The 114,156-nt window shown below is 71.6% G+C and carries 104 protein-coding genes and 1 pseudogene (1 of these 105 only partly in view); 44 read left to right on the forward strand and 61 right to left on the reverse strand.

The genetic code is table 11. The features are described from left to right. Positions 1-335: 335 nt before the first annotated feature. The 12 genes from AC07D6_RS27530 to AC07D6_RS27585 form a co-directional block, all read right to left on the reverse strand. Entirely contained in the window at positions 336-710 is a 375-nt protein-coding gene (locus AC07D6_RS27530; protein WP_479048769.1) for a DoxX family protein, read from the reverse strand. Positions 711-1,001: 291 nt separating this feature from the next. Next, entirely contained in the window at positions 1,002-1,862 is an 861-nt protein-coding gene (locus tag AC07D6_RS27535) for a triphosphoribosyl-dephospho-CoA synthase (protein WP_479048771.1), read from the reverse strand. A 217-nt stretch (positions 1,863-2,079) separates the two neighbouring features. Further along, complete coding sequence (locus AC07D6_RS27540; protein ID WP_388295000.1) at positions 2,080-2,985, reverse strand: intradiol ring-cleavage dioxygenase; 906 nt, start codon at positions 2,983-2,985, stop codon at positions 2,080-2,082. Positions 2,986-3,145: 160 nt separating this feature from the next. Then, a complete protein-coding gene (locus AC07D6_RS27545; protein WP_479048775.1) occupies positions 3,146-3,493 on the reverse strand; it encodes a sensor histidine kinase in 348 nt (115 codons plus the stop codon). Positions 3,494-3,544: 51 nt separating this feature from the next. Then, positions 3,545-5,311 carry a sulfatase gene (locus tag AC07D6_RS27550; RefSeq protein WP_479048777.1) on the reverse strand — a complete coding sequence of 589 codons (1,767 nt, stop codon included), beginning with the start codon at positions 5,309-5,311 and terminating at the stop codon, positions 3,545-3,547. Positions 5,312-5,347: 36 nt separating this feature from the next. Next, the gene (locus AC07D6_RS27555) at positions 5,348-6,298 is read right to left on the reverse strand and encodes a formylglycine-generating enzyme family protein (protein ID WP_479048780.1); all 951 of its coding nucleotides are present in this window, start codon (positions 6,296-6,298) and stop codon (positions 5,348-5,350) included. Positions 6,299-6,487: 189 nt separating this feature from the next. Beyond that, complete coding sequence (locus AC07D6_RS27560; protein ID WP_479048782.1) at positions 6,488-7,396, reverse strand: ATP-binding cassette domain-containing protein; 909 nt, start codon at positions 7,394-7,396, stop codon at positions 6,488-6,490. After that, positions 7,393-9,168, reverse strand: a complete 1,776-nt coding sequence (locus tag AC07D6_RS27565; RefSeq protein WP_479048784.1) for an ATP-binding cassette domain-containing protein — start codon at positions 9,166-9,168, stop codon at positions 7,393-7,395. The genes AC07D6_RS27560 and AC07D6_RS27565 overlap by 4 nt, the downstream gene beginning before the upstream one ends. Further along, positions 9,165-10,106, reverse strand: coding sequence for an ABC transporter permease (locus tag AC07D6_RS27570; protein WP_479048787.1), 942 nt, complete (start codon positions 10,104-10,106; stop codon positions 9,165-9,167). The genes AC07D6_RS27565 and AC07D6_RS27570 overlap by 4 nt, the downstream gene beginning before the upstream one ends. Positions 10,107-10,171: 65 nt before the next feature. Beyond that, a complete protein-coding gene (locus tag AC07D6_RS27575) occupies positions 10,172-11,725 on the reverse strand; it encodes an ABC transporter substrate-binding protein (protein ID WP_479048789.1) in 1,554 nt (517 codons plus the stop codon). A gap of 107 nt (positions 11,726-11,832) precedes the next feature. Further along, entirely contained in the window at positions 11,833-12,162 is a 330-nt protein-coding gene (locus tag AC07D6_RS27580; RefSeq protein WP_358785170.1) for a hypothetical protein, read from the reverse strand. A gap of 18 nt (positions 12,163-12,180) precedes the next feature. Continuing rightward, entirely contained in the window at positions 12,181-13,467 is a 1,287-nt protein-coding gene (locus AC07D6_RS27585; RefSeq protein WP_358785171.1) for an aromatic ring-hydroxylating oxygenase subunit alpha, read from the reverse strand. A gap of 253 nt (positions 13,468-13,720) precedes the next feature. Here AC07D6_RS27585 and AC07D6_RS27590 point away from each other — a divergent pair, with 253 nt between their 5' ends. The 5 genes from AC07D6_RS27590 to AC07D6_RS27610 all read left to right on the forward strand — a co-directional run bounded on the left by AC07D6_RS27590 (position 13,721) and on the right by AC07D6_RS27610 (position 18,025). Next, complete coding sequence (locus AC07D6_RS27590) at positions 13,721-15,040, forward strand: cytochrome P450 (RefSeq protein ID WP_479048793.1); 1,320 nt, start codon at positions 13,721-13,723, stop codon at positions 15,038-15,040. Beyond that, positions 15,037-15,228, forward strand: coding sequence for a ferredoxin (locus AC07D6_RS27595; protein ID WP_479048797.1), 192 nt, complete (start codon positions 15,037-15,039; stop codon positions 15,226-15,228). Before AC07D6_RS27590 ends, AC07D6_RS27595 begins: the two co-directional genes overlap by 4 nt. Positions 15,229-15,255: 27 nt before the next feature. Next, positions 15,256-15,597 (forward strand): DUF1330 domain-containing protein, encoded by a 342-nt coding sequence (locus AC07D6_RS27600; RefSeq protein ID WP_479048800.1) that lies wholly within the window; start codon positions 15,256-15,258, stop codon positions 15,595-15,597. A gap of 39 nt (positions 15,598-15,636) precedes the next feature. Then, on the forward strand, positions 15,637-16,623 hold the full coding sequence (locus AC07D6_RS27605; RefSeq protein ID WP_479048802.1) for an LLM class flavin-dependent oxidoreductase: 987 nt from the start codon (positions 15,637-15,639) through the stop codon (positions 16,621-16,623). A 124-nt stretch (positions 16,624-16,747) separates the two neighbouring features. Next, positions 16,748-18,025 (forward strand): GDSL-type esterase/lipase family protein, encoded by a 1,278-nt coding sequence (locus AC07D6_RS27610; RefSeq protein WP_479048805.1) that lies wholly within the window; start codon positions 16,748-16,750, stop codon positions 18,023-18,025. Between the two features lie 101 nt (positions 18,026-18,126). Here AC07D6_RS27610 and AC07D6_RS27615 read toward each other — a convergent pair whose 3' ends face one another. Both AC07D6_RS27615 and AC07D6_RS27620 read right to left on the reverse strand, forming a co-directional pair. Next, positions 18,127-19,296 carry an acyl-CoA dehydrogenase family protein gene (locus tag AC07D6_RS27615; protein ID WP_479048808.1) on the reverse strand — a complete coding sequence of 390 codons (1,170 nt, stop codon included), beginning with the start codon at positions 19,294-19,296 and terminating at the stop codon, positions 18,127-18,129. 69 nt (positions 19,297-19,365) lie between these two features. After that, positions 19,366-20,598 (reverse strand): CaiB/BaiF CoA transferase family protein, encoded by a 1,233-nt coding sequence (locus tag AC07D6_RS27620; RefSeq protein ID WP_479048810.1) that lies wholly within the window; start codon positions 20,596-20,598, stop codon positions 19,366-19,368. 125 nt (positions 20,599-20,723) lie between these two features. Here AC07D6_RS27620 and AC07D6_RS27625 point away from each other — a divergent pair, with 125 nt between their 5' ends. Both AC07D6_RS27625 and AC07D6_RS27630 read left to right on the forward strand, forming a co-directional pair. Then, on the forward strand, positions 20,724-21,656 hold the full coding sequence (locus AC07D6_RS27625; RefSeq protein ID WP_479048812.1) for a LysR family transcriptional regulator: 933 nt from the start codon (positions 20,724-20,726) through the stop codon (positions 21,654-21,656). Positions 21,657-21,777: 121 nt separating this feature from the next. Continuing rightward, complete coding sequence (locus tag AC07D6_RS27630) at positions 21,778-22,650, forward strand: HTD2 family dehydratase (protein WP_479048814.1); 873 nt, start codon at positions 21,778-21,780, stop codon at positions 22,648-22,650. An 83-nt stretch (positions 22,651-22,733) separates the two neighbouring features. Here AC07D6_RS27630 and AC07D6_RS27635 read toward each other — a convergent pair whose 3' ends face one another. Continuing rightward, the gene (locus AC07D6_RS27635) at positions 22,734-23,720 is read right to left on the reverse strand and encodes a LacI family DNA-binding transcriptional regulator (protein WP_388294960.1); all 987 of its coding nucleotides are present in this window, start codon (positions 23,718-23,720) and stop codon (positions 22,734-22,736) included. A 178-nt stretch (positions 23,721-23,898) separates the two neighbouring features. Between AC07D6_RS27635 and AC07D6_RS27640 the strand changes: the two genes are divergently transcribed. The 5 genes from AC07D6_RS27640 (at position 23,899) to AC07D6_RS27660 (ending at position 33,616) form a co-directional block, all read left to right on the forward strand. Beyond that, on the forward strand, positions 23,899-25,242 hold the full coding sequence (locus tag AC07D6_RS27640) for an MFS transporter (RefSeq protein ID WP_479048817.1): 1,344 nt from the start codon (positions 23,899-23,901) through the stop codon (positions 25,240-25,242). A 14-nt stretch (positions 25,243-25,256) separates the two neighbouring features. Continuing rightward, on the forward strand, positions 25,257-27,809 hold the full coding sequence (locus AC07D6_RS27645) for a glycoside hydrolase family 2 protein (RefSeq protein WP_479048820.1): 2,553 nt from the start codon (positions 25,257-25,259) through the stop codon (positions 27,807-27,809). Continuing rightward, a complete protein-coding gene (locus AC07D6_RS27650) occupies positions 27,806-30,175 on the forward strand; it encodes a beta-glucosidase (protein ID WP_479048822.1) in 2,370 nt (789 codons plus the stop codon). Before AC07D6_RS27645 ends, AC07D6_RS27650 begins: the two co-directional genes overlap by 4 nt. Positions 30,176-30,242: 67 nt before the next feature. Continuing rightward, positions 30,243-32,726 (forward strand): alpha-L-rhamnosidase, encoded by a 2,484-nt coding sequence (locus AC07D6_RS27655; protein ID WP_479048824.1) that lies wholly within the window; start codon positions 30,243-30,245, stop codon positions 32,724-32,726. Further along, positions 32,723-33,616: an alpha/beta hydrolase gene (locus tag AC07D6_RS27660; RefSeq protein WP_479048826.1), complete on the forward strand. Its 894-nt coding sequence runs from the start codon at positions 32,723-32,725 to the stop codon at positions 33,614-33,616. The genes AC07D6_RS27655 and AC07D6_RS27660 overlap by 4 nt, the downstream gene beginning before the upstream one ends. Before the next feature lie 73 nt (positions 33,617-33,689). On the opposite strand, the gene AC07D6_RS27665 is transcribed toward AC07D6_RS27660, so the two are convergent. The 6 genes from AC07D6_RS27665 to AC07D6_RS27690 form a co-directional block, all read right to left on the reverse strand. Continuing rightward, complete coding sequence (locus tag AC07D6_RS27665) at positions 33,690-35,165, reverse strand: glycoside hydrolase family 43 protein (protein WP_479048830.1); 1,476 nt, start codon at positions 35,163-35,165, stop codon at positions 33,690-33,692. Positions 35,166-35,193: 28 nt separating this feature from the next. After that, complete coding sequence (locus AC07D6_RS27670; protein WP_479048832.1) at positions 35,194-35,451, reverse strand: hypothetical protein; 258 nt, start codon at positions 35,449-35,451, stop codon at positions 35,194-35,196. Between the two features lie 435 nt (positions 35,452-35,886). After that, on the reverse strand, positions 35,887-38,127 hold the full coding sequence (locus tag AC07D6_RS27675; RefSeq protein ID WP_479048834.1) for an MMPL family transporter: 2,241 nt from the start codon (positions 38,125-38,127) through the stop codon (positions 35,887-35,889). Between the two features lie 183 nt (positions 38,128-38,310). Then, the gene (locus tag AC07D6_RS27680; RefSeq protein ID WP_479048836.1) at positions 38,311-38,967 is read right to left on the reverse strand and encodes a LuxR C-terminal-related transcriptional regulator; all 657 of its coding nucleotides are present in this window, start codon (positions 38,965-38,967) and stop codon (positions 38,311-38,313) included. Further along, positions 38,955-40,109: a sensor histidine kinase gene (locus tag AC07D6_RS27685; RefSeq protein WP_479048839.1), complete on the reverse strand. Its 1,155-nt coding sequence runs from the start codon at positions 40,107-40,109 to the stop codon at positions 38,955-38,957. Before AC07D6_RS27685 ends, AC07D6_RS27680 begins: the two co-directional genes overlap by 13 nt. Positions 40,110-40,186: 77 nt before the next feature. Further along, positions 40,187-41,995, reverse strand: coding sequence for a flavin-containing monooxygenase (locus AC07D6_RS27690; RefSeq protein WP_479048842.1), 1,809 nt, complete (start codon positions 41,993-41,995; stop codon positions 40,187-40,189). Between the two features lie 173 nt (positions 41,996-42,168). Between AC07D6_RS27690 and AC07D6_RS27695 the strand changes: the two genes are divergently transcribed. Next, positions 42,169-43,188, forward strand: coding sequence for an SMP-30/gluconolactonase/LRE family protein (locus tag AC07D6_RS27695; RefSeq protein WP_479048846.1), 1,020 nt, complete (start codon positions 42,169-42,171; stop codon positions 43,186-43,188). Between the two features lie 6 nt (positions 43,189-43,194). Here AC07D6_RS27695 and AC07D6_RS27700 read toward each other — a convergent pair whose 3' ends face one another. The 7 genes from AC07D6_RS27700 to AC07D6_RS27730 all read right to left on the reverse strand — a co-directional run bounded on the left by AC07D6_RS27700 (position 43,195) and on the right by AC07D6_RS27730 (position 49,438). Further along, complete coding sequence (locus AC07D6_RS27700) at positions 43,195-43,788, reverse strand: TetR family transcriptional regulator (RefSeq protein WP_479048848.1); 594 nt, start codon at positions 43,786-43,788, stop codon at positions 43,195-43,197. Positions 43,789-43,887: 99 nt separating this feature from the next. Beyond that, positions 43,888-45,189 carry an amidohydrolase family protein gene (locus AC07D6_RS27705; protein ID WP_479048850.1) on the reverse strand — a complete coding sequence of 434 codons (1,302 nt, stop codon included), beginning with the start codon at positions 45,187-45,189 and terminating at the stop codon, positions 43,888-43,890. Between the two features lie 28 nt (positions 45,190-45,217). Beyond that, positions 45,218-45,535: a hypothetical protein gene (locus AC07D6_RS27710; protein ID WP_479048853.1), complete on the reverse strand. Its 318-nt coding sequence runs from the start codon at positions 45,533-45,535 to the stop codon at positions 45,218-45,220. Next, complete coding sequence (locus AC07D6_RS27715; protein ID WP_479048856.1) at positions 45,501-45,920, reverse strand: hypothetical protein; 420 nt, start codon at positions 45,918-45,920, stop codon at positions 45,501-45,503. The genes AC07D6_RS27710 and AC07D6_RS27715 overlap by 35 nt, the downstream gene beginning before the upstream one ends. Then, positions 45,917-46,636, reverse strand: a complete 720-nt coding sequence (locus AC07D6_RS27720) for an ABC transporter ATP-binding protein (protein WP_479048859.1) — start codon at positions 46,634-46,636, stop codon at positions 45,917-45,919. The genes AC07D6_RS27715 and AC07D6_RS27720 overlap by 4 nt, the downstream gene beginning before the upstream one ends. Further along, a complete protein-coding gene (locus AC07D6_RS27725) occupies positions 46,633-47,349 on the reverse strand; it encodes an ABC transporter ATP-binding protein (protein ID WP_388294922.1) in 717 nt (238 codons plus the stop codon). The genes AC07D6_RS27720 and AC07D6_RS27725 overlap by 4 nt, the downstream gene beginning before the upstream one ends. Beyond that, positions 47,330-49,438: a branched-chain amino acid ABC transporter permease gene (locus AC07D6_RS27730; RefSeq protein WP_479048862.1), complete on the reverse strand. Its 2,109-nt coding sequence runs from the start codon at positions 49,436-49,438 to the stop codon at positions 47,330-47,332. The genes AC07D6_RS27725 and AC07D6_RS27730 overlap by 20 nt, the downstream gene beginning before the upstream one ends. A gap of 107 nt (positions 49,439-49,545) precedes the next feature. On the opposite strand from AC07D6_RS27730, the gene AC07D6_RS27735 reads away from it, so the two are divergent. The 4 genes from AC07D6_RS27735 to AC07D6_RS27750 are packed head-to-tail and all read left to right on the forward strand — an operon-like array spanning position 49,546 to position 52,653. Further along, positions 49,546-49,962 (forward strand): nuclear transport factor 2 family protein, encoded by a 417-nt coding sequence (locus AC07D6_RS27735; protein WP_479048864.1) that lies wholly within the window; start codon positions 49,546-49,548, stop codon positions 49,960-49,962. Then, on the forward strand, positions 49,959-51,053 hold the full coding sequence (locus tag AC07D6_RS27740) for an acyl-CoA dehydrogenase family protein (RefSeq protein ID WP_479048867.1): 1,095 nt from the start codon (positions 49,959-49,961) through the stop codon (positions 51,051-51,053). Before AC07D6_RS27735 ends, AC07D6_RS27740 begins: the two co-directional genes overlap by 4 nt. Before the next feature lie 6 nt (positions 51,054-51,059). Beyond that, the gene (locus tag AC07D6_RS27745) at positions 51,060-51,845 is read left to right on the forward strand and encodes an acyl-CoA dehydrogenase family protein (RefSeq protein ID WP_479048869.1); all 786 of its coding nucleotides are present in this window, start codon (positions 51,060-51,062) and stop codon (positions 51,843-51,845) included. Positions 51,846-51,855: 10 nt separating this feature from the next. Next, positions 51,856-52,653, forward strand: a complete 798-nt coding sequence (locus AC07D6_RS27750) for an acyl-CoA thioesterase (RefSeq protein WP_479048872.1) — start codon at positions 51,856-51,858, stop codon at positions 52,651-52,653. 51 nt (positions 52,654-52,704) lie between these two features. On the opposite strand, the gene AC07D6_RS27755 is transcribed toward AC07D6_RS27750, so the two are convergent. Beyond that, positions 52,705-53,838, reverse strand: a complete 1,134-nt coding sequence (locus AC07D6_RS27755; protein ID WP_358782740.1) for a thiolase family protein — start codon at positions 53,836-53,838, stop codon at positions 52,705-52,707. Further along, complete coding sequence (locus AC07D6_RS27760; RefSeq protein ID WP_479048874.1) at positions 53,831-55,282, reverse strand: class I adenylate-forming enzyme family protein; 1,452 nt, start codon at positions 55,280-55,282, stop codon at positions 53,831-53,833. The genes AC07D6_RS27755 and AC07D6_RS27760 overlap by 8 nt, the downstream gene beginning before the upstream one ends. Before the next feature lie 53 nt (positions 55,283-55,335). Here AC07D6_RS27760 and AC07D6_RS27765 point away from each other — a divergent pair, with 53 nt between their 5' ends. After that, positions 55,336-56,103 (forward strand): SDR family oxidoreductase, encoded by a 768-nt coding sequence (locus tag AC07D6_RS27765; RefSeq protein WP_479048876.1) that lies wholly within the window; start codon positions 55,336-55,338, stop codon positions 56,101-56,103. A gap of 1 nt (position 56,104) precedes the next feature. Here the strand turns inward: AC07D6_RS27765 and AC07D6_RS27770 are convergent, their stop codons facing one another. The 7 genes from AC07D6_RS27770 to AC07D6_RS27800 are packed head-to-tail and all read right to left on the reverse strand — an operon-like array spanning position 56,105 to position 64,372. Beyond that, positions 56,105-57,148 (reverse strand): CaiB/BaiF CoA transferase family protein, encoded by a 1,044-nt coding sequence (locus tag AC07D6_RS27770; RefSeq protein WP_479048878.1) that lies wholly within the window; start codon positions 57,146-57,148, stop codon positions 56,105-56,107. Then, positions 57,145-58,101, reverse strand: coding sequence for a TIGR03564 family F420-dependent LLM class oxidoreductase (locus AC07D6_RS27775; protein WP_479048881.1), 957 nt, complete (start codon positions 58,099-58,101; stop codon positions 57,145-57,147). Before AC07D6_RS27775 ends, AC07D6_RS27770 begins: the two co-directional genes overlap by 4 nt. Position 58,102: 1 nt before the next feature. Further along, positions 58,103-58,525: a cobalamin B12-binding domain-containing protein gene (locus AC07D6_RS27780; RefSeq protein WP_479048884.1), complete on the reverse strand. Its 423-nt coding sequence runs from the start codon at positions 58,523-58,525 to the stop codon at positions 58,103-58,105. Continuing rightward, complete coding sequence (locus AC07D6_RS27785; protein ID WP_479048887.1) at positions 58,525-60,102, reverse strand: methylmalonyl-CoA mutase family protein; 1,578 nt, start codon at positions 60,100-60,102, stop codon at positions 58,525-58,527. The genes AC07D6_RS27780 and AC07D6_RS27785 overlap by 1 nt, the downstream gene beginning before the upstream one ends. Positions 60,103-60,153: 51 nt before the next feature. Beyond that, complete coding sequence (locus tag AC07D6_RS27790; protein WP_479048890.1) at positions 60,154-61,599, reverse strand: FadD3 family acyl-CoA ligase; 1,446 nt, start codon at positions 61,597-61,599, stop codon at positions 60,154-60,156. Continuing rightward, a complete protein-coding gene (locus AC07D6_RS27795; protein WP_479048893.1) occupies positions 61,596-62,774 on the reverse strand; it encodes an amidohydrolase family protein in 1,179 nt (392 codons plus the stop codon). Before AC07D6_RS27795 ends, AC07D6_RS27790 begins: the two co-directional genes overlap by 4 nt. A gap of 35 nt (positions 62,775-62,809) precedes the next feature. Next, the gene (locus AC07D6_RS27800) at positions 62,810-64,372 is read right to left on the reverse strand and encodes an AMP-binding protein (protein WP_479048895.1); all 1,563 of its coding nucleotides are present in this window, start codon (positions 64,370-64,372) and stop codon (positions 62,810-62,812) included. A 77-nt stretch (positions 64,373-64,449) separates the two neighbouring features. On the opposite strand from AC07D6_RS27800, the gene AC07D6_RS27805 reads away from it, so the two are divergent. From AC07D6_RS27805 to AC07D6_RS27815, 3 genes are read left to right on the forward strand one after another with little or no spacing between them, the layout of a single operon-like run. Next, positions 64,450-65,463 carry a 2Fe-2S iron-sulfur cluster-binding protein gene (locus AC07D6_RS27805; RefSeq protein WP_479048897.1) on the forward strand — a complete coding sequence of 338 codons (1,014 nt, stop codon included), beginning with the start codon at positions 64,450-64,452 and terminating at the stop codon, positions 65,461-65,463. A gap of 31 nt (positions 65,464-65,494) precedes the next feature. Next, positions 65,495-66,214, forward strand: a complete 720-nt coding sequence (locus AC07D6_RS27810; RefSeq protein WP_479048899.1) for an enoyl-CoA hydratase/isomerase family protein — start codon at positions 65,495-65,497, stop codon at positions 66,212-66,214. Further along, positions 66,204-66,938, forward strand: coding sequence for an alpha/beta hydrolase fold domain-containing protein (locus AC07D6_RS27815; RefSeq protein WP_479048901.1), 735 nt, complete (start codon positions 66,204-66,206; stop codon positions 66,936-66,938). The genes AC07D6_RS27810 and AC07D6_RS27815 overlap by 11 nt, the downstream gene beginning before the upstream one ends. A gap of 62 nt (positions 66,939-67,000) precedes the next feature. Here AC07D6_RS27815 and AC07D6_RS27820 read toward each other — a convergent pair whose 3' ends face one another. The 14 genes from AC07D6_RS27820 to AC07D6_RS27885 form a co-directional block, all read right to left on the reverse strand. After that, entirely contained in the window at positions 67,001-68,605 is a 1,605-nt protein-coding gene (locus tag AC07D6_RS27820; protein ID WP_479048903.1) for a GMC family oxidoreductase, read from the reverse strand. Between the two features lie 158 nt (positions 68,606-68,763). Further along, positions 68,764-69,996: a metal-dependent hydrolase family protein gene (locus tag AC07D6_RS27825; RefSeq protein WP_479048905.1), complete on the reverse strand. Its 1,233-nt coding sequence runs from the start codon at positions 69,994-69,996 to the stop codon at positions 68,764-68,766. Positions 69,997-70,220: 224 nt separating this feature from the next. Beyond that, on the reverse strand, positions 70,221-70,439 hold the full coding sequence (locus AC07D6_RS27830; RefSeq protein ID WP_479048908.1) for a hypothetical protein: 219 nt from the start codon (positions 70,437-70,439) through the stop codon (positions 70,221-70,223). Between the two features lie 12 nt (positions 70,440-70,451). Next, positions 70,452-71,072 carry a TetR/AcrR family transcriptional regulator gene (locus AC07D6_RS27835; RefSeq protein ID WP_358782724.1) on the reverse strand — a complete coding sequence of 207 codons (621 nt, stop codon included), beginning with the start codon at positions 71,070-71,072 and terminating at the stop codon, positions 70,452-70,454. 100 nt (positions 71,073-71,172) lie between these two features. Beyond that, complete coding sequence (locus AC07D6_RS27840; RefSeq protein ID WP_479048910.1) at positions 71,173-71,997, reverse strand: NAD(P)-dependent oxidoreductase; 825 nt, start codon at positions 71,995-71,997, stop codon at positions 71,173-71,175. 14 nt (positions 71,998-72,011) lie between these two features. Further along, positions 72,012-72,512 (reverse strand): DoxX family protein, encoded by a 501-nt coding sequence (locus tag AC07D6_RS27845; protein ID WP_479048913.1) that lies wholly within the window; start codon positions 72,510-72,512, stop codon positions 72,012-72,014. Beyond that, a complete protein-coding gene (locus AC07D6_RS27850; protein WP_479048915.1) occupies positions 72,505-73,419 on the reverse strand; it encodes an alpha/beta hydrolase in 915 nt (304 codons plus the stop codon). The genes AC07D6_RS27845 and AC07D6_RS27850 overlap by 8 nt, the downstream gene beginning before the upstream one ends. Further along, positions 73,416-75,086 carry a thiolase C-terminal domain-containing protein gene (locus tag AC07D6_RS27855; protein ID WP_479048918.1) on the reverse strand — a complete coding sequence of 557 codons (1,671 nt, stop codon included), beginning with the start codon at positions 75,084-75,086 and terminating at the stop codon, positions 73,416-73,418. The genes AC07D6_RS27850 and AC07D6_RS27855 overlap by 4 nt, the downstream gene beginning before the upstream one ends. Beyond that, on the reverse strand, positions 75,083-76,450 hold the full coding sequence (locus tag AC07D6_RS27860) for a cytochrome P450 (protein WP_479048920.1): 1,368 nt from the start codon (positions 76,448-76,450) through the stop codon (positions 75,083-75,085). Before AC07D6_RS27860 ends, AC07D6_RS27855 begins: the two co-directional genes overlap by 4 nt. A gap of 34 nt (positions 76,451-76,484) precedes the next feature. Next, positions 76,485-76,676: a ferredoxin gene (locus AC07D6_RS27865; RefSeq protein WP_358782718.1), complete on the reverse strand. Its 192-nt coding sequence runs from the start codon at positions 76,674-76,676 to the stop codon at positions 76,485-76,487. Between the two features lie 31 nt (positions 76,677-76,707). Continuing rightward, the gene (locus AC07D6_RS27870) at positions 76,708-78,090 is read right to left on the reverse strand and encodes an ABC transporter substrate-binding protein (protein WP_479048924.1); all 1,383 of its coding nucleotides are present in this window, start codon (positions 78,088-78,090) and stop codon (positions 76,708-76,710) included. Between the two features lie 58 nt (positions 78,091-78,148). Then, positions 78,149-79,354, reverse strand: a complete 1,206-nt coding sequence (locus AC07D6_RS27875) for a CaiB/BaiF CoA transferase family protein (protein ID WP_479048927.1) — start codon at positions 79,352-79,354, stop codon at positions 78,149-78,151. Further along, positions 79,351-80,817, reverse strand: coding sequence for an aldehyde dehydrogenase family protein (locus AC07D6_RS27880; RefSeq protein WP_479048928.1), 1,467 nt, complete (start codon positions 80,815-80,817; stop codon positions 79,351-79,353). The genes AC07D6_RS27875 and AC07D6_RS27880 overlap by 4 nt, the downstream gene beginning before the upstream one ends. Continuing rightward, entirely contained in the window at positions 80,814-81,545 is a 732-nt protein-coding gene (locus tag AC07D6_RS27885; protein WP_479048930.1) for an SDR family oxidoreductase, read from the reverse strand. The genes AC07D6_RS27880 and AC07D6_RS27885 overlap by 4 nt, the downstream gene beginning before the upstream one ends. 198 nt (positions 81,546-81,743) lie before the next feature. On the opposite strand from AC07D6_RS27885, the gene AC07D6_RS27890 reads away from it, so the two are divergent. Genes AC07D6_RS27890 through AC07D6_RS27900 form a run of 3 tightly spaced genes read left to right on the forward strand, consistent with a single transcriptional unit; the run spans position 81,744 to position 83,340 of the window. Further along, positions 81,744-82,118, forward strand: a complete 375-nt coding sequence (locus AC07D6_RS27890; RefSeq protein WP_479048933.1) for a TauD/TfdA family dioxygenase — start codon at positions 81,744-81,746, stop codon at positions 82,116-82,118. Then, complete coding sequence (locus tag AC07D6_RS27895; RefSeq protein ID WP_479048935.1) at positions 82,115-82,834, forward strand: SDR family oxidoreductase; 720 nt, start codon at positions 82,115-82,117, stop codon at positions 82,832-82,834. The genes AC07D6_RS27890 and AC07D6_RS27895 overlap by 4 nt, the downstream gene beginning before the upstream one ends. Further along, positions 82,831-83,340 carry a carboxymuconolactone decarboxylase family protein gene (locus tag AC07D6_RS27900; protein WP_479048938.1) on the forward strand — a complete coding sequence of 170 codons (510 nt, stop codon included), beginning with the start codon at positions 82,831-82,833 and terminating at the stop codon, positions 83,338-83,340. Before AC07D6_RS27895 ends, AC07D6_RS27900 begins: the two co-directional genes overlap by 4 nt. A 118-nt stretch (positions 83,341-83,458) precedes the next feature. On the opposite strand, the gene AC07D6_RS27905 is transcribed toward AC07D6_RS27900, so the two are convergent. From AC07D6_RS27905 to AC07D6_RS27915, 3 genes are read right to left on the reverse strand one after another with little or no spacing between them, the layout of a single operon-like run. Next, positions 83,459-84,250: an enoyl-CoA hydratase gene (locus tag AC07D6_RS27905; protein WP_479048941.1), complete on the reverse strand. Its 792-nt coding sequence runs from the start codon at positions 84,248-84,250 to the stop codon at positions 83,459-83,461. A 10-nt stretch (positions 84,251-84,260) separates the two neighbouring features. Further along, positions 84,261-85,418, reverse strand: a complete 1,158-nt coding sequence (locus tag AC07D6_RS27910; protein WP_479048944.1) for an acyl-CoA dehydrogenase family protein — start codon at positions 85,416-85,418, stop codon at positions 84,261-84,263. Then, on the reverse strand, positions 85,415-86,269 hold the full coding sequence (locus AC07D6_RS27915) for an acyl-CoA dehydrogenase family protein (RefSeq protein ID WP_479048947.1): 855 nt from the start codon (positions 86,267-86,269) through the stop codon (positions 85,415-85,417). Before AC07D6_RS27915 ends, AC07D6_RS27910 begins: the two co-directional genes overlap by 4 nt. A 157-nt stretch (positions 86,270-86,426) precedes the next feature. On the opposite strand from AC07D6_RS27915, the gene AC07D6_RS27920 reads away from it, so the two are divergent. From AC07D6_RS27920 to AC07D6_RS27980, 13 genes are all read left to right on the forward strand, one after another. Then, positions 86,427-87,245: a TetR/AcrR family transcriptional regulator gene (locus AC07D6_RS27920; RefSeq protein WP_479048949.1), complete on the forward strand. Its 819-nt coding sequence runs from the start codon at positions 86,427-86,429 to the stop codon at positions 87,243-87,245. Positions 87,246-87,407: 162 nt separating this feature from the next. Beyond that, positions 87,408-88,574 (forward strand): acyl-CoA dehydrogenase family protein, encoded by a 1,167-nt coding sequence (locus AC07D6_RS27925; protein WP_479048952.1) that lies wholly within the window; start codon positions 87,408-87,410, stop codon positions 88,572-88,574. Between the two features lie 37 nt (positions 88,575-88,611). Further along, positions 88,612-89,379, forward strand: coding sequence for an SDR family oxidoreductase (locus AC07D6_RS27930; RefSeq protein ID WP_479048955.1), 768 nt, complete (start codon positions 88,612-88,614; stop codon positions 89,377-89,379). Positions 89,380-89,447: 68 nt separating this feature from the next. After that, entirely contained in the window at positions 89,448-90,215 is a 768-nt protein-coding gene (locus tag AC07D6_RS27935) for a FadR/GntR family transcriptional regulator (RefSeq protein ID WP_479048957.1), read from the forward strand. Positions 90,216-90,329: 114 nt separating this feature from the next. After that, complete coding sequence (locus tag AC07D6_RS27940) at positions 90,330-91,130, forward strand: enoyl-CoA hydratase/isomerase family protein (RefSeq protein WP_479048960.1); 801 nt, start codon at positions 90,330-90,332, stop codon at positions 91,128-91,130. 2 nt (positions 91,131-91,132) lie between these two features. Then, complete coding sequence (locus tag AC07D6_RS27945; RefSeq protein WP_479048962.1) at positions 91,133-92,170, forward strand: acyl-CoA dehydrogenase family protein; 1,038 nt, start codon at positions 91,133-91,135, stop codon at positions 92,168-92,170. Next, the gene (locus AC07D6_RS27950; protein WP_479048964.1) at positions 92,167-93,315 is read left to right on the forward strand and encodes an acyl-CoA dehydrogenase family protein; all 1,149 of its coding nucleotides are present in this window, start codon (positions 92,167-92,169) and stop codon (positions 93,313-93,315) included. The genes AC07D6_RS27945 and AC07D6_RS27950 overlap by 4 nt, the downstream gene beginning before the upstream one ends. A gap of 13 nt (positions 93,316-93,328) precedes the next feature. Further along, positions 93,329-94,915, forward strand: coding sequence for a FadD3 family acyl-CoA ligase (locus AC07D6_RS27955; RefSeq protein WP_479048966.1), 1,587 nt, complete (start codon positions 93,329-93,331; stop codon positions 94,913-94,915). Further along, the gene (locus AC07D6_RS27960) at positions 94,912-96,099 is read left to right on the forward strand and encodes a CaiB/BaiF CoA transferase family protein (protein WP_479048968.1); all 1,188 of its coding nucleotides are present in this window, start codon (positions 94,912-94,914) and stop codon (positions 96,097-96,099) included. Before AC07D6_RS27955 ends, AC07D6_RS27960 begins: the two co-directional genes overlap by 4 nt. Continuing rightward, positions 96,096-96,908 carry an enoyl-CoA hydratase/isomerase family protein gene (locus AC07D6_RS27965; RefSeq protein WP_479048970.1) on the forward strand — a complete coding sequence of 271 codons (813 nt, stop codon included), beginning with the start codon at positions 96,096-96,098 and terminating at the stop codon, positions 96,906-96,908. Before AC07D6_RS27960 ends, AC07D6_RS27965 begins: the two co-directional genes overlap by 4 nt. Then, positions 96,905-98,041: a thiolase family protein gene (locus AC07D6_RS27970; RefSeq protein ID WP_479048972.1), complete on the forward strand. Its 1,137-nt coding sequence runs from the start codon at positions 96,905-96,907 to the stop codon at positions 98,039-98,041. The genes AC07D6_RS27965 and AC07D6_RS27970 overlap by 4 nt, the downstream gene beginning before the upstream one ends. Positions 98,042-98,055: 14 nt before the next feature. Beyond that, positions 98,056-99,204, forward strand: coding sequence for an acyl-CoA dehydrogenase family protein (locus AC07D6_RS27975; RefSeq protein ID WP_358782696.1), 1,149 nt, complete (start codon positions 98,056-98,058; stop codon positions 99,202-99,204). A 3-nt stretch (positions 99,205-99,207) separates the two neighbouring features. Beyond that, entirely contained in the window at positions 99,208-99,978 is a 771-nt protein-coding gene (locus AC07D6_RS27980) for an SDR family NAD(P)-dependent oxidoreductase (RefSeq protein ID WP_479048976.1), read from the forward strand. 8 nt (positions 99,979-99,986) lie between these two features. Here AC07D6_RS27980 and AC07D6_RS27985 read toward each other — a convergent pair whose 3' ends face one another. Both AC07D6_RS27985 and AC07D6_RS27990 read right to left on the reverse strand, forming a co-directional pair. Then, positions 99,987-101,270 carry an amidohydrolase family protein gene (locus AC07D6_RS27985; protein ID WP_479048978.1) on the reverse strand — a complete coding sequence of 428 codons (1,284 nt, stop codon included), beginning with the start codon at positions 101,268-101,270 and terminating at the stop codon, positions 99,987-99,989. Then, positions 101,228-102,250 (reverse strand): CoA transferase, encoded by a 1,023-nt coding sequence (locus AC07D6_RS27990; RefSeq protein WP_479048980.1) that lies wholly within the window; start codon positions 102,248-102,250, stop codon positions 101,228-101,230. The genes AC07D6_RS27985 and AC07D6_RS27990 overlap by 43 nt, the downstream gene beginning before the upstream one ends. Positions 102,251-102,301: 51 nt before the next feature. On the opposite strand from AC07D6_RS27990, the gene AC07D6_RS27995 reads away from it, so the two are divergent. The 4 genes from AC07D6_RS27995 (at position 102,302) to uidA (ending at position 107,515) form a co-directional block, all read left to right on the forward strand. Next, entirely contained in the window at positions 102,302-103,246 is a 945-nt protein-coding gene (locus AC07D6_RS27995; RefSeq protein WP_479048982.1) for an enoyl-CoA hydratase/isomerase family protein, read from the forward strand. A 34-nt stretch (positions 103,247-103,280) separates the two neighbouring features. After that, positions 103,281-105,278: a hypothetical protein gene (locus AC07D6_RS28000; protein ID WP_479048985.1), complete on the forward strand. Its 1,998-nt coding sequence runs from the start codon at positions 103,281-103,283 to the stop codon at positions 105,276-105,278. 123 nt (positions 105,279-105,401) lie between these two features. Then, entirely contained in the window at positions 105,402-105,632 is a 231-nt protein-coding gene (locus tag AC07D6_RS28005) for a hypothetical protein (protein WP_479048987.1), read from the forward strand. Positions 105,633-105,724: 92 nt separating this feature from the next. After that, the gene (gene uidA / locus AC07D6_RS28010) at positions 105,725-107,515 is read left to right on the forward strand and encodes a beta-glucuronidase (protein WP_479048989.1); all 1,791 of its coding nucleotides are present in this window, start codon (positions 105,725-105,727) and stop codon (positions 107,513-107,515) included. A gap of 275 nt (positions 107,516-107,790) precedes the next feature. Here uidA and AC07D6_RS28015 read toward each other — a convergent pair whose 3' ends face one another. The 3 genes from AC07D6_RS28015 to AC07D6_RS28025 form a co-directional block, all read right to left on the reverse strand. Continuing rightward, positions 107,791-109,212, reverse strand: a complete 1,422-nt coding sequence (locus AC07D6_RS28015) for a sensor histidine kinase (RefSeq protein ID WP_479048991.1) — start codon at positions 109,210-109,212, stop codon at positions 107,791-107,793. Between the two features lie 71 nt (positions 109,213-109,283). After that, positions 109,284-110,018 carry a response regulator transcription factor gene (locus AC07D6_RS28020; protein ID WP_479048994.1) on the reverse strand — a complete coding sequence of 245 codons (735 nt, stop codon included), beginning with the start codon at positions 110,016-110,018 and terminating at the stop codon, positions 109,284-109,286. A gap of 253 nt (positions 110,019-110,271) precedes the next feature. Next, positions 110,272-111,771, reverse strand: a complete 1,500-nt coding sequence (locus AC07D6_RS28025; protein WP_479048996.1) for an MFS transporter — start codon at positions 111,769-111,771, stop codon at positions 110,272-110,274. Between the two features lie 113 nt (positions 111,772-111,884). Between AC07D6_RS28025 and AC07D6_RS28030 the strand changes: the two genes are divergently transcribed. Then, positions 111,885-112,583, forward strand: coding sequence for a TetR/AcrR family transcriptional regulator (locus AC07D6_RS28030; protein WP_479048999.1), 699 nt, complete (start codon positions 111,885-111,887; stop codon positions 112,581-112,583). Positions 112,584-112,592: 9 nt separating this feature from the next. Here the strand turns inward: AC07D6_RS28030 and AC07D6_RS28035 are convergent, their stop codons facing one another. Both AC07D6_RS28035 and AC07D6_RS28040 read right to left on the reverse strand, forming a co-directional pair. After that, positions 112,593-112,772 carry a putative quinol monooxygenase gene (locus AC07D6_RS28035; protein ID WP_479049006.1) on the reverse strand — a complete coding sequence of 60 codons (180 nt, stop codon included), beginning with the start codon at positions 112,770-112,772 and terminating at the stop codon, positions 112,593-112,595. 64 nt (positions 112,773-112,836) lie between these two features. Continuing rightward, positions 112,837-113,484 (reverse strand): annotated as a pseudogene (locus AC07D6_RS28040) (IS5 family transposase); the annotation flags it as partial. A 114-nt stretch (positions 113,485-113,598) separates the two neighbouring features. Here AC07D6_RS28040 and AC07D6_RS28045 point away from each other — a divergent pair. Together AC07D6_RS28045 and AC07D6_RS28050 are read left to right on the forward strand one after the other, a co-directional pair. Continuing rightward, positions 113,599-113,973 (forward strand): DoxX family protein, encoded by a 375-nt coding sequence (locus tag AC07D6_RS28045; protein WP_479049002.1) that lies wholly within the window; start codon positions 113,599-113,601, stop codon positions 113,971-113,973. Positions 113,974-114,022: 49 nt separating this feature from the next. Beyond that, positions 114,023-114,156, forward strand: the 5' end (the start) of a protein-coding gene (locus AC07D6_RS28050; RefSeq protein ID WP_479049004.1) for an NADP-dependent oxidoreductase. 817 nt of this gene lie beyond the right edge of the window; 134 of the gene's 951 nt are visible here — the first part of the coding sequence; its start codon is at positions 114,023-114,025; its stop codon lies beyond the right edge, outside the window.

Genomic DNA, 114,156 nt, shown 5'->3' on the forward strand with positions numbered 1-114,156 from the left:
TGATTCCTTTCAGGGGTCTTGCCTGTCGTCCGCTCCGTTGGGGAGCGGACGACACGTCGGTACGACCGGTCGGTCGCAGAAACCGACGATGGTCTTGCCGCGCGCGATGCCCGCGGCGATGGGCGAGGCCGTCGGCGGCCTGAGCCAGGGGGAAGGACCCGGTGTCGACTTCGAAGGCGCCTGTGGAGACCTGGGCGGCCGGCGGTCCGAGAGTTTCGCGAACGGGGATCGCCAGGATGTCGCCGCCGGGTCAGCCCGGGCCCCGGTCGGGCCCTGCTCGTCGGCGGCGCCCGAAGTGTCGACGAGGGCGTGAGGCGTGACCGAGGCGGGTCGGGTCAGAAGGCGTAGGGGCCGAACCGGCCCCAGGCCACGACGGCGGCCAGGACCAGGAGAACGACGTTCACGCCGATCATCTGGTTCTCCTTGCGGCGGCCGTGGACGACCGCGGCGCCGAGCATGGTGATAGCCAGCCCGGTGGCCGCCAAGGACACCAGAATCGGCGCGATGTCGAACGCGGCGGGCAGGACCAGGCCGAGCGCGCCGAGCACCTCGACCGCGCCGATGCCCTTCACGGCACCGGCGGAGAAGTCATCGACCCACGCCATGCCCGAGGCAGCCAGCTTCTCCTTCGACTGGCCCACCTTCATCAGGCCCGCCAGGAGGAACGCGACGGCCAGGATGCTCGCGATGATCCAGAGGGTGACGTTCACGGTGCCGGACCTCCCACAATCACTTGACGTTTCAAGTAACAGTAGAGCGAATCACTTGAAGCGTCAAGTAAAGGCGGGAGGGTGCGGACCGGGCGCCGTCGCGGGTGCCGTCGGGCCGGCTTTTTCTGGGGGGCAGGGCTCGAAGAGGAGCCGGTCCGTGCCCGCGGACGTGTCGCGCGGCCGGTCCGGCCGGGAGAAAGCGCCGTGGCACACGCCGGCGATGACCGGAGGTGATCGGCGGGCGCCCTGACGTCCGCAAAATCCTTCGCCGCCCGAGAGCCGGCGGTTGGATCAGCAATGGCTCGCCGAGCCCCGCGGCTGGGAGATTCCGGAGCGGGTCTGCGCGGGCAGAGCGTCCAGGAACAGGGCTCCCGCGAGGATTGCGGCGCTGCCGCGGGGGCTCCAGCCTCGTGCGTGCAGATCGGCGTCCAGGGTCGCGAGTGCCTCGGCTCCCTGGGCGGTCGCGGTGCCGCCCGCGTCCAGGACGGCGCGGGCGCCCGCATGGACGTGGCGCAGCCCCATCGGCCCGGCGCTGTAGAGGAGTTCGCTGTCGCGGAGGGTCGACATCACGGTCAGCAGGGCGTCGAGGCGTGCCTGCGCCTCGGTGGCGCCCGCCCTCCGGGAAGCGGCGAGTGCGTCGAGCGCACGGCACACATGCGGAAACCCGGCGCGGGCCTCGCCGCGGGCGCCGGCCGCCCCGTACTTCACCGCCATCGTCGAACCGTGCGAGGGCCGTCGCGGGGCCTTCCGGTCGGGGTGCGCGGCGATCCGCTTGGCGGTCGCGGCGACCTCGGCGCCCTTGGCGGACGGATCGAGCGCGGCGCCCGCGACGAGCAGGCCGAGCGTCCACAGGGCCCCCCGGTGGCCGCCGCCGGCCAGGTCCACCGAGTGTTCGGTGCACCGTCCGATGGCGCCCAGTTCCTCGCGCAGCAGGGGCGTGGGCTGCCCGGAACGGCGGGCCGCGGCGGCCATCGCCGTCAGCCCCGGCGCCAGCGCCCGCGCCGACCAGCGCAGGGCCTGGTGGTCCTTGCCGGTGGTGCGTGCCGCGAGATCACGGGGATCGGGCAGCCCCGGCTTGGGGATGAGGGCCAATTCTTCGATCAGAGCGGATACGGCGATGTCGGCGAGCTGTTCGTCGTGGTGCTTGGTCATGACCGCCTGCGGAAAGTGTGAAGGGCGATGGCTTCGCCGTGGCGTCGAAGCACCACCTCGGCGCAACGCATCACCGCTCGGTCTGGAGGCGTGTGCGTGAGCGGGCCCAGGAGGACCGGACGGTTCCCGACCGGCCGGGCTCCTGTGCCCGCTCCCTGCGCATCCCGGCGTCCGTCAGCGGGCCACGCGGCCCGCCCGGTCACGCCCGCAGCACGTCCTACGCCGACGGCGCGGGCGAGGTGGTGGGAAGGGCCAGTTCGTCACCCTCGTTGGTGGCGTCCTGGTCGACACCCAGCGTGATCGAAGCGGCGACGCCCTTCGCGATCCTCTTCTTGTCGTAGCGAAGGGTGAGCAGGCCGCCCGTGGCGCCGCTGTCGTCGTAGATCACGTCCTCCGGGAGGGTGACACGCCTGACGGTGCTGGTCGAGTACGGCTTCTCCTTCGCGACGGCCAGGACGGCCTCCTCCTCGAAGTAGAGCTGGCCGGTGTGGCAGGTGCGGCCGCCCTCGTAGCCGCCCTTGGTCCACTTACCGTCCACGTGCACCTTCGTGTGGATGTGCACGGCCCGGCCCTCGTACCAGCCCGGGAAGATGCTGGTGAAACGGACCTTGCCCGCGCTGTCCGTACGCCAGGTGCCGCGCAGGTACGTCTTGTTGTCGGTGGGCTCCAGGTGCATGTCGCCGCCTCCCTCCGGGGGCGGCGCATCGGTGGCCATGCCGGAGGGCAGGGCGGAACCCTGGGCCTCGTATCCGGAGTAGACGCCGAGCGCGTCGCAGTGCCAGATGTCGACCGCGGCGTTCCGCACCGGCTTGCACGTCTCGGAGTCGATCACCTTGATGGTGAGGGTCAAGGGGACGCCCTTGCGGTCCTCGGTGACGTCCGTACGGATCTGGTCCGCGTCGATGTAGTAGGGGCCCTCGATGGCCTCCGTGCTCAGCCGGTAGCAGGTCTCCCCGGCCCCGCCTTCCGGCGCCTTCGGCTTGGCCTTGGCCGGTGATTCCTCACCAAGTGCGTTCGAGGCCAGCACACCGCCCGCGCCGACCACGGCGACCGCTGCTCCTCCGGCGACAAGGACCTGTCGACGTGACGTGTTCCTCTTGTGCCGCGCGTCGTCCTGAGTCATACCTACCGGCTCCTTCCGCTTGGGTTGGTTCGCTTCGACCGGCCGTGGACCCTCACCCTTGCGGACCTACCTGAGGCGAAACTGAAATGAACCGCGGTCCGGTGTCCTGGGCGGATGATGTGCCTCGTTCCGGTACCTGAACGGGGTTCCGCAGGTCTGGTCACATTCTGTGGTTCGCCGGCGGCGCGTGCCGGGCCAGCGGCAGCCATACGGTGAACTCGGTGTCGCCCGGTTCACTGCGCGCCTCGATCCGGCCGCCGTGCGCTTTGATGATCGCGGCGGCGATGGCGAGCCCCAGACCGGTGCCGCCCTCCCGGCCGGCGGTGCGGGCCCGGGAGGCGTCGGCTCGGATGAAGCGTTCGAACACCGACGGCAGGGCCGCCGCGGGGATGCCGGGCCCGTCGTCGTGGACGCGGACGACGCACTCGGCGTCGGTGGTCTCCGCGGTCACCGTGACCCTCGTCCCGGCCGGCGTCCGGCATACGCCGCGTGGAGCGCGGCCCCACATGCCGTGTCCTCCGGGTGCAGGCCGGATGCCGCACTTTGCGTCCTGCCCGTTTCACAGCGCCGCGAGTTCCTCCGCCAGTAGGCGCAGTGTCTTCGTGGGGATCATGCCACCGGACAGGGCGGCGAGGGAGATCAGAGAAGTCGAGCCGATCGTCTGGAGGAATTCGGTGTGGACGAGGGTGGGGAGGCGGGCACGCAGGACCTCGACGGCCAAGGGATCAGCCAGGAGCGCCGAGACCGGGGTGCGCAGGGAGAAGCGGCTGGCGGGGAAGTCCTCCGGGCGCGGCAGCGGCTCGGCGGCCTGCTGCGCCTGGTGGCGTTGTTTGCGCACCAAGAGGTGAGTGGTGCTGACAGGACCGTCAGCGGGCAGGCCCAGGCGTTCGTACTGGCTCGGCGGGGCGTCGTTCGCGCGCATGAGGGCGACGAGCAGGTCGGCCATGCGGAGCTCCACCTCGTCGTCGACGATCGGTGAGCGCTGTTCGGGATCGGTCCGCAGGTCGTAGAGGAGTGTGCCGAACCGGAACGGGTTGAAGAAGGTCCGCCCGGTCGTCCGGATCGTGCGGACGCCCTTGGTGAAGGTGAAGGGCCCGGCCAGTTCGAGGCCGGTCAGTTCCTCGGCGGTGAAGCGCCCGCGCATGTGGGTCGGCATCAACGTGTGCTCGTGCAGCGGTGTGTTGTCGGCGGAGACGGGTGCGCGCATGTACACGTAGCGGCCGTCGGTGACGTTGACGTGTCCTCCGTGGATGCCGAACAGTCCTGCTTCACGGACCGGTCGGTCGGTGGCGACGGGCAGGGGGACGCCCTGCATGTCGGCGGGGCGGTCCACGCCGAAGAACTCCAGCAGGGTGGGTGCCAGGTCGATGGTCTGGACGAGAGCCTCGCGCCGTTTGCCGGCGGCGCCTGTCCGGGGGTCCCAGACGAACAGCGGGAGGTGGACCAGCTCGTTGTACCAGGGCTGTACGGACTTGCCCCACCAGTTCTTCTCACCGAGCAGCAGGCCGTGGTCGGTGCAGACGACCAGCAGGGTGTCCTGCCAGAGGTCGTACTCGTCCATCGCGTCGAGGACGCGGCCCAGCGACCTGTCGCACATGGAGAGCAGCGCGGCGTACTCGAGACGGGCGTGTTCGACCTGTGTGTCGGTCTCGATGACCTGCCGGTAGTCGGGCCAGTCGAAGTGCGGACCGTCGTAGTGGTGCGGGTAGAGGTCCTTGTACTGCTTGTGGCTGAAGAACGGTTCGTGCGGGTCGAAGGTCTCGATCTGGACGAACCAGCGGTCCTGTTCGTGGTTGGTGCGGATGAACTCCAGTCCCGCGTCGAAGGTGAGCGTCTGGGAGTGGCGGTCCTCCGTCTGCATGTACAGCCGGTTCACCCAGTCCTGCCGGTAGCTGTCCGGGCGCAGCTCCTTGACGTCCTCCTCGGGCATGGGCGGGTTCGCGACGTGCCCTTTCCACGGGTCGCCCTCCTGGCCGCGGAAGAACTCCCAGGTGCTGTAGCGGCCGTGGTAGGTCGCTCCGCCGTCCTCCCAGTAGTGGGGATGGTCACTCGCCAGGTGGGTGTGCACACCTGCGAGCTTGAGCAACTCGGGCATCGAGTCGTCGAAGGGTTCCAGTGGACCCCAGCTGCGGTGCAGGAAATGGTGACGTCCGGTGTGGATCTCCCGTCGGGCCGGCATGCACGGCATGGAGCCGGCGTAGCAGTTGTCGAACGTCGCGGCCCGTTCGGCCAGCCGTGTGAAGTGGGGGGCGTGCGTCCAGTCGCAGCCGTACGGCGGCAGCATGTGCCGGTTGAGGCTGTCGAACATCACCATGATGGCTTTCATGCCGCGGTGCTCCTTCGGCTGTCGGTCGCGTGTCTCTCAGGCGTCCCGGGCGCAGCGGAACCCGGTGTGCCCGCTGCCTCCGTCGGGTGGGCTGGCGGTGCGGGCGGCGACTCGATAGCGGTTGCAGTAGGACCGGTGGCACAGGTGCGAGCCCCCGCGGATGACCTTCTCCTGACCGGTGTCCGGCCCCTTCGGGTCGATCGCTGTACCAGCCGGGTGGGCCGTGCTCCACCAGTCGGCGCACCATTCCCACACGTTGCCCGAGGTGTTGTACAGCCCGTACCCGTTGGGCTCGAAGGCGTCGACCGGTGCGGTTCCCCGGTAGCCGTCCGCGGCGGTGTTCTTGGTGGGGAAGGTGCCCCGCCAGATGTTGCAGCGGTATACGCCGCCGGGGTCGAGTTCGTCACCCCACGGGTAGCGCTTCTGTTCCAGGCCGCCGCGCGCGGCGTACTCCCACTCGGCTTCGGTGGGCAGCCGCTTACCCGCCCAGGCACAGTACGCGGCGGCGTCGTTCCAGGAGACGTGCACCACCGGGTGGTTCTCGCGGCACTCCAGTGTGCTGCCCGGGCCCTCGGGCCGGTCCCAGCGTGCTCCGGAGACCGCGCACCACCAGGGGATACGGACCGGCCGGGGCGCTCCGCGCCGCAGCGGGCCGGGCAGGAAACCGGCGAACACGTAGGACCAGCCGATGCGTTCGGCCTCGGTGACATGGCCGGTGGCGTCGACGAACGCGGCGAACCCGTCGTTGCTGACGGCGTGCGCGTCGATGTGGTAGGCGCTGACCCGTACCGTCCGCACGGGGCCTTCGCCGTCCGCCGGAAACCCCTCATCGTCGTCGGTACCCATCAGGAAGTCGCCACCGGGGATGCGGATCATGCCGTCCTGGGAGCCCTGGTGGTCGGCCGGCGGCACCGTCAGCGGCCGAAGGGCCGCCTCGTTGCGTCGGGGCGCGCAACAGGACAGGGCAGAGGGGTGACGAATCTCCATCGAGCGCGGCTCCTGTTTCCTGTGAGGACACGGGTCATGCGGGTCGCCCGGCGTACCCGGGCCCAGGGCCGACCTGGACACGGGCGGAACTGGGTTCCCGCCGCTCTGAAACACTCGGCTCGGCCCGCCCCGAGGGTCGGCTGAGCCGTTCATCCCACCACCGGTTTCCCGGCCTGGTTCGCCCCCCGGTCATCGAGTTCCGCGGTGAGAATCTGTGTTCTGCACCGTTGTCGACCCCGTGCCGTCGAACGTCTGCGGCGTTTCCACCGAGACGGTGAGCCGTACCCGCGCGGCCCGGCGCTTTGCCTGTTCGACCGGGTCCGCGACCGGGGAGGCAAGTACGAGCCGTCGGGTGTAGGGGTGCCGAGGGGCAGAGGTGACGGCGGGGGCGGGGCCGGTCTCCACCACTTCGCCGCGGTGGAGAACGGCCACGCGGTGGCTGATGTGGCGTACGACGGCCAGATCGTGGGAGATGAAGAGGTAAGCGACTCCGGTGCGGCGCTGAATGTCGATGAACAGGTCCAGCACCCTTGCCTGGGTGGACAGGTCCAGTGCGGAGACGGGCTCGTCGCAGACGATCAGGCGTGGCTCGGGGGCGAGAGCGCGGGCGATGGCGACGCGCTGCCGCTGGCCTCCGCTGAACTCGCGCGGCAGCCGCTGCGACGCGTCAGCGGGCAGACCCACTCGGTCCAGCAGCGCGCCCACCTTTCGGCGGGCTTCCCGCGCGTTGACGCCTTGAACGGTCAGCGGCTCGGCGAGGGTGTCACCGACGGTCAGCGCCGGATTCAGTGAGCTGTAGGGGTCCTGGAACACCACCTGGATGTCGCGGGCCAGTGCGCGGCGTTCCCTGCGGTCGGCGTGGGTGATGTCCCGGCCGTCCCAGGTGATCCTGCCCGCGTTCGGCCGGGCCAGGCCGAGCACGGCCCGGCCGATGGTGGTCTTGCCGGAACCGGACTCGCCGACCAGGCCGAGAGTCTCCCCCTCGGCCACGGTGAGAGACACTTCGTGCAGCACCTCCACCGGCCTCGCCCGCAGGCCTCGGCCGCGGCTCCGGTATGTGAGGCGCAGGTCCTGCACCTCCAGCAGGGGTACGGTCACCGTTCCTCCTTCGCCAGGATGCCGGTCGCGGAAGCCGGTGGATCTGTACGCACGCTGCGCTCGTCGAGGACGGAGCCCAGCAGCATCCTTGTGTAGGGATGCTCGGCCGCACGGAATATGTCGAGGCAGGTGCCCGTTTCGACGATCTCGCCCTGCCGCATGACGGCGATCCGGCGACAGCTGTCGGCGACGATCCCGAAGTTGTGGGTGACCAGCAGCACGGCCATGTGCAGCTCCCTCTGCAGGTCACGCAGCAGGTCGAGGATCTCGGCCTGGACGGTGACGTCGAGGGCGGTGGTCGGTTCGTCGGCGATCAGCAGCTTCGGCTCGGCCGCCACGGCTCCGGCGATGAGCACGCGCTGGGCCATGCCGCCGGAGATCTGGTGTGGATAGGAGGCGAAGGTCCGAGGCGGATCGGGGATCCCCACCCGGTCCAGCAGGGTCAGCATGCGCTTCCGGGCCTCGGCGCGTGAGACGCCGGCTGTCGCCCGGAGGCCCTCGACCAGCTGGGCTCCCACCGTGAAGGACGGGTTGAGGTTGGACATGGGCTCCTGCGGAACGTATCCGATGGCTCGGCCTCGCAGGCGGTGCAGCTCCCGCTCGGTCGCGCCGAGCAGCTCACGCCCGTCCAGGCGGATGGAGCCGCGCGTCACCACCGCTTCGCGCGGCAGTACGCCGAGTGCCGCGAAGGCCGTCTGCGTCTTCCCCGAGCCGGATTCGCCGACGAGGCCGAGCGTCTCCCCCGCCTCCAGGCTCAGGTGGACACCGCTGACCACCTCCTGCAGCTCACCCGAGGGCGTGGGGTAGGCGATCGTCAGGTCTTCGATGACCAGCAGCCCGGTTGGTGTGGCTCCCGGCGGGGCGGTACGAGTGGCGGGGGACGGTCGAGCGGTGTTCTTGGACGGCGCGGAGACGGTTCCTTCCAGTACGTCGCGCAGCGCATTGCCGAACAGGACGAGGGAGACCGTCATGACGCCGAGCAGGAGACTCGGCCAGACGATCTGCAAGGGCTCGATATAGAGGTTGGCGAAACCTTCGGCGACCATGGATCCGAAGCTGGGAACCGTGGCGGATCCGACGCCGAGGAAGGCCAGGCCCGCTTGTACTCCGATGGAGGCGTTGCACAGGAACGCGGCGGCGATGACGACCGGGCCGCGGACGGCGAAGAGCACGTGCCGGCGCAGGATGCGCGCGTCCGGCAGGCCGGAGACCCGGGCGGCGTCCACGAACAGTTCGTTCTTCACCCCGAGCACGAGATTGCGCACCAGCCGGTACACGCCGGGCGACAGCAGCACGCCGAAGATGAGCATGGTCACCCGGTGGTCGCCCTTGGTCATCGGCATGAGCACGATGAGGAGCAGGAGCCCGGGGAAGGTCATCACCAGACTGAACACCCATTCCGTGATGTTCCTGAGACGGTCGTAGTAGCCGCCGACCAGACCGGCCGTGACGCCGATGACCAGGGCGGCGCCCGTTCCGATCAGCGCCGAGACGACACTGGTGTTGACCGATCCCAGCAGCCGGGCCCAGATGTCCCGGCCGCTGCGGTCGCCGCCGAGCAGGTAGCCGGCAGTGCCGGGGTCCGCGTCGACGTGCTCGAGCGAGGCGTCGTTGACGCCGTGCTGGGTGAGCACGGGTGCCAGCAGGCCGAGGGCGACGACCACCAGCAGGACGGTTGCCGTGATCAGCGCCTGTGGTTCACGCAGCAACTTGCGCAGGGCCGCTGTGCGGCGCGCGGCGCGGGGGCGGGTGAGTCCAAGGCCGTCGGTCACAGGACCCTCGCCTTCGGGTTGAGCCACCCGTTCACGAGGTCGACGGCGAGATTGACGACCACGACCAACAGGACGGCGAAGAGGGTGATCCCCATGATGACCGGGACGTCTCCCTGGAGGGAGGCGTCGAAGGCGTAGCTGCCGAAGCCCGGTATGGCGAACACCTTCTCGATGATGAGGGCGCCACCCAGCATCGCGATGAACTCGAAGGAGAGCACGGTGAGGGCGGGCCCGGAGGCGTTGCGCAGGGCGTGGCGGAGGATGATGGAGCGCGCCGGTACGCCGCGCGTGCGCAGCGTGCGCACGTAGTCCTTGCGGAGCTCGTCGATCATGGTGCCGCGGATCTGCGCGGTCAGTCCCGCCATGCTGGCGATGAGCAGTGCGGTCACCGGGATGGTGATGGACCGGGCCCACGCGGCGGGATCGTCGGTGAGAGGGGTGAAGCCGGTTGCGGGGAGCACGTCGAGGCGGATCGACAGCAGGTAGACGAGGGCTATCGCGACGAGCAGGTTGGGTACGAGGTGCCCGGTGAGGGAGACGGCCTGGACCATTCGGTCGACGGTGCCCCCGCGCCAGGCGGCCGTAACACCCAGCGCGACACTGAACGCGGCGGAGAGGAGCAGGGTGACGAGCACGATCGACATCGTCACGCCGAGGTGTTGCCCTACGGTGTGTCCGACGTGCTCGCCCGTGAAGAACGAGTCGCCCAGATCTCCTCGGGCCGCGTGTGCCAGCCAGTCGGAGTACTGGGCGAGCACCGGCCGGTCGAGGCCCATCTGCGTCTTCATCGCCCGGATCGACTCGGTGGTGGCCCCCGTGCCGAGCCGGTTGCCCACGATGGCGTCGAAGGAAGGCGCGAGGAGCAGGAAGGTGATCAGGGTCACCAGAAGCGCCAACACCAGCCCGGTGACCAGGCGTCGTACGACGTAGAAGAGCATGTTGCGTGTCCTTCGGCTCACGGATCGAAGCTCCGGGCGGTCCCCCGAGTCCGCCCGGAGCGGGCTCAGCCGGCGGTGCCGAAATTACGGATGTCGATCGCGGTCGAGGAGCCGTCGCCGAGGTGTTTGACGCCCTTGCCCGTGACCCAGGTGACCCCGATGTCCATGAGGGGGGCGAACCAGGCGTTGTCCACGAAGAACTTGTTGATGCCCCTGTAGGCGGCGCCGGCCTCGGCTGGGGCGCCGGCCCTGTTCGCCTGGTCGATCAGCGCGGTGAGATCCGGGTCGGATGACCTGAACGGGTTCGTGGGAGTGCCGGGGGTGGTGTACAGGGTGGTCAGGACGGCATCGGTGTCGAGGCCGTAGATGACGAAGTACATCGGGTACTTCGCCGCTGCGAGCGTGGTGGCCTGCCGTTGGATCGGCACCGCCTCCCAGGTCACCTTGATGCCGATCGCGGCGAGGCTCTGGGCGATGACGGGCTCGAACGGCTTGGTGGTGACGAAGCTCGGCATCTTCACCGGGAAGCCCTGGGCGTACCCGGCTTCGGCCATGAGTTTCCTGGCGGCGGTGACATCGAAGGGGTAGGCCTTGTCCAGCTGTGCGTCGTACGCCTGCCCTTTGGGGTTGAACAGCTGGGTGGAGGGCACGCCGACGCCCTTGAGGAAGGCGGTGACCAGCTTGGTGCGGTCGAAGGCCATGTTGATCGCCCGTCGCACCCGTACGTCGCCGAGCGGCTCGAGCGACGTGCCCGCGCGGTCGGCGAGCACCAGGTTGCCCACCGAGAAGGCTTTCACCGGGGCGATCCGCAGCCCAGCCGACTTCAGCGGCTCCACCTGGGTGGGGTCGACGCTGCCCGCGTTGAGTTCGCCGGCGCGCAGCGCGTTGACCACGGCCGCACGGTCGCCCATGACGCGAACCCGGACGGTCTCGAACGGATAGGCGTCGGCGTTCCAGTGCTCCTTGCGTTTCTTCAGCGTGTACTCCGAACCGTTCACGGTGGCGCCCTTGTCCAGGGTGTAGGGCCCCGATCCGACCGGATCCGTCGCCGTGCTCGACCGGGCCATGGTGGCCGGATCCGCGATCACGCCGTTGACGCCGGCGAGGTTCCACAGCAACGAGCCGGACGGATGTTTCAGCCCGACGACGACGGTCAGGTCGTCTGGGGCGTCCACCGAGGCCACCACGTTCGCGATGTTCGCCTGATTGGGGCCGGGGGTGTCGCGGATGCGCTCCAGGGTCGCCTTCACCGCGGCCGCGTTCACCGGCGCCCCGGACGAGAAGGACATGTCCTTGCGCAAGGTGAGGGTGAGGGTGCGCCGGTCTGCGGAGTACTCGTAGCGCTGCGCCGCGTTCGGCTGGAGCCTGCCGTCGTTGTCGACGCGGAGCAGCGTGTCGTAGAGCGCCCTCCAGATGTACGACGACTGGCCCGCGTCTATGCGGGTCGGTTCGAACGACGCGGGGGCGCCCTGGATGGAGAGCGAGAGCCTGGCCGCCTTCTGCGACGCACCGGGCGAGTCCGACGCGTCGCCGGAGCAGGCGGCCGTCGTGAGCAGTGCCGCCACGGTGACGGACGCGAAGAGCCGCCGTGGTCTCGGCGGCCTGATCGGAAAGGGCATGAGAGATCCCTGGGGACGGGGTCCGGGAAGGAGGTGGGGGGTGAGGGTGCCCGTGACCCGCCGGGTGAACGGATCAGCGAGTCACAGCACTGCTTCGGAGTGACGGGTCAGACGGCCGGTTCGACGATCGCGTCGATGCTCGAGGCCCCCGAGTCGGGAACCCTCGGCTGGCGCCAGGCCTCCACGGAGAAGGCCACGGTCACCAGCGAGCAGAACAGCCACAGCAGGCGCTTGTCCGGTTCGGAGATGTCCTCCATGGAGATGCTCTCCAGACGGGCCGTCCCGGTCTTGAGCAGCGGGAAGGCCACGTCGTAGAACGCGTCCAGCTCGTCCATCGTGCTGGTGATCCGCTTGGTGTAGCGGGCCTTCTCCGTGGGGATCGCCCAGTCGGCGAAGGGCTCCAGGGCCTCGAAGCCCTCGGGAAAGACACGGGCCATGATGAAGTCCTCCTCGGGTCAGGACGCGGCCGGGGCGCCGGAGGCGCGGCGCTGGTACTCGCGGACGTACTCCTGCGCGGAGTGGTGCAGGTGACGCAGGAGCACCTCCTGGTCGTTCAGCGGGAATCGGTCCACCGTGCCCGACTCGAGCATGGTCTGGGTCGCCTCCAGGGTGTTGCCGTCCTGCAGGCCGTACTCCTTGAACGAGACGGCCGCCAGCTCCTGCTGGAGCCGTTCGAAGGCGTTCTTCGGCGGGACGAAGTAGCACGTCCCCTCGAAGATGTGCGTGTTGTACGAAGTGGGCCAGTAGTGGTACGTGAGGACCCAGTTCGGCCGCCAGATGAGCAGCATGAAGTTGGGGAAGAAGACGAAGGAGTCCATCCCCCAGCGCGGGTCCCGGGTGGGGTTGATCGCCGGTGGCAGCTCGTCGGTGGTCATGCCGATGTCCGGGGCGTCCCACGGGCCGAACAAGCCGCTGCGCAGGGCCGCCTCGATGGGCTTGACCATCTCGCGGTCGTGCGGCGGGGCGATGCCGCCCCAGGACGACACCATGCTGTGCGGGCCGTCGATGTCGTAGTGCAGCGCTTCGTAGCCGTACTTCGCGATCCGGCGGGCCTGCTCCGGCATGTACTGGCCGGAGTGCAGGATCGGCGCGTGGTAGAACTCGGCGAACGCGTCGATGAAGAGCTTCCAGTTGCTGCCGATCTCCGCCCGGAACTTGTGGACCTGCGTCAGTTTGTGGAACGGGTAGCCCTCGATGCCCTTGGCCAGCTCGCCCAGGTACTCGCGCAGCGGCGTGGAGTTCTCGGTGTCGAGGTTCACGAAGACGAACCCCTCCCACACTTCGGCCTGGACCTGCTTCAGTCCGTAGTCGGACTTGTCCAGGTCGAAGAACTCACCCTCCTGCTGGACGAAGGCGAGCTTGCCGTCCAGGTCGTAGCGCCAGGCGTGGTACTTGCAGGTGAACTGGCGGCAGACGCCGCTGGTCTCCTCGCGCGGGAAGTCGTTCCACACCAGCTTGTTGCCGCGGTGCCGGCAGACGTTGTGGAAGGCGCGCACCTCACCGTCCGTGCCGCGCACCACGATGACGGAGGTCCCGGCCGCGTCCAGCTCCTTGGTGAAGTAGCTGCCCTTGCGGGGGAGCTGCTCGACGCGTCCGACGTTGAGCCACGTCCGCTTGAAGATGGCCTCGCGCTCCAGCTCGTAGTGCTCGGGCGAGGTCGAGTCCGCGTAGGAGACCGGCTCCGTGCCGATCTTGAGGTGCTCGGTCCAGGTGCCCTCTTCGGGCTTCTTGAAATGTGCCATGGGGGTCGGTTCCTCCCGTTGACGACACCGCTTGTTTGGTAACTACGATCTCGATTGCGAGAACGCTATTCTCATTTTTGCTCAACCGTCAAGGAGGACGACACGGACACCGCTCCCGGGCGGGCCGCGAGGCGACCGGACAGCGCCTCAGCACACAAGAAGTTGACGGGTTGTTGGTAATAGTCTTCTCCTCTCGCGAGAGGAGGACTATCGTCCCCGTTGCCGGGCACGACGAAGGGAGCGTTCCCATCCCATGACGGACTACGACGCGATCGACTTCTTCCGGGACGAAGCACTCGTCACCGACCCCTACCCCTACTTCGATCACCTGCGGGCGCGGTGCCCGCTGCAGCGCGAGCCGCACCACGGGGTGGTGATGGTGACGGGTTACGACGAGGCGGTGCAGATCTACAACGACCACGAGACGTTCTCGTCGTGCACCTCGGTCACCGGCCCGTTCCCGGGATTCCCGGTCCCCCTGGAGGGCGACGACGTCAGCGAGCTGATCGAACGGCACCGTGCCGAGCTGCCCATGAGTGATCAGTTGCCCACCCTGGACCCGCCGGTGCACACGGCCCATCGCGCCCTGCTGATGCGTCTGATCACGCCCAAGCGCCTCAAGGAGAACGAGGCCGCCATGTGGCACATCGCCGACGCGCTCCTGGACGACTATCTGGCCCGGGGCGAGGGGGACTTCGTCCGCGACTTCGCGGGGCCCTTCACCCTGCTCGTCATCGCCGACCTGCTCGGCGTGCCCGAGGAGGACCGGACGGAGTTCCGGGCCAGGCTCCAGCGCCCCGAGGCCCACGAGCCGGGCATCGGCAGCACCGGCGAGGAGACCATGGAGCACACGCCCCTGAAATTCCTCTACGGGCGGTTCACCACGTACATCGAGGAGCGCCGTCGCCAGCCCCGCGAGGACGTGCTGACAGGTCTGGCCACCGCCGCCTTCCCCGACGGTTCGACACCCGAGGTCGCCGACGTGGTACGCGTCGCCGCCAACCTGTTCGCGGCCGGCCAGGAGACGACCGTTCGCCTGCTCGGGTCGGCGGTGCGCACGCTCGCCGAACGTCCCGACCTGCAACGGCTGCTGCGGGCCGAGCGTCAGCGCGTTCCCCTGTTCATCGAGGAGTCGCTGCGCACGGAGAGCCCCGTCAAGGGCGACTTCCGGCTGGCACGGACGGCCACGACGGTGGGCGGGGTCGAGCTGCCCGCCGGCACCACGGTGATGCTCGTCAACGGCGCTGCCAACCGCGATCCGCGCCAGTTCACCGACCCGGAGCTCTTCGACATCGAGCGGGCGAACGCCCGGCGCCACATCGCCTTCGGCCGCGGCGTGCACAGCTGCCCCGGCGCCCCGCTCGCACGGGCCGAGGCACGGGTGGCGATCGAGCGTCTCCTGGACCGCACGGCGGACATCAGGATCTCCGAACGGGCGCACGGCCCGGCCGGCGACCGCCGCTACAGCTACGTCCCCACGTTCATCCTGCGCGGCCTGACCGAACTGCACCTGGAGTTCGACCCCGCCGATACCCCCGGCACCACCGAGTCTTCCGAGAGCGAGGAGCGATGAAGGTCACGGTCGACGACGACCGCTGCCGCGGCCACGGTGTGTGCTGCGGCGTCTGTCCCGAGGTCTTCGACCTGAGCGAGGACGGGTACTCCGTGGTGCTCCTGCCGGAAATCCCCGCCGAGCACGAACAAGCGGTCCGCCGGGCTGCCGCGCTCTGTCCCGAGCACGCCCTCAGGACCACGGGCTGACGCCCGGTTCCCCGAAGGAGACCCCTGATGCCCAAGGGCTACGTCATCATGACCGAGGCCATCCGCGACCGGGAGGGCATGACCGCCTACGGCAAGGCCTCCGCCGCGTCGATGGCCGAGGCCGGCGCACGCGTCCGGGTCGTCGACCCCCACCCCCAAGTCCTCGAGGGCGAGTGGCACGGCGACCGTACCGTCATCGTCGAGTTCGCGTCGGTGGAGGCCGCACGCGCCTGGTACGAGTCGGCCGGCTACCAGGAGGCCAGGCCGCTGCGGCAGGCCGCAGCGGTCACCAACGCCGTGATCGTCGCCGGTTTCGAGCCTCCGGCACAGGCCCCACGACAACCCCCGAGGCAGGAGGGCACGCGGTGAAGCGCCCTCCGGAGCACCGTGCGACGGACGGTCGCCGGCATGGGTGACCTGGAACTGTCCTGCGGCCTGCCGCCGGGACCCGACTTCGCCGAACTGGCCGCCCTGGCCGAGCAGCTGGGCTATCAGCGGGTGTGGATCTACGATTCGGCACCGCTGTGGGAGGACCCGTTCGTCCACCTCGCTCTGGCCGCGCGACGCACCACGCGGATCGGTCTGGCGACCGCCGTCCTCATCCCGGACGAGCGGTCGGAAATGGCCATGGCCTCCGCGATCGCCACCGTGGCCCGGCTCTCCCGGGGCCGCTTCCGCGCGTGCTTCGGCACAGGCTTGACCTCACGCCTGGCCATGGGACAGCGCCCGATGACCCTGGCCGCGCTGGAACGGTACGTCACCGCGGTGCGGGCGCTGCTCGCGGGTGACGCGGTCGAGGTGGACGGCTCCCTGGCCCGCATGCTGCACGCCGACGGGCTCACGGCACCACGGCCGATCGACGTTCCGCTGTGGATCAGCGCGTTCGGCCCCCGGGGAGCCGCGCTGGCCGGCGAGATCGCCGACGGCATCATCGGCCCGCCCCACCCTTCCCTGCCCACCGCGACGATCGCGTCCGGCACCGTACTGGACGCCGGGGAGGATCCCGCATCCGACCGCGTCCGCGAGGCGATCGGACCGTGGCGGATCGTGGACTGGCACAACGCCTACGCGACGAAGGGCGCCGAAGGCGTCGACGCCCTGCCCGGAGGCCGGGCCTGGCGCGAGGAGCTGGAGTCGCTCGTCCCGGAGGATGAGCGCCATCTGCTGAGCTTCGAGGGCCACGTCACCCACCTGCTCCCGCGCGACCGGCGGCTCCTCGAACACATCGACGTCAAGCGTATGGTGGGTGACGAGGACCGGGTGGGCGTCCAGTTGGCGCGGCTCGCCTCCCACGGTTTCCGGGAGGTCGTCTACACGCCGACGGGCCCCGACGTGCCACGGGAACTGCGGACCTTCGCACAAGCCGGACGAGAGCACTTGGCGAGCGCGAGCTGACGCCGCCCCGGGGGAGCAGGAATCCCGGGCACCCGCCTCCCCGGTTGCCCCGCTCTCCCCCGGGTCCGGGCCTTTCGCCGTCGGCCGGCCATGTGACCGGCCTCGACCGAGAAACGGATGCACCGTGCGCCTCACCACGAAGACCGGAACGTCGGCGGCAGCCGCCCTCCTCCTCGCCTGCCTCACCACCTCGGCGCCCGCTTTGGGTGCCGGCTCCGCCGCCGGACCGGGCGGCGGGTCCTGGCACACCGTCTGGGCACAGTCCCAGCACGCGCTCTCGGCGACTTCCCTCACCGATCGGACCGTCCGTTCCATCGCCCGCCTGAGCCAGGGCGGAGATGCCGTACGCGTGCGCGTCCAGAACCAGTTCGGGGACTCGCCCCTGACCATCGGGCACGGGGCCGTGGCCATCAGCGACAGTGGGCCGGCCACCCGTCCCGGCACCACCCGCGTCCTCACCTTCGGCGGGCACCGCGGCGTCACGGTGCCCGTCCGCGGCGAGGTGTGGAGCGACCCGGTGTCCCTGGACACCGCGCCGCAGACGGATCTCGCCGTCAGCCTCCACGTCCCCGGTACCGTCCGGCCCGGCGAACACGGCATCTCCTTCCGCGGGAACTACCTCACCGCACCGGGCAGCGGCGACCACGTCACGGACACCGACGCCGCGGCGTACACGGAGAAGACCCCCGCCACCTACATGGTCAGTGCCGTGGACGTCCGCAACCCGCGCGTCAAGGGCACGATCGTCGCCTACGGCAGCTCCGTGGTGGACGGCGTCGGGAGCACCGACTGCGGTCCTGGCTGCACGCCGACGACCACCGACAACCGCTGGAGCGACGTGCTCGCCCGCCGGATCGTCCGTGAGCTGCCCGCCCACCGCCAACTGGCCGTCGCGAACGCGGGGGTCAACGGCACGACCGCCTCCGCGCACTGCCCGCACAACCCGCCCGCGATCGCGGGCCTCGACGCCGGCGCCCGTCTCGAACGCGACGTCCTGTCCCTCCATGGCGTCACCGGAGTGATCCTCTTCTACGGCACGAACGACCTGCAGAACGGCTGCACCGCCGAGCAGATCGTCACCGCCTACCGGAAGGTCCTCGCGCGCCTGCACCGCGCGGGAGTCGAGGTCTACGTCGTCCCCGTCACCCCCCGGCCGATCTACACGGACCGGATGAACCGGTACCGCTGGGACGTCGGCATGTACGTCCGCGACCAGGGGGGCTGCGGCGGCGCCTGCGAGGGTGTCATCGACTTCGACCACGTGATCAAGGACCCGCTCGCCCCCAACAGCATCGACGAGCGGTACGACGTGGGCGACGGGGTCCATGTGAACATCGCCGGTCACCGGGCGGAGGCGGCGACGGTCTCGCTGCCCCTGCTGGCCGCCTCGGCCCGCCGCTGACGCGGGGCGCGGTGCGTACCCGGCGGATTCCGGCGAGGGAGGCAGGCGGGCGGCGGGTCGCCGTGCCGCCCTCCGTCTCCCTTGAGCCGCCGGTCCGCTCCTCAGACGTCGAGGCCTCCCCGTTCGACGAGCTGGCGCACGATCACGTTGCGTTGGATCTCGTTGGTCCCCTCGCCGACGATCATCAGAGGGGCGTCGCGGAAGTAGCGTTCCACGTCGAACTCGGTCGAGTAGCCGTAGCCGCCGTGGATGCGGACCGCGTTCAGGGCGATCTGCATGGCAGTCTCGGAGGCGAAGAGCTTGGCCATGCCGGCTTCCATGTCGACGCGGCGTCCCGCGTCCGCCGCGCGTGCGGCGTACAGGGTGAGCTGGCGCGCCGCGGTCAGCGACGTGGCCATGTCCGCCAGGTAGTTGCCGACCGACTGGTGCCGCCAGATCGGCTTGCCGAAGGAGTGGCGCTCCCGGGCGTAGGCCAGGGAGTCCTCGAGTGCCGCGCGGCCGACGCCGAGAGCGCGGGCGGCCACCTGCAGCCGGCCTGTCTCCAGCCCCTTCATCATCTGGGCGAACCCCTGTCCCTCGACGCCGCCGAGGACGGCTTCGGCGGGTGCCCGGTAACCCTCGAAGGACAGCTCGCAGCTCTCCACCCCCTTGTATCCGAGCTTCGGCAGATCGCGGGAGACCGTGAGGCCGGGGCCGTGCTCGACGAGCAGGACGGAGATGCCACGGTGGGCGGGGGTGACCGCCGGATCGGTCTTGCACAGCAGGGCGATCAGTTGCGAGCGCCGGGAGTTGGTGATCCAGGTCTTGACGCCGTCGATCACGTAGTGGCCGTCCGCTTCCCTCCGGGCGACCGTGCGCAGCGCCTGGAGGTCGGATCCCCCGCCGGGTTCGGTCAGGGCCATGGTGGCCCGGATCCGGCCCGTGGCCATGCCCGGAAGATAGCGGCGCTTCTGCTCCCGGGTACCGAAGTGCAGCAGCAGCTTCGCTACGACCGTGTGACCGCCCATGGCCCCGGCCAGGCTCATCCAGCCACGGGCCAGCTCCTCGGTGACCAGGACGTAGCAGGGGGTCGACACGGGGGTACCGCCGTACTCCTCGGGGACGGCGAGTCCGAAGATGCCGAGCCGTTTCATCTGCTCGATCTGCGCCTCCGGGTAGGTACCGGCCTGTTCCAGTGCGCGGACGACGGGTTTGACGTCCTTGTCCACGAAATCGCGCACGGTGCGCACGACGAGCCTCTCGTCGTCGGTCAGGTCGTCCGACGTGCTCATGCGGTGCCCCTCCTTGTCCGGTGCGGTGGCGCGTCCGTGCGGGCCGGACGCGGCGAACGGGCCGGCGGGTCAGACGACGCCGTCGGCTCTCAGGGCGTCCCTCTCGGCCGCGCTGTGTCCCAGTTCGGCGAGGACGCGGTCGGTGTGCTCCCCCAGGGCGGGTACGGCGCCCATGCGCGCGGTGACACCGGACAGGTCGGCCGGGGGGATCAGCGCGCGTACCGTACCCTCGCCGGGCAGCGGCACGTCTCTCCAGCGCCGCCTGGCGGCCAGCACCGGATGGCCGAGGAACTGCCGCATGTCGTTGACGGGAGTGTGGGCGACGCCCGCCGCGTCGAGCAGCTCCGCCGCGCGGGCGCCGTCCAGGGCACGGAACCGTTCGGCCACGATCGCGTCGAGCGCGTCCCGGTGGGCGACCCGCGCGGAGCCCGTCGCGAACCGGGGGTGCTCCACGAGTTCGGGACGTTCGAGGAAGTGCCGGCACAGCGCGGCCCACTCCCGCTCGTTCTGCACCGAGATCAGGATCTCCCCGCCGTCTTTCGCCGTGTAGGTGCCGTAGGGCGCGATGGTGGCGTGCCGTACGCCCATCCGCGGCGGCTGGCTGCCGGTGTGGGCGGTGTAGTACGCGGGTTGGTGCATCCACTCCGCCAGCGCCTCGAACAGCGAGACGTCGACGGTGCGGGCGACTCCTGTGGTGGCGCGGGTGAACAGGGCCGTGAGGATGCCGGAGTACGCGTACATGCCGGCGGCGATGTCCGCGATCGAGATGCCGACCCGGGCGGGCGCGTCCGCGCTGCCGGTCAGGGCGACGAGGCCGGTCTGGCACTGCACGAGCAGGTCATACGCCTTGCGGTCCGCCCAGGGGCCGGTGGCACCGTAGCCGGTGATGGAGCAGGCGATCAGTGCTGGGAACCGCCGTGCGAGCGAAGCCGGGTCGAGTCCGAGGCGGCCGACGGCGCCGGGAGCCAGGTTCTGGACGAAGACGTCGGCGCGGCCGAGCAGCCGGGCGGCGATCTCCCGGCCGCGGGCGGACTTCAGGTCGAGGGTGATCGACTCCTTGGACCGGTTGAGCCACACGAAGTAACTCGACTCGCCCCGCACGGTGGTGTCGTACCGACGGGCGAAGTCGCCGCCGTCCGGCCGCTCGACCTTGATGACACGGGCGCCCAGGTCGGCCAGTTGGCGCGTGGCGAAAGGTGCCGCGACCGCCTGTTCGAAGCTGACGACGGTGACGCCGGACAAGGGAAGGGCGGGGTCCGGTCCATCGATCCGGACGGGCGGCGCCGGGGCCTCTGCGGACATGATGCGGACTCCTTCACAGGGCCGTGCCGATGAGGGCGGGTCCTCATCATCGACGCCCCGCGCAGCCCGCGGGTAATAGCAAGTCCTGATGGGCCCATGCCCGGCATGGATGACGGAAGGGTGAGATGGACGTCAAGCAGCTCAGAGCCCTTGTCACGGTGGCCGAGGTCGGCAGTGTCACACGCGCCGCCGCACTGCTCCACCTCGTCCAGCCGGCGGTCACCCGGCAGATCCGCGCGCTGGAGCACGAACTCGGCGTCGCGCTGTTCGAGCGGACACGGCAGGGCATGCTGCCCACCGAGGCAGGCGTGATCATGGCCGACCGGGCGCGTCGGGCCCTCGGGGAACTCGAACGCGGGCGCAGCGAGGTGCGGCCGGCGGCCGGTGCGGTGACGGGAACCGTCACCGTGGGCCTGCTGGACAGCGCGAGCGACCTGCTCGCAGGACCGCTCGCCTCCCGGCTCGCCCTGAGCCATCCCGACGTGGAACTGCGCCTCGTCACCGCGTACTCGGGTCACTTGCGCCAGTGGCTCGATGAGGGGAGGCTCGATCTGTCGCTCCTCTACGACCTGCACGGTACGGCATCCCTCACCACCCGTCCCTTGGTGAGCGAGCGCCTGTGGGCGGTGGCACCACCCACCGAACGCCTGCCCTTGGGACACCCCGTTCCCTTCGCCGAGCTGGCCCGGCACCCGCTCGTCCTGCCGATGCCCGGACACGCGTTGCGCTCGCTGATCGACACGGCGGCGGCCAGAGCCGGTGTGTCCCTGACCGTCGCCGTCCAGAGCGACTCGATGCGTGTGCAGAAGCACCTCGTCCTGGCCGGGCACGGCTGGACCGTCCTGCCGGCGGTCGGCCTCACCCGGGACATCACGGATCAGGAGCTGAGGGCCGCGCCCTTGTGCCGCCCCGTCGTACGGCGTTCCGTCGTCCTCGCGACGCCGGGACCCACGCGCACCACACCGGCGGCCGACGCGGTGGCGAAGGCGCTGGTGTCGGCGGTCACCACGACCGTGCGTCAAGGGGACTGGCCCTCGGCCCCGGTGCGCGGCGGGTAAGTACGTCCCGCGCCGTTCCGTCCCGCTCCATCGCCCTCGCCCGTCCCGTGGCGGAGGGGCCTCATCAGACCGTCACGGCCGCCCGCACGGCACCGTGTGCGGCGACAGGGAGATTGCCGACGTGACCTCGTCATCCGCGCCTCTGGAGTCCTACGTGGAGTCCTGGCGTCCCGCACCCACGGCCCAGAAGGACCCCATGGCCCCGGGTCCCGCCGCCGCCCTGTCGGCGCTGCTCGACCAGCCGGAGCCGACGGCGGCCACCGGCGATCTCCTGCCGCCCCTGTGGCACTGGCTGTATTTCCTCTCCTGGCCCGCGCAGAGCGAACTCGGCCCCGACGGCCATGTACGGGACGGGAAGTTCCTGCCGCCGGTCCCAGACCGCCGTCGGATGGTCGCCGGGGGCCGTTGCCGGATCACCGCGCCCCTGCGCCTCGGCGTGCCGGCCGAACGGGTCAGCAGCCTGGCTTCGGTGGTGCCCAGGGCCGGCCGCAGTGGAGCGCTCCTGTTCGTCACGACCCGGCACGAGATCCGGCAGTCCGGCCGGACGTGCCTGGTCGAGGAACAGGACATCGTCTATCGCTCGGGAACCGATACCGGTCCTCGCGGCACGCCGGCGGCCGACTCCGTGCCGCTTCCGGACGCCGAGGGTACTTGGGCCCGGCGGACGCTTCCGGATGAACGGCTGCTGTTCCGGTTCAGCGCCCTCACGGCCAATGCCCACCGGATCCACTACGACGCCCCGTACTGCCGTGACGTGGAGGGATACCCGGGGCTCGTCGTGCATGGCCCGCTGCTGACGCTGCTCATGCTGGAACTGGTCCGCGCACAGGAAACCGGGCGCCGGGTGCACTCACTGGCCTACCGGTTGCGGCAGCCGGTGTTCGCGGGTGAGGAGGTCTGGGCGATCGGCGCCCCCGGCGACGAGGGGGCGCGGCTGCGGATCGCGACCCGGAGCCAGGCGTGTCACGCCACAGCGAAGGTGGCCTTCGGCTGACGCCCGCGGAGAACGGCGACGGGCGAAAGGTCTCACAGGCATGACGAGCTCGCCGGGACGGTGCCGGCCGGCAGTCGACGGCCTCATGTCGTGGCACCCGCCACGACGCGGAGCATTCTCCCGCCGGCCCCGCGTCCGGCCGGCCTCTTCTGCCCCAGGGCAATGGCCAGTTCGTCGACGACGGTGTCGACGAAGGCGTGCATGTCGACCTCGATCGTGGTGAGCCGCGGGGTCCACAACTGGCCGACGTCGGTGGCGTCGACGCCCACGACGGCCAGGTCGCCGGGGACCGCCCAGCCCAGGTGCGCGGCCGCGGCCAGGACGGCCAGCGCGACCTCGTCGTTGTAGGCGGCCACGCCGAGCGGGGCCTGACGGGGCAGCTCCCGGAGGACGGCGACCGCCGGCTCCAGGACGGTGGGCACCGGTACGGACAACGGCGCGGCCAGCCCCCGCCGCTCGCACGCGGCGCTGACACCGGCGTACCTGCCGGGCCCGTACGGGTCCGTGCGCCGGTCGGAGATCGACGCGTAGACGATCTGCCGGTCACCGCTCCGGGTCAGCTCCGTGACCTGGAGTTCGCCGATCTCCTCGTGGGGGCCCGGGGACCGGCGAGGCCGGGCGCCGGGGTCCGGAACGACGGGCACCCCCTGTGCGGCCAGCCGGTCGCGGGCGGGCAGGTCCAGCGAGCCGAAGTCGACCACGGCGAGCGGGCGGAGTTTCACCAGCGCGTCAGCGGTCTTCTGCGGGTCCGGACCCGCGAAACGCAGGACGACGTTGGAGCCCAGTCCCATGGCGTTGTCACCGAGGTACTCCAACGCGTTCTGGAGGTTCTGTCCGACGGTGGTCTCCGGCATGACGACGACGATCGTGTCGCTGCGTCCGGTGACGAGGCTGCGCCCGGCGGGCGAGGGCCGGTAGTCCAGCTCCTCGGCGGCGGCCCGCACCCGCAGACGGGTCTCTTCCGGGAAGCGTCCCTCACGCCCGTTGAGGATGTGACTGACCGTGGCACGCGAGACCCCGGCACGCGCCGCCACATCGGCTGCGGTCGCGGGGCGCGGGCTGTTCTTCATCCTCGTCGGCGCCTTCCGAGTCTTCGGGCCGGTCGCTCCGTCCCGGCCAGGTGGACGCCAACGACCCTATCCGACGGGCAGGTATCACGTGCTACCCCCTAGGCGGCTCCCGGTATCACGTGATACCAATGCCGCGAGCGCCCGCCGCCCGGCGGTGACTCGCGACGAAGGAGCCGCCGTGTCTTCCGTGCCGCCCCACCCTTCCGCACCCTCCTCACCACCCCCGCCCCCCGCAGCAGTGCCGTCGGCCAAGGCCGCCCTGCCCGACCGGCCCGCCACCACGAAGGCCGACGACCGGCCCAAGGTCGGCGCGACCTACATCGTGCTGCTGGTCCTCGCCCAGTTCGGTCTTTACGCGGCCATCGTGGCGCCGATGGGCTACTCCCTGAGCGTCCGCGTCGATCAGCTCTCCCCCGGCAACGAGGGAATCCTCGGTTACGTGGTGGGCGCGGGATCCCTGGCCCTCGTCCTGTCCGGACCGGTTCTCGGGGTACTGAGCGACCGCACCCGCTCCCGTCTCGGCCGGCGCCGACCCTGGCTGCCCCTCACGGTGGCCGTCGGCCTGGTGGGCTTCTGCTGCGTCGCCCTCGCACCCTCGGTCGGCGTCCTGATCGTCGGCTGGGTCGTCGTGCAGCTCGGTTTCGGCAGCGCACTCGCCCTGCTGGGCGCGTCGATGGCGGACCGCCTGCCCGAGTCCCAGCGCGGCAAGGTGGCGGGCCTGGCCGGTGTGGCGCAGATGGCCGCGTCGATCATCGGGGTGGGGATCGCCTCCATGCTGACGTCGTCGAACCTGCTGCTGTTCCTCGTGCCCGCGGGCCTGGGCGCCGTGACGGTGGGGCTGTTCTTCCTGCTCGTCCATGAGGAGAGCAGCCAGGGCCTCCCCCTCAGCGAGGCCCTGACGGCGAAGCTGGTGCTGTCCAAGTACGTCTTCGACGTGCGCCGCCACTCCGACTTCTCCTGGAACTGGCTGGGCCGGTTCCTGTTCATGTTCGGGCTGACGCTGGCGACGACGTTCACGACGTTCTTCTTCGCCGACAAGTTGGACAAGCCCGTCACCGAGATCGGTGGGCTCGTCGCGGTGGTCGGCGGCATCGGTCTCGTCGCGACCATGGGCGGCGCCGGCTTCAGCGGCTTCCTGTCGGACAGGCTCCGGCGCCGCCGCGCCTTCGTGTTCGGCGCGGGGCTGCTGTTCACCGCGGGAACGCTGACCATGGCCGCCGCACCCGGCCTCGCCGTGCTGGTGGTCGGCTCGTTCCTCACCAACCTCGGTCTCGGCGTCTTCTCCGCGGTCGACCAGGCCTTGGTCCTGGACGTTCTGCCGGAGCGTGACACGGAGGCCGGGCGCTACAACGCGATCAACCAGTTCTCGACCACGGTGCCGCAGGCGGCTGCGCCCCTCGTGGCCCCCTTGGTCCTGGCGCTCGGCGGAGGCGACAACTACCCCCTGCTCTACGTCGTCGCCGGTGCCTGCGCCTGCGTCGGCGGGCTCATCATCCTGGTCCGGGTCAAGGGCGTTCGGTGAAAGGGAAGACAACCATGACGTACGCGGACTTCAACACCGGCTGGAGTTACCGCCGCAAGGTGACACCGTTCCAGGAGCTGGGCGGGACGGCGGCGGCGCCTTGGACGCCGGTGACCCTGCCGCACGACGCCCTGATCACCACCGAGCGGCACCCGGACGCGCCGGGCGGACACACCAACGGCTACTTCACCGGCGGCGCCTTCGAGTACCGCAAGACGTTCACCGTGCCCGAGGAGGACTGCGGCAAGCTGCTGTTCCTTGAGTTCGACGGCGTGTACCGCGACGCCGTCGTGTCCGTGAACGGCGCTTTCGCCGGGCGTCACGCCTTCGGGTATTCCCGGTTCCTGGTGCGCATCGATCCGCATCTGCGGTTCGGGGCCGACAACCCCGACAACGAGGTGCGCGTGTCCTGCCGCACCCACCTGGACAGCCGTTGGTACACGGGCTGCGGCATTCACCGGGACGTGCGCCTGATCGTGAAGGGCCCCGCGCACATCGCCGTGGACGGCGTCCGTGTCACGACCCCTGACGTCGATGAAGAGCTGGCGGTCGCCGAGGTCGCCGTGCGGGTGGAGAACGCGGGAGCGGTGACGTCCACCCTGCGGCTGACGGCCGTCGTCACCGATGACGAGGGCGTCGAGGTCGCGCAGGGCCGGGCGCCGGTCACCCTGCTGCCGGCGGACGCCGAGACGGCGCGCCTGCGCCTGCTGATCGACCGTCCGCGGCTGTGGAGCGCCGAGACACCGACCCGCTACACGGTCCGCGTGCAACTCGGCGACGGCGATCAGGTGGTCGACGAGGTGTCCGTGCCGTTCGGCATCCGCACGGTCCGGGTCGACGCCCGGCGCGGCCTGCGAGTGAACGGCACCGCGGTCAAACTCCGCGGCGCCTGCCTGCACGGGGACAACGGCCCGCTCGGCGCCGCGGCCATCGGGCGCGCGGAGGAACGCAAGATCGAGTTGCTGAAGGCCGCCGGGTTCAACGCGATCCGCAGCTCCCACCACCCCGCGAGCAGTGCCCTCCTCGACGCGTGCGACCGCCTCGGCATGTACGTCATGGACGAGGCTTTCGACATGTGGACGCAGGGCAAGAACGACTTCGACTACTCGGCCGACTTCCCCGAGTGGTGGGAACGCGACCTGGAGGCCATGGTCGCCAAGGATTTCAACCACCCGAGCGTCATCTTCTACAGCATCGGCAACGAGATCCCGGAGACCGGCGCCCCGGACGGCGCCCGCTGGAGCAGACGGCTCGCCGAGAAACTGCGCGCCCTCGACGGCACCCGCCTGGTGACCAACGGCATCAACGGTTTCGTGTCCGTCCTCGACCTCGTCCTGGACGGCATGGCGAAACGGCGGGCGGCGGCACGGGAGGCCGGCGCGTCGGACACCGGCCAGGACGCCGGGGGCGGCGTCAACGGCATGATGAACGCGTTCGGCGAGATGATGGGCCACATCGTCTCCTCCCCCATGGTGAGCGAGCGCACGGAGGAGTCCTTCGCGGCCCTCGACGTCGCCGGCCTCAACTACGGCGAGTCCCGCTACGCCCTGGAGGCCGGTCTCTTCCCGGACCGCGTCATCGTCGGCACCGAGACCTGGCCGACCGTCATCGACCGCAACTGGGCCCTGGTCGAAAAGCACCCGCACGTCATCGGCGACTTCACCTGGTCCGGCATCGACTACCTGGGCGAGACCGGCATCGGCGTCGTCAAGTACGCGGGCGCCGCGGGCGCCGCCCAGGGCTTCTCCACCGCCTATCCGGGACTGTCGGCGTACTGCGGTGACCTGGACCTCACCGGGCACCGCCGGCCGGTGTCGTACTACCGCGAGATCGTGTTCGGCCTGCGCACGGAGCCCTACATCGCCGTGCGGCGCCCGGAGCGCCACGGCATGCCCGTCGCCGTGGCGACACCGTGGGCGTGGACCGACTCGGTCTCCAGCTGGAGCTGGCCCGGCTTCGAGGGCGCCCCCGTGCACGTCGAGGTGTACGCCGATGCCGACGAGGTCGAACTGCTGCTGGACGGCGAGTCCGTCGGACGCGCTCCCGTCGGCGGCGAGCGGGCCTTCCGGGCCGACTTCGAGCTGCTGTACCGGCCCGGTGAGCTGGTCGCCGTCGCCTACCGTGCCGGTGCCGAGACCGGCCGTACCTCCCTCACCTCGGCGACGGACGATCTGCGCCTCACCGCCGCCGCCGACCGTGACGTGCTGTACGCCGGCACACGTGACCTCGCCTTCGTCGAGGTCACCCTCACCGACCACGCCGGCGTCGTGCACACCGCCCTCGACCGCGACGTCCGGGTGACCGTCTCCGGCGCCGGAGTCCTGCAGGGCCTCGGCAGCGGCGCACCGGTCACCGAGGAGACCTTCGGATCGGACGTCCGGCGCACCTTCGACGGACGCGCCCTGGCGGTGGTCCGCCCGACCGGGCCCGGCACGATCACCGTCGAGATGGTGGCCGAGGGCTGTGCGGCGGTCCGTCTCCGGCTCACCGTCGCCGAAGCGCGAGGCCCCCTGCCGGGCTTCCCCTCCCCTGCCGACACCACCACCGACCTGGAGATTCCCGCATGAGCGACCTCAGCGCACTCGTCCGCAAACTCGACCTCGACGAGAAGATCGCCCAGCTCCACGGGATGATCTTCCCCGAGCTGTTCTCGATGCGGCAGGACACGGACGTGGACCTCTCCACCGAGGAGGGCCGCACGACGGCGTTCTTCGTCGACACCGACCGGATCGCGCACCTGCGCCCGCACGGGCTCGGGCACCTGTCACTGGCCTGGATGCTGCCGCTGCCCGCCGGCGAGCTGCGGCGCGTGTTCGCCGACGTCCAGGCGAAGGCCCGCGAGGTGAGCCGCTTCGGCATCGGCACCCTCGTCCACGCCGAGGGACTCAACGGACTGGTCCACGGTACGGGCATCCAGTTCCCCACGGCCTGGGCGCAGGCGGCCACCTGGATGCCCGGACTCATCAGGCGCAGCACCGCCCTGACGAGCGCACAGTTCCGGGACTACGGAATCCATCTGTGTTTCTCCCCCGTCCTGGACCTGGCACGCGACCCGCGCTGGGGCCGGGTCCACGAAACGTTCGGCGAGGACCAGGAACTGGCGGCTCAGATGGGCGTCGCCTTCATCCGCGGAGTGAACGGACCCGAGGGCGATTCGGGTGTGCTCGCGACCGGCAAGCACTTTCTCGGATACGGCAGCTCCGACGGCGCCCTCAACCAGGCGCGGACGAGCCTTGGGCGCAGGCAGCTCACCGACGAGTACGCCGTGCCCTTCCGGCGGGCGATCGACGAGGCCGGGCTCTCGGTCGTCATGAACTCCTACAACGAGATCGACGGCGTACCGGCCGCGGCGAACCGGTGGCTGCTCACCGACCTGCTGCGCGGCGAGCTGGGCTTCACGGGCCTGGTGGTGAGCGACTACGACGCTGTCACCATGCTGCACTCGGTGTACCACACCGCCCGAGACCAGCGGGAAGCCGCCGCACAGGCGCTCTCGGCCGGTCTCGACGTGGAACTTCCCGCGGACGAGAGCTTCCGGAAGCTGCGCGAGGCCGTCGAAGCCGGCCTCGTCGGTGAGGAGGCGGTCGACACCGCCGTGGGACGGGTGCTGGACGTCAAGCGCGACCTGGGCCTGGTGCCGGACTATGTGCCGCGCCGACGTCCGCGTGCGCCCGAGCCGCTCGACCGCACGACGGCCACCGCCGTCGGTCGGGAGATCGCCGAGCACGCGGTGACACTGCTGCAGAACGACGGCACGCTGCCGTTGCGCCCCGGTACCAAGGTGGCGGTCGTCGGCAGTCTCGCCGACGAGCTGCGCATCCATTTCGGCGCCTACACGGACGTGGCCAACGCCGAGGTGCCGCTGGCGATGCAGCTGATCAGGTCGGGTCAGGTGCCCGGCATCGACCCGGAGAAGTACATCTTCACCGAGCTGTTCAACACGCGTATCCCCGGCATCGGCCCCCGTTTCGAGGCCATGGCCCGCGAGCAGTACCCGGACACCCCCACGCTGCTGGGCGCGCTGTCGGCCGTGCCGGGGACCGACGTGACGTTCGTCGACGCGGGATCCCCGGACACCACCGGTCCGATCGACGCCGACGCGGTGCTCGGCGCGGCGCGGGACGCGGACGTGGTCGTCGCGGTCGTCGGCGAGCGCACCGGCTGGGCGGGCGAACACACGGCCGGCGAGGGCCAGACCTCGGCCAGGCTGCGGCTGCCCGGCAACCAGCACGAACTGGTGTCGGTGCTCGCGCGGGCCGGCGTCCCGCTGGTGACGGTGCTCGTCACCGGACGGCCGCTCGTCGTCCCCGATGTCGCCGAGGCGTCCGCGGCGGTGCTCCTCGCGCCGCTCCTCGGCGCCCACGGCCCGGCGACGGTGGCGGACGTCCTGACCGGTGCCGTGGAACCCGGCGGCCGCCTGCCGATGACCTTCCCCCGGGACGTCGGACAGATCCCCCTCTTCCACGGCCATCCGTACGGCAGTGGCTACGCCCACCCGACCGGCCGCCGCCCCGGTTACAACGACCTGGACAGTGGCCCGCTCTACCCGTTCGGGCACGGTCTGGGCTACGCCGATCTCCAGGTCGGCCTGGAGGACGCGGCCCTCTCGGACGACGGCTCCACGGTCACGGTGCGCACGCGCACCACCAACAACAGCGACCGGGACGGCTCCACCGTCGTCCAGGTCTACGCCCGGGACGAGCACGGATCGGTCGTACGGCCGGTGCGTCGACTGCTCGCCTTCGCCCGCGTCACGGTGCGGGCGGGCAGGAGCGCCGAGACGGTGCTGGAGGCACCGCTGGAGCGGCTGTTCCACACCCTGCCCGACGGCGCCCGCGGTATCGAGGCCGGTGACGTCACGGTCCTCGTCGGCACCAGCAGCGAACAGATCGCCGGCAGCCGCACGCTCACGGTCCCGGCCCGGTACGCCTGAGCGCGCTGAGCGGAGGACCGCCATGACGACCTTCACACCTCCACAGCACCCGCAAGGAGACCCATCCATGCCGCACCCGTGGCAGGCCCGGTTCATCAGCGCCGCCGCACCGTCCGCCGAGGGCGACCCGGCACCGTACTTCCGCCGGGACTTCGAGGTGGCCGACGGCCTCCGGCGCGCCGTGCTGCACGTCACCGCCCTGGGCATCGTCGAGCCGTACGTCAACGGTGTCCGGGTCGGCGACGACGTCCTCGCCCCCGGCTGGACCAGCTACCGGCACCACCTCGTGGTCCGGGAGCACGACGTCACCGACCTGCTGCGGACGGGCGCGAACGCCTTCGGCGCCGTCGTCGGCGAAGGCTGGGCGGTGGGTGCTCTCACCTGGGAGAACCAGCGCCACAACTACAGCGACCGGCCCGCTCTGTTCGCCCAGCTGGAGCTGCGCTTCGACGACCGCGTGGAGGTCGTCGGCACCGACGAGTCCTTCCGCGTCGGCACCGGGGCCGTGCGTGCGAACGGCATCTACGCCGGCGAGACCCACGACGCCCGCCTCGAACCCGACGGCTGGAACCGGCCCGGTTTCGACGACTCCACATGGGACCGGGCCACGCCCTTCGAGTGGGATCCCGACACCCTGCGGACACCCACGGCACCCCCGATCCGGCGCATCGAGGAACTCGCGCCGGCAGCGGTGCTCACCAGTCCGTCCGGCCGCACGATCGTCGACTTCGGGCAGAACATCTCGGGTTGGGTCCGTCTCAGGGTCGAGGGCCGGCGGGGAGACACCGTCACCCTCCGGCACGCCGAGATCCTGACGCCCGAGGGCGAGCTGGAGACGGAGACGAACCGCACGGCGGCCGCCACCGACCGGTACACGCTGCGCGGCGGGGGCGAGGAGACGTGGGAGCCGCGCTTCACCTTCCACGGCTTCCGCTACGCCGAGATCGACGGCTGGCCCGGTGACTTCGACGCCGACGCGGTACGGGCCGTCGTCGTCCACAGCGACATGGTGCGCACCGGCTGGTTCGAGACGTCCCATCCGCTGGTGAACAAGCTGCACGAGAACGCCGTCTGGTCGATGCGGGGCAATTTCGTCGGCGTCCCCACCGACTGTCCCCAGCGCGACGAACGGCTCGGCTGGACCGGTGACCTCAACGCGTTCGCCCCCACCGCCGTCTACCTCTACGACGTGCGGGGCGTCCTGGAATCCTGGCTGCGGGACCTGGCGGCCGAGCAGGCGGAGACGGGGAACGTGCCGATGGTCGTTCCCGACGTGCTGCGGACCGGGTCCTCGCCGACCGCGCTGTGGGGCGACGTCGCGATCAGCCTGCCCTGGCAGCTCTACCAGGAGTACGGAGATCCGGCCGTGCTGCGTTCCGCGTACGCCTCCATGACCGCCTTCATGCGGGCGGTCGAGCCCATGCTCGACGAGCACGGCCTGTGGAGCAGCGGCTTCCAGTACGGTGACTGGCTCGACCCGGACGCTCCCGCCGACAACCCGGCCGGCGGGAAGACCGACGCACACCTGGTCGCCTCCGCCTACCTGTGCAAGACGACGCGGGAGCTCGCGCGGACCGCCGAGATCCTCGGCGAGACCGAGGACGCCGAGCACTACACCCGGCTCGCCGAGCGGGTGCGCGCGGCGTTCCGCAGGGAGTACGTGTCGCCGGCCGGCCGGGTCGTGAACGAGTCGGCGACCGCCTACGCCCTGGCCATCATGTTCGGCGTCCTCGACGAGGGCCAGCTCCCGACCGCCGGCGAGCGGCTCGCCGCGGTGGTGCGCAAGGCCGGCTTCACGGTCGCCACCGGTTTCGCGGGGACACCGCTGCTCACCGACGCCCTGACGGCCACCGGTCATCTCGCCGAGGCCTACGACCTGCTGCTCCAGGAGAAGGCCCCGTCCTTCCTCTACCCGGTGACGATGGGGGCGACCACCATCTGGGAGCGGTGGGACTCCGTCCTGCCGGACGGCACGCTCAACTCCACCGGGATGACCTCGCTCAACCACTACGCCCTCGGCGCCGTGGCCGACTGGCTGCACCGGGTCGTCGGCGGCCTGGAACGGGTGGAGCCCGGCTGGCGTCGCTTCCGCGTCGCCCCGCGGCCGGGAGGCGGCCTCACCCGGGCACGTGCCGCGCACGACACCGTGCTCGGCCGGGCCGAGGTCTCCTGGCGTCTGGACGGCGAGGACATGGAGGTCCGCGTCACCGTCCCCGGGGACGCGACCGCCGTCGTCGAACTGCCCCTGCACCCGGAGCTACGCGTCGAACACGTCGGTGCCGGTGAGCATGTCTGGCGCTACCGCGCCGCGGGCACGAACGACCGGGCCGACATCACCATGGAGACACCGGTCCGGGACATCCGGCGCGACCCCGACCTGTGGTCGGCCGTACTGGACGTCCTGGAAAGCCACTTCCCCGGTGTCCCCATCAAGGCGGCCGGGGACCACATCGACGGTATGTCGCTCGCGGCCATGGCGGCCCGTGCTCCCGGCGGCGCCGCCGACCTGGAGCGCGACCTGCGAGCCCTGTTCGGCGGAACCGGCGCATGAGGGGCAGGACCGCACGGGCGATGGCGGCGCTGCTGGACGGCGTCGACTTCACCGACGGCTCCGTGGGCGGCCGCCACGGCGCCATCCCGGCCCGGCGTTACCGTCCCGCCGGCCCCGCCGCGGGCACGCTGGTCTGGCTGCACGGCGGCGCGTTCTCCGGCGGCGGCCTCGACCAGTGCGAATCCCACGCCGTGGGCGCCGCCCTGGTCCGGCACGGGATCGAGGTCGTCGCGGTCGATTACCGCCGGGTGCCGCGGTGGAACCCGTGGCGTGACCCCGGCCCCGGCCGGCTGCCGGGCGTGCGCTTCCCGGTGCCGCTCGACGACGTGGTCGACGCCTTCGGTGCCGTGGCGCGCGAACAGGGCCCGGTAATGCTCGGCGGCGCCAGCGCCGGCGCCTGCCTCGCCGCGGCCGCGGGGCTGCGCCTGCACGCGGAGGAAAAGCCGTCGCCCGCGGGTCTCGTGCTGGCCTACGGCACCTTCCACGCGACGCTGCCGCCGGTCCCGGAGACAGTGCGCGACCGGCTGCGCGGCCGTCACGGACTCGTCCAGTTCCGCCCGGACACCGTACGGCGGATGAACCACAACTACGCGGGCTCCGCCGAGGCCATGGCCCTGCCGTTCGCCTTCCCCGGCGGCCACCGGCTGCCACCGATGCCGCCCACCCTGATGGTCGACGCGGATCGCGACACCCTCCGTGCCTCCGGTGAGGCGTTCGCCAGGGAGCTGGTGGACTCCGGCACCCGGGTCGACCGCCATGTCGTCCGGGGGTCCACCCACGGGTTCCTGGACCGCCCGCACGGGCCCCACTTCGTCACCGGGACCGCTCTCATGGGCAGCTGGATCGCGGAGGCGGAAAAGGGGGGTGGTGAGGCAGGACAGCGAGTCTGAGCCGGTTCGGGGAAGGGTCCCCTCATCGCAGAAGGGCCGGCGAGCGGTCGCCCCCGGCGCCTTGCCGTGCCCCTCATCCCAGGTGTGACGAGTAGGTCACCTCCTCGATCACGACCCGGCCCCGGACCGGTTCGGCACCGAGCATCCGTCCGGTGAACCCCCCGGCCACCTCCGTGGAGAGGTAGCGTCCGTCGAAGGTGCCCAGGACGTGGCTCGTGCCGTCGTCACCCACCACGGCCAGTTCCACGAGGTCGGGTTCGTCGGGTGTACCGAACGGCCCGGGCCGGTCGGAGTCACGGACGGTGATGCTCAGGAGCACGGTGCCCCCGGTGGGACGAGGTATCCGTGCGACCGTACTGACGGCGGGGCCGATCGAGACCGTCGCCTCGACGGTGTCCGCGTCGGCGGTCAGCCCGTACCAGTGGTCGCTGTCGATGCGCAGCAGGAAACGCCCGGTGCCGGCGGAGGTGTCCATCCGTGCCCGTGCCGTCCACCGGGTGTCCCGGACACGCGTCAGGAGCAGTGCCGGCGCCTGCTGCTGCGGCCGGCTCTCCAGCAGAAGACCGTTTCGGCTCCCCCGGCGGGCGAAGTCGGCGGGGCTCGTGCCGGGCGCCACCCAGCGTGGATCGAGTTCCGGTGTCTCGAAGCGGTCGGTGAAGGAGTGGTCCTGCGTCTTCACGGCGAAGCGCTGTTCGTCCACGACCGGCCAGCCGTCCACCCAGTCCACGCCGGCGAGGAAGGTCTCACGCCCATTGACATGGAACTTGGGGGTCCTGCCGCGGGGCCGGACACCGAGGTAGACCATGGCCCACGAGCCGTCGGCCAGTTCCACGAGGTCGGCGTGCCCGGTGTTCTGGACCGGGTGGTCCGTACTGCGGTGCGTGAGGATCGGGTTGTGCGGCGCCGCCTCGAAGGGGCCGTCGAGGGACCGGGCTCGGGCGACGGTGACGGCATGGCCCCGCTCGGTGCCGCCTTCCGCGAGCAGGAGGTACCACCACTCCCCCAGACGGTACAGGTGGGGCCCCTCCGGGGCCGCGAGACCGGTGCCGCCCCACAGCAGCCGGGGCTCGGCCAGCATGGCGCCGGTCGCGGGATCGATCGGCACGGTCGCGATGCCACGCAGGCCGGGCAGGAAAGACGCCCACGTGAGGTGACATACCCCTGCGTCGTCCCACACCAGGTCGGGGTCGATGCCGATGGTGCCCGTCACGTGGACCGGATCGGTCCACGGTCCTTCCGGGTTCTCGGCCGACACGATCAGGTGACCTCGGCGTACTTCGTGGATGTTCGTCGTCACCAGCCAGAACCTGCCACCGTGGTGACGGAGTGCCGGCGCGTAGATGCCCGAGCCGGCGGTCCCGGCGTGCGGCGCGAGCTGACTCGGACGGGTCAGGACGTGGCCGATGTGGGTCCAGGTGACCAGATCGGTGCTGCGGTGGACGGGGACGCCCGGTACGTACTCGAAGCTGGAGTTGGCCAGATAGTAGGTATCGCCGACGCGGCACACGGAGGGGTCCGGGTGGAATCCGGCAATGACGGGCGTGGTCATGGACTCGATCTCCTAGCGATGCGGGATGTCAGGGATGTCCGGCCGGCAGGACGCGCATGTGGCGGGCCGGCGGCCCCGAAGAACCCGTGGCGGTCACCACCAGCGGGTCGCTCGGGTCACCGGTGACGGTGACAGCCGTACCCCCGGTCTGTTCGATCTCCTCGACCACGGTGTCGGCGACGGGGACCCGCACGTACGCCCGCGCCGACGCGAGAGCCGTGGCCCCTCCGATGACGGACGCCGCGCCGGTCGTGATGACACCGCGTCCCACCGGGTCGCTGCTCATGGCTGCTCCTTGTCGGCCTCGGCCCGGTCGGCTCGATGGGGCACGCGGCGCCTACCGACGCGCGTCAGTGACGCTGTCGGCAGCCAATAGGAAGCCGGGGGCCGTCCACAAGGCGCACTTCATCAATATCGGATAACGGTCGGGCCGGCCGGACAGGCACACAGCCCACCGCCGCACGGGACGGACGGCAGCAACCGGCCCGCGTCCCGTGACGGACCCACGCTCCGGCGCCGGGCGTTGTGGGGAGGGAAGACGCAACCTGCTGAATGGGGGCCGGGCCCGGCGGTGAGCTTGGTGCGCTCACCGCCGGGCCCGGTACTCGCCGTTCCCCGTCCCCACGGGAGAGGCGAGTGACGGGGCCGCTACCGCTCGGGCGGCCCCGCGACTGGCCGGTGGGATGGGTACGTCAGGCCGCCCACCGAATCGTGCTTCGCTTCACCCGCGGTAGGCGGGTTCGGCCTGCGGCTGTCCGGCCGGCACCTCGTCGGTGGCGTGCTTGCGCATGAGGGCCTCGCCCTCGACGTCGATGTCGGGCAGCAGCCGGTCCAGCCAGCGCGGCAGGCGCCAGGCGCGGTCGCCCAGCAGGGCGAGGACCGCGGGGACGATGGCCATGCGGACGACGAAGGCGTCGAAGAGGACCGCGACGGCCAGACCGAAACCGATCACCTTGATCATGGACTCGGCGGATCCGATGAAGCCGGAGAAGACCGCCATCATGATCAGGGCGGCGGCGACCACCACCCGGGAGCTGGAGCGGAAGCCGGAGACGATGGCCTGACCGGGCCGCTCCCCGTGGACGTGGGCCTCGCGGATGCGGGAGACGAGGAAGACCTCGTAGTCCATGGCCAGGCCGAAGACGATGCCCACCAGGAAGATCGGCATCATGCTCATGATCGGGCCGGTCTGCTCGATACCGAGGAGGCCGGCGCCCCAGCCGTGCTGGAAGACCATGACCACCGCGCCCAGGGCGGCCAGCACGGAGAGCAGGTACCCCAGCGCCGCCTTGAGCGGGACCAGGAGGGAGCGGAAGACCAGCAGCAGGAGCACGACGGCCAGACCCACCACGGTGATCAGGTAGGGCACCAGCGCCGACTGGAACTTCTGCGCGAAGTCGATGTTCGCCGCGGTGCTGCCGGTGATCTCGTACGTCGCTCCGACCCGCTCCTCAACAGCCAGCCGGTCGCTGCGAATGGTCTTCACCAGGTCGATCGTGGCCGCGTCGGTGGGAGCGGTGGAGGGGGTGGCGGTGATGATGGCCGCGTCGCGGGCCTGGTTGAACTGGGCCGGGGAGACGGACACGATTCCGTCGGTGGCCGCGATCTCCTGGGAGATGGTGCTCACCGCGGCCTCGGGGTCGTCACTGTCCTTGGTGTCGATCACGACGGTCAGCGGGCCGTTGAAGCCGGGGCCGAAGCCCTCGGCCAGGGCGTCGTAGGCGCGGCGTTCGGTCGTGGAGGTGGGCTTGGCCTCGTCCCCGGGCATGCCCAGTTGGAGACCGGTCGCGGGGAGGGCCAGCGCGCCCAGGCCGACCACGCCCAGCAGCAGCACGGGAAGGGGGCGGCGCACCACGAGGCGGGCCCAGCGGCTGCCGTGGTTGTCGACCGTGCCGCCGTGGTCGTGCCCGAGGCTTCCGGAACGGCCTCCCCTGGTGGCCTTGCGGGTCCGGCGGGCGAGGACGGCCTTGGGCCAGAAGCCCAGCAGGGCCGGGACCAGGGTGAGGCAGATCAGGACGGCGACGACGACGGCGCCGGCGGCGCTGAGGCCCATCTTCGTGAGCATCGGGATGCCCACCACGGACAGTCCGGCGAGAGCGATGACCACGGTCAGACCTGCGAAGACCACGGCCGATCCGGCGGTGCCGACGGCGAGTGCGGCGGCCTCCTGCGGAGCGTGTCCCTTGCCGCGCTCCTCGCGGTAGCGGGAGACGACGAACAGGGCGTAGTCGATGCCGCAGGCCAGTCCAAGCATGGAGGCGAGCGTGCCGGTGGTCAGCGAGAGTCCGAAGGTGCTCCCCAGGGCGATGATGCCGGCCATGCTGATGCCGACACCGATGATCGCGGTCAGCAGCGGCAGTCCGGCGGCGGCCAGGGAGCCGAAGGTGACCAGCAGGACCACCGCGGCCACCAGCAGGCCGATCACCTCGGCCGAACCGCCCGCCGCGGGCTGGGTGGCCAGGGCGTTGCCGCCGATCTCGACGGTCAGACCGGTGTCCCTGGCCTGGTCGACGGCCTGCTCCAGGTGCTCCTTGCTCCCGTCGGTCAGATCCGCCGCCTTCACCTCGAAGGTCACGGTGGAGTACGCGGTGGAGCCGTCCTCGCTGACCGCCTTCGCCTGGAAGGGGTCGACGGCGCGGACCACCTGCGAGCCGTCGGCGGCTTCGTCGACGAGCTTCTCGATGGCCGCCTTGTTCTCCGTGGCGGTGACCTTCTCCCCGTCGGGCGCGACGAAGACGAGCCGGGCGCTGGCGCCCTCGGCACCTGAGCCCGGGAAACGCTCGTCCATCAGGTCGAACGCCTTCTGCGACTCCAGGCCCGGCATGGCGAACCCGTCATCGGGAGCGGCGGGCGCCTTGGCGGCGGCCAAGCCCACGGCACCCAGCACGGCCACCCAGACGAGGGTCACGAGCCAACGCCGCCGGAAGGCCATGCGGCCGACTTGATACAGGAAAGTTGCCATGGCGGGGAGAAAACCTCCACATCAGCGGAACGGAGCAAGAGCCAGGGCGGTCCCTGGCGTCCGCTGTGGCGGACGCCGAGGTGGCGTGCCCTGGTGTGCTCTCCACGATCCCGTCCGGCGACTGCCACGACGAGGGAGTGCGCTCCCGAACCGATGGTGTAGCGGGCTCCACCATCGCGCAGGTCACACGGCTGAGCGCGGGTCCTTCAGATACCTGAGGACCGCCAGCACCCTGCGGTGACCGCTGTCGCTGGGCGGCAGACCGAGCTTGAGGAACACGTTGCCGATGTGCTTGCTCACCGCGCGTTCCGTCACGACCAGGGTCTCGGCGATGGTGGTGTTGTCGTGTCCCTCCGCCATCAGCTTCAGCACCTCGCGTTCGCGCGGGGTCAGCGAGTCCAGCGGTGAGTCACGGCGGCGGGTGAGCAGCTCGGTGACGACCTCGGGGTCCAGGGCCGTGCCGCCGGCCGCGACCCGTTCCAGTGCGTCGAGGAACTCGTCCACGCGTCCGACGCGGTCCTTGAGCAGGTATCCGAGGCCGCTGCTGCCGCCGCTCAGCAGCTCGGCGGCGTAGGACTCCTCGACGTACTGCGAGAGCACCAGGACGGGAAGGCCCGGAATCCGCTCACGGGCGGCGAGCGCCGCGCGCAGTCCCTCGTCCCGGAAGGTCGGTGGCATGCGCACATCGAGTACGGCGACGTCCGGCCGGTGTTCCAGCAGGGCGGGCAGGATCTCCGGCCCGGTGCCGGCGACGGCCGCGACCTCGTGTCCGGAGGAGGTGAGCAGGAGCACCAGACCTTCCCGCAGAAGGGCGTTGTCTTCGGCGATCACCACACGCAAGGGAGCTCCACGGCCACCACTGTCGGTCCTCCTTCGGGACTGGTCACCGTCACCGTACCGTCCAGCGCGGCGACCCGGCGACGGATGCCGAGCAACCCGGAGCCGCTCGTCTCGTCCGCGCCGCCCTCACCTTCGTCCCGCACGGTCACCCGCAGACCGGTGCGCGTCCGCTCCAGCCGGACGGACGCACGGGACGAGCTGCTGTGCTTCGCGGCGTTGGTCAGGGCCTCGGCCACCGCGAAGTACGCGGCCGCCTCGACCGCCGCGGGCGCCCGGGGCCCGTCGTCGGCCAGGCCATCGGTGTCGACGGTCACGTCGAGTCCGCTGCCGGCCGCCAGCGCCCGCACCGCTCCGGCCAGGCCCCGGTCCGACAGGATCGGGGGATGGATGTTCCGTACCACGTGACGCAGTTCGGTCAGGGCCTGCTGTGCCTGTTCCTGCGCTTCGTCGAGGAGCTTGCGTGCCGTCTCTGGCGCGCTGTCGTAGGCGCGGCGGGCGAGTCCCAGCCGCATGGACAAGGACACGAGGTGGGCTTGTGTTCCGTCGTGCAGATCGCGCTCGATGCGTCGGAGTTCCGCCGCGTGCGCGGCGACGGCACCCGCTCTGGTCTGGGTCAGCTCGTCGACACGGGCCGCCAGCAGTGCCTGCGGAGAGGGCTTGAGCAGGGACGCCGACCATGCGGCTTCCAGGTCCGCGAGCCGACTGATCAGCGGCAGGACGACCGGGCGCCGTCGCAACAGGCCGCACCACACTCCGTCGGTCACGAGGCCGAGCGGCCACAGGGCGAGCGTCAGCAGGCCCATCCAGCCGTAGATGTAGAAGGCCGCCATCCAGAGCAGGTCGGAGCGGGTCCCGGGGTCGCGCAGTGCCGTGCGCAGGCGCTGGCGGAGACGGCCGGTGATCGGCTGGTACGCCTGCGGGACCTCCTGCCCCGTCCACGTGGCGACCATGTGTCGTTTCGCGCCGGCGATGCGTCGGATCAGGAGCACCGTCTCGGGGATCAGCCAGACACCCGCGACGATCAAGGACCCGGCCACGGTGACGCAGACGACGCAGGCGAACAGGCACATGGCGAACACCATCGCCACCGATCTGCCCAGGTGGGCAGTGGCCCGCGCGGCCTGAACGATCGTTTTCCACATATCGCTCAGATTAGGCGGACGGGGCACACCGGGCGGGAGAGCCCGCTCCCCCTGTGAGGGTGTAGCGGGCTACACCCTCAGTCGCGAGCGGTGGTCCTGGTGCGGAGCACTTCGTCCATGGACTGGTGCCGCCAGCGCTTCAGCAGGTCGTGGAAGGCGACGGCGCCGTGCGGGTAGGCGGTCGGGCCGTTGGGGCGACCGCGTCCTTCCCTGTTGTAGTAGCCGGGGGTGCACTCGGCGTGGAACCACTCGTGGTCGGGGGCGTCCTGCGCCAGGGTGGTGATCCAGGCGTCCTCGGCCTCGCGGGACGGTTCGATGAGGGCGCCCTTGGCCTCGGCGGCCGCGACGAGGGCGGCGGCGTGCATGGCCTGCTCGTCCAGAATGTGCGTGAAGTTGACGCTGCTGGCGTTCTGCAGCGAACCCATCTGGATCAGGTTCGGGAAGCCGTTGCTGGTGAAGCCGTGCAGGGTGCGGACGCCGTGCCGTGCCCACGCGTCGAGCAGTTGGACTCCTCCCCGGCCGCGGACGGGCAGCCTGCCGGAGTGAATGCCGGAAACGCCGACGGAGAACCCGGTGGCGAAGATCAGGCAGTCGAGTGCGTACTCGGTGCCGCCGACCACGACGCCGCGTTCGGTCATGCGCTCGATGCCGTGGGTGTCGGCGGTGTCGACGAGGGTGACGTTGTCCCGGTTGAACGCCTGGAGGTACAGGTCGGAGAAGGTCGGGCGCTTGCAGGCGTACCGGTACCAGGGCTTGAGCTTCTCAGCGGTGTCCGGGTCGGTGACGATCTCCTCGACGCGGGCGCGGATCTCGTTCATCTTGGCGGCGTCCGCGACCTCGTACGCCGCCTCGAAGGCCGCCCGGTCGCCCTGCCGCCGGAAGCTGGGCAGGAGCTTCTCCAGCAGTCCGGCCGACGCCGTCCACCGGTCCGCGACGAGGTCCTCCTCGGCGGTCTCACCGGAGACGATGCGCAGGAAGTTGTCGCGGCGTTCCCGTGCCCAGCCGTCGTGGTCGGCGCCCACGTCACCGGCGGTGGTGCGGCGGTTGGCGCGTATGTCGACGCTGGAGGGGGTGCGCTGGAAGACGTAGAGGTGGCCCGCGTCCTCGGCCAGCTTCGGGACGACCTGGACGCCGGTGGCCCCCGTTCCCACGACGCCGACGCGCTTGTCCGAGAGGCCGGTCAGGCCGCCGTCCGGGGTACCACCCGTGTAGGCGTAGTCCCAGCGCGAGGTGTGGAAGGTGTGGCCCTTGAACGTCTCGATGCCGGGGATGCCGGGCAGCTTCAGTTCGGTCAGGGTGCCGGTGGCCGTGACGACGTAGGTGGCCCGGAACTTGTCGCCCCGGTCCGTCGTGACGATCCACGCCTCTGCGGTGTCGTCCCAGGTCAGTGACGTGACCGCCGTGGAGAACAGGGCGTCCGCGTAGAGGTCGAACTTCTCCGCGATCCGTACCGCGTGGCGGCGGATCTCCTCGCCGGGAGCGTACTTCCACTCCGGCACGTAACCGGTCTCGTCGAGCAGGGGCAGGTACACGTGCGACTCGATGTCGCAGTGGATGCCCGGGTATCGGTTCCAGTACCACGTCCCGCCGAAGTCACCGCCCTTCTCGATGACGCGGACCCGCTGGACACCCCGCTGGCGCAGTCGCGCCCCGGCGAGGATGCCGCCGAATCCACCACCGACGACGGCGACGTCCACGCGGTCGCGCACCGGTTCGCGCTCGGCCACCTCTCCGACGTACGGGTCGGCGGCGTAGTAGCCGAACTCGGCGTCGGCGCCGAGGTACTGCCGGGTGCCGTCGGGGCGCACCCGTCGCTCCCGTTCCGCCCGGTAACGCTCGCGGAGCCCGGCGAGCGCCTCGGGAGTCAGCTCCTGTGAATGGGTCATGTGGGGGACCTCGTTCCTTCCGGTTCGCTGCCAGGGGGTGATGGCGCCCATGAACTGATCGGGAAGTCATGGGACTTGAGCGGCCATGCACTACCCTAACAACAACCGGACAGCGCTGTCCGGTCGGGGCGGATGTTGCTTCCGCACACCTCGGAACAGGAAGAGCGACTCTCATGCGACGACTCCCGACCCGGCCCTTCGCCGGGCTCGCCGTGATCGGACTGCTGGCCCTCACGGGGTGCGGTACGGAAGTGAGCGGTACCCCCGCCGGCAGAGGCGCCGGCGCGGACCGGACCCTGCGCGCCCAGAAGGTCCTGCGGCTGACGGAGGTGCACGAGCAGACCGGTATGACCCTGCTGGAAGGTCCCGTTTTCGACGAGGACGGCAAGTTGCTCGTCGTGGACGTCACCGCCCCGGCCGGTGAGCCGAAGGTGCTGCGCGTGGACGTCCGGAAAAGGACTTCGGAGCGGGTGCACACCGACGATCGGGGCACCTACACCTCCGCCCAGTTCAGCCCGTATGACGGACGGATCTACCTGACCGACTTCTCCCACGGCGACATCGTGAGTCTCGCCCCCGACGGCGGCGATCCGCGGACCTTCTTCTCCGGCGAGGTCGACGGAGCCCGAATGAACCCCGACGACCTCGCCTTCGACCGGGAGGGCAACCTGTACGTCAGCGACTCACGCGGCATGTCCGAGGGCGAGGCGAAGGGCCGCGTGGTGCGGATCGACCGCGAGGGGAAGAACGCCACCGTCCTGGCAGACGGACTGGCCTCCCCGAACGGCATCTCGTTCGACGCCGACTACCGCGGTCTGTGGTTCAGCGAACTGACGCAGAACCGCATCTCCTACCTCCTCCTGGACGACAAGGGAGGAGTTGCTTCGCGGCACACCGCCATCCGGGTCGACGGCGGCATCGCGCAGACCGACTCGATCGCCGTGGACGCGGACGGCAACCTGTACCAGGCCCTGCACGGGCGGCCCGCGATGGCGGTGTACAGCAAGCACGGTGAGCGCCTGGCCACCGTCGAGGTCCCGGCCCGCGAGGCCGAAGGGCTCGAATCGGCGACCAACGTGGCCATCACCCCCGGCGGGACCAAGGCGTACGTGACCGTCAGCGGACCCGACGGCGGCTACCTGTACTCCTTCGACGCGCTGGCGGAGGGTATCCGCCAGTCCAACGGCGGCTGACGTCCCTCACTCCTCGAAAGGCCGCACCGGCCCCACCTCGACACCGAGCAACCGCCACGCCACCAGGGCCCGGCGCTCCCGGTGCTCGCGCGTGGGGCCGGTGACGGCACCGGAGACCATGCCGACGGCGATCATCAGGTCGTTCGGCTCCGCGGCGAGCGGATGGCCGGTGGGCAGAAGCCGGCGCAGGGCACGTTCGATCCGCTGGGACAGCGCCACCGCATAGGCGGGGGTGCCGGAGTGACTGGCCGTGCCGTCGGCGTGCAGGACGCCGACGAAAGCGGTCGACTCCGTCTGGTGCCAGGTCAGCACGCCGAGGACCCGGGGCAGGTCCGCACCGTCCGCCGCCGCTGCCCGCTCGATCTGCCGGACGTTCTCCTCAAGGACGGCGAGCGCCAGGGCGGCCCGGTCGGGGAAGTGCCGGTACAACACGCCCTGGCCGACGCCGGCCCGGCGTGCGATGGCCGACAGCGGAGTGTCCAGACCGTGCTCCGCGTAGATCTCCCGGGCCGCGGCGATGAGGGCGGCTCGGTTGCGAGCGGCGGCCTTCGGGCCGCCGCTCGCGGGCCTCCGCTCGTCGGACCTGGGCTGCTGTGTCATTCCGGGAGAATACCGGCCAGGCGCTCGGACGGGACTAGGCAGACGTCGGCGAACAAGACATGGTCCCGTGCCCCGGCCGTCCCCGAACCGCACACGCGGTCAGTCCTTGACCGCCGCGAGTGCGGCCTCGGCCTTCCTGCGGTAGTTCGCCAGCTTTTCCGCCGGGGCGACCGCCACCTGCTTGCTCCGGGGCTTCACGGACACGTCGTGGCCCTCGGCTGCCCTGCGGAGCGCGCCCACCGTCGCCCGGTCGCGCGGGATGTGCGCGAACGGGTCGAAGGAGTACCAGCGCATCGCGTTCTCGTGGGTCATCTTGTCGATCTCGGCGTCCGGCACGTCGTTCGCCGTGAGGACCTCGTGCAGTTCCTCCGGCGCGTTCGGCCACATGGAGTCGCTGTGCGGGTAGTCCGCCTCCCAGCAGATGTTGTCCACGCCGATCTCATGACGCAGCCTCACCCCGACGGGGTCGGAGATGAAGCAGGTGAGGAAGTGCTCGCGGAAGACCTCCGAGGGCAGCTTCCCGCCGAAGTCCTGAAGTGTCCAGGTGGCGTGCATCTCGAAGGTGCGGTCGATCCGGTCGAGGAAGTACGGGATCCAGCCGGTGCCGCCCTCGGACAGTGCGATCCTGACCGTGGGGTACTCCTTGAGGACCCGGGACCAGATCAAGTCGGCGGCGGCCTGGACCAGGTTGATCGGCTGGAGGGTGATCATGACGTCCGGCGGGGCGTCGGGAGCGGTGATGGCGAGGCGTCCGGAGGAGCCGATGTGCAGGTTCATCACCGTCCCGCAGTCGGTGAGGGCACGCCACACCGGGTCCCAGTACTCGGAGTGGAAGCTGGGGTAGCCGAGCGGGACCGGGTTCTCGGGGAAGGTCAGCGAGTGACAGCCCTTCTCGGCGACCCGCCGGATCTCCTGGGCACACAGTTCGGCGTCCCAGATCGCCGGGAGTGCCATCGGGATGAACCGGCCGGGGTGGGCCCCGCACCACTCGTCGATGTGCCAGTCGTTGTAGGCGCGCACGAGGGCGAGGGAGAAGTCGGAGTCCTCGGTGGCGAACATGCGGGCGGAGAAGCCGGGAAAGGAGGGGAAGTTCATCTGGGCCAGGACGCCGCCGGCGTTCATGTCGGCGACCCGCTCGTCGACGTCGTAGCAGCCGGGCCTGATCTCGTCCAGCCCCTGCGGCTCCATGCCGTACTCCTCCTTGGGACGCCCGGCGACCGCGTTGAGCGCGACGTTGCCGACCGTGTTGTCCCGGAACTGCCAGACGTCGGTGCCGTCCTCGCGGTGGACCAGGCGCGGGGCGTCCTTCTTGTAGCGGTCCGGCAGGTGTTTGGCGAAGAGGTCCGGCGGCTCGATGATGTGGTCGTCGACGCTGATCAGGATCATGTCGTCGCGGTCCATGAGGGCTCTCCTTGGGCTCGGGATCGGATCAGTCCGAGGCGGGCAGTGCCTTGGGGGCCTTGACGGCCAACGGCTCGCCGCCGTAGGTGAGGTGGCCGGAACCGGACGCGGTGCACAGGAGCTCCAGGGTGTCGGCGGCGTCCACGTACCGCTTGCCGATGAGCGTGGCCGGGGGGCCGTAGGCCGGGGGCGGTGCGGGCGCCTGGGCGGCGGGGAGCATGGGGCTGCCGCCGCATTCGATGGGGCCGGCCGCCTGCTGCGGGGCCCGGATGACGATCACCCGGGTGGTGTCGGTGGCGGAGGCGAGCTGATCACCGGGGCGCGGGGTCGGTACGGGGGGCGCCATTGCGCTGGTCTCCTTCCGGTTGCGGGGCGTTCGGGGGCGTACGGCCGAGCCGCTCGCCCAGCAGCTCCAGGTCGTAGGACTGGCGGGCCAGCCAGAAGCGCAGGAAGCCGGTGAGCGAGTAGCGCAGGAAGAGTGCAGCGCCCACCACCGCGGCCGTGATTCCGCCCAGCCCGATGGCGAGGGCGTCGCCCTGGGCGAGGGAGTTGTCGGTGCCGTGGGCGAGGGGGAAGGCAACCGCGCCGAGCAGGAGTCCGGCGGCCATGAGAAGTCCGCCGAGGCGCAGCCACAGGGCCGCACGCGCGGCCGCAGGGTCGGGGACCTTCAGTTCGGCGAGTCGGCGGACGAAGCGTTCCGCGCGCGGCTCGGGGGCGGGGCTGGACGTCATGGGGCGCTCCCCAGGTAGTAGGAGGAGAGTTCGGCGTGCAGCGAGCCGTCGGGGTGCCCCTGCCACGGGATGCGCCCGCGGGTGAGGACGGCGGCGTGGTGGGCGATGCGCAGGACGGCGGCGGCGAACTGCTCGACGATCAGGACCGCGACGCCCTCCCGGGCGATCTCGGCGACGCGTTCGTACAGGTCCGCCACGACCCGGGGGGCCAGTCCCATGGACAGTTCGTCGAGCAGCAGGACGGCGGGGTCGGTGGTGAGTCCGCGGGCCAGGGCGAGCATCTGCTGCTCGCCGCCGGAGAGGGTGCCGGCGGGCTGGGAGCGCCGCTCGGCGAGGACGGGGAAGCGGGCGTAGGCGGCGTCCTCGATCTCCTCCCGGGTGCGGCCGGTGAAGGTCATCATCCAGAGGTTGTCCCGCACGGACAGGTTGGGGAACACGCCCCGTCCCTCGGGGACGAGGCAGACGCCGGCCCGCGCCAGGTCGCCGGCCCGGGCGCCGGTGACGTCCCGGCCGCCGAGGCGGAGCCGGCCACCGCTGGGCGGGTGGACCCCGGCGGCGACCTTCAGCGTCGTGGTCTTCCCCGCCCCGTTGGGGCCCAGCAGGGCCACGATCCGGCCCGCGTCGACCCTGATGTCCACGCCGTGCAGGACGGTGATGCCGTCGTAGGCGGCGTTGACCCCGCTCAGTTCGAGGAGCGGCGTCCCGGTGGCGCTCATGGTCGCTCCTTCCCCAGATAAGCCGTGAGGACCGTCTCGTCGTGGCGGATCCGGGCGGGCGGACCACTGGCGACGACGGTGCCGAGGTTCAGCACGTGCACTTCGTCGCAGACCGTCATCACCAGGCTCATGTCGTGTTCGACGAGGAGCACGGCGGTGCCCTCCGCCGCGAGCGTGCGCAGCAGCTCGGCGAAGCGTCCGGTCTCCTCCGCGTCCTGCCCCGCCGCAGGCTCGTCGAGCAGCAGCGCCTTCGGATCCAGCACCAGGGCGCGGGCGACCTCGACGAGCCGGGCCGCGCCGGTGGGCAGGGCGTCGCAGGGCGCGTCGGCCAGGTCCGTCAGGCCCAGGCGTGCCAGCACCCGGTCAGCTGTGCGGGCCGCGTGCCGCCGCCCGGGGCCGAGTTCGGCGGCGACGAGGAGGTTGTCGCGCACGGTGAGCCGGCCGAACAGTTCCAGGTGCTGGAACGTGCGGGACAGACCGCGCCGCGCCCGGCGGGCAGGGTCCTCGCCGGTGATGTCCTGACCATCGAGCAGGACGCGGCCGGTCCGTGGCCTGCGCAAGCCGGAAATGACGTCGAACAGGGTGCTCTTGCCCGCGCCGTTGGGTCCGATGAGTCCCGTGACCCGGCCGGCTTCCGCGCTCACGGACACCGAGTCCAGCGCGCGGCGGCCTCCGAAGGAGACGCTCACCTCCTCAGTACGCAGCAGTGGCACGGCTCAGCACCTCCCCGTCCTCGGCCCGCCATGGCCGGCGGATGCCCCACCACTCCACGGGGACGTCGGCGGGCGGGCGGCCACGCGCGGACGCGCGGGCGTTGAGCGCCACCGCGGCCACCAGCGCCACGGCGAGGGTCAGGCCGTCGTGGACCGGGCCGGTGGCGGCGAGGATCCAGCACAGGGTGAGCACGCCGAGCAGCGCGGATAACAGCGTCCGGTCGTCGGCGAGCCTTCTCCACTCGGCGTGCATGCGGGGTACGACGCCGGCCGGGCTGTGCGCGAGCCCCATGCCGGCGAGTGCGATGAGGAGCGCCGAAACGTCGTGCGCCCAGGGGCCGAGGTGGCCGAGCAACTGGGCCGGGACGACGAAGGCGATCCCGACGAACAGGCCCGTTCCCACGGCTCCGAGCCCGCCGATGACCGCGATGAGGAAGAGTGGCAGGCCGGCGACGAGGTTGAACTGCTCGGCGGTGACGGTCTGCAGTTGCATGCCGTAGAGGGCACCGCCGAGCCCGGCGATGCCGGCCGACAGGGCGAAGACCGCCACCTTGGCGCCGAGCGGACGTCCGCCGAGGGTGGCGTAGGCGGCCTCGCTGTCGCGCAGGGCGATCAGCCGGCGGCCGAACCGTCCGCGCCGCAACGCCGCGACGGCGAGCGAGACGAGCGCCAGGCAGCAGGCGGCGAGGAGGAGCAGCTCGGACGGTGAGGTCAGGCGCAGGCCGAACAGGTCGGGGCCGGTGACCGGAACGGACCCCTGGTCGAACAGGGTGATGCGGACGCCGAACACCTCGAAGGCGGGCAGGGTGAAGACCCAGCGGTCCAGGATCACGGCGAAGGCGGCGGTGCCGAGCGCCAGGTACACGCCGGACAGGCGCAGCGCGGGCAGGGCGACGACGGCGCCCGCCACCGCCGCTGTCAGTACGGCGACGGGCAGCGCCCACAGCTCGCCGTGCGCGCCGAGGTGGCCCCACACCACCGCGCCGATCCCCGCGATGGACAGCTGGCACAGCGAGACCTGGCCGGTGAAGCCGGCCAGCGGCACGAAGGACAGGGCGATGATGCCGAGGGAGAAGACCGTGCCGTAGGAGACAACCCCGTCCTCGGTCAGGACGGTGACCAGCACCAGTGCGAGGAGCAGGACGCTCCCGGCGAAGACGAGGCTGCCGCGTGCCGTAGGCAGGGGTACGCGGATCAGCTGCCGGTCGCGTCCGCGCAGCCGGCGGTGCGGGAAGGCGAGGAGCGCCAGGAGGAGCAGCAGCGCGGGGGCGGCCAGGCGCAGGCCCGGCAGGTAGTCGTTCCGCGGCAGGTACCCGGCGAGGTACGCCTCCAGCAGGCCGACGACCACCGCGCCGAGGAAGGTGAGCGGCAGGCTGCGCAGTCCGCCGAAGACGGCGGCGGTGTAGGCACTGACGATGAGCAGGGAGAGCTGCTGGGCGTCGAGGGCGACGGTGGGTGCGATGAGGACGCCGCCGACGGCGGCGAGCTGGATGCCGAGGATCCAGGCGAGGCGGCCGGCCCGCAGCGGGTCGGCGCCGGTCAGGCCGGCCAGGGGGCGGTCGTCGACCGAGGCGCGCATCTCCGTGCCGGCCCGGGTGCGGTGCAGCAGGAACCACAGTGCCGCGGCCGCGGCGACCGCGACGGCCACGGTGACGGCCTGGTGCCAGGTCATGGTGGCGGGGCCGAGCCGGATGGCGGAGCGGTCGGCGAAGAACGGGGCGAGAGGCCGGGCGGTGTTGGGGTCCCAGACCCAGCGGGCCAGCGCGATGCATCCGGTGAGCAGGGCCACCGTCATCACGAGACGCTCGGCCTCGCCGAGGGCCTGGACCGGGCGCATCAGCACCCGCTCCACGACCAGGCCGAAGGCGGGTGCGAGGACGAGCAGCACTGCGGCGAGGGCGAGCGGCACCGGCCATTCCCAACCGACGGCGAGCTGCCAGTAGGAGAAGGCCGCGAGCATGCCGGCCGCGCCGTGGGCGAAGTTGAAGACACCCGCCGTGGTGTGGGTGAGTACCAGGCCGCTGCCGATCACGGCGTAGATCGCGGCGGTGCTCAGGCCCACCACCGTGAAGGCCAGGAACTGATCCATGACCTGGAAACTAGCTTCTCCCTATTGGAGAAGCAACCATCCGTACAGGATACTGCTCCGCGAGAATCACATTCTCATCCGGAGCGAACCACGAGAGAGGCGGTCCCGTGAGCCCTACCGACGACCTGGTGGAGATCGAACAACTCCTCGCCCGCTACGCGGTCGCCATGACCCGCGGGGACCTGGACGGGGTGCTCGGCGTGTTCACCCCGGACGGCAGCTACAGCGCGTTCGGCGACACGTATCCGCTGGACGAGTTCCCCGCTCTGATCGCCGCGGCGCCCAAGGGCCTGTTCCTCGTCGGCACGCCCGAGATCGCACTGGACGGTGACAGCGCCACCGGCAGCCAGCCGCTGTGCTTCGTCGAGCACTCCGAGCACGCGTTGCGCATCGGCTACTACAACGACACCTACGTACGCACCGCGCGGGGATGGCGGCTGCGCACCCGCGCCATGACCTTCATCCGACGCAACGGCGACCACGATTCCGGCCGTCCGCACGCGTTCGAGCGTTCCCGCTCATGAACGTCGCCGACTTCAGGCGGGAGGTGAGGGAGTGGCTCGACGGCCATGATCTGAGCCCCGGTGACGACCACGGCCTCGACGCCCAGGTGGCCCAGCTCTCCCGGGTGCGCCGGGCGCTGTGGGAGGCGGGCTGGATGCGGTACGGCTGGCCCCGCGAGGTCGGTGGCGTGGGCGGACCCGGTGTCCTGCGTGCCGTGCTGGGCGAGGAGATCGCCTCGCGCGATCTGGCCGAACCCGGCATCTGGTCGATGGTCGAGGTACTCGTGCCCACGCTGCTCGGCTACGCGCCGGCGGCACTGGCCGCCGAGATGGTGCCCCGGCTGCTGAGCGGCCGGGAACACTGGTGCCAGGGCTTCTCCGAGCCGGGTTCGGGAAGCGACCTGGCCTCGCTGTCGACGCGGGCGGTGCGTGACGGGCGGGACTGGGTGGTCTCGGGCCAGAAGGTGTGGACCAGTCTCGCCCAGCACGCGGCCCGCTGTGTGCTGCTGGCCCGCACCGGCGGGCCGGGACACGACGGGATCAGCGCCTTCTTCGTCGACATGGACACCCCGGGAATCACCGTACGCCCACTGCGCACGATGCACGGCGTCGACGAGTTCGCCGAGGTCTTCCTCGACGACGTCCGCGTCCCGGGCGACCGTCTGCTGGGCGCGCCGGGTGACGGGTGGCGGCTGGCCATGGAGCTGCTGCCGCACGAGCGGTCCACCTGCTTCTGGCACCGGATCGCCCATCTGAACAGCCGTCTCGACCGGCTGCTGGCCGAGGGCTGCGAGCAGGACGCCGACGCCCTCGGCGCCGTCTGGCTCGACCTGCACACCGTGCGCTGCCGCTCGGCGCTCACCCAGCGGGCGCTGGCCGAGAACGGCCGGCTGGGACCGGAGACGTCCGTGGACAAGATACTTCTCGCCACTGCGGAACAGCGCCTCTACGACACCGCGCGCGACCTGCTGCCCGGGACCATCGAGCTGACGGACGAGGGGACGTGGCGCACCGAGTACCTCTACTCGCGTGCGGCCACCATCTACGGCGGCACCGCGGAGATCCAGCGCAACATCGTCGCCCGCCGCCTGCTGGACCTCGGAAAGGAGTGAGGAACCGTGGACGCCGACGAGCGCGATCTGCTGGAGCAGACCCTGCGCAAGACGATGGCGGGCGCCTCGGGCGCCGCCCTGGACGCCTCCCTCGCCTCTCTCGGCTGGCCCGAGATGCTGGCCGAGGAGTCCGCTACGGCGGTCCCGCTGGTGTTCCGGCTGCTCGGGGAGACGGGAGCGCACGCGTCCGTCCTCAACGACGTCGTGCTCCAGGAGGCCGAAGGCCCGGTGGGACGGACGCTGCCCCTGCCCTACACAGGGGGCATCTGGGTGGAGTGGGTCCGGGACGGCGGCGCGGACGAGCGCCCGCTGGATCCCGCCCTGCCGCTCCGGCGCGTGGCGGCCGGCGGCTCCGTGCCCCTGGCCTGGGGACGGCGGGCACTCGGCTGGTGGCTGTTGGGCACCGGACGGGCCATGCTCGGGCTGGCCCGGCGGCACGTCCTGGACCGGCACCAGTTCGGCCGTCCGCTCGCCTCCTTCCAGGCTCTGCGGCACCGCCTGGCCGAGACGTACGTCGCCCTGGAGGGCGCCGAGGCCGCTCTGACGGCCGCCGAGGACGACACCGGCGCCCTTCTCGCCAAGGCCGCCGGGGGCCGGGCCGCCCTCACCGCCGCCCGCCACTGTCAGCAGGTGCTCGGCGGCATCGGTTTCACCGCCGAGCACGAGCTGCACCGGCACGTCGAACGCGCCCTCGTCCTCGACGGACTGCTCGGCTCCGCCCGTGACCTGACGCGCGAGGCGGGCACGCTGCTCCTGCGCGAGGGCCGGGCGCCGCGCCTCGTCGACCTGTGAGGGAGACCACGTGACCACCGATCTCTGGCACGACCTGCTCGGCTGCCTCGACCTGACGACGGTGGACGAGCACACTTTCGAGGGGCGCTCACAGCGGCTGGAGTACCGCCGGCTGTTCGGCGGGCAGCTGCTGGCCCAGTTCGCCCGCGCGGCCTCCCGGTCCGTGACCGGCAAGGAACTCAAGTCCCTGCACGCCCAGTTCCCGCGGGAGGGCCGCGCCGGTGAACCCGTGCGCTACGAGACCGACGTGGTGCAGCTGGGCCGCACGTTCGCGACCGTGCGGCTCGTGGCGCGGCAGCAGCACGGGGTGATCGCGGTGGCGAACGCGAGCCTCCATGTGTGGGAGGAGGGACCGGAGCGTCAGACGGTCGACCCGCCCAGCGCCCTCCCCGGCCCCGAACGCCGGGTGGAACTCGATCTGCTGCCGTGGGAATCACGGGCCGGAACCGAACTGGACACCGCGCGGTCGCAGCCGCCCTCGCACGAGCTGTGGACCCGCGTACCCGAGGCACCTCGGACCGCGGCGCCCGCCCTGCTGTCGTACGCCACCGAGCTCACGCCGATCGGTACCGCGCTGCGACCGGTGGCCGGGGTGACCCAGGCGGACGCCGGCCGGGCGTTCGCCTCGGCCGTCACCGCGCACACCGTCTGGTTCCACCGGCCGTTCGGCACCGGGCGGTGGCTGCTGGTGCGCCAGCACAGTCCGCTGGCCGCGCACGGGCGGTGCTTCGGACGCGGGGACGTGCTGACCGAGGAGGGGGCGCTGGTCGCGTCCTTCGCGCAGGAGGCGTTGCTGCGGTTCGTCTGAACACGCCGAGGTGCCCGGCCCACAGGGGGACCGGGCACCTGAAGGCACGGGTCAGGGCGCGGGCACTTCCAGCACGAGTGCGGAGCCCATTCCGCCGCCGGCGCACATGGCGGCCACGCCCACTCCCCCGCCCCGGCGGCGCAGCTCGTGCACCAGGGTGACGATCATCCGGGTGCCGGTCGCCGCGACCGGGTGGCCGAGGGAGCAGCCGCTGCCGTTGACATTGACCGTGTCCGCATCGAGGTCCAGCCGGTGAACGGCGGCCACGGCCACCGACGCGAAGGCCTCGTTGATCTCGAAGAGGTCCACGTCGGACACGGTGAGGCCGGCCCGGCGCAGCGCCTTCGGGATGGCCAGGACGGGGGTCAGGCCGGTCTCGGCGGGGTCGACGGCGACCGACGCCCAGGACCGGACGACGGCCAGGGCGGGCAGCCCCAGGCCCTCGTCCGCCACGGCCACGGCGGCCGCCGCGTCGTTGGCTCCGCAGGCGTTGCCGGCGGTGATGGAGAATCCCTCGATCTCCGGGTGGAGCGGCTTGAGCGCGGCCAGGCGCTCCGCGCTCGTGTCGCGGCGCGGGTGCTCGTCGGCCTCGAAGGGACCGTACGGGGTGTCGACGGGCACCGTCTCGTCCTTGAAGCGCCCTTCGTCGAGCGCCCGGACGGCGTTGCGGTGGGAGCGCAGCGCCCAGGCGTCCATCTCCTCTCGGGTGATCCCGGCCCGGACCGCGGTGTTCCAGCCCACCGTGATCGACATGTCGAGATTGGGCGCGTCGGCACGGTCCGGATGGGACGGCGGCACCCACGGGCCCTCGACGCCCCGGAAGGAGAGCCTGGGTGCGGTCGAGGCGGAGTTGACCCCGCCGGCGAGCACCAGCCGGTCCATGCCGGCCCGTACGGAGGCGGCGGCGGTCTGCACCGCCGACAGGCCGGCCGCGCAGTGCCGGTTGAGGGCCAGGCCCGGGACCCGGGGCAGTCCGGCGGTCAGCGCCGCGTGGCGGGCGACGACTCCGCCGCCGTAGTGGGACTCGGCGAGCACCACGTCGTCCACCAGAGCGGGGTCGAGACCCTCGGTGGTGGCCTTGACGATGCGGTCGGCCAGTTGGTGGGCGGTGGTGTCGCGCAGGCTCCCTTTGAAGGCGGTGCCGATGGGGGTGCGCAGGGCGGCGACGAGGACGGCTTCAGGCATGCGCGGACTCCTCCGGTTCGGTCGGGTCGGCGAGCTCGGCGACCAGGGTGCGGCGCAGCAGCTTGCCGGTGGCGGTGCGGGGCAGTTCGGAGCGGAAGACGACGGTGTCGGGGGTCTTGGACGAGCGCAGACGGCGTTTGGCGAACGAGCGGATCTCCTCCGGGTCCCCCGTGCCGACGAGCACCGCGACCAGCCGCTGACCCCACTCCGGGTCGGGCAGGCCGAGCACGGCGGCCTCCTCGACGTCCGGGTGCTGGAGGAGGACGTCCTCGATCTCGGCGGGCGCGATGTTCTCACCGCCCCGGATGATGGTGTCGTCCGCGCGGCCCTCGAGGAACAGGTAGCCGTCCGCGTCCAGCCGTCCGCGGTCGCGGGTGGCGAACCACCCTTCCCCGCCGCCGGAGTCGCCTCCGCCTTCGTACTCGCCGGAGATCTGGGCGCCGCGCACGAAGACGAGCCCGGTCTCTCCGGGTCCCAGCGGTGTGCCGTCCCCGCCGCGGATCTCGACCTCGACACCCGGCAGCGGGCGCCCCACCGAACCCAGTCGGGCACGCACCGCGGGTTCGTCGGAGGCGACCGCCCACCGGTGGTCGTCGGGGCCCAGCACGCAGACGGAGGAGGCGGTCTCCGTCAGACCGTAGGCGTTGACGAAGCCGGTGTCCGGGAACTGCCGCAGGGCGCGCTCCACCACCGGGCGGGGGCAGCGCGCGCCGCCGTAGGCGAGGTTCCGCAAGGTGGGAACGTCCGCCTTCGCGTCCCCCAGCTCGGCGGTCAGGCGCGCCAGCATGGTCGGTACGACCATGGCGTGGCTGACGCCCTCGCGCCGCACCGTCGCCAGCCAGTCGGCCGGCTGGAAGACAGCCTGGTAGACGACGCGACGGCCGGAATACAGGTTCGTGAGCAGGTTCATCAGCCCGGCGACGTGGTACGGCGGGAGCGCCACCAGGCTGGCGTCACTCGGCTCCGCCGAACCGAAGTCCTGGGTGTTGAAGACATAGGCCAGCAGATGGCGGTGGCGGAGCAAGGCCGCCTTGGGGGCGGCGGTGGTGCCGCTGGTGTAGAGAACGACCGCGACGGCTTCCTGGTCCTGCGGCGCGGGCAGCCACTCGGCCCGCCCAGGAGCGGCGAGCAGCGCTTCGAGGTCGGCCGGGTTCAGCACCTCGGCCCCGGGATGCCGGTCGATCAGCGCGCCCAGCTGCTCCTCGCCGAGGCGGTAGTTGAGGGGGACGAAGGGAACCCCGGCCAGCGCGGCACCGAACAGGGCGACCGGGTAGGCCAGATGGTTCGGCCCCAGGTAGAGGACGGCGGAGCGGCCGCGGAAGCGGTCCGCCGCATGGTGCGCGAGGCGCTGGAGATCGGCGGCGGAGAGCGTGCGGTCGCCTTCGGTGACGGCCGGCCGGTCTTCCCCCGAGGCGGCCATTTCCAGAATCACGGCTATGTTCATGAGAATGGCATTCTCCTACACTCAGATCCACACTCGCAAGGGAGAGGAATGCAATGCGCATCGACGGTTGTGCGGCCCTGGTGGTGGGCGGAGCGGGCGGGCTGGGCGAGGCCACGGTGCGGCGCCTGCGCGCGGCGGGCGCCGGCGTGGTGGTCGCCGACCTCGCCGACGACAAGGGCAAGGCCCTGGAGTCGGAGCTCGGGGTGCGCTACGTCCGGACCGACGCCACCGACGAGGACTCCGTCCGGGCCGCGGTCGACGCGGCCGAACGGGTGGGCACGTTCCGGATCGCGGTGGACTGCCACGGGGGGCCCGCCAGCGGCGGGCGGCTCATCGGAAAGGACGGCTCCCCCCTGGGGCTGGACGGCTTCCGCAGGACCGTCGACGTCTATCTGACCGGAGTGTTCAACGTGTTGCGGCTGGCCGCCGCTGCCATCGGGCGCACTGCACCCCACGACGGGGACGGGGGGCGCGGGGTCATCGTCACCACGTCGTCCATCGCGGCGTACGAGGGGCAGGTCGGCCAGCTCCCGTACGCTGCGGCGAAGGGCGGTGTGTCGGCGATGACCCTGGTCGCCGCCCGCGACCTGTCACCGCTCGGCATCCGCGTGGTCACCGTCGCCCCGGGGACCGTCCTCACGCCCGCGTACGGCAGGAGCGGGGACCGGCTGGAGGCGTACTGGGGCCCTCAGGTCCCCCACCCGCGGCGGATGGGGCGCCCCGAGGAGTACGCGGCGCTGGTCCAGCATCTGTGCGAGAACGACTACCTGAACGGCGAAGTGGTGCGACTGGACGGCGGGTTGCGGTTCCCTCCCAAGTAGGTCAGCCGTAGTCGCCGTGTTCGCCGAGGCGCGGCGGCGCCCCGTACCCAGGTGTGTGGCCGCCGATGCGGAACGGGCTGCCGACCAGCCGGTGGCCGCCCGCCTCGACCACCGCCTCGGGCGCCTCGGCGAGGGCCTCGGGCAGGGTGCGGACGGCGGCCGCGGGGACGTGCAGCGGGCGGAGCCGGGCTTCCCAGCCCGCGGCCGTGTCGGCGGCCAGGGCCTTGGTCACGGCCGCGACGACCTCGGTGCGGTGGGCGGCGCGCTCCGCCATGGTGGCGTAGCCCTCGATGCCGGCCTCGGTGGCGAACGCGCGCCAGAACGTGTCGTGCGTGATGAACAGCGCCAGGTGGCCCTCGGCCGTCGGGAAGAGCTGCGCGGGGACGTAGTAGGCGTGGGCCCCGCCGAGGCGGCGCGGGGGCGTGCCGTCGTTCAGCCAGGCCGCCGCGTGGTAGTTGAGCTGGGAGAGCATCACGTCCCGCAGGGAGACGTCGACCTGCCCGCCCCGTCCGGAGACGACCTGCGCCAGCAGTCCGAGGGCGGCGGCGAGGCCGGCCGAGTTGTCGGCGGAGGAGTAGCCGGGCAGCTGGGGCGGTCCGGAGGGATCGCCGGTGAGGGCGGCGATGCCGGTGGCGGCCTGGATGACGTAGTCGAAGGCGGGTGCGTCGCCCGCGTCCATGCCCCAGCCGGTGAGGGCGACGCACACCAGCCGTTCGTTCCAGGGTTTCAGCGCCTCGTAGGTCAGGCCGTAGCGGTGGACGGCCGAGGGTTTGAGATTGACCAGGAGCGCGTCGGCGCCCCGGACGAGTTCGTGCAGCCGCGCCTGTCCCTCGGGCGTAGCCAGGTCCAGGCGGACGGAGCGTTTGCCCCGGTTGAGGCTGGCGAAGTAGGCGTCCGAGACCTGGCGGGACAGGTCGCCGCCGGGCGGCTCGATCTTGGTGACCAGCGCTCCGAGGTCGGCCAGCAGCATCGTGGCGTAGGGACCGGCGAGGATGTGCCCGACCTCCAGGACGCGCAGCCCGGACAGCGGGCCCGGCTCGCTCACCGGAAGTCCGCGGCGATCGCCGCCACCGCGTCGCGGGTGCGGCGCTTGGAGGCGACCAGTTCCTCCCGCCCGCTGCCCAACGGCAGCAGGCGCACGGAGAGGTCGGTCACGCCCGCGTCGGCGAACCGCTTGAACCGGGCCCGGATCGCCGCCTCGTCGCCGGCTGCGCACAGGTCGCCGACGTCGCGGGCGTCACCGTGCTCCAGCAGGCGCTGGTAGTTCGGCGACACCTCGGCCTCGCCGAGAATGCGGTTGGCGCGTTCCCTGGCCGCGTCCGCCTCACGCGGCGCGCACAGGCACACCGGGACGCCGGCGACGACGCGCGGAGCCGCCCTCCCCGCTTCCTGCGCGGCCCTGGTGATCGTCGGGACGACGTGGTCGGCCACCGCCCGTTCGTCCGCCAGCCACAGCACGGTCCCGTCGGTCAGTGCCCCCGCGATGCGCAGCATCACCGGGCCGAGCGCCGCCAGCAGCACCGGCAGCGGGGAGACGGGGCCGAGGGTGAGCGGGTTGTGGACGCGGAAGACGTCGTTCTCGACGTCGACCGCACCCGACCCGCTCACCGCCGCGTTCAGCACCTCCAGGTAGGCGCGGGTGTACGCGGCCGGTTTCTCGTACGGGATGCCGAGCATGTCGCGCACGATCCAGTGGTGGGAGGCGCCGACGCCCAGGGCGAGGCGTCCGCCGGCCGCCGCGTGCGCGGACAGCGCCTGGCGGGCCAGGGCGACGGGGTGCTGGGCGTGCACCGGGACCACCGCCGTGCCCAGTTCGACACGCGAGGTGGCCCGGCCCATCAGGGTCACGGCCGTCAGCGCGTCGAAGTCGGTGGGCACCTGCGGCACCCACACGGTGTCGAGCCCGGCCTCCTCCGCCCAGCGGGCGTCGTCGACCATGCGGTTCGCCTTGTGGGCGGCGTCGCCCCGTTCGGGGCCGCTCATCACTCCGACGCGCATGTCATTCCTCCGTGCGGGCGAGGGCCTCAGGCCCACTGGTCAGGGTGCGGATGTCGGTCACGATGGCGTCCAGTGCCGTGCCCGTGGGGAACACCGCGGCGGCCCCGGCCTCGAACAGCCGGTCCACGTCCCCGGCGGGGATGGTGCCGCCGACCACGACGGGGATGTCGCCCGCGCCGGCCGCCCGCAGCGCCTCCACCGTGCGGCGGGTCAGCGAGAGATGGGCACCGGACAGGATGGACAGACCCACCAGGGCGGCGTCCTCCTGCACGGCGGTGGCGACGATGTCGTCGACGCGGCGGCGGATGCCCGTGAACACGACCTCGAAGCCGGCGTCCCGCAGCCCCCGGGCGACGAGTTTCGCCCCGCGGTCGTGCCCGTCGAGGCCGGGCTTGGCGACGAGCACCCGTACCGGCGGCGCCATCAGAACACCACCGGCTGCCGGAACTCGCCCCACACCTCGCGCAGGGCGCCGGCCGTCTCGCCCACCGTGCAGTAGGCGTGGGCGCAGGCGATCAACGGTTCCATCAGGTTGGTGTCTCCTTCGGCGGCGCGCTTGAGTTCGGCGAGCCGGGCCCGGACGTCGCCGGCGCCGCGCTCGGCCTTGATGCGCGCGAGCCGTTTCAGCTGCCGTTCCCGTCCCTCGGCGTCGAGTTCGTAGGTGGCGAGGTCGGGCGGGGGTTCCTCGGTGGTGAAGCGGTTGACGCCGACCACCGGCCGCTCCCCCGAGCCGACCTCCTGGTGCAGCCGCCACGCCTCGTCGGCGATGAGGGACTGCAGATAGCCGTCCTCGATGCAGCGCACCATGCCACCGTGCGCCTCGAGGTCGGCCATGATCTCCTCGATGCGTGCCTCGGTGGCGTCGGTGAGCGCTTCCACGAAGTACGAGCCGCCCAGCGGGTCGGCGACCCGGGTGACGCCCGTCTCGTGGGCGAGGATCTGCTGGGTGCGCAGGGCAAGGGTGGCCGACTCCTCGCTGGGCAGGGCGAACGGCTCGTCCCAGGCGGCGGTGAACATCGACTGCGTGCCGCCGAGGACGGAGGCGAGCGCCTCGTAGGCGACACGGACGGTGTTGTTGCGGGCCTGGGGCGCGTACAGCGAGGCTCCACCGGCCACACAGCCGAAGCGGAACATGCAGGCCTTGTCGGTCCTGGCGCCGAACCGCTCCCGCACGATCGTGGCCCAGCGCCGGCGCCCGGCCCGGTACTTGGCGACCTCCTCGAAGAAGTCGCCGTGCGTGTAGAAGAAGAAGGAGATCTGCGGGGCGAACCGGTCGATGCTCATGCGTCCGCGGGCGAGGACCGTCTCGCAGTACGTCACGCCGTCGGCGAGGGTGAAGGCCATCTCCTGCGCGGCGTTGGCGCCCGCGTCCCGGAAGTGCGCCCCGGCGACCGAGATCGCGTTGAAGCGGGGCACCTCGTCGGCGCAGAACTCGATGGTGTCCGCGATGAGGCGCAGGGACGGTTCGGGCGGCCAGATCCAGGTGCCGCGGGAGGCGTACTCCTTGAGGACGTCGTTCTGGATGGTGCCGGTCAGTTTCGCGCGCGGGATGCCGCGTCTCTCGGCGGCGGCGACGTAGAAGGCGAGCAGGACGGCGGCGGTGCCGTTGATGGTGAAGCTGGTGCTGATGCGATCCAACGGGATGGAGTCGAAGAGGATCTCGGCGTCGGCGAGGGTGTCGAGGGCGACGCCGACCCGTCCGACCTCGTCGGTGTACTCCGGGTCGTCGGAGTCGTACCCGCACTGCGTGGGCAGGTCGAGCGCGACCGACAGGCCGGTGCCTCCCTGGTCCAGGAGGTAGCGGTAGCGGCGGTTGGACTCCTCGGCAGTGCCGAAGCCGGAGTACTGGCGCAGCGTCCAGGTCCGGCCCCGGTAGCCCGTGGGGTAGTTGCCGCGGGTGAAGGGGAAGACCCCGGGGGGCGGAGGGTCGGTGGGCCGGTCCTCAGGTCCGTAGAGCGGCTTCAGGGGGATGCCGGAGGCGGTGCGGGCGTCGTCGGTCATGACGGGGCGTCGTCCTTGTGTGAGGTGTGGCGGGCCCGGGGTGTCCCGGGGTCAGCGCAGTTGGTCCTTCAGCACCTTGCCGGTGGCCGTCAGCGGCAGCGAGGTACGGAACTCGACGTGACGGGGCACCTTGAAGCCGGCCATGCGTTCCTTGGCCCACGCGATCAGCTCGGCCTCCGTCACCTCCCCGCGCCGCACCACGAACGCCTTGCCGACCTGCCCCATGCGGGCGTCGGGCACGCCGACGACGGCGACCTGGGCGACGGCGGGGTGCTGGAGCAGGAAACCCTCGATCTCGGCCGGGTAGGCGTTGAAGCCGCCGACGATGAACATGTCCTTCTTGCGGCCGACGATCCTGAGCCGGCCCTCCGCGTCCAGTTGCCCCAGGTCGCCGGTGTGCAGCCAGCCGTCCGCGTCGACGGCCTCGGCGGTGGCCCCGGGGTCGTCGAGGTAGCCGCGCATCACGGAGTAGCCGCGCACCAGCACCTCCTGGTCGTCGGCGATGCGCACCTCGAAGCCCTGGCAGGGTCTGCCCACGGTCGTCGCCACGGCCTCGTAGGGGTCGCCGGGCCGGGAGGCGGTGACGGTGCCGGCCTCGGTGAGGCCGTACCCGGTCATCAGGTGGGTGAAGGGCAGTTCCGTGGTGATCCGGCGCACCAGCTCCACGGGGATGTCGGCGGCCCCGGTCACCGCCACGCGCAGCGAGGACAGGTCCCGTCCGCCGTCCGCCTCCAGCAGGGAGTGGTAGAGGGTCGGCGGGCCGGGCAGGACGGTCACCCGTTCCTTCTCCACCAGCTCCAGGACGCGGTCGATGTCGAAGACGGCGAGCGGGAGCGCGGTGGCGCCCCGGATCAGGGAGGCGATCAGGCCGGCCTTGTAGCCGAAGATGTGGAAGAAGGGGTTGACCATCAGGTACCGGTCGCCCGGCCGGAGCTGTGCGAGGTCGCACCACTCCGCGTACAGCCTGAGGGTCTGCCCGTGGGTGGTCATCACGCCCTTGGGGCGGCCCGTCGTCCCGGAGGTGAAGACGATGTCGGCCAGGTCCTCCTCGTCGACCTCCCGTTCCAGCGGCGGCCCCGAGGCGAGGAAGCCGTCCTTCTTCAGATCGATGACCGGCACGCCGGGCGGCCCGGCGAACTCCCGGCCCAGGAAGCCGTTGTGGACCAGCAGCGCCTTGGCACGGCTGCGTACGACGATGTCGTGGGCCTCCTGATCGAGGAACCGGGTGTTCACCGGGACCAGCACCCCGCCCGCGGTGAGCAGTCCGAAGGCCGCGACGATCCACTCGGCCGAGTTGGGCGCCCACAGCGCGACCCGGTCCCCCGGTCCGACGCCCGCCGCGGCGAACGCCCCCGCGGTGCGCCGGACGCGGTCGGCCAGTTCGGTGAAGGTCCAGCGCAGCTCCCCGTCGACCACGGCCTCGGCGTCCCCGAAGCGCTCGGCCGCGCTCCGGACCAGTTCGGGGATGCTGCGCCAGCGCGCCGTCGCCGGTGTCATGCGTCGATCAGCCGGGCCAGGTTGCCGCCCATCACCTTGGCCTTGTCCTGGTCGCTGAGCTCGGTGAGGTGGTCGACGTAGGTGACCGGGTCGGCGAGGCCCTCGGGGTGGGGGTAGTCGGAGCCGAACAGGACGCGTTCGATGCCGATGAGGTCGCCCAGCCGTGCCATGTCCTCTTCCCAGAAGGGGCTGATGTGGATGTTGCGCTTGAAGACCTGGACCGGGTCCTCCTGGAACTCGTGCGGCATCTTCTTGTGCACGTCGGCCAGCCGGCCGAGCACCGGCTCCACCCATGAGGCGCCGTTCTCGATGACCGCGATCTTCAGCTCGGGGAAGCGGGAGAGCGCCCCGTGGCAGATCAGCGAGGTGACCGCGTCCTCGATGGGGCGCCACTCGTGGACCTGGCGGAAGGCGTTGGGCTTGAACGGCAGGAACTCGCGCCGGTTGCCCTCCCAGTCGTTGGCGTAGTTCGCGTAGCCCGAGTCGGAGGAGTGCAGGGCGACCAGGACGCCGGTCCCGACGACCCGCTTCCAGAACGGGTCGAACTCCGGCAGCGCGAAGGACCGGGTGCCGCCGAAGCCGGGCACGGGCGCGGGCCGCACGAGGATGGCCCGCGCACCGCGCTCCACCACCCAGTTCAGCTCGTCGATCGCCTTCTCGACGATCGGGAGGGTGATGACGGGGACGGTGAAGATGCGGTCCTTGTAAGCGAAGCCCCAGGTCTCGTGCAGCCACTGGTTGAGGGAGTGGATGACGACGTGGATCAGTTCCGGGTCGTCCTTCATGCGCTCCTCGATGAGGCTCGCCAGCGTCGGGAACATCAGGCTGCGCTGGACGCCGAGTTCGTCCATCAGCTCCAGACGCGGGGCCGGTTCGCGGAAGGCGGGGATCGAGCGCATCGGCTCGCCGAAGATCTCCCGGCGTGTCTTGCCGTCGGGGTTGCCGACCTTGAAGTACTCCTCCATGGCGCCGGGGCGGGCCACCACGTCGAAGGTGGGGTTCGGGATGTACTCGCTGATCTGCCCGCGTATCGCGATCTTGGTACGGCCGCGGACGTTCACGTACTCGATGGCCCCGTCGTACTCCTTCGGGAGGTATTTGGTCAGCGCCTCCTGGGTCTCGTAGAAGTGGTTGTCCGCGTCGAAGAGCGGGAACGGGAGCTCGCGCGACGGCATGAGATCCTCCTTCACTGATTGGGAGAATCGTATTCTCACTGCACGGGAGTGGCAATGCGGCTGCGGAGGGCGAACTTCTTCACCTTGCCGCTGGGAGTGCGCGGGAAGTCGTCCACGGCATGGATCCGCTCGGGCCACTTCTGCCGCGCCAGGCCGGCCCGTTCCAGATGCAGCCGCAACTCGGCCAGGCCGGGGGCCCGCCATCCGTCCCGCATGCGCAGGACGGCGGCGGCGCGCTCGCCGAGCCGCGGATCCGGTACGCCGACCACCGCGGCCTCCGCCACCCCGGGCAGCCCGAGCAGGATCTCCTCCACCTCCAGGGCGCTGATGTTCTCCCCGCCGCGGATGATGACGTCCGCTTTGCGGTCGGTGACGGTCAACCAGCCCTCGGCGTCGACGGTGCCGATGTCACCGGTGCGGTACCAGCCGTCCCCGTCGAAGGCGGCCCGCGTCAGTTCGGGATCGGTGTAGCCGAGGCACAGGTCCGGGCCGCGGGTGAGAATCTCACCGTCCTCGGCGAGGCGCACCTCGACGCCGGGCAGCGGAAGCCCGTCGGTGTGCATCCGTTTGGCGGCGGGGCCGTCGTACGGCGTGCAGGTGACGGAGGGATGTTCGGTGGAGCCGTAGGCACGGAAGACGCTGATGCCGAGGGACTCCAGCCGGCTCGTCACCGCCGACGGGACGGCCGCGCCGCCCAGGCCCGCGTACTTCAGGCGGGCGATGTGCTCCGGGGTGCACTCGGGGTGGTCCAGCAGGCTCGTCATGTAGTACGCCGCCCCGCCGCCGACGGTCAGCCCCCGGCCACGCATCAGCGCGAGCGCCTGGGCGGGGTTCCAGGTGTCGCCCAGGTGGACGGGGGATCCGTCGAGGACGGGGATCAGGAAGGCGTTCACCATGCCGATGAAGTGGCCGACCGGAGCGACGGTGAACTGCCTCCCGCGGTCCGGCGGGTAGGACGCGGCGAGTTGCCGCGTCTCGTAGCCGAGGGTCCGATGGCTGTGGACGACGCCCTTCGGATCGCGGGTGGTGCCGGAGGTGAAGGCGATCAGCGCGGGCGAGCCCGCACTCACCGGGATCACGCCCCGCATCGGCTCGTCGGCGAGCAGTTCGCCGAAGTCTCGGCCCACCACACCGACGACCGGCACCTGCTCGCACAGGTCGGGGCGGAACTCCTGCCGGCCGAAGCGCTCCGCCGCGAAGAACGCCTTGGGTCGGGTGGCCCCGATGATGTACGCCACCTCCTTCGGCCCGTAGAAGTGCACCACGGGGACGGCCACGGCACCCAGGAAGGCCGAGGCCCAGAACACGGCCGCGGCCTCCATCCAGTTGGGGAGCTGCATCACCACGACGTCACCCGGTCCGACCCCGCGCTCGCGCAGCCCCGCGGCCAGGCGGCGGGCGACCCGCTCCACATCGGCGAACGTCCCGGCCCACGGCCGGACGTCCGAGTGCACGCGGAACGGCACGTCCCCCGCCCCGGACAGGCCGCGCGCCAGCAGGTCTCCGAGCGTCTCGTCGGTCCACCAGCCCGACTGCTCGTAGCGGGCGGCCAGTTCGGTCGGGACGGTCCGCAGTGCGGCGGTGGGAAACGTCGACATTCCTCAAACACCTCTCTCACACGAGATGAGCGTTACGAGAATTGCACTCTCCCATGGCGAGAAGGTAAGTTCCATACATGGCACGCGACCACGGTTTCCATCCGGTGCGGATCACCCGGATCACCGACGAGGCGCCGGATGTCCGCACCTTCACCCTCGACGCGCCCTTCCCGTACCGCGCGGGGCAGTTCCTGACCTTCCAGGCCTGCGGAGTACTGCGCAGTTACTCGATGTCGAGTTCTCCCGACACCGACGACGAGGTGTGCGTGACCGTCAAGCGCGTGCCCGGCGGCCTGGTCTCCGCGTGGATGCACCAGGGCCTGAAGACCGGTGACACCCTGCTCGTGACCCGGCCCGCCGGCGCCTTCTGCCTGCGCGAGGAGTCGGCCGGCCGGCCGCTCGTCGCGTTCGCGGGCGGCAGCGGCATCACGCCGGTGTTCTCCCTGGTCAAGAGCGCGCTGGCCACCACCTCCCGGCCGGTACGGCTGTTGTCGGCCCATCAGAGCCGACAGACCGCCATCTTCACCGCCGCCTTCGACGCGCTCGCCGTCCGACACGCCGGGCGGTTCGAGGTACGGCACCATCTCGACGACCGGGACGGGCTGGTCACGCAGGACGAGATCCGTGCCGTGGTCGGGGAGCCGTTCGACGAAACCGACTTCTACGTGTGCGGGCCGGCGCCGTTCATGGAGTTGGTGGAGCGGACGCTGGCCGGGGCGGGAGTGCGGCCCGAGCGGATCATCGTCGAGCGTTTCACGCCCGCGCCCGCGCCGACGGCCGCACCGGTGCCGGCCGGCGCACCCGTGCGCGAGACGGCCGCGACCGTCACGGTCGGCCTGCGCGGGCAGCGCAACACCGTCCCGCAGCGGCCGGGCGAGACCCTCCTGCAGACCGCCCGCCGGGCGGGGTTCACCCCGCCGTTCTCCTGTGAGTCCGGGGACTGTGCCACGTGTATGGCACGGCTGGCGACGGGCGAGGCCAAGATGCGGGTGAACAACGCCCTCGACGCCGACGAGGTGGCCGAGGGGTGGGTGCTCACCTGTCAGGCCGAGCCCGCCTCCCCCGAGGTGACCGTGGTGTACGAGGACTGAACCGACCCTCCCGACGACCGGAAGGCCGCGCATGGTCGAGCTGGAGCTTCAGGACGGCCTGGCCGTCGTCACGATCGACCGACCGCGGGCCCGCAACGCCCTCGACCTGAACGCCATGGGCGAGCTGGAGAAGGTGCTGGACGCGGCGGAAGGGGCGTCGGCGCTCGCGATCACGGGGTCCGGCGACCGGGCCTTCGTATCCGGCGGCGATCTCAAGGAGCTGTCCCGGCTGCGCACGGAGGCGGAGGCGTCGCGGATGGCGCTGCGGATGCGGGCGCTGTGCGACCGGATCTCCGCCTTTCCCGGACCGGTGGTGGCCGCGCTCAACGGTCACGCGCTCGGCGGCGGGGCGGAGGTGGCGGTCGCCGCGGACATCCGGATCGCGGCGGACGACGTCCGTATCGGCTTCAACCAGACCACGCTGGCGATCGTGCCCGCCTGGGGCGGGGCCGAGCGCCTGGCCCGGCTGGTGGGGCCGGGGCGGGCCCTGTTGCTGGCGGGCACCGGACGCGTGCTGGACTGCGTCGAGGCGGAGCGTGCGGGGCTGGTCGACCTGGTGCTGCCGCGGGCGGAGTTCGACCTGGGCTGGCGGGAGGTGGCGCGTTCCCTCGCCACCCGCCAGGCACGCGAGATCAAGCATCTGACCACGGGCACCCGCTCGCCGCGGGAGGCCGCCACGGCCTTCGCCCGGCTGTGGGTGTCGGAGGAACACTGGGAAGCGGCGGAGAAGGTGATGTCCCGTGGCAAGTGAAGTCCGCGTGGTCGATGGTCCGTTCGGGCCGGAGGTCCAGCCGGAGGGCGGCACCGTCGGCCGGACGGTGCTGTACGTGCACGGTGATCCCCGGCTGGCGGGCACCCCGCAGGACGCGCTGCCGACCGCCCGGGAGCTGACCCGGCTCACCGGCCGGGCGGTCCTGTGCCCGCGGTACCGCCCGCACTTCCCCCAGGCGCTGGAGGACGTGCACGCCGCCTGGGAGTACTGCCACGACCGCGGACCGGTGGCGGTGGCCGGCAAGCGGCTCGGCGGCGCGCTGGCGGCCGGCCTGCTGCTGCGCCTGCGGGACGCGGGAGCCGTGCTGCCCACCTGCGCGGTGCTGACGTCCCCGCTGCTGGACTTCACCCTGGACGCGCCGAGCCTGCTCCTCAACGCGGCCGCCGACCGCACGGTGGACGCCGAGACGCTCCCCGCGCGGGCGGCGGCCTACGCGGGGACCACACCGCGCGACCATCCGCTGCTCAGCCCGCTCCACGGCAATCTGCACGGTCTGCCTCCGGTGCAGCTCCACGCGGCGGGCACCGAGGTTCTGCTGGACGACACCCTGGCCTTCGCGACCCGGGCCGCGCACTCCGGGGTCGCCGTGGACCTGCGTGTCTACGAGGACCTGTCGGCGCAGGGACTGCGGCAGTTGGGCGCCATGGCGGCGTTCCTGAATGCCTGGCACAGGTCGGCGTCGTTCAGTTCCTCGGACGTCTGAGACGGCGACGACGGCCGGCGGGGACCCGTACGCCCCCGCCGGTCCTCACGTGCCGCCGGTCCTCACCTGGCCGCGAGGAGGGAGTCCGCGGCCCGCCAGGCCATCGCCATCACCGGGCCGTTGAGGTTGCCCGCGACCATCACCGGCAGGACGGACGCGTCGACCACCCGCAGGTTCTCCACGCCGCGCACCCGCAGCTCGGGGTCGGTGACGTCCTCCGGCGCGGGGCCCATGGCGCAGGTGCCGATGGCGTGGAAACCACAGTAGCCTCCGTCGAGGGCCGAGCGTACGACGTCGTCCTCGGAGTCGGACGAGACGGCCGGGCCCGGGAAGGTCTCGTGCCTTATGCGGGAGGCGATGGGGTCGGTGTCGAAGTAGTCCCGCAGCCGCCGGAACAGGTCGCCGGCCACCTTCCGGTCGTGCGCCGTGGAGAAGTACCCGGGGTCGATGTCCAAAGCGGCGTCGGGCTCGCCGGAGGTGATGGCGAGCGCACCCTCCGAGGTGGGCCGCAGCACCATCGCGCACGCCGACACTCCCGGCTCCCGCTCCACGGCCGCGGGCTTGCCCGGCGTCAGCGCGCCCAGGGACCAGGGCGCCAGCAGCACCTCGGCGTCGGGGCGTTCGGCGTCCGGGTGGGACTTGAGGAAGGCCATCACGTCGTAGGCGGGCCGGGCCAGCGGACCCTTGCGGGTCAGCAGGTAGGCGGCGCCGGTGCGGGCCTGGGCGAACGGCGTGGCCAGTTTCCGGTTGGCGCCGAGCGGGGTGTCGAGGCGGAACCGCAGGGCCAGGCAGCGGTGCTCCCGCAGCCGCGCCCCGACCAGCGGGCGGTCGAGGCGTACGTCCACACGCGCGGCGCGCAACACCTCCGCGGGGCCGATCCCGGAGAGCTGCAGCAGCTTGGGCGTGGCGAGACTGCCGAGGCTGAGGATCACCTCGCGCCGCGCCCGGACCTCCTCGCTCGATCCGTCCGCCCTGCGCACGCGCAGCCCGGTCGCCTTGTCCCCGTCGAGGAGCACCTGGGTGACGGTGGTGTTCACGGCGACGACCAGATTGGGGCGGGAGCAGGCGGGGCGGAGAAAGGCGCGTGCCGCGCTGAACCGCCGGCCCGCCTTGATGGTGGCCATCGCGTATCCGATGCGCTCGCCGTCGTACTCGTTGACGTCGGGCACCGGCCGCAGTCCGCAGGCCTCGCCCGTGGCGATGAGTTCGTCGCACAGCGGGTCCGGATCGCGGACGGTGGAGACGTGCAGGGGGCCGCCGGTCCCCCGGGTGGGCGAGGCGCCCAGGGCGTTGTGCTCCATGGCGCGGAAGGCGGGCAGGATCGCGTCCCAGCCCCAGCCGGGGTTGCCGAGCGCCTCCAGCCCGTCCCAGTCGGCGCGGGTGCCCCGGTTGTAGACCATGCCGTTGACGGAGCTGGAGCCGCCGAGCACCTTGCCGCGCACCCACATGTCCGGGTTGCCGCCGGGGCGCAGGGGCCGGGTGCGGTAGTGCCAGGAGTAGGACGGGTCGCCGAACAGCTTCCCGACGCCCTTGGGGATCCGCAGGTAGGGGTGGCGGTCGGGCCCGCCGGCCTCCACGAGCAGCACCCGGACACCGGGGTCGCGGGAGAGCCGCTCGGCCAGCACGCAGCCCGCCGACCCGGCGCCCGCGATCACGTAGTCGTACATCTCGTGTGACTCCTTCTTCGCGGGTCGGGTGTGCTGCCGGGGAACCGGGGCGGACGCCGGCGTGGTCCCGCACTCCCCTCACCGCTGATGGGGCGGGGTCACGGCCGGCGCGCGGCCCCCGGCTCTCCGCGGCTCGGCCGGCCGGGTGGTCGTGGGGCTCAGGGCTGCGGCATGTCGTCGCGGTGCACCTGGCCGCCCTTCATGACGAACGACACCCGCTCGGTGACGGAGACGTCGGCGAGCGGGTCACCGGGCACGGCGATGACGTCCGCGAGCAGGCCCGGTGCCAGGCGTCCCCGGTCGTCCGCCCCGATCAGGTCGGCGGCGACCGTGGTCGCGGCGCGCAGGGCCTGCAGTGGCCGCATGCCCCGGTCCACCAGGGCGCGCATCTCCATGGCTCCCTTGCCGTGCGGGATGGCGGGAGCGTCGGTGCCGAGGGCGACCTTGACGCCGCGCCGGATCGCACGGGACGTGGATGCGCGGGCGCGCGGGAAGACGTCGGCCGCCTTGGCCCTGAGGGCGGGGTCGACGTGCTCGGTGTTCATCCCTTCGGTCAGTGAGGTGGTGGCGACCAGGAAGGTGCCGCGCTCCACCATGAGGTCCAGGGTGGCGTCGCTCGCCAGGAAGCCGTGCTCGATGCAGTCGATGCCGGCCTCGACCGCGGCCCGGATGGCGGAGTCGCCCATGCAGTGCGCGGCGACCTTCACGCCCGCCCGGTGCGCCTCGTCGACAATGGCGCGCAGTTCCTCGTCCGAGTACTGCTGTGCGCCGGCGGGGCCGGTGTGCGACATGACCCCGTTGGACGCGCACACCTTGATCACCTGTGCGCCGTACTTGATCTGGTACCGGACCGCCTTGCGCACCTCCGCCACCCCGTTGGCGATGCCCTCCTCGACGGTGAGCGGCAGCACGCCCGGTGCGAACGCCTGGAACATCGTCGGGTCGAGATGGCCGCCGGTCGGGGCGATCGCGTGCCCGGCGGGCACCACGCGCGGTCCTTCCACCCATCCGAGGTCGATGGCCTTCTTCAGCGCGACGTCGAGGAGGACGCCGCCCGTCTGCACGAACAGGCCGAGGTTGCGCACGGTGGTGTAGCCGCGTCGCAGCGTCCGCCGGGCGTTGGCCACCGCCCGCAGGGTGCGCACGGCCGGGTCCTCCTGGACCGGGATCAGCGGGCTGCGGTGATCGGGGCCGCCGAGGAAGAGGTTGACCTCCATGTCCATCAGACCCGGCATCAGGGTGACGTCGCCGAGGTCGCGCACCACGGTGCCCTCGGGGAGGCGGTCCGGCCGGCCCACCTCGGCGATGCGCTCGCCGGTGATCAGCAGCCCGCCGGGCTCGACCAGTTCGCCCTTGTCGATGTCGAGCAGGCGCGGGGCCGTCAACAGCACCGGGGGTCGCGGCTCCCTGTTCCGCGCGGCCGTCACGCGACGCCCTCCGCGGGACCGGGAGTGGTGAACGGGGCGGTGAGGACATGGTCCATCTCGGCATCTCCGTGTCTGCTCGCTGGACGGCGCCGCGCGGCCGGTCGACCCGAAGATAACAGCGATCTCATTTAAGGAGAATACTGTTTCCATCGATTGTCCATGACCGTCATCCGCCGACGCGCGGACGGTCACCGCTCCTCGGCCAGCACTTCCTGCAGGCTCCGCACGGCGTGCTCCAGCGGTCCGAGCGCCAGGCCCAGTTCCCCCGCCAGGCCGGAGACCACCGCGAGGTCCTTGCGGAGGAAGGCTCCGGCACCCACGGCCGGCCCGGCGATCCCGCCCCGGGCGGCGGACGCCGCCGAGGCGTTGCTCGCGGCACTGCCGTGGGACAGGGCCTCCCGCAGCACGCCCTCCCGGAGCTACCCCTTCACCACGGGGTCCTGAGCGCAGTCGCCCCCGTTGCCGTCGCCGTGTTCGGTGTCGCCCACCAGGACGGCCATCGCGTCCCGGACGATGCTCGGGTAGCGGTCGGTGTCCGGGCCCGGGTCCACGAGCCACAGCTGGTGGACGCCTTCGACCAGGGCGAGGAAAGCCGTGGCGGCGGCCGACGCGCTGAGGCCGCTGGGCAGCCGTTCGCCGTAGCGCTCGGCCAGGCGCGCGGCGAGGTGGGCCTGCAGGGACCGGCAGCGGTCCGCCACGTAACTGCGGGCGGGTTCCTGACCGGTGACCGCCTCGGCCATCACCACGCTGTGCACGGTGGCGAACGAGGGGTGTCCCTGTTCGAAGGCGACGGCCGCCGCGAAGTCGGCGGGCAGGTCCTCGCCGGCCGGATGGTCCGCCAAGTGCTCGCGGTTGAGCTGCTCGCGGAAGTCCAGCATCTCCAGCAGCAACCGCTTCTTGCTGGGGAAGTAGTGCAGTACCCCCTGCCGGGTCAGCCCGGCTCGCTCGGCCACGGCGTCGATCGAGGCATTCTTGAAACCGCGCTCGGCGAAGACCTCCAGGGCCGCCGCCAGAATGTCCTCCCGCCGGGCAGAACCCACGTCGTTCCCCTTCCGCCGCTGGAACCGTGCTCGCACACAGTACGCACCCGGGCGGTCCCGGGCGAAGAGCCGGGAAGGGTACGTCCCGGCGCCTCGGCGGTCACCGCCCCATGGCGTCCAAGGCCGAGCGGGCCGCCTGCCGCACCGGACCAGGCCGTCGTTCGTCCTCGGTGCCGGCGCTCTCGACGATGCTCGTGAACAGCCGTATGTCCTTCGCCAGCAGCCCGCCCGCGTGCCCGGCGATGCGCCGCAGCGTCCCGCCCGCGTCGACGACCCGTTCCAGGGCGAAGCTCGCCGCGCTGCCGCGCGGCAGGATCCGGCCCAGCCCGGCGGCGTCCAGACCCAGCCGGCCGCCCAGTTCGAGAGCGTCCGCGGCGAGCCCCAACTGGGCGGTGAAGAGGACGTTGTTGAGCAGCTTGGCGATCTGCCCGGCGCCGGTGGGACCGAGGTGGACGACGGGATCGCCGTAGGTGGCGAACAGGGGACGGCAGAAGGCGAAAACCTGGGGGTCGCCGCCCACCATGACGAGCAGGGAGCCCTGCTCCGCAGCCCGTCCGCCACCGCTGACCGGCGCGTCCAGGACCGACACCCGCTGGACGCGGGCGCGTTCCTCCAGCCGGCGGCAGGTCTCGGGGTGGACTGTGGAGTGCACCACGAGCACCCCTCCCCTGCGCATTCCGGCGAGGACGCCGTCCGTGCGGGTGGTGAGCTGCTCGACGTCGGCGTCGTCGACGACGCACAGGCACACCACGTCGCTCGCGGCGGCCAGTTCGGCCGGTGACCCCGCGGTCTTCGCGGCGGTGTCCGCGAACGGGGCGAGCGTCGCGGCCCGGCGCGCCCACAGCGTCGTCCCGTACCCCGCCTCGACGATCCGCCGTGCCATCGGCGCGCCCTGGCTGCCCAGTCCGATGAAACCGACCCGCATGTCCCGTCGTCCTCTCACGTCGTCTCCCGGGGCCGCCAGAAGACGGCCAGCAGTCCGCCCGTCGCCACGATCCCCACCGCGAGCACCAGGCCGGCGCCCGCCCATCCGGTCACGGCGAGGTCCGCCGCCGTGTCGACCGCGTACTTCCCCGGTCCCCATGCCCCGAGCGCCACCGCCAGGACACCCAGGACGAGGACGTACTCGTAGCCTTCCTCGAAGACGAAGAAGCCGTGCGGGCGGTGGGCGAGCAGCCCGGCGACGAGCATCACGGACAGGACGGCCGCGCAGGCCAGGGGCGTGAACAGACCCGCGGCCAGCAGGAGTCCGGCGCCGGTCTCGGTGACCACGCTCAGCCACGCCTGCAGCCGGGGACGGCGCAGGCCGAGTCCGGCGAACCAGCCCGCCGTCCCGACGATGCCGCCACCGCCGCGCCAGTGGTTCCAGCCGTGCGCCACCATCACCGCGCCCACGACGACCCGGACGAGGAGGAGGGCGGCGTCCGCGGGCTCACCCATCGCGCTGCCCCCGCTCCGAGGGCAGTGCCGGCACGCCGAGGGCGCACTCCTCGACGAAGGCCAGGACGTGCAGGTGGTAGGCGAGCGCGGTGCGGCTGACGCTGGTGTTGTGCCCGGCGCCCGCCTGCTCGTGCAGCACCAGGCGCGGCGCCGCGGTGAACAGGGACGCGAGGTCGGCCAGACCTTCCGGACCGTTGGCCCACACCTGCTCGTACTCGGCGAGTGTGAGGTGGACCGGCACCCGCACGCGCCCGGCGAGGCGGCCGAACTCCTGCTCCCAGCCTTCCCTGCGACCCTCGTACGAGGGCGAGGTGGCACCGATGCCGCGTCCGCCGTACACGTCGGGCGGGTAGGCGTGCGGCGGGTCCCACAGGGCGTCGCGCAGGTTGGGCCGGGTGCGGGTGGGATCGCGTCGCCACTCCTCCATGGTGGTGAGCACCCGCGGGTGGTGGGTCCGTCCCATGCCGGCGAGTTCCACTCCGAGCAGGCCGGCGCCGCGCGGGTCGCCGGCCATCCGCACGGTCAGCTCGCAGCCCGCGGAGTGCGCCCAGAGGAACACGCCGAGGCCGCCGTCCCGGCCTTGGAGGAAGGCGTCGACGGCGGCGAACGCGAAGTCGGTGCGCTGTTCGGGCGTCCGCATGCGTTCCTCGTGCCCGGCCGAACTGCCGTAGCCGGGGCGGTCGAGGGCGACGACGGTGAATCCGGCCGCGGCGGCGGTGCGCAGCAGCGAGAGCCTGGGGTGGCCCGGGTGGTCGAAGTAGGTGGAGGTGGTGGCGCCGCCGTGCACGGCCACGATCACGGCCCGTGGGCGGTCGGCCTCGGCGACCAGCGCGGAGGCGGGGAGGCCGTGGACGTCCACCACCTCCCGGTGGACGCCGGTGGTGAGTTCGGGTTCGGTCGAGGTCATCCGTCCGTCCTGAGCAGGAGTACGCCGCTGGGGGTGAGCCCGCCGCTGGAGACCACGGCCGTCCGCGCGCCCGCCACCTGGCGGGCGTCCGCCTCGCCGCGCAGCTGGAGCACGGCCTCGTGGAGCAGGCCCATGCCGTGGGTGCGGCCGTGGGAGAGCTGTCCGCCGTGTGGGTTGAGCGGGAGGAGGCCGTCGGGGGCGATGTTCTTGCCGCCGTCGAGGAAGTCGCAGGCCTCGCCGATACCGCAGAAGCCGAGCGCTTCGATCCAGGACAGGCAGTTGAAGGTGAAACCGTCGTACAGCAGCGCCACGTCGACGTCAGCGGGACGCAGCTCGGTGCGGGTCCACAGGTGGGCGGCCTGGCCGAGCACCTGTGGTTCGTGGGTGAGCGTGGCCTGGTCCCACTCGGGGCGTTCGACGATCTGCGTCCCGACGGCCTCGACCCGGACCGGGGGCTTGCGCAGGTCCGGTGTCGTCTCGGCGGCGGAGACGACGACGGCGGTCGCGGCGTCGCAGGGGACGTCGCAGTCGTAGAGGCCGAAGGGAGTGGTGATGGTGCGTGCCGAGAGGTAGTCGTCCATGGTCAGTGGGTCGCGGTAGATCGCGTCCGGATGGCGGGCGGCGGCGGCGCGCTGATTGAGGGCGATCCAGCCGAGGGTCTCGCGGGTGGTGCCGTAGCGGTGCATGTGCCGCTGGGCGTTCATCGCCAGCATGATCGCGGGTGAGACGGCGCCGAAGGGCTTGAACCAGCCGTCGGCGGCGCCCCCTCGGGGCAGCCGGATCCTTCCCTGGCGGACGAGTTCGGCGTGCGTGGCCTCCCACACCGTGCGGTAGCACAGCACGTGCCGGGCGAGGCCGCCGGCGACCGCGAGCATCGCGGCGATCACACAGCCGCCGGGGCCGAAGGTCTCGCCGGCCCCGTTGTGCCAGACGGGGCGGAGACCGAGGGCCGACTCCAAGGCGGTGACGCCACCTTCGGCGAAGCCGCCGTACGCGCCGCCGCCCGGGTAGGTGGACAGGCCGTCGATGTCGTCGAGGGTGAGGCCGGCGTCGGCGACGGCCTTCTCGCACGCCTCCACGGTGAGGTGCAGGGGCGGAACCATGAGGCGGCGCCCGATGCGGGAGGCCGCGGCGCCGCTGATGACGGCCCGCTCCTCGAACCGGCGGGCCACCGGGGCGCGGCGGACCTGGGCCCGCATCTGTCCGGGAGCCGGGTCGTCGGGTGGCAGCGGGGTGGGCTCCGGCTGGTCGGCGGCGGGACGGAAGAGCGGCAGCCAGGCGTCACCGGCCTGCTCGAAGACGACCTCCATCAACATGCCGAGGCGCAGGTCCTCGGGCGAGTGGCCGACGACGTTGGTGGTGAGGCGGACCCGGGGATCCTCTTCGAGCGCGACCTGGGCGACGACGAACGGCGTGGGCAGGCCCGGGACGGCGAAGCGGTGGTTGACGGTGAAGCCGATCAGCCGAGCGCGGCCGGAGACCTCGCGGATCCCGGTGTCACGGCCCCGGCAGCGGCGGCAGACCGGCTGCGGCGGGTGGATCAGCGCCGAGCAGGCGGTGCAGGACCGGAGGCGGAGCCGCCCGTCGCGGCCGGAGGCCCAGAAGAATTCGCTCTCCTGGTCCGGTTGCGGCAGCGGACGGGCGGTCCCCGGGTCGGACGCCGTCAACGGATCTTCGCCTCCGCCTTGCGCACCGTCACCGGCTCGGCGAGCCCCTGCTCGTCGCACGCCCGCTGGAGGGTCTCCAGCGTCTCGTCCAGACCCGGGCCGAGCCGGCGCCCGGGCGTGAAGGTGGCGGGCAGGTGGCGCATGCCCTGGATGACGCCGATGGTCTCGTAGTGGACGGTGCCCTCGGGGTCGCACTCGAAGTCCGGGATGCGGTCCAGTACCTGGATCAGCATCCGCTTGAAGACCGTACGGGCCACGTTGGAGCCGATGCAGCGGTGAATGCCGAGACCGAAGGCGGTGTGCCGGTTGCCGCCGCGCTCGAGGTCGACGCGGTCCGGGTCGGGGAAGACGGCCGGGTCACGGTTGGCCATCGCCCACGACAGCCACACCCGCTCGCCCTCCTTGAACTCCTTCCCGGCGATCTCGCAGTCCTCCGCGACCGTCCGCGCGTCGCCGGGTGCCGGAGTGAAGTAGCGCAGGAACTCCTCGGTGGCCGTGTCGAGCAGGGTGTCGCGCTCCCGGCTGAGCCGCGTCCGCTGGTCGGGGTGCTGGGAGAGCCACTCCAGGGCGTGGGCGGTGAGCGCGGTGGTGGTGTCGAAGCCGCCGCCGATGAGCAGGGCCATGGACCCGACCAGGTCGAGGTCGGACGGGGTCTTCCCGTCGATCTCCAGGTGGGCGAGGGCGTCGGCGAGGCCGGGGCGCGGGTGGGCGCGGACCTCGTGGAGGGTGGTGGCGATGTCCTTGAGCATCGCCATGTGGGCCTCGACCACCCGGGGCATGTCCGGGGAGTCCGGCGGGGTGTAGACGCCTGCGTGGGCCGGCTCGTTGTAGAGCTGCCACTTCTTCAGGGGCACGCCCATCATGGCGAGGGTGAAGACGGCCGGGACGATGTTGGCGAGGTCGTCGACGAAGTCGATCCGCCCGGACTCGATCCTCTCGTCGAGGCAGGCCCGGGCCACCTCGTCGATGAACGGGATCCAGCGGGCGACGGCCGCTGGGGAGAGGTAGGGGTTGAGGGCAGTGCGGTAGGCGCGCTGTTCGGGCGGGTCCATCTCCAGGAACCCGCCGCGGAAGCCCTTGCCGCGCTCCGGCGCCGGGATGCTGATGCCCTGGTAGCCGCGGCGTTCGCCGTGCACGTCGTGGTCGTTGGAGAGTTTCTGTCCGGCGCGGGCGAAGGCGAGCAGCTCGCGGTTGCCGGCGGCGACCCAGTGCCCGCCGTAGGTGTCGGTCCAGGCGAGCGGGCAGCCGGCGTGGAAGGCGCGGGTCTGCTCCTCGAACCGGTCGCGGTACCCGGGGGCGTGCCGGTCGAAGCGGACGCGGGGCTGCCTGCGGGTGTCGTCGTCGTGGGGGTCGGATGCGGTCATGGTGTGCGTTCTCCTCGTGTCGGCCGCGCCCGCTTCAGAAGACGCTGATGGCTCGCTCGGGGCAGGACCGGACGGCCTCCACCACCTGGTCCTGCTGGTCGTCGGGCACCTCTTCGGAGACCGGCGAGGAGTGTCCGTCGATCTCGCTCAGTTCGAACACCTTGGGGGCGCGCATGGCGCACAGGGTGTGCCCCTGGCAGCGCTCGGGGTCGACGCGTACCTTCACGTCACTCAGCTCCCGTTCACGTTCAGGTCGGTCAGGTCAGGTCGGACAGGGACTTGCCGACGGAGGCGAGGGTGGCCGGCTTTCCGTAGTCGGCCTCGTACTTGTAGACGGGGCCGTCGCAGCGGAAGGCACCCTGGTCGGGTTCGAAGTCGGCGGGCCGCCAGCCGTCCGCGGTGGCCTCCACCACCGTGAAGCAGCGGGCCGGCTGCTTCGAGGTCAGGTCGAACGGTGCCTGGAGGCCGCCGGCCGTCCAGTCGGTGTTGTTGCGGGCGTTCTCGTACACGCAGGCGCGTGTCAGCGTGGAGCAGTCCCGGGCGGCGGTGGCGAACAGCAGCCAGGCGGAGAAGGCGCGCAGAGCGGGGTAGGTGACTTCCTTGCCGGGCGCGTACTTCTCGAACAGGTCGATGGCCTGCTGGGTGGCGGGGTTGCCGGCCGCGCTCTCCAGCGGTGCGGTGGCGAACAGTTCGGCGTAGTTGTGCTGCTTGGCCAGGGCCGTGCCCGCGAGCTTGGGGAAGGCGGGGCCGTAGGCGTTGGAGTTGGCGTCGATCCAGTCGGGCGCGTAGTCGATGCTGGTGAGGGCCTGTTCCAGTTTGGCGAGGCTGGCGAAGTCGCCGAGGAATATCAGTCCCTTGACGCCCTCCTTCTTGATCGCCTGGGCGTACGGTGTCCAGTCGGAGACGCCGGACGCCGGGTAGAGGTCGGTGTAGGAGACCTTGCCGCCGAGGCCGGCCACGGCTTCCTCGAACTGGGCGGACATGACCTTGGTCACCGGCGAGTCGCCGGCGATGACGCCGACCTTCCGCGCGGAGCCGGGGTGCTTCTCCTTCATCAGCCAGGTGTAGTAGCCCGGGTACTGGAAGTAACCCGCGCTCGGCTGTGAGGCGATGGCCTGGAGGTCGGAGCCGATGGCACCGATCTGGCTGGACTGAGCGGGGAAGTTGGGCAGCAGGCACGTCAGCCGGTCCTTGACGCCCAGGCTGTCCAGGGCGGCTCCGCCGCCGACCAGCGCGAAGTCCTCCTTGCAGGCTTCCAGTGTCCGCTGCCGGACCTCCGTGAACCGCGCGTCCCGGGTGACGGGGTCGATATGGCGGCCGTTGATGCCACCGGCGTCGTTGCACCAGGAGGTGAAGACCTTCGCCGTGTCGACGAACTCCGACTTCTTGGTGAACCCTACGTCGGTCAGGACCCCGACCCGGATCGCGTCGTCGGTGACGCCCTGGACGGAGGACTTCCCCGCGGTGCCGGGGCCGCACACGTCTTTCAGGGTGCCGAAGTCGGACGGTGCGGCCTGGGTCCGCTGCGGCGTCGGGCTGTTCTGCCGCGCGGAGTCGGTCTCGTCGTCGGACCGGGTGGAGCAGCCCGCGGCCAGCAGCACCGCGAGAGCGGTGACACCGCCGGTGATCAGCCTGCGCATGGTGCCTCCTCGGGGAGCCCGGACGTCGTCGTCCGGGGGAGGTGACGGAAGATGCGGGTCAGGTGACCGCGCCGCTCGCCTTGAGGGCGAGGATGCGGTCCCAGTCGTAGCCGAGCTCGGTGAGGATCTCCTCCGTCTGGGCGGCGAACTCCGGAGCGGGTCCGAGGACGGTGTCCTCGACGTCGAACTGGACGGGGCTGGCGACCAGTTCGAGGTCACCGGCCTGTGCGATGTACCCGTTGGCGCGGACCTGGGCGTCCGCGGCGGCCTGGACCGTGTCCTGCACGGGCGCCCAGGGTCCCTCCAGCGCGGTGAACCGCTCGGACCACTCGGCGAGCGGGCGGCCGGCGATCACCTCGCGCAGGATCTTCACCGCGTCGCCGGTGTGCGCCGCGAGGGACTCGGCGGTGGCGAACCGGGGGTCGTCGGCGAGGTCGGGGCGGCCGACGCAGTGGCACACGTTGGCCCAGAACCTCGCGGGCTGGAGCATGACGAACGAGATGTACCGGCCGTCGGCGGTGCGGTAGAGGCCGGTCAGCGGGTTGGCGGGCGAGGCGTGGGTGCTGGGGGTGACGCCCTCCCAGGCACGGTCCAGGTGCAGGGACAGGGCGATGGAGTGGCCGAGGGCCCACAGACCGCTGCCGAGCAGGGAGACGTCGACGACGGACGTCTCGTCAGTGCGTTCGCGGCGGAGCAGGGCCGCCGCGATGCCGCCGGCCAGGTTGGTGCCGGAGATGGTGTCGCCGTAGGCCGGTCCGGGCGCGGTGATCACGCCGTCCGTGCCGGGCGGGGTGATGCTGGCGGCGGTGCCGGCCCGCGCCCAGAAGGCGGTCATGTCGTAGCCGCCCCGGTCGGACTCGGCGCCGCGGGGTCCGAGGGCGCTGCCGCGGGCGTAGACGATGCGCGGGTTGACGGCCCGGATGTCGTCGACGTCTATTCCGAGCCGGGCGCGGGAGGCGGGCAGGAAGCTGGTGAGGAAGACGTCGGCGTCCCGGACCAGTTCGTGGAGGATCTCACGGCCCTCGGAGTGGGCCATGTCCAGGCCGAGGGAGCGTTTGCCCCGGTTGGCGTGGGCGACGTTGGGGTTGGGGTCGCCCTCGACCTTGAAGCTGCCGGTCTGGCGCAGTCCGCGCTGCGGGTCTCCGGTGACGGCGTGCTCGACCTTGACCACGTCGGCGCCCCAGTCGGCGAGGACGGCACCGGCCGAGGGCACGAAGCCGTACATCGCCACCTCCAGGACGCGGATCCCCTCCAGCGGCCTCATCCCCGCTCCCGCGGTGCGACGATGCGGGCGAACGCCTTCTCCTCCAGGAACTCCTCGAATCCGGACCGGCCGTTCTCCCGGCCGATGCCGGACTGCTTGTAGCCACCGAAGGGCACGTCGGGGGCGAAGTAGTTGCCGCCGTTGATGGAGAAGGTGCCGGTGCGGATGCGCCGGGCGATCCGGACCGCGCGGTCCTCGTCGGCGCTGTGCACGGCCCCGGACAGCCCGTACCTGGAGTCGTTGGCGATACGGACGGCGTCGTCCTCGTCGTCGTAGGGGATCACGGCGAGGACCGGGCCGAAGACCTCTTCCTGAGCGATCTCGCTCGCCGGGTCGACGCCGGCCAGCAGGGTCGGCGCGTAGAAGAAGCCGGGGTCGATGCGCTTGCCGCCGCGGACCAGGACGGCTCCGTCGTCGGCGGCACGGCGGACCATCCCGTCGACCTTGTCGCGTTGTTGTTCGCTGATGAGCGGGCCCATGTTCACCTTTGGGTCGGTGGGGTCGCCGACCCGGACGCGGTCCAGTCCGGCCGCGACCATTTGCACGATCTCGTCGTGCCGGGCGCGCGGCACGAGGAGGCGGGAGGTGAGGGCGCAGCCCTGGCCCGAGTGGGAGCAGATGGTGAAGGCGGCGAACATGGCGGCCTTGGTGAAGTCGGCGTCGTCCAGGACGATCATGGCGGACTTGCCGCCGAGTTCGAGGAAGATCCGCTTCACCGATCCGGCCGCGGCGGCCATGATGCGCCGGCCCGTGGCGGTGGCGCCGGTGAAGGTGACCGCGTCGACGTCGCGGTGGGTGGTGAGCACCTCACCGGCCTCCGGGGAGGAGGAGCTGAGGACGTTGACGACGCCGGGCGGGATGTCGGTGTGCTCGGCGATCAGTTCGCCGAGGGCGAGGGTCGTGAGCGGGGTCTGCGGGGCGCCCTTGAGGACGACGGTGCAGCCGGCGGCGAGTGCGGGGGCGAGCTTGGCCAGGGCGAGCTGGTTGGGGAAGTTGTACGGCAGGATCGCGGCGACGACGCCGGCCGCTTCCTTCTCGACCCAGCGGTGGTGACGCTGTCCGCGTGACTCGACCTCGCCCAGGTCCTCGGTGAACTCGTAGGTCTCCAGCAGGTCGGCGTAGTACTTCACGATGCCGATCGGCTCGTCGAGCTGGGGGCCGTGGGTGAGCTGGCGAGGTGCGCCGACCTCGGCGATGGTCAGTTCGCGCAGTTCCTCACGGTGCTCGTCTAGGGCCTGGTGCAGTTGGCGCAGGCAGCGCAGCCGCAGGTCCCGGTCGGTGGGCCAGTCGGTGGTGTCGAAGGCGCGGCGGGCGGCGGCGACGGCGGCCTCGGCGTCATCGCGGGTGGCCTCGGGCGCGTGGCCGACCAGTTCGCCGTTGGCGGGGTTGTGGGAGGCGAAGGTCGTATCGGTGGTGCGGAGCTTTCCGTCGATGAGCAGGGAGCGGGTGGCGGTGGTGGTCACAGCCGCACCACCGATCCGCCGTCGACCGCGATGACCTGGCCGGTCACCCAGCTCGCCGCGTCCGACAGCAGGAAGAGGAGCAGCCCGGCCGGGTCCGCCGGCCGTCCCATGCGCTTGAGTGCCAGCGACCGCACCAGTGCCTCGCGGGCCTGCTCGGGGATGATGTCGCGGGAGCCCTCGGTGTCCGTGGGGCCGGGTGCGATGGCGTTGACGCGGATGCCCCGGTCGCCGAGTTCCGCGGCGAGGGAGGCGGTGAGGTGATTGATCCCCGCCTTGGCGAGGCCGTAGAAGCCGGTGGCCTGCCAGGCCGCGGTGGACGACTGGTTGACGATGGCCGAGCCCTCCTTCAGGTGCGGCAGGACAGCTCGTGTCATGTACAGGGCACCGAGCAGGTTCACCTTCAGGAACCGGTCGAGGTAGGCGTGGTCGACGGTGGTGAGGCCCTCTCGGCGCATGCCCTGGAAGATCGCCGCGTTGTTGACCAGGTGGTCGACGCGGCCGAACTCGCCGATCACCGTGGCGGCGAGCGCCTCGGCGGACGCCGGGTCGCCGACGTCGGTCCGCACGAAGAGCGCGTCGCCGATCTCCTTGGCGACGCGTTGCCCCTGGTCCTCGTTGAGCTCGGCGACCACGACCCGCGCGCCCTCGGCGGCCAGTGCCTTCGCGTAGCCCTCGCCGATGCCCTGGCCGGCCCCGGTGACGATCGCCACCTTGTCCCTGAACCGCATCCCAGCCTCCCTGCTCGGTTGGTCGGAAACTACATTCTCAATTTCAGCTAATCAAGGTTCCGAACAAGAGAACCTGATGCCTACCCCCTCTCCTCACTCCCTCCACGCGACGACCTGCGCAACTCCCGCGCACGACCTGGACCTTCCCGTCGAGGCCGTGATGAGAATATGATTCTCTCATACGGAAGGGGTGTTTTCATGATCCGATCGAAGGCCTTGAGCGCGTCGCTCGGGGTGGAGTTCACCGGCGTGACGGACCCGCTCGACGACGCCTTCGTCCACCGGGCGGCCGAGGCCCTGACGTGGCGCGGAGTCCTCCTCGTGCGAGGGCTGCACCTCGACGACGAGCAACGGTCCGCCTTCAGCCGCACGCTCGGCGACGACCCCGACGAGAGCCGCGCCCTGCTCGACCGGACCACCCGGGAGCGGTTCCGCCACGCCCACGACCGGGAGGTCGGCGACCTCGCGGTCCGGGACAACACCGGCATCCCGCACCGGGCACTGCCCTACGAGGAGAATGCGGAGCGGCTGCTGCACCGCACGACCGTCGTCGGCGACGAGGCGTTCACATGAGCGCCCCGTCGAAACGGACGGCCGTCGTCACCGGGGGCGCCTCCGGCATCGGCCGGGCGATCGCCCGGCGGCTCACCGCCGACGGCCTCGATGTGGCCGTGTTCGACATCGCGCCGGCCGAGGAGGGCCACGCGCTGACCGTGGACATCACCGACCGCGCGCAGGTGGACAAGGCGATGGACGCGGTGCGTGACCGCTACGGACCGGTCTCCGTACTGGTCAACGCCGCGGGCAAGGACGGCTTCACCCGGTTCGCGAAACTGTCCTTCCAGGAGTGGCAGCGCGTCGTGGACATCAACCTCAACGGGGTGTACCACTGCGTGCAGTCCGCGCTGCCGGACATGTGGGAGGGGCGCTGGGGGCGGATCGTCAACATCTCCTCGTCCAGCACCCATTCCGGCCAGCCGTTCATGGCCCACTACGTCGCCGCCAAGTCGGCGGTCAACGGACTGACCAAGTCCCTCGCCCTGGAGCTGGGCCCCCGGGGCATCACCGTCAACGCCGTCCCGCCCGGTTTCATCGACACCCCGATGCTGCGCACCGCCGAGCAGGAGCAGCGGCTCGGCGGCACCATCGAGGACCACATCGCGCGCACCCCGGTACGCCGTGTGGGCCGGCCGGAGGACATCGCGGCGACGTGCTCCTTCCTGGTGAGCGAGGAAGCGGGCTACATCACGGGCCAGATCATCGGCGTGAACGGAGGACGCAACACATGACGAGGCTACGTCCCGTGCCGTACGAGGAGTGGGACGCCGAGGCGCTGCGTCCGCTGACGGGCGGGCGGGCCGTGCCCCCCTCGAGCGTCCTCGGCCTGCTGCTCCGCCATCCGGCGCTGGCCAAGTCGTTCCTCACCTTCTCCGCCCACCTGCTGGCCCGCAACTCGCTGCCGGAGAAGACCCGCGAGCTGGCGATCCTGAGAGTGGCGTGGCGCCGCCGGTGCCCCTACGAATGGGAGCAGCACGTGCTCATCGGCCGCCGGGCCGGCGTGACCGAAGAGGAGTTCGAGGACGTGCGCGCGGGCGCCGGCACGCTGGTGAACCGGGCCGTCGACGAACTGGAGACCTCGTCCACCCTCTCCGACGGCACGTACGCGGAGCTGGCGCAAGAGCTGGACGAACGGCAGTTGCTGGACTTCGTGTTCACCGTGGGCGCGTACGGCATGCTCGCCGCGGCGCTGAACACGTTCGAGGTGCAGCCGGATCCCGTGCCCGGCAGTGGCTGACGCCGCTGTCGGACGACCACACGCCCGGCACGGACACCCGCGAGCGACCAGCGGACCGGGCCCGTACCGGAACCGTCTCGGCTCCGGTACGGGCCCGCTTCCCCCGGCCGTGCGGTCCTCAGTTCTGCTTGATCCGCTGCTTCATCTCGTCCAGGCGGGTCAGGATCGGGAAGCCGCCCACGCTCAGCGCGTTGCCGTGGCCGGTCTGGTGGACGTCGAAGACGGACTGGAGTGCCGCGTAGAAGCCCTGGACGTCCAGCGTCTGGTTGACGGCCCGTTTGGCCTGCCGCAGTCCGAAGGGCGGCATCTTCGCGATCCGCGCCGCCAGCTCGCGGACCGTGTCGTCCAGGGCGTCGAGCGGGACGACCTTGTTCACCATGCCCACCTGCTCCGCCTCACGGGCGGTCAGCGGCCGACCGGTGAACAGGATTTCCTTGGCCTTGCGCGGACCCAGCTCCCAGGTGTGCCCGTGGTACTCCACCCCGCCGATTCCCATGTGCACCACCGGGTCGGAGAACTCGGCGTTCTCGGCCGCCACGATCAGGTCGCACGGCCAGCACAGCATCAGGCCGGCGGCGATGCACTTGCCCTGCACGGCCGCGATGGTGGGTTTCGGGAGGTTCCGCCACTTCAGCGTGTACTCCAGGTAGCGGCGCGTCTCCGCGTCGTAGACCCACTCCAGGGTGATCTCGCCGGGGGCGGGCCAGCGGTCCTTCAGGTCGTGCCCGGCCGAGAAGTGCCGCCCGTTGGCCTGCAGGACGACCACGCGTACCTCCTCGTCGGAGGCCGCGCGGGTGAAGGCGGCGTCCAGGTCGTCGAGGAGGGCCATGGTCTGCGCGTTGGCGGCCTCGGGACGGTTCAGGGTGATGACGGCGACGCCACCTTCGGTTTCGTACAGGATCTGGTCCATGACCGGCGTCCTAACGCGGTAGGCCGAGGATGCGCTCGGCGATGATATTGCGCTGGATCTCGCTGGTACCGCCCGCGATGGTGCCGGCGAAGCTGCGCGCGTACCGCTCGAACCAGCTGGAGACGAAGACCTCGTGGTGCATGTGGTGGTACGGGCCGGTGCGGGCGGGGTGCGGCAGTGCGTCGGCTCCGCGCGCCTCCAGGGCGTGCAGGGAGGCCGTCTGGACGGCCTCGGAACCGAGCAGCTTGAGGACGGAGATCTCGGCGGGGTCGCGGTCCGGGCCGAGCTGGCGGTACCCGAGCAGCCTCAGCGCCGTCAGGTCCATGAGGACAGTGGCGTACCACTCCTGGCCGGCGCCGACGTCGGCCGCGTCCCGCACCAGGTCCTCAAGGCGCTCGGCGTACGACAGCCACAGCAGCGTGCGTTCGTGCCCGAGCGAGCCGTTCGCCACCCGCCAGCCCTCGTTGAGCGGCCCGACCAGGTTCTCGCGCGGGACACGGACATCGGTGAGGAAGACCTCGTTGAAGTCGAGGTCGTCCTCGGCGCTGATCGAGCCGAAGGGCCGGCGGACGATGCCGTCGGCAGCGGTCGGGACGAGCAGTGCGCTGAGCCCTTGGTGCTTGGGGGCGTCGGCATCGGTGCGTACGAAGGTGAGCAGTACGTCGGCGTCGTGGGCGCCGGACGTCCAGATCTTCTGCCCGTTCACCGTGAAGGTGTCCCCGTCGAGGACGGCGCGGGTGCGCAGGGAGGCGAGGTCGGAACCCGCCTCGGGTTCGCTCATGCCGAGTGCGGCGGTGATCTCGGCGCGCAGGATCGGCACGGCCCAGCGCCGCTTCTGCTCCTCGGTGCCGAAGGTGAGAAGGGAGGCTGCGATGATGCCGAGCCCCTGCGGATTGAAGCTGTGGTAGATCCGGCGGCGGGCCAGTTCCTCCAGATGGGCGAGTTGCTGGGGCAGGGTGGCGTTCCGGCCGCCGTACTCAGGTGGCTGGCCGGGCAGCAGCCAGCCGTGCTCGAAGAGGGTGCGCTGCCAGCGGCGGGCCCAGTCGGGAACGTGGGCACTGGAGCGGGAGCGTTCCCGGGCCTCCGCCTCGGTGGGCAGGTGCGCGTCGAGGAACGCGGCGAACCGGGCGCGGAACTCCTCCACCTCGGGGTCGTCAGCGAGCTTCATGCGGTCAGCAGGGCCTTCCTGTGGACGGACGCGGTACCGAGCAGCAAGTCGCAGGCTTGGGCCCGCTTCAGGTGGAACTGCAGTTCGTTCTCCCAGGTGAAGCCCATGGCACCGAACAGTTGCAGGCCGTGGCGGAACACCAGGCGCTGGCACTCCCCCGCCGCCGCCTTGGCCATGTGCGCGGCCCGGGCGCGGCGCGGGTCGTCCTCGGTGATCGTGAGCGCCGAGAAGTGGGCGAGGGCGCGGGCGCGCTCCACGGCCACGTGCATGTCGGCCGCCTTGTGCTTCACGGCCTGGAACGAGCCGAGGGGCCGGCCGAACTGGGTGCGCTGCTTCACGTGCGCGAGGACCAGGTCGAGGACGCGGCGGCAGGCGCCGACCGCAGTGGCGGCGAGGCCGGTCAGGGCGAGGTGGGGAACGCCGGCGGTGAGCGGACCGGCGTCGACGTGCGCCACGTGCAGGTGCGGGTCGAGGACCCGGATCCGCTCGGCGGCGAGGCCCGCCCCGGGGACGACGGCGACACCGTCGGGCGTGAGCAGGGCGATCTCGTCGGCGCGGTCGGCGTCGAGGACGTACCGTCCGGTGCCGTCGAAGACGGCCGTTCCGCTGCCCTCGGGCAGCCGGCCGGTCAACGGCAGGAACCAGGTGGCGGTGGCCAGGAACGGCGTCGGATCGGCCGCGTACCCGAGTTCCTCCAGGATGAGGACCAGTTCCAGCGGAGGCGCTTCGAGCCAGCCCAGGCTCCGATAGGTGTCCCACTGCCGCTCCTCGGGCTGCGACCGCACCTTCGCGACCGTCTCCCGCACCGCACGGCGCAGCATCCGCTGCTCCTCGTCCAGTTCGAACTCCACGCCCGGCCTCCGCTCTCCTGCGGTCTTGGTCTGTGGCAGGAACCACGGCGAGAATATCATTCTCGCTAAATGGAAGTAAGGGTCTCGTTCCGCGCGGAGGGAGATTCGGTAGGGTGAGCGCCACCTCTTTTCACATATGTGGAGTACCGTTCTAGCCATGAGTGTCGTCACCGCCGAACCGGTCGAGTCTCCTGAGCCCGCGTGGCGGCAGCGTGCCGTCGAGCGATCCACCCGGGCAGCGAAGCTGCGCGCCGAACAGCGCGTGCAGCGCTTCCTGGACGCGGCGCAGGAGCTGATCGCCGACAAGGGCACCACCGACTTCACCGTCCAGGAGGTCGTGGAGCGGTCCCGCCAGTCGCTGCGCAGCTTCTACCAGCACTTCGACGGCAAGCACGAGCTGCTGCTCGCCCTCTTCGAGGACGCCCTGTCGAGGTCGGCCACCGAGATGCGGGAGAAGCTCTCGAGCGTGACGGATCCGCTGGAGCGGCTCGAAGTGGCGGTCGGCCTGCTGTACGAGTCCTCCACACCGCGCGAGGGACAACAGTCCCCGCTGTTCACCGACTTCGCCATCCAGCTGCTGGTCAGCCATCCGGACCAGGTGGCCACCGCCCACCTGCCGCTGCTGGCCCTCTTCACGGAGCTGGTGGTGGACGCGGTCGAGGCCGGCCAGGCCGTCGCTCCCCGCCCCCGCCGCACCGCGTCCCTGATCATGCAGACGGCGATGTTCACGGCCCAGGCACCCGCCGCCCCGGTCGGTGCGCAGCCCTCCCGGATCGGCGCCGAGGACGTGTGGGCGTTCTGCCTGGGCGGCATCCGCGGGACAGCCCCGGCCGCCCCCGAGGGCTCAGCCACGTCCGCCTCACCCAAGAAGGCGACCGCGGCCAAGAAGTCCACGACCGCCAGGAGGACGGCGACGAAGAAGGCGGCCGCCGAGAAGACCGCCGCCGAGAAGGGTTCGCCCCGCTCCACGACCTGACCCCACCGCCGTACACCTCGAAGGGCCCGCGTACCGCGCGGGCCCTTCTCGCACGTCGCCCCCTCCGCCCAACCACTCGGCAACTACGGACGGTTGACGCCCATATCGGTCTGACCTTTGATATGTTTCATACATCAGCAACCGGCAGAGGGGTCCCCCGCCGTGGATTTCGAGCTGACCGAGGACCAGGAGACGATCCGCAAGGCCGTCGCCGGTCTGCTGCGTGACTTCGACGACCGGTACTGGATGGAGAAGGACCGCGATCATGCCTTCCCCGAGGAGTTCTACGCCGCCGTGGCCGGAGGGGGCTGGCTGGGCATCACCATCCCGGAGGAGTACGGCGGCCACGGCCTCGGCATCACCGAGGCCACCCTTCTACTGGAGGAGGTGGCCCGCTCCGGGGGCGGGATGAACGCGGCCAGCGCCATCCATCTGTCCGTCTTCGGCATGCACCCGGTGGTGGTGCACGGCTCCGACGAGCTGAAACGCCGGACACTCCCCCGCATCGCCGACGGCGACCTGCACGTGTGCTTCGGGGTGACCGAGCCCGGTGCGGGCCTGGACACGACACGCATCACCACGTACGCCCGGCGGGACAAAGACCACTACGTGGTCAGCGGGCGCAAGGTGTGGATCTCCAAGGCGGTGGAGTCGGAGAAGATCCTGCTGCTGACCCGCACCTCTCGGCGCGAGGAGGTCACGAAGCCGACGGACGGGATGACCCTGTTCCTCACCGACCTCGACCGCGACCACGTCGACATCCGCCCCATTGCGAAGATGGGGCGCAACGCTGTCACCTCGAACGAGCTGTTCATCGACGAGCTGCGCGTCCCCGTACGGGACCGGGTCGGCGAGGAGGGCCAGGGGTTCCGCTATCTGCTCGACGGCCTCAACCCCGAGCGGATGCTGATCGCCGCCGAGGCCCTGGGCATCGGCCGGGTGGCCCTGGACCGGGCGGTGGCCTACGGCCGGGAACGCGAGGTGTTCGGCCGCCCCATCGGCATGAACCAGGGCATCCAGTTCCCGCTCGCCGACTCGCTCGCCCGGCTCGACGCCGCGGAGCTGGTGCTGCGCAAGGCCACCTGGCTGTACGACCAGGGCCGGCCCTGCGGGCGGGAGGCCAACACCGCCAAGTACCTCTGCGCCGACGCGGGGTTCACGGCCGCGGACCGCGCCCTGCAGACCCACGGCGGGATGGGCTACTCCGAGGAGTACCCGGTGGCCCGCTTCTTCCGCGAGGCCCGGCTGATGCGGATCGCGCCGGTCAGCCAGGAGATGGTCCTCAACTACCTGGGGTCCCACACCCTGGGCCTGCCACGCAGCTACTGACCCTCCCATGGACGACACAGACGACCAGGAGCCAGGCATGACCGACCGTACGGGACTGTTCGACCTCGCCGGGCGCTCGGCGCTCGTCACGGGAGCCGCCGGCGGGATCGGCTCGGCGGTGGCGGGGGCTCTGGCCCGCGCCGGTGCCGCGGTGCTCGTCACCGACGTGGACGGCAAGGCCGCGGCGGCCGTGGCCCGAAAGCTCACCGCGGCGGGCCTGACCGCCGACAGCGCGGCTCTCGACGTGACGGACCGGAACGCCGCCGACAACGCGGTGTCCCGGGCCGCCGCGTCGGCCGGCGGGACGCTGCACATCCTCGTCAACAACGCCGGGATCACCGCTCCCGCCATGTTCGACAAGCTGGAGGAGGAATCCGTCCGGCGACTGATCGACATCCATGTGATGGGCGCCTTCCACTGCACGCAGGCGGCCCTGCCGTTCCTCGCCGTGGACGGGACCGGACGGGTCATCAACGTCACGTCCTCGGCCGGCCTGACCGGCACCCTCGGCCAGGTTAACTACTCGGCGGCCAAGGCGGGCATCATCGGCCTCACCAAGTCCCTGGCCCGGGAGCTGGCCCGCAAGCGCATCCTGGTCAACGCCCTGGCACCACTGGCCGCGACGCCGATGACGCGGACCATCCGGACCGACCCCAGGTTCGCCGAGCCCATGCTCGCCCGCATTCCGCTCGGCAGGTGGGCCGAACCGGAGGAGGTGGCGGGGGCGTTCGTGTTCCTCGCCTCGGACGCCGCCTCGTTCGTCACCGGGCAGGTGCTGCCGGTGGACGGGGGCATGGTCATGTGACAGGCGCCTTCCCGGCTGTGTTGAATGGTTCAGCCGAACAAGAAGGACGCCCGACGAGAGGCCCCACCGTGTCCAGCACCGAATCCACCTCGCCCGTCCCTCGTTTCGAGACGCTCACCGTGCCGAAGGCGTCGGACGTGCTGGCGGCCGAGGTGCGGGAGCGAATCCTGTCCGGGGAGTTCGGCGAGGGCACGGCACTGCCTCCGGAACGCCAGCTGGTGGAGCAGACGGGGCTGAGCCGGGCGACGGTGCGGGAGGCGCTGCGCATCCTGGAGGTCGAGCGGCTGGTGGAGATCCGGCCGGGGCGCGGCGGCGGGGCCTTCGTGCACCGGCCGGGGCGCGAGTCCCTGGCGAACACCGTGCGGCTGGTGATCCGGGGGCAGCAGATCCGGCTGGAGGCGCTGCACGAGACCCGCGGGGCGATCGAGCCGGCCTGCGCGGCACTCGCGGCCCGCCGGCGCACCGAGCGGGATCTGGCGGACCTGGACGCCGCCCACGCGGATCTGATCGGGGCCGGCGAGGACGTCCCGCGGTTCCTGCGCGCCAACATCCAGTGGCACAACGCCGTGGCCAGGGCGGGCGGCAACGAACTGCTCATCGGCTTCCTGGACGCCCTCTCGGCGTCGATCCACGCCTCCACCGACCTGGAGCGGTTCATGGACGCCCGGGTGCGCCGGCTCACCGCGCGCACCCACGCCCGGATCACGGAGGCGATCCGGGCGGGCGACGCGGAGGCGGCGCGCCGGCGGATGAGCCGGCATGTGTGCGGCTTCGCACGCGCCGCCGCCGAGGTGGACGACCGGGAACGGCTGGACCTGCCGGAAGCCGGCGCCTGACGGCCGGCCGGGCGCCGGAACGGTTTTCGGTGGCCACTCCTTGGCGAGAATGAAGTTCTCGCATCACGGCAACACCATTGACAGAATCGGTCTGACCTTTAATACCATCGCGGCATGAGCGACGTGAGCCCCGTCCTGACCGTGGCCGCCGATGGTGACGTCCGCGTCGTCACGCTGAACCGGCCGGAACGCCTCAACGGAGTGTCGGAGGAGCTGCACCGCCGGTTGTCCGAGGTGTGGCGCGAACTGGCGGAGGACGCAAAGGCCCGGGCGGTCATCCTGACCGGAGCGGGGCGGGCGTTCAGCGCGGGTGGCGACTTCGGCCACCTGCTCCGCCACCACGACGACCCGGAGCTGCGGGAGCGCTCGATCCGGTTCGACCGCATCATCCAGACGGAGATGATCCGCTTCCCGCTGCCGGTGGTCGCGGCGGTCAACGGCCCCGCAGTCGGGCTGGGCTGCAGCCTGGCCCTGGGATGCGACCTGGTCCTCATGGCCGAGGACGCCTACCTCGCCGACCCCCATGTGTCGGTCGGTCTGGTGGCGGGCGACGGCGGGGTCACCCTGTGGCCGCTGCTGACGAGTCTGCTGCGGGTCAAGGAGTACCTGTTCACCGGCGACCGCATTCCGGCCGCCACCGCCGTTCGGCTGGGCCTGGCCAACCGCAGCGTTCCAGCCGGTGACCTGATGACCGAGGCCCTCGCGCTGGCCCACCGCCTCGCCGCGCAGCCCGCGGAGGCACTGCGCGCCACCAAGGCGGCGCTGGCCGCGCTGGTCGAGCAGGTGTCCCGGGGCGGTATGGAGGCGGCGCTGCTGGCCGAGCGATCGACGATGACCAGCCCGGACCACATCCGGATCATCAAAGAGCTGGCCTCCCGCACGCACCGCCGCCCGGCCGTCGCCGAGGAGGAGTGAGCATGCAGACCGAGGAGTTCACCCTGGTCCGCGACATGCTGCGGTCGTTCGCGGCCCGGCACCGCGTCGGCTGCGCCGACGAGGCCGAGCCGCGAAGCCGCAGAGCCGCGCAGCGGGCACTGGACGAGCTGGGCCTCGCGGAGTTGCGCCGCGGCTCGCCGCCCGCCGCAACGGTGCAGGAGTGCGCGCTGCTCGCCGAGGAACACGGCCGGCAACCGCTGACGACCTCTCTGCTCGGGACGGCGCTTCTCGCCCCGGAGCTGCTGCGCCTGCTCGGGACCACGGCGGCGTCCCGTCCGACGATCGCCCTCGGCCGCGACCTGCGCTTCCCCGGGCCGCCCCCGTCACCCCTGACCGCCTGGGACTGCGAGGCGGCCGACTGCGCGCTGCACGTCGCCCCCGACGGGACCGTACGGCAGGTCGCCCTGGGCCCGCCCGCACACACCGCCGACCTCCTGCGTGCCGTGTACGCGGTCCCCGACGCCGACGGGAAGGTCCTCGGGCGCCTCACCCCCGACGCGGGCCGGCGCTGGCAGGCGTACGCCCTGGTCGTCGTGACCGCCGAACTGGCCGGTGCGGTGGACGCCTTCGTGGGACTGAGCACGGACTACGCCCGGGACCGACACCAGTACGGGCGGCCGATCGGCTCCTTCCAGGCGGTGCGGCACCTGCTCGCCGACGCGAGGGTGCTGGCCGAGGCGTGCACCAGCGCCACCCGCTACGCCGCCTGGTGTCTGGACCACGAGCCCGCCGACCGGGCGCTGACGGCGGCTCGCGTGGCCAAGGCCGAGGTGAACGTCTCCGCCGTCGAGGCGGTGTACGCGGGCATGCAGATCTTCGGCGGCATCGCCCAGACCTGGGAGCACGTGGCCCACCTCTACCTGCGCCGCGTCCTCGTGGGAGCCGGTCTGCTGGCGACCACGGCCGACCTGCTGCCGGCCCTGGCCGACCCCCGCCCCGCCACGCCGGCCGACGGCCTGTCCGCCCGCACAGCCGAAGACATCCCCGCTGTCGCTGCCGAACCGGAGACGACACGATGACCGACCTCCCGCTGGACTTCGGCGACCCCGCCCACCTCGAGCAGCTGCGCCGCGACCTCCGGGACTGGCTGGCCGAGCACCCGCTCCCGCCCCGGGACGCCGACGAGCCCCTCCCCGTCCACCTGCACCGCTGGCACCGCATGCTGCACTCCGGCGGCTGGGTCGGCCTCGACGTGCCGCGGGAGTACGGCGGACGCGGACTCACCCCCCTGCACCAGGTGGCGGTCAGCGACGAGCTCGGGGCACGGGGCGCGCCCGGAGTGCCGCGCATCGGGTACCTCGCACACGCCCTGCTGGAGTTCGGTTCCGAGGAGCAGCGCCGCCGCCTGCTGCCGCGCATGCTCGCGGGCGACGACGTCTGGTGCCAGGGCTTCAGCGAGCCGGGCGCCGGCTCGGACCTGGCCGGTATGAGCACCCGCGCCGACCGCGGTCCGGAAGGTCACTACACAGTCAACGGTCAGAAACTGTGGACCAGCTACGCCCAGTACTCCGACCTCTGCCTGCTGCTGGCCCGTACCGGCGCCGACGCGTCCGCGCACGCCTCGATCTCCGCGTTCGTACTGCCGCTGGACCGCCCCGGCGTGACGGTGCGCCCGCTACGCGCGGCCAACGGCGACGACGAGTTCTGCGAGCTGTTCCTGGACGGCGTCCGCCTGGCCGAGTCGGAGCGGGTCGGCGCCGAGGGCGACGGCTGGGCACTGGCGATGACCACCGTGGCGTACGAGCGCAACGCTCTCGACACCGGCCACCTGCCCAGATACGGGCAGCTGGTGGAGCGGCTGCGCCGCCACGCCCGCGCACACCGCGACGGCCTCCCCGACGGGCTGCTGACGGACATCGGACGGTGCGTCGTCGACTACGAGGTCCTGGTCGCCCACTCCCGTCGCCGAACCGCCGAACGCCTGGCCGGCCGGGCGGCGGGCCCGGAGTCCTCCGTCGACAAACTGCTCATGACCCGCGCCGAACAGCGCCTGTACGAGACGGCGCTGAAGGTGTTCCCCGAGGAAGTGCACGGGGAGGGCGGGGAGATCTTCGGCGACTACCTCTATTCCCGGGCGGCGTCCGTCTACGGCGGAACCTCTCAGATCCAGCGGAACATCATCGCCAAGCGCCTGCTGCGCCTGCCGGCCGACGGCCGTGGCTGAACGGAGTCCCGCCATGCGACACGACCAGGAGTTCCAGAGCATCCCGAACGTGGTCAGAGCGGCCGCCCGGCGGTTCGGCGACGCCCCCGCCCTAGTCGACGGGGACCGGCGCCTGAGCTTCCGGGAACTGGAGGACCTCATGCTCCGGGCCGTCGCCTCAGCGCGGACCCTCGGCATCGGACCGGGCGACCGGGTGGGCCTGTGCGCCCCGAACTCGGTGGAGTGGATCGTGGCCGCCCTCGCCATCCAGGGGTCCGGCGGGATCGTCGTCCCGCTCAACACCCGTTTCAAGGCCCCGGAGCTGTCCTACATCCTGCGCACGTCCGGAGCCCGCGCCCTCTTCGCCGCCTCGTCCTTCCTGGGCACGGACTACACGGCCGACCTCGAGCGGGCCGATCCCGGGTTGCCCGCGCTGCGCACCACCGTCTCGCTCTCCGGGGAACAGGGCCGGGCCGATGTGACCTGGGACCGGTTCCTCGACCTGGGCACCGACCCGGCGACGGCCCACGAGGCCATCGACCGGCTCACCCCGGACCACATGAGCGACGTGATGTTCACCTCCGGCACCACCGGCCACCCCAAGGGCGTGGTCCTCACCCACGGCCAGTCCCTGCGCGCCTACGGCTGGATGTCCGGCGCGTACGGCTTCCGCGCCTCGGACAGCTTCCTGGTCATTCCTCCGTTCTTCCACTGCTTCGGCTACAAGGCGGGCTGGCTCGCCTCCTTCCTGCACGGCGTGACGGTGCTCCCGATGGCCGTCTTCGACGCGGGGCGGGCGCTGGAGCTGATCGAGCGGGAACGGGTCAGCATCCTGCTCGGCCCACCGACCATCTTCCACGACCTGCTCCACCACCCGGACCGCCCGGACCGCGACCTGTCGTCGCTGCGGGTGTCCATGACGGGCGGCTCCACTATTGCGGAATCCCTGATCCGCGCCATGAAGAGGGATCTGTCCTTCGACATCGTGCTGAGTGCCTACGGGCTCACCGAGTCCACCGCGCTGGTGACCACCACCCGCGTCGGCGACACCGAGGAGACCGTGGCCCGCACCACCGGCCGCCCCATCCCCGGCGTCGAGGTCCGCCTCACCGACGCGGCGGGGAAGGAGGTGCCGCCGGGTGAGGACGGGGAGATCCTGGTACGCGGCTACAACGTCACCCAGGGCTACTGGGACGACCCGGACGCCACCGCGGCGGCGATCGACGGCGACGGCTGGCTGCACACCGGTGACGTCGGCCACCTCGACCCGGCGGGCAACCTGGTGATCGTCGACCGCAAGAAGGAGATGTACATCGTCGGCGGCTTCAACGCCTACCCGGCCGAGATCGAGAAGCTCCTGCTCGGCTGCGAGCACATCGCGGAGGTCGCGGTCGTCGGCGTACCCGACGCGCGCATGGGCGAGGTGGGCTGCGCCTTCGTCGTCCCCGCGCCGGGCGCCCGCCCCACCGAGCCGGACGTCGTGGCGTGGGCGCGTGCGCACATGGCCAACTTCAAGGTGCCCCGGCACGTGCGGTTCGTGGACGCGCTGCCCCGCAACGCAAGTCTGAAGGTCCTCAAGGACGACCTGCGCGCCCGGTACCGGGAGGGAGAAGGCCGATGAGCGACGGACCGCTGGCCGGCGTCACCGTGGTGGCGCTGGAGCAGGCCGTGTCGGCACCGATGTGCACCCGCACCCTCGGTGACTTCGGCGCCCGCGTGATCAAGGTGGAGAATCCCCGGGGCGGGGACTTCGCCCGGCACTACGACGACGTGGTGGGCGGCCTGGCGGCCCATTTCGTGTGGGCCAACCGGGGCAAGGAGTCGGTGGCGCTGGATCTGAAGACCGGCCCGGGCCTCGCCGTGCTGCACCGGCTGCTGGAACGCGCCGACGTGCTGGTCTCCAACCTCAGTCCCGGCACGACCGCCAAGCTGGGCCTCTCCCCCGCGGACCTGGAGGTGCGCCACCCGGAGCTGATCGCCGTGGAGATCGACGGGTACGGCGCTGGCGGGCCGCTCTCCCACAAGCGCGCCTACGACCTGCTGGTCCAGGCCGAGTCGGGGGCGTGCGCCGTGACCGGGCACCCGGGGGCACCGGCCAAGCCGGGGCCGCCGGTGGCCGACGTGTGCAGCGGCCTGTACGCGGCGCTGGCCGTCCTGGCCCTCCTGCACGGCAAGGGGCGGGGGCGGCCCGTCGCCCCGGTGGCGGTGAGCCTGTTCGACACGATGACGGAGCTGATGGGCTACCCGCTCACGTACACCCGGCACTCGGGCGTGGAGCAGCAGCCCCTCGGCATGGGCTCACCCGCCGTGTCCCCCTACGGCGCCTACCGCACCGCGGACGGGCAGACGGTCGTTCTGGGCACCACCAACGACCACGAGTGGCAGCGGCTGGCCCGGGAGTTGCTCGGCCGGCCGGACCTGGCGAACGACGGGCGGTTCCGCACGAACGCCGGACGCGTGGAGCACCGGGCCGTCCTGGACACCGAGATCGCCGGCTGGTGCGCCCGGCACGATCTGGCCGACGTCCAGAGCCGCGCGGACACCGCCGGGATCGGCAACGCGCGCTTCAACACCCAGCGGGACGTGCTGGCGCATCCGCAGTTGTCCGCCCGTGACCGCTGGCGGGAGATCGGCACCCCGGGCGGACCGGTCCCGGCACTGCTGCCGCCTCCGGTCATCGCCGGGTACGAGCCGCCGATGGGTGCGGTGCCCGCGCTGGGCGAGCACACGGACACCGTGCTCGGCGAACTCGGCTTCTCGGGCGAGGAGATCGCGGCGCTGCGCGCCCAGGGGGCCCTGCGGTGACCGTCCTCCTCACCGACGACGCCGACGGCGTACGGACCCTGACGCTGAACCGCCCGCACCGCAGGAACGCCATCGACGCCGAACTGTGGGAGGCGCTGCGCACGGCGCTGGAGGAGGCCGGACGGGACCGGAGCGTGCGCGCACTCGTCCTCACCGGCGCGGGCGGTGCCTTCTGCTCGGGCGCCGACATCTCCAAGGGCCTCAGCAGCGCCCACCCGGTGTACCGGATGCGCACACTGACCGAGGTGACGCTGCTGCTGCACGAGCTGCCGGTGCCGACGGTCGCCAAGGTGACCGGGGTGGCGGTGGGCGCGGGCTGGAACCTCGCCCTGGGGTGCGATCTGGTCGTGGCGACCCCGGAGGCGAGGTTCTCGCAGATCTTCGCGCGCAGGGGGCTGTCCCCCGACTGCGGCGGCTCCTGGCTGCTGCCCCGGCTGGCTGGCCTCCAGCAGGCCAAGCGCCTCGCGCTCCTGGCGGAGACGATCGACGCCGAGGAGGCCCGGGCCCTGAACCTCGTGACCTGGGTGGTGGACGCCGAGGAGGTGGACGCCTTCGTCGGCGGCATCACCGCACGTCTGGCGGCCGGCGCTCCCGTGGCACTCGCCCAGACCAGGCACCTGCTGAACGAGAACGCCGACCGCACCCTGCGCGAGGCGCTCGCCGGGGAGGCCCGGGCGCAGGCGGTGAACTTCGCGACCGCCGACGTGCGGGAGGCGTACGCGGCCTTCGCCGGCCGACGCGATGCCCACTTCACCGGCGGCTGGGCGGTGCCCGCTGCGACGGCCCAACGATCGGAGGACGAGACGTGACTCGGGAAGCGGTGATCATCGGTGCGGTCCGTACCGCGGTCGGCAAGCGGGGCGGCGGGCTGTCCGGCGTCCACCCCGCAGACCTGTCCGCGACCGTGCTCGAGGCGCTGGCCGAACGGACCGGGATCGACCCGGACGTGGTCGACGACGTGGTGTGGGGCTGTGTGTCCCAGGTCGGCGACCAGTCGAGCAACATCGGCCGCTACTCGGTGCTGGCGGCGGGCTGGCCGGAGAGCGTCCCGGGGACGACGGTGAACCGGGCGTGCGGGTCCGGCCAGCAGGCGCTGGACTTCGCCGTGCAGGCGGTCCTGTCGGGCCAGCAGGACGTGGTCGTGGCGGGCGGCGTGGAGGTGATGAGCCGGGTGCCGCTGGGAGCCGCGAAGGCGGGCGGGATGCCGTACGGACCGCGCGTCCTCGACCGCTACGAGGGGTTCTCCTTCAGCCAGGGGATCTCGGCGGAGCGGATCGCGCGGAAGTGGGGCTTCACGCGGGAGCGGCTCGACGCGTACGCCGCGCTCTCGCACGAGCGGGCGGCGGCCGGGCAGGACGCCGGGGCGTTCGACGCGGAGATCGTGCCCGTGGCCGGGGTCGACACCGACGAGGGGGTCCGGCGGGGCACGAGCGTGCACACGCTCGCGAGGCTCGAGCCCGCCTTCCAGGAGGACGGCGTGATCCACGCGGGGAACGCCTCGCAGATCTCCGACGGGGCAGCGGCCCTGCTGGTCACGACGGCGCAGAGGGCGCGGGAGCTGGGGCTCGCTCCGCTGGTCCGCTACCGGGCCGGTGCGGTCGTCGGATCCGACCCGGTGCTGATGCTCACCGGGCCGATCCCGGCCACCGAGAAGGTGCTGCGCAAGGCGTGCCTCGCCCTCGACGAGATCGGTGTGTTCGAGGTGAATGAGGCGTTCGCGCCGATTCCGCTGGCCTGGCTGGCGGAGACCGGCGCGGACGCGGAGCGGCTCAATCCCCTCGGTGGTGCCATCGCGCTCGGGCATCCGCTGGGGGCGTCGGGCGCGGTGCTGATGACCCGCATGATCCACCACATGCGCGCGCACGGGATCCGTTTCGGCCTGCAGACCATGTGCGAGGGCGGCGGCACCGCGAACGCCACCGTGGTGGAACTCGCCGACTGACGACGGGAGTCACCGTGCGCAGAGACGTCTTCACCACCGACCACGAGGACTTCCGGGAGCTGGTCCGGGACGTCGTGGCCAAGGAGGTGGTGCCGCACTACGCCGACTGGGAGAAGGCCGGGCGGCTGCCCCGCTCGTTCTTCGGACGCCTCGGCTCGCTCGGCCTGCTGGGCATGGCGATACCCGAGGAGTACGGCGGTGGCGGACAGCCCGACTACCGCTACAACGTGATCCTCCAGGAGGAGGCGGCCCGCGCCCTGGTCACCCTGGGCACGGTCCGCACCCAGCTCGACGTCGTCCTGCCGTACTTCCTGGCCTATGCCGACCGCGAGCAGCGCGCCCGCTGGTTCCCCGGCCTTGCCTCCGGCGCGCTGCTGACCGCGATCGCGATGACCGAGCCCGGCACCGGCTCCGACCTGGCGGGCATCCGCACGACCGCCGTCCGCGACGGGGACGCCTACGTCCTGAACGGCGCGAAGACCTTCATCACCGGCGGGCTGCTGGCCGATCTCGTGATCGTGGTGGCGCGCACGTCCCACGACCCCGGCGACCGGCGGGCGGGGCTGACGCTGCTGGTGGTGGAGGATGGGATGCCCGGCTTCACGCGCGGGCGCGTGCTGGACAAGATGGGCATCAAGGCCCAGGACACCGTGGAGCTGGCCTTCGACGACGTCCGGGTGCCGGTCGCCAACAGGCTCGGTGAGGAGGGCCGGGCCTTCGCGTACCTCGGGCACAACCTGCCGCAGGAGCGGATGACCGTCGCGGTGGGCTCCGTGGCACAGGCGCGGGCGGCGCTCGACACGACCGTCGCGTACGTGCGGGAACGCACGGTCTTCGGCACCACCGTCGCCTCGTTCCAGAACACGAAGTTCGAACTCGCCGCCGTCGCCGCCGAGGTGGAGGCCGCGCAGGCCGTCCTCGACCGGGCGGTGCTCGAACTGGTCGACGGCCGGCTCTCCGGCGCCGACGCCGCCAAGGTCAAGCTGTTCTGCACCGAGATGCAGGCGCGTGCCGTCGACCGGTGTCTCCAGCTCTTCGGCGGATACGGCTACATGCTGGAGTATCCGATCGCCCGGCTGTACGCGGACGCGCGCATCACCCGGATCTACGCCGGGACCAGTGAGGTCATGAAGGTCATCATCGCCAAGTCCCTGGGGTTGTGAGGCATGGAGGACTTCTCGTCCCGTCCGGGTGCCGCGTTCGTCGCGGGCGGCACCGGCGGCATCGGCGCGGCGGTCGTACGGACGCTCGCGGCCCGCGGCAGTGACGTCGTCCTCACCTACCGGGCCGACGAGGAGACCGCACACGTGCTCACCGGCGAGGTGGAGGCCGCCGGGCGCCGGGCGGCCGCGATCGGGCTGGACCTCACCGACGAGGACGGCACCGCGCGGGCCGTGCGGGAGGCCGCGGCCGGCTTCGGCGGCCTGCACACCCTCGTCTACGCGGCGGGACCGCACGTCCCGATGACGCATCTCAGCAAGGTCACGCCCGCCCGGTACCGGGCGCAACTGGAGGCCGACGCGGTGGCGTTCTTCAACCTCGTCCACCCCTCCCTGCCGCTGCTGCGGGAGAGCCGGGGCAGCGTCGTCGCCGTGACGACGGTCGCCACCCGCCGTTACCCGGTCCGCGACGGACTGTCCTCGGGTGCCAAGGGCGCGGTCGAGGCGGTGGCCCGGGCACTGGCCGCCGAGGAGGGCCGGTACGGCGTGCGCGTCAACTGCGTCGCCCCCGGCATGCTCACCGACGGCATCGCGGGGCGGCTGATCAGCACCGGTGAGCTGGACGAGGACGCCCTCGCCGTGACCCGGCGCAACATCCCGCTGCGCCGCTTCGGGCAGGCGCGGGACATCGCGGAGGCGGTCGCGTTCCTCGCCTCCGACCGGGCGGGGTTCATCACCGGGCAGGCGCTGGGGGTGGACGGCGGGTACAGCGTCTGAGCACCGGTTCAGGAGGTGATCGGCCGGCCCGCCACGTACGCGGCCCGTACGGTCTCGGCGGACAGGGCGTCGAGCGCCTCGCGCAGCGGTACGTGGAGCAGGCACAGGTCGGCCGGCGCACCCACCGTCAACCGGCGTGGGACGGAGGGTCGTTCGGGACGGCCGAGGAAGAACCGCAGGGCCGCCTCGGGGGTCACACTCTCACCGTCCTCCCTGCTCGCGGCGGCCCGCATGACGGCCCACGGGTCGTCGGTGCCGAAGGGCGCGTCGGTCCCCGCGGCCAGCGCGACGCCCGCCTCGGCCAGGCTCCGGCACCGGTAGAGGTGGGCCCGGTCGTCGGGGTGGACCTCGGCGGCGTACTCACGGCCCCGCTCCACCGGGAAGTGCGGCTGGGTGACGACCGTCAGACCCAGCCGCCGGATCCAGGAGACGGTCTCCACCGGGATCACCGCCCCGTGCTCGACACGGTCTCCCTCGACCGGACCGGCCTCTTCCAGAGCGAGCAGGGTGACGAGCAGCTGCACGCGGGTGACGCAGTGCACGGCGACCCGCCGGGGCCGTGCCGTCCCGATCCGGGCGGCCAGGTCGTGCGGGGCGGGCAGGGTGGCGTCGTCGAGCAGGATCTTGACCGGGGAGTCGAGGCCCATGACGGTGAGCCGCTGCGGCAGTACCGACAGGGTGCGCCGCAGTCCGGGAGCCGGACGGGGGTCGGCGTTGGTGAAGCCGGTGACGCCGCGCCGCGCGGCCCGCCGGCCGAGGCGTTCCAGCTCCAGCCGGACCGGCGGCACCAGGCGCCGCAGCCGTTCGTCCTGCCGCCACAGCCGGCCGTCACCGCCCAGCCCCGCCGCCCGCAGCGCGGCGGTGTTCAGGAACCACATCGCCCCGCTGCGGTGCTGCACACGCACGGGCCGGTCGGTGACGAGCGTGTCCAGCACCCAGCGGTCCAGGTCGCCGGCGACGCTCTCGTGGTAGCCGGTGGCCCGCACCCACTCCCCGGGCGGACCGCTCCGCAGCGCCGCCCCGAGACCCTCACGCCCCCGTACGTCTGCGGGACCCACCCGCACCGAGGCGGCGTCCGCGGCCAGCGCCGTCAGGTGGACGTGGTGGTCGTGCAGCCCGGGCAGCAACGCCCCTCCGCGCCCGTCGACGTGCGCCTCCCCGGGAAGGCGGGGCCCGATCTCGCGGATCCGCCCGTCGGGGCCGATCCGCAGGTCCGTACCGGCGCGCCCCTCGACCTCCACGTTCCTGATCAGCACGGCGGCGTCCGGGAGGCGGCGAGGGCTGCGGCGCACGCCGCCATGGACACGCACAGCAGTTCACCGCCACCGGCGGCCAGGGAACGGACGACCGCGTGGGCGGCGTACAGGCCGGTGACGGGATCGGCGAGGGCGTCGCCGAGGAACACCGGGTCGCCGTGCGGGTCGCGGCCGACCAGACCGCCGGCCACCGCCGCGTCGTCACCGAAAGCGATCCGGTCGTCGTCGCGGCCGTACCCCGTGATACCGACCCAGACCCGTCCGGGGCGCGCGGCGAGGAACTCCTCGGCGTGCACCCCCAGTCGCCGCAGCGCCCGGGGCCGCGAGGCCTCGATGACGATGTCCGCGCGGTCCACGGCGTCGGCCAGGGCGCCCGGGGAGAAGTCCAGCACCAGGCTCTCGTGTCCGTCGTGCAGCCAGCGGTAGAACTCCGGATTCCCTCGCCGTGCGCCGTCCGGTCTGGTGGTGCTCTCCACCTTGGTCACGTGCGCTCCGGCCAAACCCAGCAGCCGCGCGCACAGGGGTCCGGCCCACAGGGCGGACAGGTCCAGGACGCGCGGGACGGCCGGCGGACAGGTCCTTCGCCCGCCGTGGCGGCGAGCGCGCACCGGTTCCCGGCCGGACCGCTCCGAGCCGAGCGCGGCGGCGGGGATGCCGACGCGCTGGGCGGCGTCGGCGAGGCGGCGCGCGGTGGTCCGGCGCGCGGCACCGGCCAGGGGCGTGTCCCGCGCGTCGAGGAGAGCGAGAAGGGCGGGCAGCGACGCCCGGTCGTCGGGACGGGCCAGGTTGACGGCGGCCCAGCCGTCGGTGGTCTCCAGGAGCCGGCAGGAGCCGCCGGCGGAGGTCCGGTCCGGCGGCGGCAGCCCGGCGAGGCGGGCCCGCAGGAAGAGGACCGTGGGCAGGTCGACGGGGACACCGGTGCGGTCCGTGAAGTCCGCGACGACCGCCCGGAGCGGGGCGAGGCACGGACCGACGGCGGCCATCCCGCCGCTGACGGTGAGAGCGGCATTCTTCACTGCGAAAACACCCTTCTCTCCAGGCTGCCAGCAGATTACACTCACCGCGTCATGGAGTCGCCCTTCCGTCTGGTCGATCTCGACCGTTCGGCACCGCCGCCGCCCTCGACCGACCAGGTCCTCGTGGGCGTGGCCACCCGTCCGACGACGGTCCCGGCCGGCTTCGACGTCCTGCTGACCGCAGACCCCGGCGCGCCGCGCCCCTGGGTGACCTGCGCCGAACCGCTGGTCGCCGCCGAGCGCGTCGGTGACGTGGTCGGTCGGCGCCCCGCGGCCTCCCTGACCCTGGTCCAGGTGCTCCGGATGGGAGCGGGACTCTCACCGGGCGAGAAGCTCCTGGTCGAGTCCCTCGCCTACTCCGCCCTCCAGGGCGGCGCGGAGTTCCGCTCCTGGCGGGACGCGATCCCGCCCCGCAGACCGCGTCCCGCCGCCACCCCGGTACGGCTGCGCCGCGTCGGCGACCGTCTGACCGTCGTCCTGAACCGCCCCTGGGTGCGCAACGCCTTCGACGCGGCGACGCGGGACGCCCTGTGCGAGGCCCTGGAGGTCGCCGTGGCCGACCCGACGATCCTCCGGGTCGACCTGTGCGGTGCGGGCGCCGCGTTCTGCAGCGGGGGCGACCTCGGCGAGTTCGGCACCTCACGGGACCCGGCCGAGGCCCACCGGGTGCGGGTGGTGCGCAGCCCCGCCGCGCTGCTGCTGAGGTGCGCTTCCAAGGTGACCGCCCGGCTGCACGGCGCCTGTGTGGGAGCGGGCATCGAACTCGCGGCGTTCGCGGGACGAGTGACGGCCGCTCCGGACACGTTCGTCCGGCTACCGGAGATCGAGATGGGCCTGATCCCCGGCGCGGGCGGTACGGCGAGCCTGCCGGTACGCATCGGGCGGCACCGGACCGCCTACCTGGCGCTGTCCGGAATCCGGCTCACCGCACCCGAGGCACTGCGCTGGGGCCTGGTCGACGAGATCACCGGCAACGGGCCGCACGGCGGCCACTGACATCGCGCCCCACGACGACACAGAAAGCGAGACCATGACGGCACACCCCTTCGATCGCCCGTACGTGGACATCGACGAATCCCGTGACACCCCGCTGCCGCACCGCTACGTCCACGGGGGATTCAAGGGCACCGCCACCCGCTTCTCCCTGTACTTCCCACCGCCCGAGACCTATGAAGGGCGCTTCTACCAGCACATCACTCCCGTCCCCGACAGCGAGCACCTGGCGCCGTCCGCCGACGGGCAGGAGAACAAGATCGGTTTCGCGTTCGGCGCTGGTGGCTACTTCCTGGAGACGAACGGCGGCGGCCCCTCCGGAACACCGGGCTCCCACACCGACCCCACGATCGCCGGCTACCGGGCGCACGCGGCGGCCGCGGCACACTCCCGGGTGCTGGCGCGTCAGGTGTACGGCGACCACCGGCCCTACGGTTACCTCTACGGCGGCAGCGGCGGCGCCTTCCGGACGATGGGCTGTGCGGAGCACACCGAGGGCGTGTGGGACGGCTTCGTTCCCTACGTCCCCGGCAGCCCCATGGCCATTCCCAACGTCTTCACCGTGCGGATGCACGCCCAGCGGGTCCTGCGGGACGCGTTCGACCGGATCGTGGACGCGGTGGAGCCGGGCGGCAGCGGCGACCCCCACCAGGGGCTGGCGCCCGAGGAGAGCGCCGCGCTGACCGAGGTGACGCGGATGGGCTTCCCGATCCGCTCGTGGTTCGGGCACCGCACCATGGGGACGCACGCCTTCGGGACGCTGTACCCGCACCTCGTCCAGGCGGACCCCGGATACTTCGAGGAGTTCTGGTCCACGCCCGGGTACCTCGGCGCCGATCCGCGCGCCTCGGTCCAGCGCGCCCGGGTCCGTTTCGACAGCACGGTGAGCGCCGTCCTCCGCCGGCGCGACGCTGCCGACCTCGGCCCCTTCGCCGACCCCGCCGAGAGTGTGAGGGGTGGCGTGGACGAGGCGTTCAAGGGGCCCGGGGGTGGTGGGGACGCCGTGGTCGCTCTCCGCCTGACGCGCGTGCCGCCCACCGGGACACTGGGCGCGGAACTGACCGTCACCACCGGTGAAGCCGCAGGTTCGGGGCTCCGGCTGAAGGGCATCTGGCGCGATCTGGCCGTCGTCGACATGCCCGGCGCCGAGCCGCACGTCCCGCCGGGTCTGCGACCGGGTGACACCGTCCGCGTGGACAACAGCAACTTCCTCGCGGCCCAGACCTACCACCGCCACCAGGTGCCGGGGCCGGAGTACGCGGCGTGGGACCAGTACCGCGACGCCACCGGCGCACCGCTGCCGCCCCAACGCCCGTTCCTGCTCGCCCCGCTGTTCGCCGCCGCGGCGGCGGGCCACGTACCCACCGGCGAGTTCGCCGGAAAGATGATCGTCGTGTCCTGCCTGCTCGACCGGGAGGCCTTTCCCTGGCAGGCCGACTGGTACCGCGGCAAGGCCGCCGAGCATCTCGGTGACGCTCTCGACGACCGCTTCCGGCTCTGGTACGTCGACAACGCGCTGCACACCGACACCGAACGGCAGGAACACCCGACCCGTTCCGTGAGCTACCTCGGCGTCCTGCACGAGGCACTGCGCAGCCTCGCGGACTGGGTGGAGAAGGACATCCCGCCCGCCTCCGTCACCCGCTACGAGATCCGGGACGGACAGATCCTCGTCCCCGACTCCGCAGCCGACCGCGGCGGCGTCCAGCCGGTGGTGCGGATCACCGCCGACGGTGCCACGTGTGCGGACGTTCCCACCGGCACGAGCGTGACCTTGGCGGTGACCGTCGACGCCCCGCCCGGCGCCGGCCCGATCGTACGGGTGCAATGGGACGCGGACGGAGACGGTACGTACGAGATCGACGACGTCGTCGAGCCCACCTCCCGGCTCACGCTCGAACGCCGGCACACCTACCTCACCCCTGGCATCCGCTTCGCCGCGGTCCGGGTCTCGGCCCAGCGCGACGGTGATCCGGCGACACCGTTCGCCCGCGTCGACAACGTGGCCCGGGCCCGGATCGTCGTGCGTGACTGACCGGGGCGCGCCCTCGCCTCCCGCGACCGGGGGTTCCCCGAAGCGTGGATCAGCTCGAGAAAGGCGTTCAGCGCATCGGCGAGGTCGATCTGCGGATCGAGCGGCCATCGCATCCGCGAGCCGTTGAGCACGGCCTGGAAGAGGGCGGCGGCACCGATCCGCGTCCTGGTCACAGACGATCGCGTCTGGGACAGGGTGAGGCACGTCTTCGCCGAGCACCTCCCGCAGATCCCTGTCTCCCACGCCGCCAGAAGTACGGCCGGCACCACTCTGCGGACCGTGATCGACCGGTTCTCCGGCACGACCGACGCCTTGGAGTCCGCCTTCCCCGAAGCGCTCGGCCACTGCCACTGAGCCCCCGGCGGCTCCCCCACCGCCCGACTGCCGCGCTCCGCGCCTCGGCTGCGCCGGCAGGCCACCAGACCGTTCTCAGGAGGAGATCGTCCATGGTGAAACCTCGTTGCACCGCCACCCGCGAACTAGTGCGCCTCGACGGCCTGTGGCGGTTCGCGACCTCGTCGAATGCCGGGCCACAGCCCTGGTCGGGTCCGCTCGACACGCCACTCGAAGCAGCCGTTCCGGCCAGCTACAACGACCTGTTCACCGACAGCGCGATCCGCGACCACGTCGGCTGGGTGTGGTACCAGCGCACGGCACGTGTGCCACGCGGCTGGGCGGGCGAGCGGGTGATCCTGCACTTCGACGCCGTGACCCATGAAGGCAAGGTGTACGTCGACGAGCACCTCGTCGCGGAACACATCGGCGGATACACGCCGTTCGAGGCGGACATCACCGACCACGTGAAGGCGGGCGAGGAGTTCCGGCTCACCGTCGGCGTCAACAACGAGCTGACGAACGTCACGATCCCGCCGGGCACCATCACCGTCGCCCAGGACGGCCGGCGCACCCAGAAATACCTGCACGACTTCTACAACTACGCCGGTATCGCCCGATCGGTGCGGCTCTGCAGCGTCCCGTCCGTCCACATCGACGACGTCACGGTGGTCACCGGCCTCGACGGGGCCACCGGAACCGTCGACTACTCGGTGCGGACCAGCGCGTCCGCCACGGTGCGCGTGCGGGTCCTGGACGCCGACGGCTCCCGGGTCGCAGCAGCCGAGGGGGCCAACGGCACCCTGCGCATCGACGACGTCACCCCGTGGCGCCCGGGGGCCGCTCACCTCTACGACCTCGTCGTCGACATCGTCGACGGCGGCCGGGTGACCGACACCTACACGCAGCCCTTCGGTGTACGCACCGTCGAGATCCGCGGCCGGCAGTTCCTCATCAACGGGGAACCCTTCTACTTCACCGGCTTCGGCAAGCACGAGGACACCCCCGTGCGCGGCAAGGGCCACGACGACGCCTACCTCGTGCACGACTTCCAGCTCATGGAGTGGATCGGCGCCAACTCCTTCCGCACCTCCCACTACCCCTACGCCGAGGAGGTCCTCGACTTCGCAGACCGGCACGGCATCGTCGTCATCGACGAGACGGCGGCCGTCGGTCTCAACCTGGCCGTCGAAGGAGGGCTGGCCGGACGGCCGCACAAGCCCACGTTCTCGCCCGAGAGTTTCAACGACGACACCCGCGCCGCACACGCGCAGGCCATCCGCGAACTGATCGCCCGGGACAAGAACCACCCCAGCGTCGTGATGTGGTGCATCGCCAACGAGCCCTCCTCCCACGAGGACGGCGCACGCGAGTACTTCGAGCCGCTCGTCGAACTCACCCGTGAGCTCGACCCGACCCGGCCGGTCAGTTACGCGGCCGTGATGTTCGCGACCCACGAGAACGACCGCATCGCCGATCTCTTCGACATCCTCTGCCTCAATCGCTACTACGGCTGGTACGTCGCCACGGGAGACCTCGCCACCGCGGAGACGTACATGGGCGTGGAGCTGCGCGGCTGGGCGGAGAAGTACGACAAGCCGATCCTCATGAGCGAGTACGGTGCCGACGCGCTTCCGGGCCTCCACTCGGTATGGGACACACCGTGGACGGAGGAGTACCAGGTCGCGTACCTGGAGGCCAACCACCGGGCCTTCGACAGTGTCGACGCCGTGGTGGGCGAGCACGTGTGGAACTTCGCCGACTTCCAGACCTCCAACGGCATCCACCGCGTCGACGGCAACAGGAAGGGTGTCTTCACCCGGGACCGCCGTCCCAAGACCGCCGCACACGCACTGCGCTCCCGTTGGAAGCTGCTGCAGGGCCGTAAGCCCCGGACTTCGTGACGTCGTCCGGGGCGGGCAGGGCTCGAAGAGGAGCCGGTCCGTGCCCGCGGACGTGTCGCGCGGCCGGTCCGGCGCGGGCGAAGGCGCCGTGGAACACGCCGGCGCCGACCTGAGGTGAGTGGTGTCGGGGACGGCCCGCCGGGAGACGATCAGGGGCAGGATGCCCCCGGCCGACCCGCGCTGGTGATCGTAACTGAGATGGATCACGCTCGCGCGTCCCGAGCGGTCCGACGAGCCCTCATGCCGCACCTGTGGCTCGGAACGTGCGGACCGGATCACCTTCCGCGACTCTCCTGCGGCGCGTGCCGGGCCAGCGGCAGCCATACGGTGAACTCGGTGTCGCCCGGTTCACTGCGCGCCTCGACCCGGCCGCCGTGCGCCCTGACGATCGCGGCGGCGATGGCGAGCCCCAGACCGGTGCCGCCCTCCCGGCCGGCGGTGCGGGCCCGGGAGGCGTCGGCCCGGGTGAAGCGTTCGAACACCGACGGCAGGACCGCCGCGGGGATGCCGGGCCCGTCGTCGTGGACGCGGACGACGCACTCGGCGTCGGTCGCCTCCGCGGTCACCGTGACCCTCGTCCCGGCCGGCGTGTGCACCCGCGCGTTGGCCAGCAGATTGGCCAGTACCTGCTGCAGGCGGGCGTGGTCGCCGGTGACACTCACGGACGCGTCCAGGCGCAGGACCACTTGCCACAGGTGATCACCTCCCGCGACACGGGCGTCCCAGACGGCCTCGGCGATCAGGGTCGCGACGTTCACCTCGGCCATGCTCAAGGGACGGCCTTCATCTAGGTGAGCGAGGAGGAGCAGGTCCTCCACCAGTCCCGTCATGCGCGCCGACTGCGCGGAGACCCGCCGCCAGGCCAGCTCCGGATCGAGTTCCCCGGTGCCGCCCGTCATGAGCTGCGCGTACCCCGCGATCGACGCCAACGGGGTACGGAGCTCATGGCTCGCGTCGGCCAGGAAGCGGCGCATGCGCTCCTCGGTGCGCTGCCGTTCGGCGAGCGACCTCTCCACATGTTCGATCAGGAGATTGAGCGCGACGCCGACCTGACCGGCCTCCGTCGCCGGATCGGTGTCGCGCTCGGGAACGCGGCTGAGTCCCGAAACCTCCCCCCGGTCCAGAGGCACCCGCGCGACCTCGACGGCGGTCGCGGCGACCCGACCGAGGGGACGCAGCTGACGCCTCACCACGACCGCGCCAACGCACCCCGCCACCGTGAGCCCGACCCCGGCGATCACCACCTCAGCCACTATCAGACGGCTGGTCAGACACTGCACATCGGCCATGGGGAGTCCGGCGATCACCAGAACCCCGTCGCCGTCCAGCGCGGTCAGCCGGTACTCACCGAGGCCGGGAATCACACGGGTTTGCAGAGAGCCGTCCGCGGTGATCCCGCCCAGCGCCGCCCGCTGTGCGGCGGAGAGCACCCGCAGACGGCCCTCGTCGGTCACGACACCGGCCGCGGGGACACGGCCGGAGGAGTCGACCCTGGCCCCGAGCGTCCCGATCGGCTGCCCGGGCAGTCTGAGAAATCCCAGGTGCGTGAGCCCGCCGGTCGGCAGATGCAGTGCGGCCTGGTGCCGTTCGGCGGCTTCGGTGACACGCTGATCGAGGTCTTCGCGCAGATAGTCGCTCTGGATCAGCACCGTCGCGAACGACATGGCCGCGCCGGCCGCGGCCAGCAGCGCGGCCATGCAGACGACCAGACGTGTCCGCAGAGATCTGCCGCGTCCACGGCGCACCTTCACCCACCGGCCTCGCCGCGTCAGCATGGCCGGTCGTCCGTCTCCCGGATCACATAGCCGACTCCACGCACCGTGTGGATCATCGGAGCCCGACCTTTGTCGATCTTCGAGCGCAGGCTGTAGATGTACACCTCGACCAGATTGCCCTCGCCGTCGAACGAGCTGTTCCAGACGTGCACGAGGAGCTGCGCCTTGCTGAACACCTGCCGGGGAGAGCCCATCAGGAACCACAGCAGGTCAAACTCCTTGGCCGTGAGGGTGATCGGAGCCCCGCCCCGCCACACCTCACGGGTCCGCTCGGACAGCACCAGATCCCCCAGCCTCCGCACGGACCGGTCCGCGGCGGACTCCTCGGCGCCCGCCCCCGCGCGACGCAGCAGTCCGCGAAGCCGCAGCATCACCTCCTCCAAGGAGAAGGGCTTGGTCACATAGTCGTCCGCTCCCGCCGACAGGCCCTCCAAGCGGTACTCGAGCGCGTCCCGGGCGGTGAGCATGAGAACGGGCAGCTCCGCGTTCTCGTACCGCAAGCGCCGCAGGACACTCACCCCGTCGAGGTCGGGCAGCATCCAGTCGAGGACAACGGCATGCGGGTCGCACTCCCGTGCGAGCCGGACGGCACCGTGCCCGTCCGCCGCGGTGAAGGGCTGCCATCCCGCCCGGGTGACAGCGACAGCCAGCACCTCCGACAATTCCGGCTCGTCATCGACTATCAGCACACGGACGGCACTGCCCCGCGCAGCATCTCGCTGAGACATGACCCCATCCTCTCCTGCGACCGTCGACAGCCTCTGCGCGACCTGGCCCGCAAGCGACATACTGTACGAAGCCCGGATCAGCGTCCGTACAACAGCGTGTGCACGGCGACACCTCCACCACAGGGCCTTCACCGCCTGCCCCCGCTCACCGGCCGCCACCGTCGTGGAGACCTGGACGACGTCTACGTTCGATCTCAGGTCCAGTCGCGAAGTGACGACACGCCGGCGGGGAGCGGACGGGGCGGCCGTCCCGTCACATGTGGACGACGGGGGCGGCGTCCGGGTCCACCTTCGGGGCGCCGCGACGAAAGAGCAGCCCGCAGACGACCGCTCCGACGACGAAGAAGACGGCGGACCACGAGTAGGCGGTCGAGTAGCTCTCCAGAGCGGACTGGCCGATCACCTCGGCGGTGGGCTTCTTCCCGGCGACGTAGTCACTGGCGGCACTGGCCGCGAGGGAGCTGAGCAGGGCGGTGCCGATGGACCCGCCGACCTGCTGCATGGTGTTGACGCTCGCCGAGCCGACTCCGGCGTCCGCCGGGTCGATGCCCGAGGTGGCGGAACTCATGCACAGAGGCAGGACCAGACCGAGGCCGACAGCGAAGAGCAGCAGCGGGGGCAGGACGTGCGCGGCGTAGGAGGAGCCGGCGTCCAGCCTGGTGAGCCAAAGAAGACCGGCCGCCGCCAGAACCATGCCGACGGGCACGATCGGCTTGGGGCCGAAGCGCGCGTTCAGGACGCTGGTCGCCACGGTGGAAACCACCATGAGCACGCCGACCATCGGCAGGAACGCCAGACCGGTCTCCAGCGGCGAGTAGTGCAGCGTCTGCTGGAGGTAGTACGTGAGGAACAGGTTCACACCGAACATGCCGGCCGCGGAGATGAAGATGCCGAGGGAGGCGGCACCCCGATCACGGTCCAGGAGGACGCGCAGTGGCAGCAGCGGGTGCGCGACCCGCGTCTGCAGCCAGGCGAACACCGCGATCAGCACAGCACCCGCCACCAGGAAGCCCCATGTGCCCGTGGCGCCCCAGCCGTCCGTCTCCGCGTTGGCACAGCCGTAGACCAGGGCGAACAGGCCCGCGGTCACCGTGACGGTGCCGGGCACGTCGATCTTCACGCCCTGCTCCCGGCGGTGGCGCGGCAGCAGCACCGCCGCGCCGACGAAGGCGACGGCGGCGAAGACGAGGTTCACGTACAGGCACCAGCGCCAGCTGAGGCCGTCGGTCAGCACTCCGCCCAGCAGCAGCCCGACACCGCCGCCCGCACCGGCGACCGCACCGAAGATACCGAACGCCTTGGCCCGCTCCTTGGCAGTGGTGAAGGTCGTCGTCAACAGCGCCAGCGCGGTCGGCGCCAGTAGGGCGCCGAAGACGCCCTGCAGGGCGCGCCCGGTCACCAGGACACCGAGGCCCGTCGCCGCGCCGGCCAGCGCGGAGGCGCCGGCGAAACCGGCCAGACCGATCAGCAGGGTCATCTTGCGGCCGATGAGGTCGGCTATCCGCCCGCCGAGCAGCAGCAGGCTGCCGAAGGCGAGGGAGTAGGCGGTGACGATCCACTGCCGGTTCTCGTTCGAGAAGCCCAGGTCCTGCTGGGCCGACGGCAGCGCGATGTTCACGATCGTGGCGTCCAGCACCACCATCAGTTGGGCGACCGCGATGACGGCGAGGATCAGCCAGCGCCGGCCGTGATGCGGGTCCACGGCCTGCTGCCCGGCCCGCGGCGGACTCACATCCGTCGAAAGGGTGCTCACGGGGTCTCCGAACACGAAGAAGAGAGACAAGTGGAGAAGGTATCTCCGGTTACCGTGTCCCACCGTAGCACTAACCGGAGATCACATCTCCGGTTAGTCAGTAGAATGGACCCATGAGCCGCAGGACCGCCCCCGTTCAGCCCGCCGGAACCCCTTCCCGGACCCGCCCCCTGCGGGCCGACGCGGAACGCAACCGGCAGCGCATCATCGCCGCCGCCCAGGAAGTCTTCGCCCGCAGAGGGCTGGAGGTGACTCTCGACGACATCGCTCACCACGCGGGCGTCGGCGTCGGCACCGTCTACCGCCGCTTCGCCGACCGCGAGGCCCTCATCGAAGCCGTCTTCGACAGCGAGATCCAGCGCGTCGTCGCCCTCGCCGAGCAGTCCCTCACCCACGAAGACGCCTGGGAGGGGCTGGTCCAGTTCCTCACCCTCACCGGTCAGGACTTCGCCGAGGACCGCGGGCTGAAAGAAATCCTGCTCGAAGGCGCACACGGCCAGAACCGGGTCGCGAGGACACGGGAGCATCTCACCCCCGCCCTCAGCGCCCTCATCGCCCGCGCGCAGCGGGAGGGCACGCTCCGGGACGACATCGAGGCGACCGACATCCCCCTTCTCCAGCTCATGATCGGAGCCGCGGCCCACCACACCCGGGCAATCACACCCGACGTCTGGCAGCGGTATCTCACCCTCCTCCTCGACGGCCTGCGCGCCCGAAGGGACGCCCCCAGCCCCCTGCCGCACCGCGCGCTCACCCAGCGGGAGTTCGACCGGGCCGTGCCCCGGACCTTGCCAGGGCATCGGGAATCGTGAGCCCTTGGCTCAGGGAAGCCGTGCGGTGCCCAGCGCGCCCTCGTAGTGCGTCACCGTGGGAAGCGCGGCGAAGAATTCGGCCACAGCTGGGCGCCATTGGGTGAAGAGGTCGGAGCCGCGGAAGCCGACGGTGTGCGCCTCGACGGTCTCCCAGCCGACGAGCAGCAGGTAGGTGCCGGGGTTCTCCACCTGCCTGACCAGCCATGCCTGTGGTCCTGGGTCGTCCTGTCGGCCGGGGTACTCGTAGGTGGGTCGTGACCTGAGGGAATGCGGGTGCGTCACCGGCCTGGCCGGGAGTGAGCACGAAGTCCAGCGGTCGGCAGCGGCCGTCGGCTGCCAAGTGGATCTTCGTGGAGAGGTCACCGCGGGAACGCCCGAGGGCGTGATCTGACGGTTCGCGTGTCGGAGGTGCCTTCGAGCAGGCGCCGGCGGCGTACTGGTGGGCACGCACGATCGTGGAGTCGACCGCAACGGCCCGCTCCAGGTCGCCTTCGGCGTCGGACTGGGCGAGCAGGGCTGTGAAGACCCTCTTCCAGGTGCCGTCGATGGCCCAGTTCCGCAGCCGGTTGCGCACGCCCTTCCACGACCCGTACTTCTCGGGCAGGTCCGTCCACGGCGTTCCGGTGCGGTACTTGAACGCGATCGCGTCGATCAGAAGGCGGTGATCACGCCACCGCCCACCTCGCCGAGGTGCCCGGTCCGGCAGCAGCGGCTCGACCCTCGCCCACTGGGCGTCCGTCAACGGCACACCCGGCCAACGATCAGATGCCCCGAGGAGGCCCGAAGGGTGCCGGTCGAGACGTGGTGCGCGGACCACGCCGCGGGTGTGGCCGTTTCGGGTGAAGCGATCCGGTGGCTCCGCAGCTCGCATCGGATCCGCGACTGCCGGCCTCGAGCCCATCACGAGACAAGATCGCTTGAAGCTTCAATGAACCCATCCCGATTTTACTTGACGCTTCAAGCGAATCGGGCTACTTTACTTGAAGCGTCAAGTCATTGGGAAAGGTCCGACACCATGAACGTCACCCTCTGGATCATCGTGGGCCTCCTGGTCGTCGCGTTCACCCTCGCCGGTCTGATGAAGATCGCCCAGCCGAAGGAGAAGCTGGCCGCGTCCGGGATGGGTTGGGCCGGCGACTTCTCCGCCGGCGCGGTGAAGGCCATCGGCGCGCTGGAGGTGCTCGGCGCGCTCGGCCTGGCGCTGCCCGCGGCCCTGGACGTCGCGCCGGTCCTGGTGCCGCTGGCGGCCACGGGGCTGGCGATCCTCATGCTCGGCGCCTCGGTCGTCCACGCCCGCCGCAAGGAGCAGCAGATGATCGGCGTGAACGCCGTTCTGCTGATCCTGGCCGCTGTCGTGGCGTGGGGCCGCTTCGGACCTTACGCCTTCTAATCTCGCCACGAACCAGCCGAAATCGAAACCAGGATTCTTGGGGATCGCCATGCGTGCACTGAACGTTTCCGAGCCCGGTGCCCAGCCCGCCGTGTCCGACCTGCCCGTCCCGGAGGTCACCGACGGCCACGTCCTGATCCGGGTGAGGAACGCGGCCCTGAACGCCGTCGACAACGCCCTGGC

The sequence above is a fragment of the Streptomyces sp. NPDC045287 genome, assembly GCF_056432325.1.

Coding starts and splice junctions, on each gene's coding strand:
- AC07D6_RS27700 (WP_479048848.1), bottom strand. CDS start 43,788: ATGACACAGCAGCCCAGGTCCGACGAGCGGAGGCCCGCGAGCGGCGGC.
- AC07D6_RS27765 (WP_479048876.1), top strand. CDS start 55,336: ATGCGCATCGACGGTTGTGCGGCCCTGGTGGTGGGCGGAGCGGGCGGG.
- AC07D6_RS28045 (WP_479049002.1), top strand. CDS start 113,599: ATGAACGTCACCCTCTGGATCATCGTGGGCCTCCTGGTCGTCGCGTTC.
- AC07D6_RS27685 (WP_479048839.1), bottom strand. CDS start 40,109: ATGTGGAAAACGATCGTTCAGGCCGCGCGGGCCACTGCCCACCTGGGC.
- AC07D6_RS27995 (WP_479048982.1), top strand. CDS start 102,302: ATGGAGTCGCCCTTCCGTCTGGTCGATCTCGACCGTTCGGCACCGCCG.
- AC07D6_RS27540 (WP_388295000.1), bottom strand. CDS start 2,985: ATGACTCAGGACGACGCGCGGCACAAGAGGAACACGTCACGTCGACAG.
- AC07D6_RS27690 (WP_479048842.1), bottom strand. CDS start 41,995: ATGACCCATTCACAGGAGCTGACTCCCGAGGCGCTCGCCGGGCTCCGC.
- AC07D6_RS27845 (WP_479048913.1), bottom strand. CDS start 72,512: ATGGGTGAGCCCGCGGACGCCGCCCTCCTCCTCGTCCGGGTCGTCGTG.
- AC07D6_RS27625 (WP_479048812.1), top strand. CDS start 20,724: ATGGACGTCAAGCAGCTCAGAGCCCTTGTCACGGTGGCCGAGGTCGGC.
- AC07D6_RS27720 (WP_479048859.1), bottom strand. CDS start 46,636: ATGAGCGCCACCGGGACGCCGCTCCTCGAACTGAGCGGGGTCAACGCC.
- AC07D6_RS27890 (WP_479048933.1), top strand. CDS start 81,744: ATGATCCGATCGAAGGCCTTGAGCGCGTCGCTCGGGGTGGAGTTCACC.
- AC07D6_RS27870 (WP_479048924.1), bottom strand. CDS start 78,090: ATGCGCAGGCTGATCACCGGCGGTGTCACCGCTCTCGCGGTGCTGCTG.
- AC07D6_RS27660 (WP_479048826.1), top strand. CDS start 32,723: ATGAGGGGCAGGACCGCACGGGCGATGGCGGCGCTGCTGGACGGCGTC.
- AC07D6_RS27665 (WP_479048830.1), bottom strand. CDS start 35,165: ATGACCACGCCCGTCATTGCCGGATTCCACCCGGACCCCTCCGTGTGC.
- AC07D6_RS27545 (WP_479048775.1), bottom strand. CDS start 3,493: ATGTGGGGCCGCGCTCCACGCGGCGTATGCCGGACGCCGGCCGGGACG.
- AC07D6_RS27940 (WP_479048960.1), top strand. CDS start 90,330: ATGAGCGACGTGAGCCCCGTCCTGACCGTGGCCGCCGATGGTGACGTC.
- AC07D6_RS27895 (WP_479048935.1), top strand. CDS start 82,115: ATGAGCGCCCCGTCGAAACGGACGGCCGTCGTCACCGGGGGCGCCTCC.
- AC07D6_RS28030 (WP_479048999.1), top strand. CDS start 111,885: ATGAGCCGCAGGACCGCCCCCGTTCAGCCCGCCGGAACCCCTTCCCGG.
- AC07D6_RS27945 (WP_479048962.1), top strand. CDS start 91,133: ATGCAGACCGAGGAGTTCACCCTGGTCCGCGACATGCTGCGGTCGTTC.
- AC07D6_RS27655 (WP_479048824.1), top strand. CDS start 30,243: ATGCCGCACCCGTGGCAGGCCCGGTTCATCAGCGCCGCCGCACCGTCC.
- AC07D6_RS27740 (WP_479048867.1), top strand. CDS start 49,959: ATGAACGTCGCCGACTTCAGGCGGGAGGTGAGGGAGTGGCTCGACGGC.
- AC07D6_RS28020 (WP_479048994.1), bottom strand. CDS start 110,018: ATGTCTCAGCGAGATGCTGCGCGGGGCAGTGCCGTCCGTGTGCTGATA.
- AC07D6_RS27780 (WP_479048884.1), bottom strand. CDS start 58,525: ATGGCGCCGCCGGTACGGGTGCTCGTCGCCAAGCCCGGCCTCGACGGG.
- AC07D6_RS27885 (WP_479048930.1), bottom strand. CDS start 81,545: ATGCGGTTCAGGGACAAGGTGGCGATCGTCACCGGGGCCGGCCAGGGC.
- AC07D6_RS27550 (WP_479048777.1), bottom strand. CDS start 5,311: ATGAAAGCCATCATGGTGATGTTCGACAGCCTCAACCGGCACATGCTG.
- AC07D6_RS27580 (WP_358785170.1), bottom strand. CDS start 12,162: ATGGCCCGTGTCTTTCCCGAGGGCTTCGAGGCCCTGGAGCCCTTCGCC.
- AC07D6_RS27920 (WP_479048949.1), top strand. CDS start 86,427: ATGAGTGTCGTCACCGCCGAACCGGTCGAGTCTCCTGAGCCCGCGTGG.
- AC07D6_RS27875 (WP_479048927.1), bottom strand. CDS start 79,354: ATGAGGCCGCTGGAGGGGATCCGCGTCCTGGAGGTGGCGATGTACGGC.
- AC07D6_RS27615 (WP_479048808.1), bottom strand. CDS start 19,296: ATGAGCACGTCGGACGACCTGACCGACGACGAGAGGCTCGTCGTGCGC.
- AC07D6_RS27715 (WP_479048856.1), bottom strand. CDS start 45,920: ATGACGTCCAGCCCCGCCCCCGAGCCGCGCGCGGAACGCTTCGTCCGC.
- AC07D6_RS27860 (WP_479048920.1), bottom strand. CDS start 76,450: ATGACCGCATCCGACCCCCACGACGACGACACCCGCAGGCAGCCCCGC.
- AC07D6_RS27775 (WP_479048881.1), bottom strand. CDS start 58,101: ATGCGCGTCGGAGTGATGAGCGGCCCCGAACGGGGCGACGCCGCCCAC.
- AC07D6_RS27755 (WP_358782740.1), bottom strand. CDS start 53,838: ATGCCTGAAGCCGTCCTCGTCGCCGCCCTGCGCACCCCCATCGGCACC.
- AC07D6_RS27960 (WP_479048968.1), top strand. CDS start 94,912: ATGAGCGACGGACCGCTGGCCGGCGTCACCGTGGTGGCGCTGGAGCAG.
- AC07D6_RS27600 (WP_479048800.1), top strand. CDS start 15,256: ATGCCCAAGGGCTACGTCATCATGACCGAGGCCATCCGCGACCGGGAG.
- AC07D6_RS27570 (WP_479048787.1), bottom strand. CDS start 10,106: ATGCTCTTCTACGTCGTACGACGCCTGGTCACCGGGCTGGTGTTGGCG.
- AC07D6_RS27635 (WP_388294960.1), bottom strand. CDS start 23,720: ATGAAGAACAGCCCGCGCCCCGCGACCGCAGCCGATGTGGCGGCGCGT.
- AC07D6_RS27840 (WP_479048910.1), bottom strand. CDS start 71,997: ATGCGGGTCGGTTTCATCGGACTGGGCAGCCAGGGCGCGCCGATGGCA.
- AC07D6_RS28000 (WP_479048985.1), top strand. CDS start 103,281: ATGACGGCACACCCCTTCGATCGCCCGTACGTGGACATCGACGAATCC.
- AC07D6_RS27710 (WP_479048853.1), bottom strand. CDS start 45,535: ATGGCGCCCCCCGTACCGACCCCGCGCCCCGGTGATCAGCTCGCCTCC.
- AC07D6_RS27535 (WP_479048771.1), bottom strand. CDS start 1,862: ATGACCAAGCACCACGACGAACAGCTCGCCGACATCGCCGTATCCGCT.
- AC07D6_RS27900 (WP_479048938.1), top strand. CDS start 82,831: ATGACGAGGCTACGTCCCGTGCCGTACGAGGAGTGGGACGCCGAGGCG.
- AC07D6_RS27790 (WP_479048890.1), bottom strand. CDS start 61,599: ATGACACCGGCGACGGCGCGCTGGCGCAGCATCCCCGAACTGGTCCGG.
- AC07D6_RS27910 (WP_479048944.1), bottom strand. CDS start 85,418: ATGAAGCTCGCTGACGACCCCGAGGTGGAGGAGTTCCGCGCCCGGTTC.
- AC07D6_RS27705 (WP_479048850.1), bottom strand. CDS start 45,189: ATGGACCGCGACGACATGATCCTGATCAGCGTCGACGACCACATCATC.
- AC07D6_RS27670 (WP_479048832.1), bottom strand. CDS start 35,451: ATGAGCAGCGACCCGGTGGGACGCGGTGTCATCACGACCGGCGCGGCG.
- AC07D6_RS27905 (WP_479048941.1), bottom strand. CDS start 84,250: ATGGACCAGATCCTGTACGAAACCGAAGGTGGCGTCGCCGTCATCACC.
- AC07D6_RS27695 (WP_479048846.1), top strand. CDS start 42,169: ATGCGACGACTCCCGACCCGGCCCTTCGCCGGGCTCGCCGTGATCGGA.
- AC07D6_RS27585 (WP_358785171.1), bottom strand. CDS start 13,467: ATGGCACATTTCAAGAAGCCCGAAGAGGGCACCTGGACCGAGCACCTC.
- AC07D6_RS27800 (WP_479048895.1), bottom strand. CDS start 64,372: ATGTCGACGTTTCCCACCGCCGCACTGCGGACCGTCCCGACCGAACTG.
- AC07D6_RS27795 (WP_479048893.1), bottom strand. CDS start 62,774: ATGCCGTCGCGCGAGCTCCCGTTCCCGCTCTTCGACGCGGACAACCAC.
- AC07D6_RS27605 (WP_479048802.1), top strand. CDS start 15,637: ATGGGTGACCTGGAACTGTCCTGCGGCCTGCCGCCGGGACCCGACTTC.
- AC07D6_RS27730 (WP_479048862.1), bottom strand. CDS start 49,438: ATGGATCAGTTCCTGGCCTTCACGGTGGTGGGCCTGAGCACCGCCGCG.
- AC07D6_RS27575 (WP_479048789.1), bottom strand. CDS start 11,725: ATGCCCTTTCCGATCAGGCCGCCGAGACCACGGCGGCTCTTCGCGTCC.
- AC07D6_RS27820 (WP_479048903.1), bottom strand. CDS start 68,605: ATGTACGACTACGTGATCGCGGGCGCCGGGTCGGCGGGCTGCGTGCTG.
- AC07D6_RS27555 (WP_479048780.1), bottom strand. CDS start 6,298: ATGGAGATTCGTCACCCCTCTGCCCTGTCCTGTTGCGCGCCCCGACGC.
- AC07D6_RS27850 (WP_479048915.1), bottom strand. CDS start 73,419: ATGACCTCGACCGAACCCGAACTCACCACCGGCGTCCACCGGGAGGTG.
- AC07D6_RS28015 (WP_479048991.1), bottom strand. CDS start 109,212: ATGGCCGCGCTGCTGGCCGCGGCCGGCGCGGCCATGTCGTTCGCGACG.
- AC07D6_RS27955 (WP_479048966.1), top strand. CDS start 93,329: ATGCGACACGACCAGGAGTTCCAGAGCATCCCGAACGTGGTCAGAGCG.
- AC07D6_RS27950 (WP_479048964.1), top strand. CDS start 92,167: ATGACCGACCTCCCGCTGGACTTCGGCGACCCCGCCCACCTCGAGCAG.
- AC07D6_RS27760 (WP_479048874.1), bottom strand. CDS start 55,282: ATGAACATAGCCGTGATTCTGGAAATGGCCGCCTCGGGGGAAGACCGG.
- AC07D6_RS27980 (WP_479048976.1), top strand. CDS start 99,208: ATGGAGGACTTCTCGTCCCGTCCGGGTGCCGCGTTCGTCGCGGGCGGC.
- AC07D6_RS27620 (WP_479048810.1), bottom strand. CDS start 20,598: ATGTCCGCAGAGGCCCCGGCGCCGCCCGTCCGGATCGATGGACCGGAC.
- AC07D6_RS27930 (WP_479048955.1), top strand. CDS start 88,612: ATGACCGACCGTACGGGACTGTTCGACCTCGCCGGGCGCTCGGCGCTC.
- AC07D6_RS27590 (WP_479048793.1), top strand. CDS start 13,721: ATGACGGACTACGACGCGATCGACTTCTTCCGGGACGAAGCACTCGTC.
- uidA (WP_479048989.1), top strand. CDS start 105,725: ATGGTGAAACCTCGTTGCACCGCCACCCGCGAACTAGTGCGCCTCGAC.
- AC07D6_RS27785 (WP_479048887.1), bottom strand. CDS start 60,102: ATGACCGACGACGCCCGCACCGCCTCCGGCATCCCCCTGAAGCCGCTC.
- AC07D6_RS27650 (WP_479048822.1), top strand. CDS start 27,806: ATGAGCGACCTCAGCGCACTCGTCCGCAAACTCGACCTCGACGAGAAG.
- AC07D6_RS27675 (WP_479048834.1), bottom strand. CDS start 38,127: ATGGCAACTTTCCTGTATCAAGTCGGCCGCATGGCCTTCCGGCGGCGT.
- AC07D6_RS27805 (WP_479048897.1), top strand. CDS start 64,450: ATGGCACGCGACCACGGTTTCCATCCGGTGCGGATCACCCGGATCACC.
- AC07D6_RS27810 (WP_479048899.1), top strand. CDS start 65,495: ATGGTCGAGCTGGAGCTTCAGGACGGCCTGGCCGTCGTCACGATCGAC.
- AC07D6_RS27645 (WP_479048820.1), top strand. CDS start 25,257: ATGACGTACGCGGACTTCAACACCGGCTGGAGTTACCGCCGCAAGGTG.
- AC07D6_RS27595 (WP_479048797.1), top strand. CDS start 15,037: ATGAAGGTCACGGTCGACGACGACCGCTGCCGCGGCCACGGTGTGTGC.